Here is a 111,697-nt window from a genome sequence, read left to right as displayed (position 1 = left end):
CTATGCCGCGGAGATCGGCGGTGTTTCGCCCACCGATGCTATCTCAGCATCGATCAATCGCATTTCGCGTTTGGTGAGGCGACCTATGTCTCGCTATGGTCGTCCGGCGAAACATGCCGGAGGACGCCCCATGGTCGGATCGATACGCGCGATCGCGGTCGCATTGCCGCTTGCGATCACAGCGATCGTCGCCGGAGGCGGAGCTGGGATGGCCGACACCTTTGCCTATGTCGGCAATGCCGACAGCAACGACATCAGCGTGTTCCGCCTTGCGCCTGAGACCGGCGAGATGGTTGCGGTGCAGACGGCAGCCTTTGTCGGCGTCGAGAAGCCGGGCGCCTCGACCCCGTTGGCGGTGAGCCCGGATCGCCGCATCCTGATCGCCGGCGTCCGCTCGCAGCCTTATGTTGCGGTCAGCTTTGCGATCGATCCGGAGAGCGGCATGCTCCGGCACATCGGCAATGGGCCGCTCGCCGACAGCATGGCCAACATCGCGATGGACCGCACCGGCAAGGTGCTGTTCAGCGCCTCCTATGGCGGCAACAAGGTTGCGGTCAATCCGGTTCAGGCCGACGGGGTGGTCGGCGCGCCTGTTCAGGTGATCCCGACCGGACTGAACGCCCATGCCATCCTGCCCGATCCCGCCAATCGGTTCGTGTTCGCGACCAATCTCGGCTCCGATCAGGTGCTGAGCTTCAGCTTCGATGCTGCGACCGGCGTGCTCACCGCGAACGATCCGCCGACCATCAAGGTGTTGGACAAGTCCGGGCCGCGGCACTTCGTGTTTCATCCCAACGGCAAATTCGTCTACCTCGTCCACGAGCTGAACGGTGACGTCGCTGTGTTCAGCTATCACGGGCGCGACGGCGTCTGGCAGGAGATCCAGCGCACCACCGCACTGCCGTCGGGTTTTGGCGGCAAGCCGTGGGCGGCCGACATCCATCTCACGCCGGACGGACGCTTCCTCTACGCGTCCGAGCGCGGATCCAATACGATCGCGGCGTTCAAGGTCGATGCCGCGACCGGGCAGTTGACCACGATCGGCAGCGTGCCGACCGAGCAGCAGCCGCGCGGCTTCAACATCGACCCCTCCGGGCGATATCTTGCTGCAGTCGGCGAACTGTCTGACAGCATGACGGTCTATGGCATCGATCAGGCCAGCGGCGCGCTGACCAGACTGAAATCCTATCCGGTCGGGAAGAAGCCGAACTGGGTCGAGTTTGTCAGCCTGCCGTGATGCGACGCGCTGAGCGCAACGAACTCACCGCTGTCGTCCCGGCGAAAGCCGGGACCCATAACCACAGGGTCGAGTTGTTGAAGCGGGCTGTGGCCCCAGCGTTGCGCAACAACTCGCATTTGTGGTTATGGGTCCCGGGTCAAGCCCGGGACGACGTGGGGATGGATTCGGATTCAATTGTCAAACAGCGACAAGGATGTGAGTCCGCATTCTCGCGACATGATTTGCCCGAGCTTTGCATTTCGTTTGCCCTCTCTTGGAACAGAGGGCGCAGGGAAAGCCGGGCGCACGCTGCACCCGCGGTCTCGTGTGCATAAGTAGAGTAGATGCGCACACGAGCTTACAGGTTCAGCGGAGGCACTCCGGCTTTCCCTGCGCGATGGGTTACGGCTTATACGTGCTCTCCCCGGCGAGACTAGGCTTGCTTGTCACCGCCATCCGCGAGAGACGTTGGCCTCTTGCGGACAGGACACCTACCATTGGGGTGTCAGGCCTGCACGACTTCACCGTCCGCCTTGCGCGCTCTCGTCAGTCGCACGCTCGGCGTCGACCGCATCCCACCGCGCGTTCGTGACGTGCGCTCGCCCCTCGATCGGGTGGGACAGGAGATTCATACACCTGAGTTGGCCTTCTGATAAAGCGAAATATTTTTATCGAGAGGGCTTGCGCCGTCGGGCAACTCAGCGCTAAGGCCGAGCCTTCCCCATCGGTCAAGTTTCTTGACTATGGTTGTCATGACAACTATAGAGGACACCTAAAATCTGGCGATCAAGCCGATGTCGAAGGGAGGAAGCCATGAACGCTGTCCCACAGGGCCAAGCTGCAAAGCTGCTGGCGATCTCCCGGCTGGTCGATGATCGTCCCGACGAGCGTATCTTCAGGCTCGACCGCAGCGCATTCACCGATCCGAACGTGTTCGACGCCGAGCTGCGCTACATCTTCGAGGCGACATGGAATTTTGTCGGCCTGGAATCCCAGATAGCGAAGCCGAACGACTTCGTGACGACTCATATCGGCCGCCATCCAATTCTCGTGATGCGGAGTGCGGAAGGCAAGGTCGGCGCGTTCCTCAACACCTGTCGGCACCGCGGCACCGTGGTCTGCCCGTTCAAGCAGGGCCGGCAGAAATTCCATGTCTGCCGCTATCACGGCTGGGCCTATGATTCGAGTGGCCGCAACATCTCGGTGACGGAAGAGGCGAGCGGGCAGTATCCGCCATCCTTCTCAAACGCCAATCACGATCTTATCCCGGTGGCGCGGCTCGGGTCTTATCGCGGCTTCCTGTTTGCGAGCCTCTCGGCGGATGTGCTGCCGCTGGAAGACTTCCTCGGCGACACCAGGGTGTTCCTCGATCTGATCGTCGATCAGAGCGACAGCGGCGAGGTGGAGTTCGTGCCGGGCGCCAGCACCTACACGTTCGACGGCAATTGGAAGCTGCAGTTCGAGAACGGTCTCGACTACTATCACTTCGCGACCACCCATAGCTCCTATGTCGACATCCTGAAGAAGCGCAACGTTACAGCCGGTCCAGAGGCCGGCTTCACCGTGGAGCCCGAAGGCGAACAGGAAGGACAAGGCAGCTTCAGCTTCGATCACGGCCATGCGGTCAACTGGTCGATCAAGCGCACGCAGCTCTATGGGCGTCCGCTCGGCATGGACCCGGCCCGCCTCGATGCGGTGCGCCAGCGGGTCGGCAGCACCCGCGCCAAATGGATGCTGCGTCAACGCAACCTCACCATCTTCCCGAACCTTCAGGTGATCGACATCATGTCGGCGCAGGTGCGGACCTGGCGGCCGCTCGCGGCCGACAAGACCGAGATGGTGTCGCATTGCCTGGCTCCGGTCGGGGAAAGCGCCGCGGCGCGCACGCTGCGCATCCGCAACTATGAGGACTTCTTCAACGCCTCGGGGCTCGCAAGCTCCGATGACAATGTGATGTATGAGTTCTGCCAGACCGGCTATGACGCGACGACCGCGGGTCCGACGCTAGGCTATCTGCGCGGTGCCGCGGAAATTGGCCACGGCGAAAGCCCGCATACGCGTGAGCTCGGCGTCTACCCTGCCGAATGGTCGTTTGGCCCGACCAGCTTCGGCGGCGAGACGAATTTCCATCCGGGCTATCGCGAGTGGCGCAGGCTATTGCAGCGCGCCGCCGGGGAGGGTGCGTGATGGCCAGCCCCGCAGCTGATCATCTCGACGCGGTCGCGGTCGCAGCAGCGATTGTCTTCCGCGAAGCCCGCCTGCTCGATGCCGGGGAATGGACCGACTGGGTCGCGATGTACCGGGAAGATGCGGTCTACTGGGTGCCGGCCTGGCTTGACGAATACGAGACCACCAAGGACCCGAACACGCAGGTCTCGCTGCTCTACCACGACGCGCGGCGCGGCCTGGAGGAACGGATCGCGCGCATCGAGTCGCGGAAATCCATCACTGCGCTTCCGCTGCCGCGCACGGTGCACCAGATCTCCAATCTGGAGGCCTTCGAGCCCGAATCCGGGCAGATCATTTGCCACTCGGTGTTCTCAGTCCATGTCTACGACCAGCGCGTGGCAAAGGGGCATGTCCACCACGGCCGCTATCAGCACACCCTGAAGCGCGACGGCGACGAATGGAAAATCGCGCGCAAGGTGATCACGCTGGTGAATGACCGCGTACCGACCGTGTTGGATTTCCACAGCATCTAAGAGGGCATATGACCGACAGCGGAACCTGGCACAGGGCGGCGTCACTCGGCGAGTTGAGGGAGGGCGAGCCCTACGGCGTCGAGATATCGGGCCATCACGTCGCGCTCTACCGCGTCGGCCAGGAGTTCTACGCCACCGGCAATATCTGCACCCATGCGGAGGCGCTGCTCTCCGACGGCATGCTCGATGGCTGCGAGATCGAATGTCCATTGCACATGGGCCGCTTCGATATCCGCACCGGCGAAGCCCTGACCAGCCCTGTCGAGATCGACATTCCGGTCTATCCGGTGCGCGTCGTCGACGACAGGCTTGAGGTCTGCCTGCCCGCATAGCGGGGAGTGACAAAAAATAAGACAAGGGGGAGCAGACATGACCGAACTCGCGCTGGACAAGGTGACGATCTCAGCCACCGATCCCGAAACCGAACGCGCGACGATCCGCAAGGTCGCAGGGCGCCTGATGTGGTTCGTCATGGCGATGTATTTCCTCGCCATCCTTGATCGTGGCAACATCTCCTTTGCCGCGTTGCAGATGAACAAGGAACTCGGGCTCAATGCCGAGATGTTCGGCATCGCCGTCGGGATCATGTACTTCACCTATGCGATTTTCGAGATCCCGAGCAATCTCGTGCTCAGCAAATATGGCGCGCGCGTCACGCTGACCCGGATCGCGATCCTGTGGGGCTTCGCGACGGTGTTGATGGCGTTCACGCAGGGACCATTGAGCCTGTATACGTTTCGCGGTTTCCTCGGCTTTGCCGAATCCGGGCTGTTTCCGGGCGTGATGCTGTTGCTCAGCATGTGGTTCCCGTTCAGCTATCGCGCCCGCTACAACGCGATGTTCAATTACGCGGTGCCGATCTCCTACATCTTTGCCTCGCTGATCTCAGGCGCAATTCTCGAGCTCAACGGCACCTTCGGCATTTCGGGGTGGAAGTGGCTGTTCATCCTCGAAGGCCTGCCGCCCGTCATTCTCGGCATTGTCGGCATCTTCTACCTGACCGACCGGCCGCAGCAGGCGACCTGGCTCACCGCCGCGCAGCGGAGTTGGCTGCTGGGGGCGTTGGAGCGCGACGCCAAGGCAACCGGCGTCGTGCATGGCGAAAGCGTGCTGAAGACCATCACCAAGCCGATGGTGCTGTTGTTCGGCTTCTGCAATTTCGGGCTGTTCTGCGGGCTGGCCTCGCTGTTTCCCTGGCTGCCGCAGATCATCAAGACGTTCGGCTTGCCGGTGTCGCAAGTCGGTCTGGTGACCGCGATCCCGCCAATTGCGGGGCTGATCGGCATGATCGTGCTGTCCCGGCATTCCGATCGTATCGGCGAGCGCTTCTATTACGCGGTCATGACCTTCGTCATCGCGGCCTTGGGTTTCGCAATCGCCGCGTTCGCGACGACGCCGGTCTGGATCATCATCGGCTTCATGGTCGCCAATGTCGGCATCTACGGCACCCAGGCGGTGTTCTGGACCATTCCGCAGTCCTACATGTCGCGGCAGAGCGCGCCGGGCGCGATCGGACTGGTCAGCACCATTGGCAGCATTGGTGGCGCCACGATTCCGATCGTGATCGGACGCGCCAAGGACGCCTCGGGAAGTTTTACCATCGGATTCCTCGTTGTCTCCGGCGTTCTCCTGTTCGCAGCGATGCTGGTTCTGATCGCACGCTCTCAGCTCGTGAAGACATGAAGAGCCATGCTGTCACACGTCGCAACAAGGCGCCCGACCAGCGCCGGACCCAACCCGAAGCGCCGCGCGCGGAGCTTGTCATCGATTTCGAGCGCTACGTGCCGACGGTACTGTCGAGCCTGGTCGCGAAGTTTCGCGCCAACGCCAATGCGTTCTTTCCGGAAGCTTACGGCGTGTCGCTCGCGGAATGGCGCATTCTATCCTTCCTGCAGGAGCACGAGCCGGCAAGCGCCTATGACATCTGGACCGAAGCGCATCTGGACAAGGCCGTGGTCAGCCGCGAGACCGCGTCGCTCAACAGGAAGGGGCTGATCGAGCTTACGCCCGTCAAGGCCAGCGCGAGAAATCGCACCGAGATCAAACTATCGTCGCGCGGTGTCGCGCTTCTCGACCGCAGCCTGGACGAGATCCTGCGCCGGCATGACAACCTCACCACCGGGCTTGACGCAAAATCGATCGACACGTTTTTCCGCGTCGTCGCGCATCTCGAGCAGCGCATTCCGCATATGGGCGATGAATCCGCCAATGCCCGCTCGGCTCACGCTCCGGTCAAGCGGATCGCCAAGAGGCGCCCACGAAGGCAGCAGGGAACGTGACGTGGCGAATGGCGCCCCACACGCGGCGGCCACCCGACAACCTTCGCACCTTGCGCTTCCGTGCAATGTCATGCGAATGGATGGACGATGCAGGACGAGCGCAACACGGTGGCGGCGCTGAATAACGCCGAATGGTGTGCCGCAGTTTGGCGGTCGCATGGGCTGCCGGTCGAGCAGGCTCACGGGATGTGGTTCTGCCGCACTCCAACGCCGCAATATTATCCCAACGTCGTGACGGTTGATGCTGCGGCAGATCCTGTCAAACAGACCCGATTCATTGCTGAACTGGCTCGCGGCGGCGACCTCGGCTTCAGCGTGAAGGACAGCTTTTCCTGCCTCGATCTGTCGGCCGCGGGCCTTCACATGCTGTTCGACGCGCGGTGGCTCTGCCTGATGCAATCCACGCCGGCGGTTGTAACGGACGGGCTCAATTGGCGCCGGATTGGCGATGAGCCAGGTCTGGCGGCGTGGGAGCGGGCCTGGCGTGGCGCTGATCCGGACGCTCGGCGCATCTTCCGCGCCGAGTTGTTGGAGGACCGACGTGTCTACGTGCTTGCGGGCGTCGACGACATGGGCAGGATTCTGGCCGGAGGGATCGCGTACGACGCGGCCGGCGCCATCGGGGTCACGAATATCTTCGGCTCGACGCAGCAATTCCTGGACGCCGTGGCCACGCAGTTCGCTCCGGCCGAAATCGTCTGCTACGAGCATGGGCGAGATCTGACGCTTGCGATGGATCTCGGTTTTACGCTGCTTGGTGGCCTCCGGGTGTGGGCTCGCATCGGATAGACGATGACGGCGACGCATGCGTTGTTGTCGCTCGACGACGGTCCGCTCGCTACTCGCTCTCGCCTTTGCATTCGCCGAGAAAGTGAAAGGGGCCGTAGCCCCTTTCCCAGTCGTTACCACTGGTGCCAGTGATGCCAGTGGTGCCAGCCGTAGCCATAGCCGTCGGCATAGCCCCACGGATGATGCCAGCCGTCATGGCGGTGCCAGCCGTAACGATGCCAATGGTGCCAGCTGTCACCATGCCAATAGTGGCGATGGTAATAGCGTCCACTGTAGCCATGGCGGTGCCAGCAGTGGCCCCATTCGTTGCAGACGTAGCCGGCCGGGACGACCATTCCGGTTGCCGTGACCGGGACCTCGACCGGTGCCGCAGATGCGGCGGCGCTGGATAAAGCGACCCCACCAAGTGCGGCGAGGCCAACAAGTGCAGAAACAAGTTTCATGAATATCACCTCCTTAGATCTGTTGGAGGTGACGAAGGGCCTGCGGGTTCGGCGCATTACGCAGGTTTAATGCCGGTCAAAGTGCTCCGGCGCCGGCGTTTGCAGCGGTCATCGCTATTCTCGGTCATGGGGCCGACAACGGACGTCTCTACTTGCTTGTCTTCCGCATCACGCTTTCGACATAGGCGGATTTAGCGTCCGTATAAGCTTCGCGATCTGCGCGATGATCGATCGCAAGTCGTCGTTTGAGCCGCTCGTAGGTCGCGGCCTCCTCCGGATGAGCGCGCAAATAATCCCTGAATGCCAGCCGCTGCCACATCTCTCCCTGTGGCTCCGTGACATGCACGTGATGGGAGCGCTTTGGACCAAACGGCGGCATCCCCTTGACGAAGAACATGCGATCCTGCTTCGGATTGTCGGCCCAATAAACGTAGTCGAGCTTTCGCAGCGCTTCGACAAAGGCGGCCCGAGCGGCAGCCAATGACCTCACCGCGATCAGGATGTCGATGATGGGCTTGGCCGACAGACCGGGAATCGCGGTGCTTCCGAAATGCTCGAGCCCCACGATCAGCGATGGATCAAGGGCCGCCCGTAACCGCCTCGCCTCTTCGTCGAACAAGAGCGGCCATCGGGGATCGTAAGCGACGATCTCGACTTCATCCATGTCGTCGGCTCCATGATCCCGCCCGCTGAGACCTCGTCATCAGACAAGCGGTGTCCACGGCCGGAAGGTGCGCGAAATGCCGTAGAAAATCCATTGGGGGCGCAGCGCTGGCATTTTCGATGTCCAGAAGGTATAATTTCAAGTCACTGACGAGTAGTCCGAATGTCGATCTTCGCAAGCAAAGGCGGTCTCGCAATCCTGTTGGCGGCGCTCTGTCTGGGCGGCCAGCAGGCGCGCGCCCAATCCGGCCCCGTGAGATACTGGCTTCCGGGCGGGCTGTTCGGCTTCGGCGGTCATCCGACGGGCGGGCAGGGCGCGGACAGTTACGGGAACTTTCCAGGCTTTGATGGCGGGAACGCTCAAGGCGATGCTCAAGCTGGCGCGGGCTTCTCGTATCTGGGCAGCAATCTTCCGACCGGCTGGTTCGTCGGCGGTGAAGGCGGCAACCTCGGATTGACCGGATCCAACCAGAGTGCGGCGTTCGGCTCGCTGAGCTATCAAGGCGTTCAGTACGGCTACAATTTCAAGGGTGTCGGCGGATCGCCGGTCACGTTCTTCGCCGGCTTCGACAGCTTGAAGTACACGCCTCCCGGCGCGGGCGGGCCGGCTGCGCCGTTCAGCTCCAGCTCCAGCGTGCCCGCCGGCTACGCCGCACGGGCCGGTCTCGAATTCCGGCCGACGTCGAATATCAGCCTGTCGTTCGGTGCCAGTTTCGCGCAACCGAATTCGCAGCGCATGGACAGCGACATCAATGCGCCGCTGCTGCCCGGCCAGTCTCCGCTGTTCTACGGCCGTTAGGCCAACATATCCCCGCATACTTCCGTCATGCCCGGGTCAAGCCCGGGCATGACGAATTGAGGCGCTCACCTCACTCCTTGAATTCGCAGCCCAGCCGCTGCAGCGCCTCGTCGACCCAGCGGCGGTCACTGGTGCCGGCGAGGATGTCCTGGATCGCCTTCTCTTCGGTCGCCTTCTTGGCCTCGGTCAGCTTGCAGATCGCGGCCGCCTCATCATAGGGCACGCACAGCACGCCATCGTCATCGGCGACGATGAGGTCGCCGGGCTCGACGATCATGCCGTCGATCGAGATCGCACAGTTGATTTCGCCGGGACCGTCCTTGTAGGGGCCGCGATGCGCGACACCGGCGGCAAACACCGGGAACGATCCGGCGCGGATCGCGCCCGCATCGCGGATCGAACCGTCGATCACGAAGCCGGCCACGCCCTTCTTCTCGGCGAGCGTCGACATGATCTCGCCGATGATGGCGTTGACCAAGACGCCGCCGGCGTCGACCACGATCACGTCGCCGGGCTGCGCAAGATCGATCGCCTTGTGCACCATCAGATTGTCGCCCGGCCGCGTCTTGACGGTCAGCGCCGGGCCGCCGAGCCAGCCGCCTGCGTGCATCGGACGCAGCCGGTTGGTGCCCGCGATCCGCGACATCGAATCGCTGATATTGGCAACGGGGAGGGTGCGGTAGCGCGCGACCAGGTCGGGCGACACTTTCCGCTTCGCCTTGTGAATTGCAAATCCTATGGCCATCGGTTGTCTCCGGGTTCTGTCAGTGCGCGTGGCGGTCGAGATGGGCGTTCAGCCGAGGATAGACCCGGCGGGCGTTGCCTTCAAAGATCTTCGCCTTGTCTTCCGCGCTTAGCGGCAAAGCATCAATGTAGCGGCGGGTGTCGTCGAAGTGATGGCCGGTTTCCGGATCGATGCCGCGGACCGCGCCGACCATCTCCGAGGCAAACAGGATGTTCTCGACCGGGATCACCTTGGTCAACAGCTCGATGCCGGGGAGATGATAGACGCAGGTGTCGAAGAACACGTTCTGCAGCAGATGCTCCGACAGCGGCGGCAGCTTCATGTCCTGCGCCAGGCCGCGGTAACGGCCCCAGTGATAAGGCACCGCGCCGCCGCCATGCGGGATGATGAATCGCAAGGTCGGGAAGCGCTTGAACAAATCGGAGGTCAGGAACTGCATGAAGGCGGTGGTGTCGCCGTTGAGATAGTGCGCACCGGTGCCGTGGAAGCAGGGATTGCAGGACGAGGAGACATGGACCATCGCCGGCACGTCGAGCTCGACCATCTTCTCATACAGCGGAAACCACCATTCGTCGGTCAGCGGCGGATCGCACCAGTAGCCGCCGGCGGGATCCGGATTGAGGTTGCAGCCGACGAAGCCAAGCTCGTTGACGCAGCGCTCCAGCTCCGCGATGCAATTGGCCGGCTGCACGCCGGGGCTCTGCGGCAGTTGGCAGACCGGGACGAAATTGTCGGGAAACAGCGTGCAGACCCGATGCACGAGATCGTTGCAGATCGTCGTCCATTCAACGCTGGTCGCTTCCTTGCCGACATGATGCGCCATGCCGGCGGCTCGCGGCGAGAAGATCGTGACGTCGGTGCCGCGCTCCTTCTGCAACTTGAGCTGCGCACCCTCGACGCTGGCGCGGATCTCGTCGTCGGTGATGCCGAGATTGGTGGTGAGCGGGCGGCGCGACTTGTCGGCGAGCGCGGCCAGCTGCCTGTCGCGAAACGCATGCAGCTTGGGCGGCTCGGTGGTGTAGTGACCGTGACAATCGATGATCATGGTGTCTTCCTTGTGAGATGTGTCAGTGTGCAAAGGATGACGGGATGGCTCCCGTCAGCTCCGTCTCGCGCGGTTTGACGCGCATGGTGGCGGCGATTGCAGATGCGACGAGCAAGAACCCGGCGATCCCGACCAGCGCCCATGAGAAGCTGCCGGTGGAGTCCTTGATCAGGCCGATGCACCAGGGGCCGATCAAGCCGCCGAATTGCGCCAGCGTATTGACCGTGGCGATCGAGGCCGCGCCGGCGGCACCCGTCATCAGCGAGGCGTTGATGCTCCAGAACAGCGGATTGCCGGAGTTGATGCCGAAGCCGGCCACGCACAGGAAGGCGAAGGCCAGCACCGGGCTCTGGACATAGGCGCTCGCCAGCATGGCGATGGCGGCGAGCAGGTAGACGCCTGCAAGATGAAACTTGCGGTCGCCGGTCCGGTCCGAGCTGCGGCTGATCAGGATGGTGCCGACGACGCCGAGCAAGGGCGGGATCGCCGAGAGAAAGCCGACCTCGATATTGCTGAGATTGCCCATGCCCTTGATGATCTGCGGCAGCCACAGCAGCAGGCCGTAAATGCCCACCAGCGCACAGCCGAACAGTGCCGCCAGCAGCCAGACCCTGATATCGAGGATGCAGTCGATCACCCTGTGCTGTCCCTGTTGTTCGATGGAGGCCCGCTCAGTGGCCAGTTCGCCTTCCAGCCATGCGGCCTGTTCCGGGGTCAGCCAGGTCGCCTTGGCCGGCCGATCGGTGAGATAATAGAGCGTGAAGAGGCCAAGCAGAATGGTGGGGACGCCTTCGACAATGAACATCCATTGCCAGCCATGCAGACCGCCGGCGCCGTCGAACCAGGTCATGACGCTGGTCGAGATCGGCCCGCCTGCTACCGCCGAGAACGAGCCTGCGATGATGTACCCGGCGACGGCGCGGGCGCGATAGCGCGGAGGAAACCAGTAGGTCAGGTACAGCACCACGCCAGGCATGAACCCGGCCTCCGCCACGCCGAGGCCGAACCGCATGACATAGAGGCTGAGCGGACTCCAGATGAAGGCGGTGAGGGTTGCAACCAAGCCCCAGGTGATCAGGATGCGGGCAAGCCATATTCGCGCGCCGAGCAAGTGCAGCATGAGATTGCTCGGGACCTCCAGCACCATATAGCCGAGGAAGAAGACGCTGGCCGCGAAGCCGAAGATCGCGGAGCTCAAGCCCAGATCCTTGTTCATGGTCAAGCCGGCATAGCCGAGATTGATGCGATCGAGATAGTTGAAGAACATCATTGCGAACAGGATCGGGATCAGCCGCCAGTAGACCCGGCGGATGGTTTCTCGTTCGAGCTCGCTTACAGAAGAAACGGTCATTGAAATCCTCCCTTTATTATTATGATGGCGCCAGTGATTTGATCCTGGAGCGCACGCGGCATCGTTTTTCGCCGCCGCGATAGCGCAGGGCAGACCGGCTATGCCCGCCGCGCCGTCCTGCCTGATCCCAGCGCATTGTTGCGCGTCTCCCCTTGGAGCGTCCGTTGTTTTGCGCCAAGATCGGGAAACGCGTCTGCAAGGTCAAATACGTTGTTGACCCCTCACTTATAGGGAAACGGTATAAGCGATGGATTACAGGCAGCTTCGTTACTTCATCGCAGTGGCCGAAGAGCTCAGCTTCAGCCGCGCCGCCAAACGCCTTCATATCAGCCAGCCGCCGCTGAGCACGCAGATCAAGGCGATGGAGGACGAACTCGGGACCAGCCTGCTGGCGCGGACACGGCGCAAGGTGGAACTCACCCAGGCCGGACAATTGCTGCTGGACCATGCGCGGCGCGCGGTCGGCGAGCTCGATCTCGCCTCGGAGACGGTGCGCCGCGCGGCCCGCGGCGAGGCTGGCATGGTTCGCGTCGGATTCACCTGCTCCGTCCCGATGCTCGACATCTTCGCGGAACTGTTTCGGAGCTTTCGTGCCGGCTATCCGAAGGTGAAGACCGACCTGCGGCATATGTCGACCGCAAAGCAGCTCCAGGCGCTCGCCGACGCAGAGCTCGATGTGGCGATCATGCGGCCACCGCTCGATTTCATGCCCGGAGCCGATCTGCAGGTCCACACGATCTGGCGCGACCGGATGATGGTGTTCCTGCCGCTGGATCATCCGCTGGCCGACATGCCGGGCAAGTTGAAGATGGCTGATTTGGCGGAGCATGCCTTCGTCGGAATTGCCGCCGTCGGCTGCGGCGTCGGCGACCAAACCGCGACGCTTTGCCGGCGGGCTGGCTTTGCGCCCCGTGTGGCGCAGGAGGCGCATGAACTGCGCACCGTGCTGAGCCTGGTCGCGGCGGGGATCGGGCTTTCGATCCTGCCGTCCTGCTACCAGCATGCCGGCGTCGTGAACGTGGTCGCGAAGACGCTGGATACACCGGATGCCGAAAGCCGCATGCTGGTGGCGATGCGCACCAGCAACGCCTCGCTGTTGCCGCGCCGTTTCATCGAATGCGCGCTGCAGGCCTCGTCGCGGATGGTGCGGCCGCTAACCGCTGACGTCGCGGCGGCCGGCCGCTGATCCGCGCGAAAAGCTGCAACAACGCCAAGTCGACTTTCGTCGCCAGTAGTCTCCCGGGCTGCGGGTTGGCGTTGGTTTTGCATAGCCTGTTCCATGTGGTTGGGATGTTGATTCGTCGTGTCCCTGCCTGCCGTCGCGGCACGGCAGAGGAAACGGTGATGCGCGCCCACTGGACCTAAACCGTGGAGACGAGACGATGCACGCCATCACGCGTGCGGCCTTGCTGTTTGGCATGATAGGGCTCGCTTCGCCGACGCTGGCGCGGGACGATGGCCGTTACGCCAATTCGCCGCTAAAACCCTGGTTCGAAAGCCTGCACAGCGCCTACGGACAATGTTGCTCGGATGCCGACGGCTATGTCGTCGCCGATCCGGATTGGGAGTCCGATCACGGGCATTATCGCGTGCACCTCGACGACGAGTGGGTGGTGGTGCCTGACGAGGCCGTGATCACCGAGCCGAACAAGATCGGGCGGACCATGGTGTGGAAGCACTATCTCGACGGTCATCCGCTGGTCCGCTGCTTCATGCCGGGCAGCATGACCTGAGCGCGTCATGCCGGTGGGACGAAAACGCGTCCCGGGAACGCTCTCTCGACGGCGTCGAGGAACGCGCGGACCTTGGCACCGACAAGGCGTCGCGAACTCTGTAGCGCCCAGATTTCGACAGGAGGTCCGGCCTGCGTTCCCCAACAGGCGAGCCGGCCGGCGGCAATATCATCCTCGACCAGGAGCCTGGGCAGCAGCGCCGCACCCGCGCCGGCCAGCGCTGCGTCGCGAACCATCAGCAGTGATGACAGGCGCAGGATTGGCCTTGGCTGGAGCGAGATATCGTCGTCTCCATCCTTCAAGCGCCAGGTGACATCGGCCGGCATCGCGCTCATGAGGATTGCATTGACGGTGGCGATGTCTCCATCGCGCGCGGACTTTGGCCGCGGGTGAGCGGGGTGCGCGACGACCAATCGCTCATCGTTGAGGAAGCGGCGGCCGACGAGCTGTTCATCCGGCGACGGGTTGATCCGGATCACGAGGTCAAAGCCATCCTCGACCGGATCGACGACGCGATCGTCCGCGACGATCTCGAGCTGGACGTCGGGATAGGCGAGCGCAAAGCGCGCAGCGATCCGGCCGAGCGCGACATGGGCGATCACGAGCGGCGCGCTGACCCGCAACCGGCCACGCGGAGTCGAGGCGCCCAGCACCACGGCCTCGCCGGCCTCCGCGATCTCCGACAGCGGGCCGCCGGTGCGCTCGTGCAGCGCGCGCCCCTCATCTGTCAGCCGAAGACTTTGCGATCCGCGCTCGATCAGCCGGACGCCGAGGCTTTGTTCGAGCTCGGCGACCCGGCGCGACAATGTCGCCTTGGCCCGGCCGGAGGCGCGGCTGGCCCGGCCGAACCCACCATGAACAGCCACCAGATTGAAGTCCGTGAGGGCCTGTAGGTCCACGTAACCGTTCCAATATTGAGACGGAGTATCCAGATCATGGCATCTCGTCACATGAATTGGAACATATAGTTTCTCCTCAGCGGCAGACGGTCTGCCCCCAAAGAGGAGGTTTCGAGATGACTATTCTGGTTACAGGCAGCACGGGCACCATCGGAATGCAGGTGCTCAATCACCTCGCCGGCCATGACGTCGAGGTCCGGGCGCTGACGCGCTCGCCCGGCAATGCGCAGTTTCCCGCCGGCATCACGCCGGTGCGCGGCGATCTGGCCGATCTGGAGTCCGTGCGCGCGGCGCTCGAGGGGGTCAGCACGCTGTTCCTGCTGGTGCCGAATGTCGCCGACGAATTGACCCAGGCTATGCTCACGCTGACCGCGGCGCGCGAGGCCGGCGTCAAGGGCATCGTCTATCTCTCGGTGTTGAAGGGCGAGGCCTATGCCGACGTGCCGCATTTCGCGGGCAAGTACACGGTCGAGCGGATGATCGAGGCGCTCGATCTTCCCGCGACCATCCTGCGTCCGGCCTACTTCATCCAGAACGATGTCAGGCTGAAGGATCCACTCTTGAAGTTCGGCGCCTACGGCATGCCGATCGGCGGCAAGGGCGTTTCGATGGTCGACATCCGCGATATCGGCGAGGCCGCGGCGGTCGAGCTGTTGCGCCGCGAGCGCGCAGCCGCGCCGCTTGGCCGCGAGACCTATGCGCTGGTCGGGCCGGACAGCCTGACCGGTACCGGCATCGCCGCGATCTGGAGCGAGGCGCTCGGCCGCACTGTCAGTTATGGCGGCGATGACCTGGTGACCATGGAGAGCCGCCTCAAGGCGACCATGCCGGCCTGGCACGCGCTCGATCTGCGCCTGATGATCGGTCGCTACCAGTCGGATGGCGCTGTCGCGAGCGCCGACGACATCGCGCGCCTGACCAAACTGCTCGGGCGTGCACCGCGTTCCTATCGAGATTTCGCGAAGGACGCTGCTGCGCAGTGGCTGAAGGGTTAAGTCCGCCGATCCGTGAGAAACCGCGCGATCACGCCGCCGAGCCTGGCGTGATCCAGCGGCGCGGCGAGCGAGGCCTTGGCGATTGCGACCACGGCGTCGGGCGCGCGGCCGCGGCGCAGGTCGCACAGCGCGTCGGCGTAGTCCGCGGTGAATTCCGGATGCGGCTGCACCGACAGCGTCGTGCCGTTGGCATAGAGCAGCCCGGCATGCGGCGTGAAATCAGACGACATGATGGTGCGTGCGGAGGCGGGCGGGGTGATCACCTGGTCCTGATGCGAGCAGGCGACCGCGATCTCCTCGCCGTCGATCAGCCCGTTATCCGGCGCTATCAGGTAGACGTGACGTCCGATGCCCCAGCCCTTCTCCGATTTGCGCACGGTGCCGCCGAGCGCCTGCGCGATCAGCTGATGGCCGAAGCAGACGTCGACCATGGGAATGCGCTGGTCGTGGGCCTTCCGCACGAAGTCTTCGAGCGGTGCGATCCAGTCGAACGCGTCATAGGCGCCGGCCGACGACCCCGTGATCAGGATCGCATCCAACCCCGCAGGGTCCGGCAACGCCTCGCCATTGGCGACGCTGACGACGCCATATGCGTTCGATGGATCAGTTGGCGCGATCATCCGCTCGAACATCTGCGGATAGGTGCCGTGGCGCTCACGGAATTGCGGACCGACGAGCCCGGTTTCAATGATGGTAATGCGTGGCATGGGATCTGTTGGTGGAGGGTGAGCGAGCCGTGCTTACTCCAAAAGCGCTGAAGGCCACAAGCCGCGCAGCTGGAGATCAGTTCTGCTGTAGCCGCGCAGGTTCACTCGTTTCAGCGGCGTGCCGCGCAACCGGCACAACCCTCACGACCGCCGGCGTCGTGCTGACGATCGCCGGCGTCGCTCTTGCGATCGTCGCCTCGGTGCGGTAGCGCGGCAGCTGATCCTCGAGGGAATAGCAGATGCAGAGCGCCAGTGACGACCAGACCGCCATGCTGAAATACAGCGTCATCCAGGCGATCTCCTCCTTCCACTCGGCAAGGTCGTGCGTCACGATCCAGCGCGTGCTGACGTCGCGCAGGCCTGCGAGCGGGTGGAGCAGCGCGCTGCCGGCGGCAAGCTCGGCGCGCCAGCGGTTCAGATACATCGGGACGTCGACGGTCATCAGGAACGCCAGATAGGCCGCGATGCCGACGATGGTGACGATGAAGGCCCAGCGCACCGGTCCCTGAAACTCCGGCAGCAACCGGCAAAGGCCGATTCCGACCAGAAAAAAGACGACGGCCCAGATCGAGTTCTCGATCGCGTTGCCGAGATAGTGGGTGGTCAGCACCGCATACCAGGAGAAGCATTCCGCGATCACGATCAGTGGCACGATGATCCAGGCGATATTCACGGTGGTCTCGGCGCCGGTCATGGTGCCGAGCTGATGCAGGATCAGCGCCCACTGTGCGGCGAAGGCGATTTCGGCGACGGTGGCAACCGTGCGGCCGACGACGACGCTCGACAGCCAGGTATCAAACAGGCAGATGCGCTGGACGTCCGCGCGCGGCAGGACCGAGCGGAAGGCGCAGCCGAACACATAGGCCGCGCACAGCAGCAGCATCAGGCCGATGCCGGAGGTGCTGCTCAGGCCACCGCTGGTCTGCCCCTGGAGCTGGCGGTACATCACGAACCAGACCGCGATGTTGGCGCTGCTGACCAGGCTCAACAGGCCCCACCACTGCACCACCGGATTCGACCAGGCCAGCGCAACCGGCCTTGCTCGCCACTCCATGCTCATTATTTGCTCCGCGTAACCAAAATGACATTCCGTTGTATTAATTCTGTCATGGATGATCGAGAATCACGACTGAAAAATGCATGTGACAGCCGCGCCAGGGTGCAGACGACTGTCACAATTCGCGATTGTGATCGCAGATCGAGTTCTGCCGGTAGGCATTGCCGGCCCGATCAACTATTGAACGGCCTTCTCGAAACCGGACGACGGCTGGCAAGGCGGTTTGTGACAACGGGAATCGCTTTGTGACAACGGGAATGACGGCCAGCTACGATCCGCTATTGCGCAGGATCCATTGGGCGACGGCGGCGCTGTTCATTGCGGCCATGCTGATCGGGTTTTACTGTGGCCTGCAGCCGCCCGGAACCTCGCCGCGGCGCGAACTGCTCGAGGTGCACAAGTCGCTCGGCATGACGCTGTTCGCTCTGGCGATCCTGCGGCTGATGGTACGGTTTGCGACCACGGCGCCAGCCGAGCCGGGATCGTTGTCGCCGCTGGTGCGGCTTGCGGCGCGGCTCAATCACTGGGCGCTCTATGTCATCCTGTTCGCGATGCCGGTGACCGGATACATGTTCTCCTCGGCGGGCGGCTATTCGCTGAGATATTTCTGGACCTTCAGCTGGCCGCGCCTGTTCGCCGGCAATCAGACGATCGAACATGCCGGCGAGGTCGCGCACGGTCTGCTTGCCTACGTCGTCTACATCGCGGTCGCGCTGCATATCGGCGCGACGATCTGGCATGCCGTCGTCAAGAAGGACGAAACGCTGTCGCGGATGTGGCCGCGCGCGACCCGCAGTCTTTGACTCTGTCCTGAGCGGGCCGCCATACTGGCCCAAGACCACGCAAGATATCCCGGAGACAATGATGAAGCTGCGCGGCGGCACTACGAATTATGGTGAGACCATCGGCATCCTGATGCTGGACACCAGATTTCCGCGCCCGCGCGGCGATATCGGCAACGCGCTCTCCTACGACTTCCCGGTGCGCTACAAGATCGTGCGCGGCGCCCATCCGACCAGGATCATGGGCGACCATCCGGAGCCTGCGCTGCTCGAGCCGTTCAAGGCGGCGGCGCGGGAGCTGGAAGCTGAAGGCGTCAAGGCCATCACGACGAGCTGCGGCTTCCTGGCGCCGTTCCAGAAGGAGCTGGCCGCTGCGGTCAATATCCCGCTGTTCGCGTCGAGCCTGATCCAGGCGCCGCTGATCCATGCGATGCTGCCACCAGGCAAGGTGATCGGGATCTTCACCGAGCGCGGCCATCACATGAATGACAGCCATTTCCGCGGCGTCGGCTGGTCAAGCACCGATATCCCGGTCCAGATCCAGGGCATGAAGCCGGATGCGCAGTTTCCGGCGATCTACATCCTCGGCCGCGAGGAGCTCGACACCGACGTCCTCAAGGCCGAGATGATCGAGATGACGGAAGCCTTCATGGCATCCTGCAAGAACCCCGGTGCGATCCTGTTCGAGTGCACCAACATGTGCCCGTTCTCGAAGGACGTCGCCGAGGTCTCCGGCCTGCCGGTGTTCGACATCAACACGCTGATCAATTTTGTCTATCGGGCGTCGAACCCGGTGGCGTTCCTGCGTTAAAGGGACGCACTGCCAAAATATCGAGAACAACCCCATGCAAAGTAGCCGGCGACCGCCGGCGATCGACACGGCAACTTGACACGTCGGGCAACTCAACGGCATTCTTCCATTATTCCGAAATCATGCAAGTGCCCCTCGCCCGCCCGCAAGCGGGAGAGGTGCCGCGAGCTCGGTGCCGCACTGATCAACCCGACACGTCAGCCGCGCAGCGCGGTCTCCGGAATGGTGCGGCGGACCACCTCGCGCATCGCGAAGCTGGAATGGATGCGGGCGACACCCGGCATCCGCGACAGATGCTGCTTGTGGATGCGCTCGAAGTCGGCGATGTCGCGGGCGATGACCTGCAGATGATAGTCGTCGCTGCCCGACATCAAATGGCAGGATACGACGTCGGGGCAGCGCGCGATCGCGGTTTCGAACGCGGCCAGATAGTCCTCGCTCTGTTTCTCCAGCGTGATGGTGACGATGACGGTTGTCACGAGGCCGAGCGCCTGCGGTTCGAGGTCGACGCGGTAGCCGCGGATCACTCCGGTTTCCTCGAGATGGCGGATGCGCCGCGCGCAGGCGGTCGGCGACAGCCCGACCTTTTCGGCAAGCTCGATCTGGCTCGCACGGGCGTCGGAGACCAGTTCGGCCAGGATCTTGAGATCGATACGATCGAGACCGTCCACGCAATTTTCCTCTAAGTATCCGGGCAGTGACGAAGAATAGGAGCGCATTTCGGTATCGGCAAGCCGGATTTCGCTGAGAAACGCCGCGCGACGAGGACTACGCTTGTCGCAAGGCGGAAGCGAATCATTCAGGGAGCGGACCATGCGCATCGGCGTGCCCAAAGAGATCAAGGTCGAGGAATATCGGGTCGGACTGACACCGGCGTCGGTGCGCGAATATGTGGCGCACGGGCACGAGGTCGTGGTGCAGCGCGGGGCTGGCGAGGGCATCGGCGCCGGCGATGACGTTTACCGCCAGGCCGGCGCACGGGTCGCTGACACGGCCGAAGACGTTTTTGCCGCCGCCGACATGATCGTGAAGGTGAAGGAGCCTCAGCCGGCGGAATGGGCGAGGCTCCGCGAAGGCCAGATCCTCTTCACTTATCTGCATCTCGCGCCAGACGTGCCCCAAACCAAGGGGCTGCTTGCCTCCGGCTGCACGGCCATCGCCTACGAGACTGTGACCGACGCGCATGGCGGATTGCCGCTGCTGGCGCCGATGAGCGAGGTCGCCGGCCGGCTTGCGATCGAGGCCGCGGGCGCCGCGCTGCGCAAATCCGCCGACGGCATGGGCAAATTGCTCGGCGGCGTGCCCGGCGTTCCGCCGGCGCGGGTCGCGATCATCGGCGGCGGCGTCGTTGGCACCCATGCGGCGCGGATGGCGGCGGGGCTCGGCAGCGACATCACCATCCTCGATCGCTCGCTGCCGCGGCTGCGCCTGCTCGATGATCTCTTCGGTGGCCGGGTCCGCACCCGCTACGCCACGCTGGAAGCGATCGAGCAGGAGATCGTCGCCGCCGACGTCGTGATCGGCGCGGTGCTGGTCCCCGGCGCCGCCGCGCCGAAGCTGGTCTCGCGCGCGCAGCTTGCCAGCATGAAGCGCCGTGCGGTGCTGGTCGATGTCGCAATCGACCAGGGCGGTTGCTTCGAGACCTCGAAGGCGACCACCCACCAGGCGCCGACCTATCTGGTCGATGAGATCGTGCATTACTGCGTGGCCAACATGCCCGGCGCGGTGCCGGTCACCTCGAGCCACGCGCTCAACCATGCGACGCTGCCTTTCGGCCTGGCGCTGGCGGCGAAGGGGCTGCGCGCGCTGGTCGAGGACCCGCATCTGCGCGCCGGCCTCAACGTCCATCGCGGTCGCATCACCAACCGCGCGGTGGCCGAGAGCCAGAATCTGGCCGTGGTGATGCCGGAGGAGGCGCTGGCGTCGTAAGAGTTTCGGCAAGGCCGGGCATTCGTAGCCCGGATGGAGCGAAGCGAAATCCGGGGCAGGTCTCTCTACGGAGGGGCTGCCCCCGGATTGCGCTTCGCTCCATCCGGGCTACGGCTATTGTCAAGCCGCACCTGCGCAGCCCTCCCTCCATGGCATGGTCGCGACTCCACGCTGGTGGAGCGGGCGTCTGCATGATTTGATGCGCCGATATTAAAGCCGCGCCAAAGCGGCCATCAGCGGCGTGCCGCTGGCCTCAAGAAGCCGAAGGGAGGACTGTCTTGGAAAAGACCGGTCGTACGATGCTGGCCAAGATCTGGGACCAGCATGTCATTGCCCGTTTGAGCGAAGACACGGATCTCCTGCATATCGACCGCCATCTGTTGCACGATCTCGGCGGCTCGCGCGGCCTGCTCGACCTCAAGAGCAAGGGTCTCACGGTTCACAATCCCGAACTGACCTTCGCGACCCCTGACCATGCCATTTCCACGCAGCATGGCCGGGCTGGGACCAGCAAGATCGGTCAGGAGCTGTTGGTGGCGCTGCGGGCCGAGACTGCGGCGAGCGGGATCACGATGTTTGACGTCGACCAGCCCGGCCAGGGCATCGTCCACGTCATCGGGCCGGAACTCGGATTGAGCCTGCCGGGCACGACGATCGTGTGCGGCGACAGTCATACCTGCACCCATGGTGGCCTCGGCGCGCTCGCCTTCGGCATCGGCTCGAGCGAACTGACCCATGTGCTGGCAACGCAGGCGCTGATCCAGCGCCGCCCCAAAACCTTGCGCGCGCGGTTCGAGGGCAGACTGCCACCCGGCGTCGTCGCCAAGGACATGATCCTTGCGCTGATCGGGCATATCGGCGCCGCCGGCGGCACCGGCTACGCCGTCGAATATGCCGGCAGTGCGATCCGTGACTTGGCCGTCGAGGGGCGGCTGACGATCTGCAATCTCTCGATCGAACTCGGCGCCAAGATGGGCATGATCGCGCCCGACGAAAAAACCTTCGAATATTTGCGTGGCCGTCCTTACGCGCCGCAGGGCGCGCTGTGGGAGCGGGCGGTCAAGGCCTGGCGCGAACTGCCGAGCGATGCGGACGCGGTGTTCGACCGCGAGGTCGTGATCGATGTCGCAACGATCATCCCGCAGGTGACCTGGGGCATCAGCCCCGAGCATGTGATCGGCGTCGACGGACGGATTCCCGATCCGATGGCGGTCGAGGATCCCGCGCGCCGCGCTGCAATCGAAACCGCGCTCGAATATATGGGCCTACAAGGCGGCGCGCTGATCGCGGGCACGCCGGTCGACTGGGTGTTCATCGGCTCCTGCACCAACAGCCGGATGAGCGATTTGCGCGCGGCGGCCGAGGTCGCGCGCGGCCGCAAGGTCGCGGCCGGCGTCCGCGCCTGGGTGGTGCCGGGCTCGGAGACCATCAAGCGCGAGGCGGTGGCCGAAGGGCTCGACAAGGTGTTCACCGATGCCGGGTTCGAATGGCGCGAGCCGGGCTGCTCGATGTGCCTTGCCGCCAATGGCGAGGTGGTGGCACCCGGGCAGCGTTCGGTCTCGACCTCAAACCGCAATTTTGTCGGCCGGCAAGGGCCGCGCGCGCGGACGCATCTGGCGAGCCCGGCAAGTGCAGCGGCGTCAGCTATTGCCGGCGCGATCGCCGATGTCAGGATGATGGGGCGCTAGAGATGCCAAAACCGTTTGACAAGCTCACCGCAATTGCCGCGCCGATCATGCGCGGCAATATCGACACCGACGTGATCATCCGCATCGAGCGGCTGGTCGGCAATTCCGTCCGTAGCACGCTCGGCAAATGGGCGTTCGGCGCGCTGCGCTATCTGCCCGACGGTTCGGAGAATCCGGACTTCATCCTGAACCGCGAGCCATACCGGCAGGCGGAGATCCTGGTGACGGGACCGAATTTCGGCTGCGGTTCGTCGCGCGAGGGCGCGGTGTGGGCGCTGCAGGAGATGGGCATCCGCGCCGTCATCGGCTCGGGTTTCGGCGATATCTTTTTCGCCAACTGCTTCCAGAATGGAATTCTGCCTGTCGTCGTCGACAAGGCGGTGGTCGATAGCCTCGCTGCGGATATCGAGGCGACGCAGGGCGCGGGAAAAGTCTCGATCGATCTCGAAACACAGACCATCGTCGCTCCATCCGGCCAGCGCCATACCTTCGAGATCGATCCGCGCCGCCGCGACGGCCTGCTGCAGGGCCTCGACGAGGTCGCGCTGACACTGAAGCGCGACGATGAAATTCGCGCCTTCCAGGCCTCCGACCGCGCGGCGCGCCCCTGGATTCATTTTGCAAGGACACCGGCATGAACACGTCATCCAACATGATCAAGGTCGCCGTGGTCGGCGGCGAGGGCATCGGACCCGAGGTCACCGCGCAGTCGCGCCGGATCCTCGACTGGTTCGCCACAAGACGTCACGTGCCGATGACGCTGCGCGAGGCGCAATATGGGCTGATCCCGTATCTCGCCACCGGAAAGGTGCTGCCTGAGGACACCGCTGAGGCAATGGACGAGGCCGACGCGATCCTGTGGGGCGCGACCGGCGGCCCTGAAACCAAGGAGGTGCCGGCGGCGGCGCGCAAGGCGGGCAGCCTGCTGGGGCTGCGCAGCAAATACGATCTCTACGCTAATCTGAGGCCGATCGTGGCGAACCCGGCGCTTGCGGCGTCCGCGCCTCTGAAACCTGAGGTGCTCGATGGCGTCGACTTCGTCATCATCCGCGAGCTGACCAGCGGCATCTATTTCGGCGAGCCGCGCGGCATCGAGACGCTGCCCGACGGCCAGCGCCGCGGCTTCAACACCGAGCAATACACCACCAACCAGATCCGCCGCGTGGCGCGGTCGGCGTTCGAGCTGGCGCGGACACGTCGCAACAAGGTCTGCTCGGTCGACAAGGCCAATGTGCTGGAGACCAGCGTGGTCTGGCGCGAGGAGGTGATCGCGCTCCACAAGGAAGAGTTCTCCGACGTCGAGCTTGTCCATCTCTATGTCGACAATGCGGCGATGCAGATCGTGCGCGAGCCGCGGCAGTTCGACGTGATGGTGACTGGCAACATCTTCGGCGACATCCTGTCCGATTGCGCGGCGATGGCCTCCGGCTCGCTCGGCATGCTGCCGTCGGCCTCGCTCGGCCCGGTGGACCGCTACGGCCGGCGCAAGGCGCTTTACGAGCCGGTGCATGGCAGCGCGCCCGATATCGCGGGACGTGGCATCGCCAACCCGCTCGGCTCGATCCTGAGCGTTGCGATGATGCTGCGGCTGACGCTGAATCGCCCTGACGATGCCGACCTGCTGGAGAAGGCGGTGCAGATCGCGTTGGCATCGGGCGCACGGACGGCTGATATTGCGGAAGCGGGTGCGAAGAGGCTGTCGACCACTGAAATGGGCGATGCGGTGCTAAGCGCGCTCGACAAGGTCTCGGCCAGGGAGCACGCCTGATGGCCCATCTGTCCAGGCGTTCGGCACTGACGGTGATTGCGGCCGGCGGTGCGGCGCTCGCAGGGCGGCGCGCCTGGGCGGAGGCGAGCCCGGGCCGTGCGATCTATCCGGTCGCGATCCCGGTCTATCAGACGCACTTCGTTGCCGACCGTATCGGCTACTTCAAGGAAGCCGGGCTCGACTGCAAGCTGATCCAGGGCGGCAGCGGCGTGAAGACCCGCGAGATCATCGCGTCGTCCCAAGGTGACGTCGGGATCGGCGACATCACCCATCCGATGCAGCTCTCCAATCACGGCCGCATCGCGCGGGTGTTGATGCCGGTCGACACAAGATCGAGCGCGGTGATGTTCATCATCCGCAAGGACCTCAAGGACCAGGGCATCAATACGCTGGAGGCCTTCACGCAGTGGAAGCGGCCCGACGGCCGCAAGCCGATCGTGTCGGTCTCCTCGCTCGGCGGCACCAATCACGTCTGGGCGTCCTACTACATGGAAACCATGGGGTTGGACGACAAGGTGACCTGGATCGGCACCGGCAATGTCGACACCATGCTGGGCTCGCTGAAGTCGAAGCAGGTCGACATCCTCGTCTCTTCGCTGTCGCTGCTGAACGAGGCGCAGCAGCAGGGCTGGGGCGAATTGCTGTTCGACGGCACCGACGAGGCGATCTGGAACAAGCATATCGGCGGCAAGGTCCCGGTGACCGCGCAGTTCACGCTGCAGTCGACCATCGACAAGGACCCGGCCAAGATGCAGGCCTTCGTCACCGCGCTGTGGCGTGCCGCGCAATGGATCAAGACGCACAAGGCTGAAGACATCTACGATACCATCGAGCCTTATGTCGGCAGCACGTCACGATCGGCCAATCTGCTGGAGATTTCCGCGTTGCAGAAGGTTGCTGACTATGAGGGCACGATCGACGCCGCGAGCTTCGCCCGCGGCGAGAAGGTCTGGTTCCGCGAGATGACCGGCATCAAGCCGCTCAGGATGGACGAGGTGGTCAACACGGCCCTGGTCGATGCGGCACGAAAGGCCTATCCGGGTTGAGCGCACTCGAGACAAGCGCGATACTATCGCCACGATCGCCTGATGTCCGGCGGGTCGAGGTCAAGGGTTTGAGCAAGTCGTTCCAACTCGCCAAGACCACGATCGAGGCGGTGCGCGACGTGTCCTTCGAGGTGCGGCGCGGCGAGTTCGTGGCGCTGCTCGGACCATCGGGCTCCGGCAAGAGCACCGTGCTCAACATGATCGCCTCGCTGATCCGGCCGAGTGGCGGCGAGATCCTGATCGACGGCAAGCGCGTCGTCGCCGGCAAGGCGACGCCTGACGTAGGCTATGTCTTCCAGCGCGACACGCTGTTTCCGTGGCGGACCGTCGCCGACAATATCGGTTACGGGCTGGAGCTGGCGGGCGTACCCGTTAAGGAGCGCAAGGAGCGCATTGCCGAATGCGTGGGACAGGCCGGCCTGAGGGGATTCGAGACCGCCTATCCGTCGGCGCTGTCGGGCGGCATGCGCCAGCGCGCCGCGCTGATGCGAACCCTGATCGTCGAGCCGCAGATTCTCTTGATGGACGAGCCGTTCGGCGCGCTCGACACCCACACCAAGATCGACATGCATGATGTGCTGCTACGGATCTGGGAGCGCGAGCAGCAGACCGTGCTGTTCGTCACCCATGATCTCGGCGAGGCGCTGACGCTCGCCGACCGCATCATCCTGTTCTCGGCGCGGCCGGGCCGCATCAAGGACATGTTCGAGGTCGACGTCGCCCGTCCCCGCGATGCCGTGAAGGTGCGCGAGACGCCGCGCTATGCCGAGCTGTTCCAGCACATCTGGCACTCGCTCGGCGAGGAGTTCGTCAAGGGCCGCAGCGCATGAAGCAACACAGCACGATGAGCGCGGTCGCCTGGCAGGTCCTGATCTGCGCCGTGGTGCTGTCGGTCTGGCAATGGGGTTACGACCTGCACGTCAAGATGCCGTGGCTGGTCCCTGACCTGCTCGACCCGTACTTCATTTCCAAGCCGTCGATGATCTATGAGAATTTTCTGATCCAGAGCTGCCTGAAGTCGAAGCTTGGCGTATTCAACGGCTGGCTCAATGGCGACTTCGCAAAATGCCTGGCACGCAACGAGAACAATCTCTGGGCGGCGACCGCCGTGACGCTGAAGAATACCTTCTTCGGCTTCGTCACCGGTGTGGTCTCTGGCTTCGCCGCCGGGCTGATCCTCGGACGCTCCGACCGCCTGAGCGCGATCTTCCAGCCCTTCATCACGGCGGTGAACTCGATCCCGCGCATCGCACTGGCGCCGATCATCGTGCTCGCGTTTGGGATCGGCGACATGTCCAAGATCGTGACCTCCTGGATCGTCGTGGTGTTCCTGGTGTTCTTCAACACCTTCGAGGGCGCGCGCTCGATCGACGAGGGCTTCACCAATGCCGCGCGCCTGCTCGGTGCCAGCGAATGGCAGATCACCCGCACGGTGGTGATCCCCTCGACCATGGCCTGGGTGTTCGCGTCGCTGACGCCGGCGATATCCTTTGCCCTGATCGGCGTGATCGTCGGCGAGTTCATCGGCGCCGAGCGCGGCATCGGCCGGTTGATCATCGAGTCGGAGGCGCGGGGCGAGGCCTCCGGCATGATGGTCGCGGTGGTCGTGCTGATGCTGGTTGGCGTCGTGCTGTCGGCGATGATCTGGCGCCTGCAGGCCTATCTGCTGCGCTGGCAGCGCCAGCGCGGCGCGGAGTAAGCCGTCAGGCTGCTGTCTCCCGAGCGCGACCCGGAAGCTCGGCCGGGCGCTCAACGGGATTGTCCGACGGCGATGTCTCGCCATCGAGCCAATCCTGCTCCTTCGCCAACGCCCGCCAGGCCGCTTCCATTCGCCTGTAGCGATTATGGGTCGGCTCATCGGAGGCGCGCTCGGCAAGCTGGGCGCAATTCTCCGCATTATCGAGAAAGTGCTGCGACTGTTTCATGGAACATCCTCCTGTTGAGGAGAAGGTGGGGCATCATTTGGGGCTATTCAACGCAGGGAACATGAGCGTTTCGCCACACTGGTGAATGCTTGTTCAGGAGAGTTCCACGTTCAATGTTCCATCGGCGCAGGCAAACACCTGCAGCGATCTTTCACAGGAACGGTTCGTCGCAACCGGCGTTTCCCCACCATACACATCAAAGCTGGAGGAGAGAGACATGAAGAAGTATCTGTTGGCTGCGGCCCTGGTAACTACGATTGCGGCGCCTGCGTTCGCCGATGATGTTGGTGTTCGCGTCGGTCCCGTCGGCGCAGGCGTGACGGTCGGCCAGTCCCCCGAATACCGCGACCGCGATCGTGACCACACCACCGTCATCAAGGAGCGCGAGCCGCGCGATCGGACGACTGTGATCAAGAAGGAAGACGCGGACGGCAATCGCAGCAAGACCATCGTCCATCACGACAATGATTGACGGCTGAGCAGCGCGTCTTGCTCATGAACACGAAAGTCCGCCGTTGACCCTGTCGCGGCGGACTTTTGTTTGCCGGAGAAATCATAGAGCGGCCGCTTAACTCAACTTGTCATTCCGGGGCGACGCGTGAGCGTCGAGCCCGGAATCCATCCGGCCGCACATCAAGTGGATAAATGGATTCCGGGCTCGCGCGTTGCGCGCCCCGGAATGACGAGATGGGCCTACGTCACCGGCGCCGGATTGAACAGCGTGAGGTCGTTGTGGATGCCCCAGCGATCCGACCACGGCTTTGTCCTGCCGCTTGCGACATCGAGGATCAGGCGGAACAGGTCCCAGCCGGTCTCTTCGATGGTCTTCTCGCCGGTCGCGATGCAGCCGGCGTCGAAATCGATCAGGTCTTTCCAGCGCCGCGCCAGCTCGCTGCGGGTTGCGACCTTGATGACCGGCGCAGCCGCAAGGCCATAGGGCGTGCCGCGGCCGGTGGTGAACACCTGCAGCGTCATGCCGGAGGCGAGCTGCAGCGTGCCGCAGATGAAGTCGCTTGCGGGCGTCGCCGCGAACAGCATGCCTTTCTGGCGCGCCTTCTCGCCGGGCGCCAGCACGCCCGAGATCGGGCCGGAGCCTGACTTGACGATCGAGCCGAGGGATTTTTCGACGATGTTGGCCAGCCCGCCCTTCTTGTTGCCCGGCGTGGTGTTGGCGCTGCGGTCGGCACCGCCGCGGGCCAGATACGCATCGTACCACGCCATCTCGCGGATCAGCGCGCGGCCGACGTCTTCGTTGATCGCGCGGCGGGTCAGAAGCTGGATCGCGTCGCGGACCTCGGTCACTTCCGAGAACATCACGGTCGCGCCTGATCGTACCAACAGGTCGGCCGCGAAGCCGACCGCGGGATTCGCCGTGACGCCGGAGAACGCGTCGCTGCCGCCGCATTGCAGGCCGATCACGAGATCGGCGGCCGGGCAGGTTTCGCGCGTGCGTGCGTTGAGGATCTTCAGCCGCGCTTCGGCCTGAGTCATGATGGCATCGACGATGGCACCAAAGCCGTCGAAGGCCTCGTCCTGCATCCGGACGATCGCGTTGTCGACGCCTTCAGGCACCAGCCGCTCGGGCGCGAGCTTTTCGCAGCCGAGACCTATGACGAGGATCTCGCCGCCGAAATTCGGATTGAGTGCGAGGTTCTGCAGGGTGCGGATCGGTATCACCGCGTCGGGTGCTGATATCGCAACGCCGCAGCCATAGGCATGGGTTAGCGGCACGACGTCATCGACATTGGGATATTTCGGCAAGAGTTCGTTGCGGATGCGCTTGACTGCGTATTCCATCGTGCCCTTGACGCATTGCACGGAGGAAGAGATGCCGAGGATGTTCTTGGTTCCGACCGAGCCGTCGCGATTGCGAAAGCCCTCGAAGGTAAAGCCTTCGAGCGGCGGCAGCGCCGGTGGCACTGCGGTCGAAATCTCGAGCCTATCGAGCGCCGGCGCCTCGGGCATGCGGATGCGCGCCTCATCGACCCATTCGCCGGCAAGGATCGGCGAAAGGGCATAGCCGATCACCTCGCCATAGCGGATGATCGGCGCGCCCTCGGCGATGTCTTCGAGTGCGGTCTTGTGGCCCTGCGGCACGAACGCGCGCAGCGTCAGGCCGCAGGCAAAGCGCGAGCCGGCAGGCAGGCCGAAATCATTGACGACGATCGCGACATTGTCGCGCGCGTTGAGCTTGATGTAGCGGGGCTGCTCCTTGGCGCCGATTGACTGGTCCATGCTGGACTCCGAAATTGTAGGGTGGGTTAGCGTAGCGTAACCCACCAATGTCTCTATCGGCGGAAACAGAAGAGGTGGGTTACGCTGACGCTAACCCACCCTACGATCGCTACCCCGGAAACGTATAGGCCGTCTTCACCGTGGTGTAGAACTCCCGCGCATAGGCGCCCTGTTCGCGCGCGCCGTAGCTCGAGCCTTTGCGGCCGCCGAACGGAACGTGGTAGTCGACACCGGCGGTCGGCAGATTGACCATCACCATGCCGGACTCGCTGTTGCGCTTGTAGTGCGAGGCGTATTTCAGGCTGGAGGTGCAGATCCCCGACGCGAGGCCGAATTCGGTGTCGTTGGAGATCGCGAGTGCTTCGTCATAGTCCTTGGCGCGGATCACGCAGGCGACCGGGCCAAAAACCTCCTCGCGCGCGATGCGCATCGTGTTGTTGGCTTCGGTGAACAGCGCAGGCTGCAGATAGAAGCCGGGGGTCTCGCGGTTCAACAGCTCGCCGCCCCAATGCAGGCGGGCGCCTTCGTCCTGACCGATCTTGATGTAGCGGAGGTCCTGGTCGAGCTGGCTCTGGTCGACGACCGGGCCGACATGGACGCCGCTCTTCAGGGCGTCGTCGACCGAGAGGCCCTTCAAGCGCTCGGTCATCGCAGCGACGAAGCGGTCATGAATGCCTGACGTGACGATCAGGCGCGAGGACGCCGTGCAGCGTTGGCCGGTGGAGAAATAGGCGCCGTTGACCGCAACCTCGACCGCCACTTTCAGGTCGGCATCGTCGAGCACGACCAGCGGATTCTTGCCGCCCATCTCGAGCTGGAACTTCTTCATCGGTGTCGAGAGCACGCAGGCCTGCGCGATCTTGCGGCCGGTCTGGACCGAACCGGTGAACGAAATCGCGGCGACATCGGGATGCTCGAGCAGGGTCTGGCCGACCACCGAGCCCGAGCCGACCACGAGATTGAAGACGCCAGAAGGAATGCCGGAGCGCGCGATGATCTCGGACAGCGCATGCGCCGAGCCCGGCACCAGCTCGGCCGGCTTGAACACCACGGTGTTGCCGTAGCAAAGCGCGGGCGCGATCTTCCAGGCCGGGATCGCGATCGGGAAGTTCCACGGCGTGATCATGCCGATGACGCCGACCGGCTCGCGGGTGATCTCGACGTCGAGGCCGGGGCGGACCGACGCGCCTTTTTCGCCCATCAGCCGCAGCGTCTCGCCGGCGAAGAACGCAAAAATCTGGCCGGCGCGCGCGACCTCGCCGATGCCCTCGGGCAGCGTCTTGCCCTCCTCGCGGGCAAGCAGGCGACCGAGCTCTTCCTTGCGGGCGATGATCTCGACCGAGATCTTGGTCAGCGCGTCAAACCGCTGCTGTGGCGTCGATTGCGACCAGGCCGGGAAGGCGGCCTTGGCCGCGGCGATCGCCTGTTCGGTCTGCGCTTTGTCGGCCTTGGCGTATTCGCCGACCACATCGTTGGTGTTGGAGGGGTTGATGTCGCGCGTGATGCCTGATCCGTCGACCCATTCGCCGGCGATGAAGTTTTTCTGGTGAGCGGTCATGATTTCTCTCCAACTCTCTTAGTTTAACGCACGAGGCAGGGACGCTTGTCGTCGAAGGTCCAGCCGGGGATCAGGAATTGCATGGCGAGGGCGTCGTCGCGGGCGCCGAGCCCGTGTTTCATGTATAGCGCGTTCGCAGCCTCAATGGCACCGCGATTGATCTCGATGCCGAGGCCCGGGCGGTCCGGGATCGCGATCTTGCCGCCCTTAATCTGGAGCGGCTCCTTCGTCAACGCCTGGCCGTCCTGCCAGATCCAGTGGGTGTCGATCGCAGTCACCTTGCCGGGCGCCGCGGCGCCGACATGGGTGAACATCGCCAGCGAAATATCGAAATGGTTGTTGGAGTGCGACCCCCACGTCAGGCCGTTGTCACGGCAGGTCTGGGCCACCCGCACCGAGCCCTGCATGGTCCAGAAATGCGGATCGGCGAGCGGAATGTCGACCGCGCCGAGGCGGATCGCGTGTGAGAGCTGGCGCCAGTCGGTCGCGATCATGTTGGTCGCGGTCGGCAGCCCGGTGGCGCGGCGGAACTCGGCCATGATCTCGCGCCCGGAGAAGCCGGCCTCGGCGCCGCAGGGGTCTTCCGCATAGGCGAGCACGCCGTGCATGTTGCTGCAGAGCCGGATCGCTTCATCCAGCGACCAGGCGCCATTCGGATCCAGCGTGACGCGGGCATTCGGGAAGCGCTTTGCGATCGCGGTCACCGCCTCGATCTCTTGCTCGCCCTTGAGCACGCCGCCCTTGAGCTTGAAATCGGCAAAGCCGTAATGCGCCTGCGTCGCCTCGGCGAGCCGCACCACGGCATCTGGTGTCAATGCTTCCTGATGGCGCAGATTGAACCAGTCGGCCTTGCCGGTCTCGCCCTCGACATAGGGCAGACCCGTTTTCCTCCGGTCGCCGACAAAGAAGAGATAGCCGAGCGTCTCGACGCTGGCGCGCTGCTGGCCTTCGCCGAGCAGGGCTGCGACCGGCAGATTGAGATGCTGGCCGAGCAGATCGAGCAACGCCGACTCGACCGCGGTCACGGCGTGGATGGTGACGCGCAGGTCAAACGTCTGCTTGCCACGGCCGCCGGCGTCGCGATCGGCAAAGGTCTTGCGCATCGACGCCAGGATGTTGTTGCAGGCGCCGATGGTCTGGCCGACAACGAGGTTGCTTGCGTCTTCCAGCGTCTTGCGAATCTTCTCGCCGCCCGGCACTTCGCCGACACCGGTATGGCCGGAATTGTCGGTGAGGATGACGAGGTTGCGCGTGAAGAACGGCGCATGCGCGCCGCTCAGATTGAGGAGCATGCCGTCGCGGCCGGCGACCGGGATCACCTCCATAGCGGTGACGATGGGGGCGCCGGTAAAACCGGCGCGGATCGTGTCCTGAACCATTTGCTCCTCCCTTTATGCTGGCCGTTTCGGCCTTATTCTGCAGCCTGCTGAGCCTTGGCTTGCGGCAGCTTCGCGACAAGCGCCGCGAGCTCGGCGATCTCCTGCTCGGTCAGGTCGGTCAGCGGCGGCCGCACCGGGCCGGAATCGCGGCCGATTACCTTCATCCCGGCCTTGATGATCGACACCGCGTAGCCCTTCTTGCGGTTCCGTATCGCAATTAGCGGCAGGATGAAATCCTTCAGTCCTGCATGGATGGTCTGATGATCGCGCCGGCGTACCGCGGCATAGAAGTTGGTCGCGAATTCCGGCACGAAGTTGAACACGGCCGACGAATAGGTCGTCACGCCCATGTCGAGATAGGGCAGGGCAAAGGTTTCCGCGGTCGGCAGCCCGCCGACATAGGTCAGTCGGTCGCCGAGCTTGGTGTAGACCCTGGTCATCAGCTCGATGTCGCCGATGCCGTCCTTGTAGCCGACCAGGTTCGGGCAGCGCTCGCACAGACGTGCCAGCGTATCGGGCTGCAGGATCGCGTTGTCGCGGTTGTAGACGATGACGCCGATTTTCACGGATGAGCACACCGCCTCGACATGCGCGGCAAGGCCGTCCTGCTCGGAATGCGTCAGGTAGGGCGGCAGCAGCAACAGGCCGTCGGCGCCGGCTTTCTCCGCGCCAATGGCGATCTCGCGCGCGGTCGCCGTGCCGTAGCCGGTGCCGGCCAGCACGGGCACGCGGCCCCTTGTCTCCTCGACGGCGACCTTGACCACTTCGGGTACTTCGGCCGGGGTCAGCGAGAAGAACTCGCCGGTGCCGCCGGCGGCGAACAGGCCGGCGACGTCGTAGCCGCACAGCCAATCCATGTTGGCGCGATAGGTTGCCTCGTCGAAGGAAAGATCCGCCCTGAACGGGGTCACGGGAAACGACAGGAGGCCGCCGCCGATTGTCTGGGCCATCTCCTGAGGGGTCATTTTGCTCATGGCGCCACTCCGTAGATAAATTGATGGGAAAGGGATGCGCGAGGCGCCTCCACAGCGGCATTTGTAGGAAATGGTTCGATGCAGGTCCAAGCCAAACGCGGTATTGAACGATGCAATATCGGTATCAATCGCCGCGGACATGCGCCGCCGCGATTTCCGTCGCGACATCGATCAAGGACGGCAGCAACGGGTTCTCATGATCGCGCCGCCACACCAGGAACAGCTCGACCGGCGCGGGCCCGCGCAGCTTCAACGGCTTCAGCCTGACATCCGCAATCTTCAGGCTCGCGGCGGCCTCCGGCACGATCGCGACGCCAAGCCCGGCGCGCACCATCGCGAGGATGGAGTGGATCTGGCTGAGATGCTGGACATAGCGCGGCAGCACGTCAGCGCGGGTGAACAGCGCGACCAGCAGATCGTGGAAGTAGCGGCTTTCATATGGCGAATACATCACGAAGGGCTGGCCGTCCAAATCCCGCAGCGAGACCGATACGGCCGAGGCCAGCGGATGCTTCTTCGGAATCGCGACGAGCAATGGTTCGGCGACGACGCGCCGGCTCGCCAGTTCCGGGCGGGCGATCGGCGGCCGCAGCAGTCCGGCGTCGATCTGGCCGGTGGCGAGCGCCTCGAACTGGTCGCCGGAGACCATTTCCTTCAGCGAGAAATCGATCTCGGGCAGCCGCGCGCGGCAGGCTGCGATCAGATCGGGCAGGAAGCCGTAGGCCGCCGCGGCGGTGAAGCCGATCTTGAGCGAGCCGGTCTTGCCGAGCGCGATGCGGCGCGCGACTTGCGATGCGGATTCGGCGAGCTTGAGGATGCGCCGCGCCTCGGGCAGGAAACTGCGCCCGGCCGGCGTCAGCCGCACCGAGCGGCTGGTGCGTTCCAGCAGCGGCGCGTCGATGATGTGCTCGAGGACCTGGATCTGCCGGCTGAGCGGCGGCTGGGTCATGTTCAGCCGCGCCGCGGCGCGACCGAAGTGCAGCTCCTCGGCCACCGCGACGAAACAGCGGAGCTGGTTCAGGTCGAACATCGATGCGTGCCCGGAATGGATGGGGCGGGGTTTTGTCCGTTCTAGCATCGATGCTTCCCGAAGACCAAGAAGACACAGACGGCGGCCGGAGCCGCCGTTGAACTGTCGTGGTGCGAGCGGCCCTTTGCCGCCCTTGGCTCAGGCCGCCTTCAGCTGCACCCGCTTGATCTCGCCGACGATGAAGAGGTAGGCGATCGCAGCCACCAGTGCGTTGGCGCCGACAAAGACCAGCGCGCCGTTGAACGAGCCGGTGCCGGCCAGGATGTAGCCGATCACGATCGGCGTGGTGATCGAGGAGAGGTTGCCGAACATGTTGAACAGGCCGCCGGAGACGCCGCCGGCCTCCTTCGGCGATGTATCCGACACGACCGCCCAGCCGAGCGCGCCGATGCCCTTGCCGAAGAAGGCGAGCGCCATGAAGCCGACCACCAGCGCCTGGCCGTCGACATAGTTGCAGGCGATGATCACCATCGACAGCAGCATGCCGCCGACGATCGGGATCTTGCGCGCCATGGTCAGCGAGCCGGTGCGGCGCAGGATGGTGTCGGAGATGACGCCGCCGAGCACGCCGCCGATGAAGCCGCACAGCGCCGGCAATGTCGCGACGAAGCCGGCCTGCAGGATCGTCAGCCCCCGCTCCTTGACGAGATAGACCGGGAACCAGGTCAGGAAGAAATAGGTCAGCGTGTTGATACAGTACTGGCCGATATAGACGCCGAGCATCATGCGGTTGCCGAGCAACTGGCGGATGTGACTCCATTGCGGGCCGCTGTTGGACGCCTTTGTGTCCTTGGCCGCGTCCATGTCGACCAGCGCGCCGCCGTCTTTGATGTAGTCGAACTCGGCCTCGTTGATCCCTGGGTGATCCTTCGGATCGTGGATCGTCTTGATCCAGGCGATCCCCATCACGATGCCGAGGGCGCCCATCACATAGAACACGTGGCGCCAGCCATACTCATGCGCGATCCAGCCCATCAGCGGCGCGAAGATCACGGTCGCGAAATACTGGCCCGAATTGAAGAAGGCCGAGGCGGTGCCGCGCTCATTGCCGGGGAACCAGGCTGCCACGATGCGGGCATTGGCAGGGAATGACGGCGCCTCGGCGAATCCGACCATCAGGCGCAGCGCGAACAGCACGATGACGGCGGTTCCCGCCGCCAGGAAACCGACCAGGCCCTGCATCGCGGTGAAGGCCGACCAGATCAGGATGCTGACCGCATAAACCCATTTGGAACCGAAGCGGTCGAGCAGCCAACCGCCGGGCACCTGCGCGATCACATAGGACCAGCCGAAGGCCGAGAACACGTAGCCCATCACGATGGGATCGAGATGCAGTTCCTTGGAAAGCGCGGAGCCCGCGATCGACAGCGTGGCGCGGTCGGCATAGTTCACGGTGGTGACGAGAAACAGCATCGTCACAATCAGCAGCCGCACGCGGGATCGCCGCGCCGCCGTGGCTGTTGCAATTGCGCTCATGGGCGCCTCCTCGAAATTTCCTCGAGAACCGTCCTAGAGAGGAGCAGGCAAGGGGTCCACGCCGAAACGTGCATCGATCGATACCGATTTTGAATTGATCGGCCCGGTGTCATTCCACCGTTGAGGGGGCGGCATAAGCCACTCGCTCCGACGTCATCCTGAGGTGCGAGCGGAGCGAGCCTCGAAGGATGGCCGCAGGCGCGCTCGCAGCCCATCCTTCGAGGCGCGCAAGGGCGCGCACCTCAGGATGACGGTCTTGCCTTGCCCGGATATTTACTGTACAACAAGTACAGTTATTGAAAGCGCAACGCCGCGCTTCTCATCGGGGTCGACTGCCCATGACCACGCCTCGTGACTATGACCTGTTCGATGCCGGCGATGTGACGCTGCAAGGCGGCGCCGTGTTTCCGCGGCTCAAGCTGGCCTACAAGACCTATGGCACGCTGAACGCGGCCAAAGACAACGTCATCCTTTACCCGACATCGTTCAGCGCGCAGCACTACGACACAGAATGGCTGGTTCAGCCGGGTGGGGCGCTCGATCCCGGCAAATACTTCATCATTATCCCGAACCTGTTCGGCAATGGCCTGTCATCCTCGCCGTCGAATTCGGGCGGCGCGCCGTTTCCCGCCTTCAGCTATCACGATGCCGTCGCGGTCCAGCGGCGGCTGTTGGTCGAGCGGTTTGGAATATCCAGCATCGCGCTGGTCTATGGCTGGTCGATGGGCGGCATGCAGGCCTATCATTGGGCCGCGCGTTATCCTGAGATGGTGGAGCGCGCCGCCGTGGTCTGCGGCAGCGCCAGGTGCGCGCCGTACAATCACGTCTTCCTCGAGGGCGTGAAGTCAGCGCTGACCGCCGATCCCGCCTATCGGGATGGCCGCTTTGTCGAAAGGCCGGTCGCCGGCTTCCGCGCGATGGGGCGCGTCTATGCCGGCTGGGCGATGTCGCATGAGTACTATCGCGGGGAAATCTGGCGCGAGGCCGGATTCACATCGCTGGACAATTATCTCGCGGAATCGTGGGACGGCGCTTTCGCACGGCGCGACGCCAATGATTTGCTGGCGCAAATCTCGATCTGGCAGAGCGGCGACATCAGCCGTTGTGATGCGTTCGGCGGCGATTTCGACCGCGCGATGGCGGCGATCAAAGCGCATATGCTGCTGATGCCCGGGCGCACCGACCGCTATTTCGACATGCGCGACAATGAGGACGAGCTCAGTCGTCTGGTCAATGCGCGTTCCGCCGCGCTGCACGCGATCCCCTCGATTCACGGCCATCGCGCCGGTAACCCGATCAACAACGCCGCCGACCGCGCCTTCATCAACGCCGAGATAGCGGCCCTGCTGCAACGCTGACTTGTGAGACGACATGAGCACCGCAGAGATCCATGATGCAGGCCCGCGCCTGAAGCCCCTGAGCCCGGTCGTGCTCCGCGAATTGTCGGCCAAGTCGAATTTTGCAGGTGCGATACGCACGGCAAGCCATTACGGAATGATTCTCATCGTCGGAACGCTGATTGCGCTGGTCTCGTCGCGCTATGGGCTCCTATGGGCGCTGCCGCTGATCGCGGTGCAGGGCTATTTCGTCGCGTTCCTGTTCATGGTCGTGCACGAGACCGCGCACAAGACCGCGTTCCGCAGCCGTGCGATCAACGTTGCGGTCGGCAATCTCTCCGCTTTCGCGATCGGACTGCCTTACGAATACTACTGCCTGTTCCACTGGGACCATCACCGCTACACGCAGGATCCCGACAAGGATCCGGAGCTGATCCTGGGGCAGAAGCCGGCTTCGGATACGCAACTCGCGATCGCCTATACCGGACTGCTGCAGGTCCTGACCCGCGTGCGCCTGATGCTCCGCCACGCGTTGACCGGCAAGGTCGTCGTTCCGTGGATCCCCCAGAACAAGCGCGCTGGCATCGTCAGGGAAGCGCGGCTTTATCTCGCCGGTTATCTGATCCTGCTGATCGCATCGCTCGCGCTGCACAGCGCGATCCTGCTCTGGGTGTGGATTGTCCCCGTGCTGGCCGGCCAGCTCATTCTCCGTCCGTATCTCTATGCGGAACACACCGGCTGCGAGCAGACCCGCAGCGCGTTTGAAAATACCCGCACCACGATGACCGGCGCCATCATGAAATGGTTTGCCTGGAACATGCCCTACCATGTCGAGCACCACGCCTATCCGACGGTGCCGTTCCACGCGCTGCCGAAGCTGAACGCCATCGTCGACGGCCACATCGTGTTTCGCGGCCGGAATTACCGCGCCGTGACGCGCGAGACCTGGGCATGGTTTCGCCGGCAGCGCCAGAAGGCTGCCTGATTATGCATCCGCGCGCGGCTGCAGCACCAGGTTGACGAGGTTGCGGGCGTAGGCCGGCGTCAGCGGCTTGATGCCGAAGACGTAGCGATAGAACAGGCTGCCATAGATCGCGTCAAAGAGATCGCCGGGCGCGCCCGACGCGCCGATGCTGCCATCTTTCCGGCCGGCGATGATGGTCTCCAGCATCTTGCTGCGGCGAAGGCCGAGATAGCGTTCGTAGAAGATCTCCGCCGATCCGGTTGTCGAGATGCATTCGGAGATCACCGCAAGCTGCACCCGCCCGAACTCGCCCTGCAACGCCTCGGTATAGGTCGCCGCGTGGCGGCGAATTTGCGCCACCGGATTGCCGGTCCCGTGCAACGGCACGGCGCGCGAAGCCTGGTCGAGGAACGCGTGGATCAGCAGCGCTTCGCGCGACGGCCACCATTTGTAGATCGTCATTTTCGAGACGTTGGAATGGCGGGCGATCGCGTCGATGGTGGTGGCGGCAAGGCCGGTGGTCGCCATCAGCGTGTAGGCGCTTTGCAAGATGGCGGCCGTGGTCGCGGCCGATCGCGGCCGGCCGCGGCGCGCCGTCGTGCCACCCTCGATGTCCGCCCTGCTGCTCGCCATTGTCTGATTCACACTCCGATGTCCCGGACTTAGCACAAAACGGGTTGTGTTTCAGACGTGCGTCGAGCCAGCCTGCAATCCCGCGCCATCAAGTCGCTTGACAGTGGAGAACTGTCGCTTCAACGAACAATGCTGCCGTCCTGGAGTTTTCGAATCGACAATGGACAATCCTTCCCGATCAGAACGATCCCGCAACGCGGTGCTGCAGGCCGCGATCAAGGTCATCTCGCGTGACGGGCCCGGTCGGCTGACGCTCGATGCGATCGCGCGTGAAAGCGGCCTGAGCAAGGGCGGTGTGATGCACCAGTTCCGCACCAAGGAGGCGGTGCTCAAGGCGCTGCTGGAACAGCAGGTGATCTATTTCGAGGAGTTCTCCAGCCGCTACATGGAGAAGGCGCGCGCCACATCCGAGCAGCCTGAGCTGGCGACGCAGCTCGCCACCGTGTGGGAGGCGACGATCAAGCCAAATTCGGCGTCGCTCGGCCTGCTCGCGGCGATGGTCGAGAATCCGAGCTTGATGAACGCGCCGCGCGAGATCGACGTCAAGAGGATCAAGGCGATCAAGGCCGAAGCGAAGGATCCGGAGCTGGCGATGCTGCGTTGGGCCGCGGCGAGGGGACTGTTGCTCAGCTCGATGTTCGGTCTGTCGCCGCTGAGCGAGGCCGACCGCAACCGGCTGTTCGAGCGCCTGCTCGACGACAAGCAGTGGACCGCGCTGGAGCAGCCCAAGGCGGCATCCAAAGCCGCGTCCAAGGCCGCATCCAAGGCTGAATCCAAGCCGGCGGGGGCCGCCAAATCGGGCGCCGCGTCCGAACGGCCGGCCCGGAAGCCGCGCGCCGGTACCTGACCCCAGCAGGGATAATCCTGCGGCCGATCATTTCCATTCATTTTTGTACTTTACAAACCGACTAGTCGGTTTTATTGTCTGCCGCATCGATTAAGGCCGGGCATTCGTCGGAGGTCGACGTTGCCGGCGGCGACGGGCTTCCGCCCGGCGTCGCGGGCCCGCAGCACAAGGGCGTTCCCGAAAGGCCGCTGGAGGAGACTGGAATGGATAGCTCGATCGCTACGCGCGGTCTGGGATTGCTGCTGCTTTGCTCGATCGCAGCCGGGTGCGCCAGCGTCGCGCCGGTGCCTTATTCGGACGTGGCGTCCTCGTCCTACATGGCGCCTGACACGTCCGACACGACCGGCCGCGTGCCCTATCGCTACGCCACCGAGGTCGACTGGCGGAGCTACAACAAGGCCATCCTCGATCCCGTCGCCATCTATCACGGCCGCGATCACCAGTTCGGCGACATGTCCGACAGCGACAAGGCTGAGCTCGCGGCTCACATGCAGACGAGCTTCATGACCAGGCTCGCCAGCCGCTTCGCCATGGTGAACAGGCGTGGCCCGAACACGCTTCGGGTCCGGCTGACCCTGACCGGCGCGGTCGCCAACACTCCCGTCCTCGGCACGCTGTCGCGGTTCGACATGGCCGGCGCCGTCTACAACGGTGTGCAGGCGGCGCGCGGCGGCGAGGGGATGATGACCGGTTCGGTGATCTATGCCGTCGAGATCTTCGACGCATCGACGGCGCGCCTGCTCAGCGCCTACGTCACCAAGCAATATCCCGATGCCTACGACATCAAGTCCAGCATCGGCCCGCTCGCGGCATCGTTCGCCGGCATCGACAAGGGTGCCGAGAGTCTGGTGACGCAGTTCAGATGAGCGTCGTTTTTCCGAAGCCTGGCGCTATCAGGCGCGCGGCGGAGCGCATGAGTAAAACCAACGAAGGGTGCAATAGATGAGTATCTTGTTTCGACTGATCCTGCGCGGCGTCGTTGCCGCGGTTCTGATGAGCACGATTGGCCGCGCCGAGGCGGCAAGCCCCGCCGATCCAAGCGGAACCTGGTCGACCGAAGACGGGCGCGCCCGTATCCGGCTCGAGCGTTGTGGCGCGGGGCAGCAGCGGATCTGCGGCTACATCGTGTGGATGAAGGATCCGCTCGACGAACGCGGCCAGCCGGTCCGCGACAGCTACAATCCTGACACCTCGAAGCGAGCGCGCAACGTTCTTGGTCATCAGCTGATCATGGGCCTGAAGCCGACGCCGGAAGGATGGTTCGACGGCGACATCTACAATGCGGAGGACGGCAGGTCCTACTCGGTGATGCTGTGGCGCGACTCGTCCGACCGGCTGAAGCTGAGGGGATGCATGCTGAAACTGCTCTGCCAAACCCAGACCTGGAAGCAGACCAACGACGTGCTGCCGGGACAATTGGTCGGACTGACCGGTGATCCCAGCGGTCCCAAGGCCGACAAGGAATGGGCTGCATTGTCGCCGGCCAAGACCGCGACGGTCGGATCGAGATAGGGCACAGCTCCGCTAGATCTCGCGCAGCGCCTGATCGAGCGTCTCGATCAGGAGATCGGCATGCTCTCTGCCGAACACCAGCGGTGGCCGGATCTTCAGCACATTGCCGTTGGGTCCGGCGGCGCTGATCAGTACGCGACGTTCGCGCAAGCTGTTGACGAGCTTCGCCGTCTCCTTCGTTGCGGGCGCAGCGCCGTGGCGCAGTTCGACGCCGATGAACAGGCCAGCGCCGCGGACCTCCGCGATCAGCTCATGCCTGGCGCGCAGTGTGTTGAGCCGCTCGCGTAAATAAGCGCCGGTGCTTCCAGCGTTCTCGATCAGGCCCTCCTGCTCGATGACGTCGAGCACGGCCATGGCGGCAGCGGCCGAGACGGGATTGCCACCAAAAGTGTTGAAATAGCGCGAGCGCGCGCCGAACTCCCTCAACAGCTCCGGGCGCGCGGCCATCGCGGCGACCGGATGGCCATTGCCCATCGGCTTGCCCATCGTGACCATGTCGGGGACGAGGCCGTGGCGGGCAAAACCCCACAGCCCCTCACCGCAGCGGCCGAAGCCGGGCTGCACCTCGTCGGCGATGAACAGCGCGCCGGCCGCGCTCGCGGCGTCGACCGCTTGTGCGAGGAAGCCGGGCGGATCGGCGAACACGCCGTCGCTGGAGAAAATCGTGTCGACGAGCAGCGCCGCCGGGCGGATGCCGCTCTGTATCATGTCCGCGAACGCGGCACGGACGTGGCCTGCGAAGATCTCGCCGGTTTCGGCGCCGGCGGACTGCGGCGCCGGCACCAGGCGGATATGGGCCGCGGTCGGCTCGGGCAGGCCGAGCGACGGCGACATCTCGGCCAGCACGCTGGTGACGCCGTGATAGGCGGTTTTGGTAACGACGACACCGGTGCCGCCGGTGCAGGTGCGGGCGACGCGAAGCGCAAGGTCGTTGGCCTCGCTGCCGGTGCAGGTGAACATCACGTTGCCGATCGCGGCGGGAAAAGTCGCGAGCAGCCTTTCGGCGTAATCGAGCACGGTCTCGTGCAGGTACCGGGTGTGAGTGTTGATCACCGCGGCCTGCCGCGCGATCGCCTCGACCACGCGTGGATGGCAGTGGCCGACGGAGGCGACGTTGTTGTAGGCGTCGAGATAGCGGTTGCCGGCGGCATCGTACAGCCAGACGCCTTCGCCGCGCACGACCTGTACCGGCTCTTCATAGAACAGCCGGTAGGCCGGGCCGAGCAGGCGGTTACGCCGCGCGATCAGGTCTGGCGTCGAATTGTCCATGGGCATTGTATCACTCCCCCAGGCAGGCGCGTTCGATCTGCCGTGCCGCTTGCTCACGCGTCAGCGCCGCGATCCGGGCGAGCCGCACCGAGGCCTGCTTGTTGTTGCGCAGAATATACGTACTGTTGTCGGGATAGCGAGCGGCCCTGATGTTGCTGATCACGATCGTCATCACCATGCGGGTTGCGATCAGGTCGAACAGGATGCCGCGCTCGCGCACCTCGAGCGGCGCGACCGCGTGATAGGCCGCGATCAGCTCGCAGGCCGGCGCCAGCGGATCGTCGCTGTCGGTGACCTGATAGGCGGCGGCTATCGCGAGGTCGTTGATGCGGGCCGTTGCGGTCAGGTCACCGAAATCGATGATCCCTGCGACGTGTGCCTGTTCGGCCGGATCGACCACGATATTGTGCGGATTGAGGTCGTTGTGCAGCGGCTGGATAGAGAGTTGCGCCAGCACCGGCACGGCGTGGGTCGCAAAGCCGTCGAGGAAGCGTTCGACGGTGTCGCGCTGGCCTGATGGCACGGTGCCGATCAGCGGCCGCAGCTCGGCGGCGTGCTGGATGTCCCACAACAGCTTGTGGTTCGCGCCGGGGTGGTGGAAATCGCGCAGCGCCAAAGCAAGCCCCGCTGCACAGCGGCCGACGTCACGGCGCAACGCCGCTGACTGTGGCGCCTGGTGCATCGGCGTTCCCTTCAGGAAGGACAACAGACGCACGATGCGGGTCGAACCGTCATCGAAGGTGATTTCGAGCTCGACTGCACCGTTGCGTGCGGGAACCATGCGCGGGATCGGCAGCGTGGGATCGCGGGCCGCGATGTGGCGCAGCGCCTCGGTCTGCAGATTGGTGACCGCGCGATCCTCGGTAGGATTGGCGATCTTCAGGACGTAGTCGCGGCCATCAGCCGCGCGCAGCCGAAAATTCTGGTCGCGTTCGCTGTCGAGCCGGCGCACGGCGACCGACAGGCCGTAATGTTCGGCGGCCAGCGCTTCGGCACGGGCCTCCGGAATGGCAGATGCCGCGCGCAATCCATCGATCGGATCCGCTGTTGCGACGACGGGGGAGCTGCCTTGCACCTGACGAATCCCTGAACCTTCAATAGCCGCGCGCGCGGTCGATCGCATGCGGCGGACGCTGCCCGGCGCGGATCGCCTCGGCCGTCACGGCGAGTGTGGCCGCGACCGCGCCGATGCTGACGTCGCTGGCGTCGTGCGGCGTGATGACGATTTGCGGATGATCCCAGAACGGATGCGTCTGCGGCAGCGGCTCGGTGGCGAACACGTCAAGCGCCGCGCCGGACAATTGGCCACAGTCGAGCGCTGCGAGCAGGTCGGCTTCGACCAGATGCTCGCCGCGGCCGACCTGGATCAGATAGCCGCCGCGCCGCATCCTGCTGAAGAGATTATCGTTGAGGATGCCGCGCGTCTCCGGCGTCAGCGGCAGCAGGTTCACCAGCAACTCGCTCTCGCCAACCATTGCGGCAAGACCGGCCGGGCCGTGGAAGCTGCGGCTCGCCGATGAATCTGGCTTGGCGGTCCGGCTCCAGCTCATCACGGGAAAACCGAGCTGGGCGAGGTCTGCCGCGACCCGCTGGCCGATCCCGCCGCTGCCGAGAATGCCGACCGGGACATCCCTCGCGCGCCGCTGGTCGCCGCGTCGCCAGATCCGGTCGCGTTGTTGGGCGCGGAACGCGGCAAAGCCGCGCTGATGGCCGATCACGTGCCAGACGATGTAGCCGGACATCATCTGCGCCTGTCCGGGGTCGACCACGCGTACCACATCGACATCGGGTGGCAGGCTCGGGCAGGCCATGATGTTGTCGACGCCGGCGGCGATCGAGCAGACCGCCTGCAAATTCGGGTAGCGTTCAAACGCATCATCCGGCGGATGCCAGGCCAGTGCGAGCCGGACATCCTCGGCCGTCGCATCGGCGGTATGATCCACCAACTCGATGCGAGGCGCGGAGCGCGCGAACTCCGCGCCGAAATAGCCGCGCAGATCGAGGCTCTTGCTGACAAGCACGCAGCGCATCGGTCAGGCCGCCCGCGACGAGGAAATCTGGCCCGGAACGGCGGCGAGCAGTTCGCTTGTGTAGGCGTGCTCGGGGGCTGCGAACAGCGCGGCCGTGGGCTTCAGCTCGACGATCGCGCCACGCTGCATCACCGCGATCCGGTCGCAGATCTGAGCGGCGACGCGCAGATCGTGGGTGATGAACAGCATCGACAGGCCGAGCCGCGCCTTCAGATCTTCCAACAGATTGAGCACCTGCGCCTGCACGGACACATCGAGCGCGGAAACGGCTTCGTCGGCGACGATGATCTCGGGCTCGAGCGCGAGCGCGCGCGCAATGCCGATGCGCTGGCGCTGGCCGCCGGAAAATTCGTGCGGATAGCGTTCCATCGCGCTGGCATTGAGGCCGACCAGGCCGAGCAGCTCGCCGGCGCGCTGCCGCGCCACCAGTGGATCGGTGCCGTGGGCGATCGGCCCGTCGGCGATGATGTTGCCGACCTTACGGCGCGGATTGAGCGAGGCGAACGGATCCTGGAAGATCATCTGGATCCGGCTGCGCTCCTTGCGCAGCGCGCGGCCGGCGATGCGGGTGAAATCAGTATCGCCGAGGCGCACGGTGCCCCGATCAGGTTCGATCAGGCGCATCACGAGCCGCGCCACCGAGGATTTTCCGGAGCCGGATTCGCCGACCAGGCCGAGCGTCTCGCCCTTGAGGATGTCGAAATTGACTTCGTTGGCGGCGCGGACGCGGCGCTCCGGCTGGAACCAGCCGCCACCGGAAACATAGGTCTTGTCGAGTCCGACCACCTCGACCGCCTTGGAGCGGTCCACCAGCGGTGCGCGCGGTGGCGGCTGCATCGACGGCACGGCCGCGAGCAGCGCACGGGTGTAGGGGTGTTGCGGACGGCGCAGCACGTCGTCGGCCGCGCCCTGTTCGACCACCTTGCCGTGCTGGAGCACGACGACGCGGTCGGCGATGTCGGAGACGACGCCGAAATCATGGGTGATGAACATGACCGCCATGTTGCGGCGGCGCTGCAGGTCGCGGATCAGTTCGAGGATCTGCGCCTGCGTGGTGACGTCGAGCGCGGTGGTCGGCTCGTCCGCGACGAGCACGGCCGGCTCCAGCGCGAGCGCCATCGCGATCATCGCACGCTGGCGCTGGCCGCCGGACAATTGATGCGGATAGGCGCGCATCGCGCGTTCCGGATCGGGCAGGTTGACCTCGCGCAGCAGCTGGAGCGCCTTCTGCTTGCGTGCCTTCGGCGTCAAGAGATTATGCGCTTCGAACATTTCGGCGATCTGCTCGCCGATCCGCATCAGCGGATTGAGCGCAGTCATCGGTTCCTGGAATACCATCGCGATATGGCGGCCGCGCAGTGCGAGCCAGCCGGTGTCGTCGAGGGTGAGCAGGTTCTGGTCATTATAGGCGATCTCGCCGGCCTCGCGGATGATGGTGTCGGGCAACAACCCCATCAGAGCATGCGCGCACATCGATTTGCCGGAGCCGGATTCACCGACCACGCAGAGGATCTTGCCGGGCACAAGCTCGAACGAGACGTCGTCGACGGCGTAGGGACGGTCGGCGCCCGGCGGCAGTGCGAGCTTGAGGTTCTTGATCGAAACGACTGGTGTGGCGGACATGCGTCAGCGCCCCTCCTTGTTGAGGCGCGGATTGAGCGCGTCGTTGAGGCCTTCGCCGATCAGGTTCAGCGCCAGCACCGAGAGCAGGATCGCGATGCCGGGGAAGACCGTGATCCACCAGGCCTGGCGGATCACGGTGCGGCCGGCGCCGACCATGTAGCCCCAGGACATCAGATTCGGGTCGCCGAGGCCGAGAAAGGACAGCGAGGATTCCAAGAGGATCGCGGTCGCGACCATCAGCGAGGCCAGCACGATGACCGGTGACAGCGCGTTCGGCAGGATCTCGCGCCAGATGATCCAGCTGTGGCTCTGTCCGGTGACGATGGCGGCCTGGACATATTCGCGGGTGCGCAGCGACAGTACCTCGCCGCGCACCAGGCGGGCGACCGGCGGCCAGCTCACGATCGCGATCGCCAGCACGATCGAGACGATCGAGGGCTGCAGGATCGCGACCAGCACGATCGCGAGCGCAAAGCTTGGTACGGTCTGGAAGAACTCGGTGAAGCGCATCAAGGCGTCGCCGATCTTGCCGCCGAAATAGCCGGCGGCGGCGCCGACGGGAATCCCGACCGCGAGCGCGGCCATGGTCGAGACCAGGCCGACCAAGAGCGAGACGCGGGCGCCATAGATGATGCCGGCGAGCACGTCGCGGCCGAGCGCGTCGGTGCCGAGCGGCACCCGCGACAGCGTAAACGGCGGCAGAAACGGCCGCTGCACCATGCGCCAGGGTGACGTCGGAAACAGCATCGGGCCGAACAGCGCAATCGCGACCGCGAGCAGCAGGATCACGAGCCCGATCACGCCGCCGGGATTGCGCAGCATGGTTCGCCAGAACTTGCTCATGCCGCGAACTCGATGCGTGGATCGACCGAGCGGTAGATCAGGTCGGTGATCAAATTGAAGGCCAGCACCATCGCCGAGCAGACCACGAACACGCCGAGCAGCAGATTGTAGTCGCGCTGCAACAGCGCCTCGTACATCAGGCGGCCGATGCCGGGCCAGGCAAACACAGTCTCGGTCAGCACGGCGCCGCCGACCAGCGTGCCGGCCTGCAGCCCCGCCAGCGTCACGACCGGCAGCAGCGCGTTGCGCAGCACATGGCGGCGCTGGATCACGGAATTGCGCAGGCCCTTGGCGCGCGCAGTCTTGACGAAGTCGTGTCGCTGCACCTCGAGCATCGAGGCGCGGGTCATGCGGGCATAGGTCGCCATGAAGAACAGGCCGATCGTCGTGGCGGGCAGGATCAGATGCGCGCCGACGTCGAGCATATGGGCAAAACCAGTGTAGTTGGCGCCGACGGTCTCGTAGCCGAAGCTCGGCAGCCAGTCCATTTGGACTGAGAACAGCAGGATCGCCATCAGCGCCACCCAGAACAGCGGCGTGGCGTAGAAGATCAGCGCCAGCACCGTGATCGCGGTATCGGCCCAGGTGCCGGCGAAGCGCGCGGCGAGCGTCCCGAACAGGACGCCGAACGCGAGCGAAATGACGAAGGCCGTGCCGGTCAGCAGCAGCGTCGCGGGCAGCCGCTCGGCGATCAGCTTGCCGACCAGCATCTGCTGGCGGAACGAGAAGCCGAGATCGAGCGTCACGATGCCTTTGACGTAGCGATAGAGCTGTACGGGGAGCGGCTGGTCGAGCCCGAACTTCTCGCGCAATTGGTCAACGAAGATCTTATCGCTGGCGCCGGCCTCGCCCGCCATCACCATCGCCGGATCGCCCGGCGCCATGCGGATCAGGAAGAAGTTGAGGACGACGATCGCGAGCAGAACGACAACGGCCTTTGCAAGTCTCTGGGCTATGAATGCGAGCATCGGTCACTTCGGTTGCGTTCGAGAGAAAACAAAGAGGCCGCGGCGTTCCGGGACGCCGCGGCCTGGTGATATCTTTACTTGTCGAGCCAGGCGTCGCGGAAGCCGTCGTTGACGCCGATCGCGGTGGTGATGAGGTTCTTGACGTTGCAGCGGGTGATGGTCGGGAACTGGAGCTCGAGCTGCCAGGCCACCGGCACGTCGTCGGTCAGGATCTTCTGCGCCTTGACGTAGATCTCCTCGCGCTTGGAGTCGGGATAGGCGGTGGCGCCGTCGGCGAACAGCTGATCGATCTCGGGGTTCGAATAGCCCTCGACGTTGTTGAACGGCGAGCCCTTGGAAATCTGGCTCGAGATGTAATTGCGGCCGACGCCGAGCGCGGGATCGCCATACTGATAGAGATAGGTGAAGGCGATGTCGTAGTCCCAGTCGGCGACCTTCTGGTTCCAGCCGGGGACGTCGGTTGCGATCATCTCGACATTGACGCCGACGTCTTGCAGGTTCTGCTTCACGGCTTCCGCCCAGCGCTGCCAGGTTTCGCCGTAAGGCAGTGGCAGCATGCGGAGCTTCTCGCCGTTGTAGCCGGCCTCCTTCAAGAGCGCCTTGGCCTTGGCCGGATCGTAGTCGTAGGCGGTGACCTTGTCGGTGTAGTATTTGATGGTGGAGGCTGACGGGCCGGTCGCGACCTTGGCGAGGCCGTTCCAGATCACGTCCTTGGCGAAGTTGCGGTCGATCGCGTACATCAGCGCCTGACGGAATTTTTTGTTTGCGGTAGGGCCTGCGCGGTTGTTGAGCCACAGCCAGGAATGCGGGCTGAAGAACTCCCAGCCGGCGCCGGTGACGCAGACATTCTTGAGCTTCGACAGACGCGGCACGTCGAAATTCTCGACCGAACCGCCCGGCAGCACGTCGACCTTGCCGGTCTCGAACGCCACCGCGCGCGCGGCGGCGTCGGGGATCACGTGCCAGTAGATCTCGTCGAGATGGGGCAAGCCCTTGATGTAATAGTTCGGATTCTTGACCAGGCGAATGAACGAGCCCTTCTGCCATTCCTTGAACATGAAGGGGCCGGTCCCAACAGGCGTGTTGTTGGCCGGATTGGTCTTGAAGTCGGTGCCTTCATAGATGTGCTTGGGGATCATCGGCAGCGAGCCGACCTCGAAAATGCCGAGGAACGGACCGAACGGCTGCTTCAGCGTGAACACCACCGTGGAGTCGTCAGGCGTCTCGACCTTGTCGAGCATGGCGAGGTTGCCACGGGCACGCGGATGGGTCTGCTTGAGGAATTCGATCGAGAACGCGACGTCGGCCGATGTGAACGGCTTGTTGTCGTGCCAGGTGACGCCCTTGCGCAGCTTGAACGTATAGGTCTTGCCGTCTTCGCTGACGCTCCAGCTTTCGGCGAGGCCGGGCAGCGGCTCGAGCTTCGGTGAATAGCGCAGCAGGCCTTCATAGATGTTACCGGCCACCATCTGGGTCGGGCCGTTCTGCACCAGGCCGACCATCAGGCTGGGCGGCTCGGGCTGGATCACCGCGTTGACGACGCCGCCGGATTTCGGCTCCTGCGCAAATGCCGCGGTGCTGAACGCGCCAGCCATCACAAGACCAAGCAATACTCGTTTCAACATATCCACTCTCTCTTGTTGTTCGCTTCGGCTCGGGCAACAGGCCCAAGGTTTTTTTGTTTGCGCATGATCTTTTCGGAAAACCGCTGCACACTTTTCCGGATCATGCGCTAATTCATGAAGTCGGGATCGGTGCGCTCCAGCATGCGCTTGAAGGCCGCCCACTCGGTGTCGGGCACGCCGTTGGTCTCGATGCTGTCGTAGAAGGTGGCGTATTGGCCGGCGGTCTTGTGCGCGACGGCGTCGGACAGCGGCGCGATCTCGGCACCGGCGGACTGGATCGCGAGCTGGGCGCGGCAGGAGCGCTCCAGATTGTGCATCAGCTTGAAGGCCTCGGCGACCGAGCGGCCGCAGGTCAGCATGCCGTGATTGCGCAGCACCATCACGAATTTGTCGCCGAGATCGGCGACCAGGCGCTCGCGTTCGTCGAGATCGAGCGCGATGCCCTCATAGTCATGATAGGCGAGGCAGCCGGTGAACTGCATCGACCATTGATTGAGCGGCAGCAGGCCCTGCTTCTGGCAGGACACCGCGACGCCGGCCACCGTGTGGGTGTGCAGCACGCAGGCGACGTCGGGCCGCGCGGCGTGCACCGCGCTGTGGATGGTGAAGCCGGCCGGATTGATGCCGAGCCCGAGCCGGTCTTCGATGACATTGCCGTCGAGATCGACGGTGACGAGGTTCGAGGCCGTCACCTCTTCGAAGCGCATGCCGTAGGGATTGATCAGAAAGCGGTCATGGCTGCCCGGCAGCCGCACCGAGATGTGGGTGTAGATGCTGTCATCGAGGCCAAGCCGGTGGATCAGCCGATAGGCCGCGGCGAGATCGATGCGGAATTGTTCGTTCTGGTCCTTCACGGCCTCGGGCCGCACATGCGTCGTCATCGTTGCTGCTAGTCCCTGTCAGCGGGCTGTTCCCGTTGCGCTGCAATACCCGCGCCACTAAACTGTCGACAATCTAACAATTGATCAAGTCTAAACTGTCGACAATCGGCGATTAAATAATGTACAAGGGTCGAAACGGACCCTTTTGATGCGCACAATGTCCCCTCCGGTCGGCTTGCCGGCCCTCAATGAGACCGACCTGGTCGGTCAGGTCGCCCGCCGCCTGACCGAAGCGATCGTGCAGGGGCGGCTGCCGCCGGGATCGAAGGTCGTCGAAGCCGGAATCGCACGCGAGCTCGGTGTCAGCCGGGCGCCGGTGCGCGAGGCAGCACGGCTATTGGAACAACAAGGTCTGCTCGTCGCCCATCCGCGTCGCGGCTTTTTCGTCCGGGAGTTTGCCGCCGACGATATCGACGAGATCTACGATCTTCGTCTGTGCGTCGAGCGGCACGCCGCGGTGCTCGCCGCGCGCAACCTGACGCCGGAGACGCGCGATATGCTGCGCCGGCAGATCGAGGTGCTGCATGAGATGGCCGACCTCGACGATCCGGCGCGGCAGGTCGAGGAGGACTACCGCTTTCACCGCCTGATCTGCGAGATCGCGGGCAACAAGCGCATGCTGCGGCTGTTCGACGATCTCGCCTCCGAGCTGCGGATGCTGATCGGCCTGATCGGCCGCCTCTACGACGATCCGCACGAGATCGCGCGCACCCACGAGCCGGTGCTCGCAGCGATCGAAGCCGGCCATCCCGAACGCATCGTCGCCCATGTCGACTATCACATCGGCCATGCAAGGCGCGAAGTCGGCCGGCTGGTGCGAGACATTGCGCCGTGGCCGGCTGCCGCGAAGTAGGCGCGTGGTCGCGCAGCCGCGGCGCCGGTCAACAATCCCTCCATTCCATCGACAGGAGCAATCAGTGAAAGCCGTCTACAGCGAAAAGCACCGCAGCCATGATCCGCAATTCTTCCTGGTGCGCGGCGTGGTCCAGCGCACCACCGAACAGCCCGAGCGCGCCGATCGGCTGCTGGCGGGATTGCAGGCCGGCAAGCACACGCTGGTTGAACCGACCGCATTCGGGCAGGGGCCGCGCGCCCGCGTGCACAGCCCGGAATATCTGAGCTTCCTCGCGGAAGCCTGGGATGAATGGTCCGCGCTCGGCAATGCCGGGCCGGAGATGATCGCGAACATGCACCCCGTGCGCAATGCCGGCACCTATCCGACGCATATCGTCGGCAAGCTCGGCTGGCACACCATCGACACCTCATGCCCGATCGGGCCGGGCACCTGGGCGGCCGCGTGCTCGGCGACGGATGTTGCGACGACTGCGGCGCAGATGGTCATGGACGGCGAGGACGCGGTCTATGCGCTGTGCCGTCCGCCCGGCCATCACGCCTATCGCGATCTCGCCAGCGGCTTCTGTTTCCTCAACAACAGCGCAATCGCCGCCGCGCATCTGCGCTTGAAGCACGAGCGCGTCGCGATCCTCGACGTGGACGTGCATCACGGCAACGGCACGCAAGGCATCTTCTACGAGCGGCCCGACGTGCTGACGGTCTCGATCCACGCCGACCCGACCTTCTTCAACCCGTTTGTCTGGGGCTATGCGCACGAGCGCGGCGCGGGCCAGGGGCTCGGCGCCAACCTCAATATTCCCTTGGCCAAGGGCACCGGCGACGACGGCTACATCGAGGCCCTCGCGACGGCTGCGAAGACCATTCGTGCGTTCGCGCCGGGTGCACTCGTCGTCGCCCTCGGCCTCGATGCGTCCGAGCACGATCCGCTTGCGGGCCTTGCGGTCACCACCGACGGCTTCCGCCGCATCGGCGAGGCGATTGCGCGGATCGGATTGCCGGCCGTGCTGGTGCAGGAGGGCGGCTATCTCTCCGACATCCTCGGCGCCAATCTGACGGCCGTGCTCGGCGGATTCGAGGCCAAGCGGTAGTGCGTCAGGTCTCCAGCCAGCCGTCGTTGAAAAGTAAGATTATATGACTAGAAAAGGCCGCTGACTTGTGAAACGGTACCGCTGCCGCCGGCATCAATGCACGGCAGCGGTGCCTAAACACCGATAGATGGTGATTTGGGCGCCTCCTGACATAACAGAGGGGAAGCGTCTGATGGCCTTGAAACGAATCCTGATGGGTCTCGCTTTGGCGAGTGCGCCGTTCATCGCGCCAGTCACGGCGGCCCAGCTCACGGTCGGCTTTTCGCAGATCGGTTCGGAATCCGGATGGCGGGCGGCGGAGACCACCGTCTCCAAAGGCGAAGCCGCCAAGCGCTCGGTCAATCTGAAGATCGCCGATGCGCAGCAGAAGCAGGAGAACCAGATCAAGGCGATCCGCTCCTTTGTCGCCCAGGGCGTCGACGCGATCTTCCTCGCACCAGTTGTCTCGACCGGCTGGGACGCCGTGCTGAAGGAGGCCAAGGAGGCCAAGATCCCGGTCATCCTGCTCGATCGGGACATCGATCCGTCGGGCAAGGACCTCTATCTGACCGCGGTTACCTCGGACAGCGTGCATGAGGGCGAGGTCGCCGGCGACTGGCTCGCCAAGACGGTCGGCGACAAGCAGTGCAGCATCGTCGAGCTGCAGGGCACGGTCGGTGCCAGCGTCGCGGCCAACCGCAAGAAGGGTTTTGACACCGCGATCGCCAAGCACGCCAATCTGAAGATCGTGCGCAGCCAGACCGGCGACTTCACCCGCGCCAAGGGCAAGGAAGTGATGGAGAGCTTCATCAAGGCCGAAGGCGGCGGCAAGACGATCTGCGCCGTCTACGCGCACAATGACGACATGATGGTCGGTGCGATCCAGGCGATGAAGGAAGCCGGCCTGAAGCCGGGCAAGGACATTCTCACCGTCTCGATCGACGCAGTGCCCGACATCTTCAAGGCGATGGTCGCCGGCGAAGCCAACGCCACGGTCGAGCTGACGCCGAACATGGCCGGCCCCGCGCTCGACGCGTTGACCGCCTACAAGGACAAGGGCACGACGCCCCTGAAATGGATCCAGACCGAGTCCAAGCTCTACACGGCTGCCGACGATCCGCAGAAGGCCTATGACAGCAAGAAGGGCCTCGGCTATTGAGCCGGTGCCGCTGTTGACCGACTGTCCTGCCTTCCGCCATCGGCCATTGCGCCGGATGGCGGAAGGTAGCCGCGGGCCTGAAAATCTGATCCGATCTGCAAACAGCAATCACGCGTTCGTCGCTATCAGCGGCGGACGCGTCGGGACGTAGTGCGTCGATGCAACAAGCTGTCGAAGGTAGGCAACCGCTTCTGGAGGTGCGTGGGCTCAGCAAGAGCTTTGGCATACTGCGCGCGCTCGACCAGGTGGACTTCACGCTACATGCCGGTGAGATCCATGCGCTGCTCGGCGAGAACGGCGCCGGCAAGTCCACCCTGATCAAGGTGATCACGGGCGTGCTGTCGCGCGACGCCGGTACGATCAGGCTCGACGGCGGCGAGATCGAGCCACGTTCGGTCAAGGAAGCGCTCGCGGAGGGGATCGCCACCGTCTATCAGGAAGTCAATTTGCTGCCGAACCTCTCGGTGGCGCAGAACCTCTATCTCGGGCGGCAGCCGACCCGGTTCGGCATCGTGCGCGACGGCGAAATGCAGCGCCGCGCCACTGCGCTGCTAGCCGGCTACGATTTGCATATCGACGTCGGCGCGCAGCTCGGACATTACTCGGTCGCCATCCAGCATGTCGTCGCGATCGCGCGAGCGGTCGATCTATCGGCGCGGGTGCTGATCCTTGACGAGCCGACCGCAAGCCTCGATCGCCACGAGGTCGATATGCTGTTCCGGACCATGCGCGCGCTCGCCGCGCGCGGCATCGGCATCCTGTTCGTCACGCACTTCCTCGATCAGGTCTATGACATTTCCGACCGCATCACCGTGCTGCGCAATGGCCGGCTGATCGGCGAACGCATGACCGCGTCGCTGCCGCGGCTCGAACTGATCCAGATGATGCTGGGTCGCGAATTGAGCGAGACGACCGGCGAGCGCGTCGCGCACGATCGTTCGGCCAGCACGCCCTGCGCGACCTTCACGAATTACGGCAAGCGCGGCAGCATCGCGCCGTTCGATCTCGACCTGCGCCATGGCGAGGTGGTCGGGCTCGCCGGCCTGCTCGGCTCCGGCCGCACCGAAACCGCGCGGCTGGTGTTCGGCGCCGACCGCGCCGACAGCGGCAAGGCCGCGGTCGAGGGCAAACCGGTGCGGCTGCATTCGCCGCGCGACGCGGTGCGCCACGGCTTCGGCTATTGCCCCGAAGAGCGCAAGACCGACGGGATCATCGCCGAACTCACCGTGCGCGAGAACATCGTGCTGGCGCTGCAGGCAAAGCGTGGCATCACACGGCCATTGTCGCGCCGCGAGCAGGACGAAATCGCTGCCCGCTTCGTCAAGCTGCTCGACATCCGGCCGCCGGATCCGGAGCGGCCGATCGGGCTGTTGTCGGGCGGCAATCAGCAAAAGGTGCTACTGGCGCGCTGGCTTGCCACCGAGCCGCGCTTGCTGGTGCTGGACGAGCCGACGCGCGGCATCGACGTCGGCGCGCATGCGGAGATTATCCGTCTGATTCGTGAACTCTGTGACCGCGGTCTGGCATTGCTCGTGATCTCCTCGGAGCTCGACGAGATCGTCGCCTATTCCGACCGCGTCGTGGTGCTGCGCGACCGCGCCCATGTCGGTACGTTGCAGGACGACGGGATCGACGTGTCGTCGATCCTCGCCGCGATCGCGGCGGACGGCTCCGTGCCCGCCGCGGCGGAGGCCTGAGATGGCATTTCAGCTGCCACGCCGGGGCCTCGCGCAAATTCTCGCACTTATCGTGATCCTGCTGATCGATCGCATGGTCTCGTCGCAGTTCTTCGACCTGCGGCTGCAGGACGGACGATTGTTCGGCAGCCTGATCGATGTGTTCAACCGCGGTGCACCCGTCGCGCTGCTTGCGCTCGGTATGGTGCTTGTCATCGCGACCCGCGGTATCGATCTCTCGGTCGGCGCGGTGATGGCGATATCAGGCGCGATCGCGGCGAGCCTCGCCGACAGTCATGCATGGCCGGTCGCGGTCGCCGTTGCGCTCGGGGCGGGATTGCTGTGCGGCCTCTGGAACGGATTTCTCGTCGCGGTGCTCGGTATCCAGCCGATCGTCGCAACGCTGATCCTGATGGTGGCCGGCCGCGGCGTCGCGCAGCTCATCACCGAGGGGCGGATCGTGACCTTCACCTCGCCCGACCTCGCATGGTTCGGCACCGGCTCCGCGCTCGGCATTCCCGCGCCGGTCCTGATCGTCGCGGGCACGCTGCTCGTCACCGGCCTCGTGGTGCGCGGTTCGGCGCTGGGGCTCCTGATCGAGGCGGCCGGCGGCAATGCGCGGGCCAGCGAGCTTTCCGGCGTCGGCATCCGCCTGATGATCGTTGCCGTCTATGTCTGGTGCAGCCTCTGCGCGGCGCTGGCCGGTGTCATCGCGGCCGCCGACATCATGGGCGCCGACGCCAACAATGCAGGGCTCTGGCTCGAACTCGATGCCATCCTCGCGGTCGTGATCGGCGGCACCTCGCTGTTCGGCGGGCGCTTCAGCCTGATCCTCGCGGTCTGCGGCGCGCTGATCATCCAGGCGATGAACACCGGCATTCTGCTGTCCGGCTATCCGCCGGAGTTCAACCTCGTGGTCAAGGCGGCCGTGGTGCTGGTTGTGCTGCTGCTGCAATCGCCGCGGCTGTCCGGCCTGGTTGCCAACTTCCGAAAGGCGCGCGCATGAGCCGGCTGTCGCCCGTCATGATCACGGCGCTGGTCTTCGTCGCCGGCTTTGCGATCTGCTCGCTGCAATTTCCGAATTTCGCTTCGACCCGTGTCGTCGCCAATCTCCTGACCGACAACGCCTTTCTCGGCATCGTTGCGATCGGCATGACATTTGTCATCATTTCCGGCGGCATCGACCTGTCGGTCGGATCGGTGATCGGCTTCACCACCGTGTTCGTGGCGCTGTCGATCGAGCGGCTCGGCCTGCCGCCGCTGCTCGCATTCGCGATCCTGCTCGTGCTGTGCGCGGCCTTTGGAGCAGCGATGGGCGCGGTGATCCACTTCTTCGACATGCCGCCCTTTATCGTCACGCTGGCCGGGATGTTCGTCGCGCGCGGCACCAGCTTCCTGATGTCGACGGAATCGACGCCGATCACCGCGCCGCTCTATACGGCCGTCTCGGACTTCGGGATTGCGCTGCCCGGCGGCGGTCGGCTGACGGCGATCGCGCTGATCATGCTGGCTGTGGTCGCGGCCGGCAGCGTGCTGCTGCATTTCACCCGCTTCGGCGCCAATGTCTTTGCAATGGGCGGCAATCGCTCCGCGACCGCGCTGATGGGCGTCGCCATTGGTTCGATGACGGTGCGCATCTACATGCTGTCCAGTGTTCTCGCTGGAATCGCCGGAATCGTGTTCTCCTTTTACACGGCGGCCGGCTATTCGCTGTCGGCGGTCGGTGTCGAGCTCGACACCATTGCCGCGGTCGTCATCGGCGGGACGCTGCTGTCCGGCGGCCAGGGGTCGGCGATTGGCACCTTCCTCGGTGTGTTGATCCAGGGCCTGATTCAGAGCTACATCAATTTCGACGGGACTTTGTCGAGCTGGTGGACCAAGATCGCGACCGGCATCCTGCTGTTTGCGTTCATCGCCTTGCAGCAGGCCATGGTGCGGCTTGCCGGCCGGTCCCGCACCATCAGGGCAGGAGAGGTGAAGGCATGAGCACCGGCTTGGTGGTGATTCCGACCCGGCGTGCGCATTCCAACCACGCCGCGGTCGCGCGCGGCATCGGCATCGATATCATCGCAGGCCGTTACCCCGAGGGCACCCGGCTGCCAGGTGACGCCGACCTGACCGCGACATTCGGTGTCTCACGTCCCGTATTGCGGGAAAGCATCAAGACGCTGGTGGCGAAAGGATTGCTCACCACCAAGGCGAGGGTCGGGACCGTCGTGCGCGGTCGCAACGCCTGGAACATGTTCGATGCCGATGTGCTGGCCTGGCATCTCGACGTCGGTATCGACAAGCAGTTCCTCGGCGATCTCGCCGAGATCCGCCTTGCGATCGAACCGCGCACGGCGGCGTTGGCTGCCTTGCGCCGTACCGAGGCCGACATCGCCGAGCTACGCCGCTGCATCGAGATCATGCGGCGCGAGCCCTCCACCTCCGATGCCTTCACGGACGGCGATCTGGCGTTGCATATCGCGGTCGCCAATGCGTCGGGCAATCCGTTCATGCGCGCTGTCGACGGCGTGATCGAGGCCGCGCTGCGTGCATCCTTTGTCGTCAGCGCACCGGTCGATCCGGCCGATCGCGAGATGGTGCTGAGCTGGCACCAGCGCATCGTCGATGCGATCGCCGAGGGCAACGCCGACGACGCCGCGGCGGCCATGACCGCGGCCATCTTCCATGGCATCCGCCGCCACGGCGCGGCGATCGTCGATCCCGCTTTGTACGAATCCACGACCGCTGCCGCCGCTGTCACCTCCGAAACCTGAGGAAACGCCATGAGCGAGGTGCTTCGCATCGCCATTGTCGGTTTCGGCGAGATCGCGCGCCGGCAGCACGTGCCGGCGATCGCGAACACGGCGGGCGCGGCCCTGGTCGCGGTGGTCGATCCCGCCAAATCGCCGGCGGACCTGCCGCATTTCCGTGATCTGCAGGAGCTGTTGCACAACGGCCCCGAAATCGATGCCGTCGCGCTGTGCACGCCGCCGCAGGTGCGCCGCGCGCAGGCCATGACGGCACTCGCGGCGGGCAAGCATGTGCTGCTGGAAAAACCGCCGGGCGCGACCGTCGCCGAGCTCACGCCGCTGATTGCTGCCGCGCAGCAGGCCGGCCGGACATTGTTCGCGACCTGGCATTCGCGTTACGCGCCCGCGGTCGAGCCTATCAGGCATTTGCTCGCCCTCCGCAAGATCCTCAAGGTGACGATCATCTGGAAGGAAGACGTGCGGGTCTGGCATCCCGGCCAGGCCTGGATCTTCGAGGCCGGCGGCTTCGGCGTGTTCGATCCCGGCATCAACGCGCTGTCGATCCTGACCCATATTTTGCCGCAGCCGGTGTTTGTCCGGCGTGCGGAGCTGGCCTTTCCGTCCAATCGGGATGCGCCGATTGCCGCCGAGCTCGAATTCTCCGACGAGACTGGCCTGCCGGTTCACGCCGAGTTCGATTTCCGCCAGACCGGGCCGCAGAGCTGGGACATCCTGATCGAGACCGATGCGGGTCCTGTCGCTCTGTCGAAAGGCGGAGCGCAATTGCGCGATGGCGACAGGCTGATCGTCGATAGCGCCAAGGAGGAATACCCCGCGCTCTATCGCCGGTTCCTCGCGCTGGCGTCGGAGGGCAAGTCCGATGTCGACCTGGCGCCCTTGCAGCTCGTGGCGGATAGCTTCATGCTGGGGCGACGGCGCGTGGTCGAGCCATTTGAGGACTGATCATGACACCGATCGATCGCGAGCCATTTGGCAGATTGCCCGACGGTTCGGTGGTCGAGCGCGTGACGCTGCGTGGCGGCCACGGCTTTACGGCTGCCATCCTTCCGTTCGGCGCCACGCTGCAATCGCTGATGACGCCCGACCGCGACGGGCATTGCGACGACATCGTGCTCGGCCATGACGATTTCGATGGCTATCTGGCGCAGCGCAAATTCTTCGGCGCGACCATCGGCCGCTATGCCAACCGGATCGCCGGCGGGCGCTTCGTGCTCGATGGCGCGGCTGTCGCGCTCGAGGCCAACAACGGTCCCAACGCCTTGCATGGCGGCCCGCAGGGCTTCGATCGCCAGCTCTGGCGGATCGTCGACGTCAGCGACAGTCCGGGGCCGACGCTGGTGCTGGAGCGCGCAAGTCCGCATGGCGAGGAAGGCTATCCGGGCAATCTGGAGACGCGGGTGACCTATCGCGTCCGCAGCACGACGGAACTCTCGGTGACCTATGAGGCGACCACCGATCGCCCGACCTTCCTCAATTTGACCAATCACAGCTTCTTCAATCTCAACGGCGCGCGCTCAGCCACGCAGATACTCGATCACCGGCTGACGATCCCCTCGGAGCGCTTTCTCGCCGTCGACGCCACGGCAATTCCACTGCCCGAGCCGCCGCGGCCGGTCGAGGGCACGCCGTTCGATTTCCGATCGCCTGTCGCGATCGGTTCGCGCATCAGAATGGACGACGAGCAATTGCGGCTCGGCCGCGGCTATGACCACAATTACTGTCTGGCGTCAGGGACCGGCCTCCGCCTCGCCGCGCGCCTCGAGGCGCCGCGCAGCGGCCGGGTGATGGAGCTGTTCACCGATCAGCCGGGATTGCAGTTCTATTCCGGCAACTTCCTCGACGGCTCCACGTCAGGCAAAGGCGGCCTTCTTTATCGCCAGTCGGACGCGCTGTGTCTCGAGCCGCATGCCTGGCCGGATACGCCGAACCGCCCGGACTTTCCGTCGGCGCGGCTCGATCCCGGACAGATCTATCGGCGCACCATCGTCTATCGCTTCTCGACATTGTGAGGACCGCAATGACCGACCGCATCGCCGGCGAAGTGATGGACGAGGTGCCGACATCGGTGCTATCGGCCGAGCGCTGCCATCTCGGCGAGGGGCCAACCTATGACGCCGCGACCGATACCGCCTGGTGGTTCGATATCCGCGAGCGCCGCCTGTTCGAGCACCGCTTTGCAGACGGACGCACCGTGATTCACGCGCTGCCGAAAATGGCGAGCGCGCTGGCGCGGATCGATGGCGAGCGGCAACTCATCCTTACCGAGGATGGGTTCTATGTTCGGCACGTCGCCGATGGACGTCTCGAGCTGTTTGTTTCGCTGGAGTCCGACAATCCGGTGACGCGGTCCAACGACGCGCGGGTGCATCCGTCCGGCACGTTCTGGTTCGGTACCATGGGGCGACGCGCGGAGAAGGGCGCAGGCGCGATCTACGCGCTGCACCGCGGCCGTATCACACGGCTCTATCCAGAGATCACCATCCCGAACGCGATCTGTTTCTCGCCCAACGGAGACATCGGCTATTTCGCCGACACCGGGAGGAACACGCTGTATCGCGTGCCGCTCGATCCATCGACCGGATTGCCGGTTGGAGACCCTGTTGCACTGATCAAACATCAAGGCGTCGGCGGCATCGACGGCGCGATCGTCGATGCGGATGGATTGATCTGGAACGCGCGCTGGGGCGGCGGCTGCATCGATATCTATGATCCCACCGGTCGCCGCCTGCGGTCGCTGCGCGTGCCGGCGAGCCAATCCAGTTGTCCGGCCTTTGTCGGCCGTGACTTCTCGCGCGTGCTGGTGACCTCGGCCTGGCAGGACATGGATGAGGCGCAGCGCGCCGCCGATCCCGAGCATGGCAAGACCTTCCTGCTCGACGCCGCGGCGCGCGGCCGCGCCGAGCCGGATGTCAGATTGTCCTGACTCTATTGTTCGGCCTTCACCGCGCCGCGCAGTCCGGCCTCCTGCTCGGCCTTGGTGAGCAGCCCGTTGCTCTGCACGTCCTTCACGAAATCAGCGACTGACGGCAGCGCCTGCTCGCGCCCCTTCGGGATCGCGACCGCCATGTGCTCCAGCCCCCATTTGCCATTGAGGATGCGCGCGCCTGGCATGGCGTCCGATATCTCGAACAGCGTCGGCTTGTTGGTCGCGTAGAGATCGATCTCGCCGCGGCCGAACATCGCGACGGCGGCCGTGACGCTCTCGGCGGGGACGATCCTGGCGTTCGGAAACTTCGCGCCGAGCGTGCGTTCCGACGTACCGCCCTTGGTGACGCCGATCCGGATGCCGGGCTGGTCGATCTCATCCGCGCTCATGATGGTCGAGTTGGGCGGCACCAGATAGCCGAGCTCGACCGCGACAAGGATGGGGCTGAAGCTGACATCATTGGCGCGGGCCGGCGTCGCGTTGGTGATGGTGAAATCGACCTCGGCATTCTTGATCGCGGCGATCACGTCGGCGATGCGCTGGAACGAGACATAGTCGACCGGCACGCCGAGCCGCTTCGCGAAGGCCTCGCCGAGGTCATGACTCAGGCCATGCGTTTGATGCGTCGCAGGGTCGGTGACAAGCGAGGTCGGGCTGCCCGGATAGACGCCGACGCGCAGCTTTCCGGTCGGCGCCAGCAAGGTCGTCTCGTCACCGGCATGGGCTGACGCCGCCGCGAGCGTTGCGATGATGCAGGCGAGGCCGATCCTGCGTAGGCCCGCCGTCATTATTCCAGAGAGCGTCATCATGCTGCTTCCTGCCTCACGTCGCGCCGCTTGTTGACGCGACCTGATTTCTTGTACGATAGTACAAATATGGTTCGCAAGCCCGCCAACGTTGCCAGTGCACGCAAGCCGAACATGCGCGAGGCGATCCTCGCCGCGGCGGAGGAATTGTTCTCGACCCACGGCTTCACCGCGGTGTCGGTGCGCGACATCGCGCAGGCCGCCGGCGCCAATCCCGGCAGCGTGACCTATCATTTCGCGACCAAGGACGGCCTGCTGCTGGAAATCTATCGCCGCCATTGCGGTCCGATGAACCTGCGCCGCTCCGAGCTGCTGGCCGCCGCGAAGCGGGTGCGCGACTTGCAGGACCGGCTGGAGGCGATCGTGCGCGCCTATGTGCTGCCGGCCTTTACGTCGGGCAGCGACCTCGCCGGCGGCGGGACGCGGTTCACGCGGTTGCGCGCGGTGATGTCGGCCGAGGGCAACGAGGTCGTGCGCCGGATCATCGCGCAGACCTTCGACGACACCAGCAACGCCTTCATCGATGCGATCTGCGAAAGCCTGCCGCACATCCCGCGTACCGATATCGTCTGGCGCGGCCACTTCCTGCTCGGTGCTCTCTACTACTCGTTGGTGACGCCGGAGCGCGTATCGCGCCTGTCGCGCGGCAGCGCCGACGGCACCGATGCCGGCCACGCCATCGAACAGCTGGTCCGCGCAACCGTCGCCTCGATGCAGGCTGCGCCGCTCGATCAGGCGCCGCCCTCGCGGCGCAAGTCGCCGGCCAGGACTTAAGCGCCCCGCCAGGAGTCGAGGCGAACGCTGACCTCTTGATTTTGGAGTTCGCTGATATGGACAAACTCCGGTTGCGTACCGTGCTCGGCAACCACCCGCATGTCGCGGCGGTGAAGACGGGTGCGCTGCGCTCAGACCTGTTCGATCTCGACTTCACCGAGTTCACGCCGACCAATGCCGCGTTCAAGCCGATGGTGCGCGAGCAGGCGTTCGATGTCTGCGAGATGGCTATCGTGACCTACCTGATGGCGAAAGCGCACTGCAAGAAGCTGGTGCTGTTGCCGGCGGTGATGATCGGCCGATTCCAGCATGGCTATGCGCTCTGTCGGGCCGACGGCGACACGCTTGCCCCGGCCGATCTCGAAGGCAAGCGGGTCGGCATCCGCTCGTTCACGACCACGACCGGCGCGTGGATGCGCGGCATCCTTGCCAACGACCACGGCGTCAATCTCGATGAGATCGATTGGGTCACCTTCGAGGAGCCGCATGTTGCCGAATATGTCGATCGGACCGAACGCGCGCCTGTTGGCAAGAGCATCATCCAGATGCTGAAGGACGGCGAGCTCGACGCGGTGTTGGGCGAGACCTCGAGCGATCCGGCGCTGCGGCCGCTGTTCGCCGATCCGGCCGGCGAGGCGGCGCGCTGGTTTCAGCGGCGTGGCGTTGTCCCCGTCAATCATCTGGTGGTGGTGACGGAGGCGCTCGCGGCATCGCGGCCCGATGTGGTGCGGGAGGTCTACGATCTGCTCAAGCGCGGCAAGGCAAATACCGGTCCGCCCGGTACGCCGGACCTCCTGCCGTTCGGCGTCGAGGCGAACCGCAAGCAGCTCGCATTGATCATCGACTATTGCGTCGAGCAGTCTCTGATTCCACGGCGCCTTGCGGTCGACGAGTTGTTCGACAACACAACACGGGATTTGAACTGATGCGGGATTTGAACTGATGACAGTCTCCAGCGATCCAATGCAATGGCAGGTCGGGCTGCTCGGCTATGGCGAGGTCGGCCGCATCCTTGCCGAAGATTTGCGCAAGCAGGGCATCAAGGTTGCCGCCTACGACATCAAGCTCGAGCGCGAGCAGGCAAGGCCGTTGCGTGAGCACGCCGATGGTATCGGGGTCGAGCTGGCGCAATCGCACGCCGACCTCGCGGCGCGGGCGGATCTCATCGTCTCCGCGGTGACGGCGAGCCAGGCGGTGCCGGTGGCCGAAGCCTGCGCGCCGGCGATCGGAAAGGAGGCCTGGTTCCTGGATTTCAATTCGGCCTCACCCGGCGCCAAGCAGCGCGCCGCATCCATCATCGACGGCGCCGGCGGCCGTTATGTCGAGGGCGCCGTGATGACCTCGTTGCCGCCGTACCGGATCAAGGTGCCGCTGCTGCTTGGCGGCCGCGGCGCGCGCGAGCTGGCGCCGCTGCTGGTCACGCTGGGTTTCGCGGCCAAGGTCGCAAGCGACGAGCTCGGTGTCTCGTCGGCGGTCAAGATGTGCCGCAGCATCATGATCAAGGGCCTGGAGGCCATGGTCATCGAGAGCTTCACCACCGCGCGGGCCTATGGCGTCGAGGATGCGGTGCTCGCCTCGCTCAAGGAGACCTTTCCGAGCGTCGACTGGGAAAAGCAGGGCGCCTATTTTTTCCAGCGCGTCATCGAGCACGGACGGCGCCGTGCCGAGGAGCTGCGCGAGGTGGCGGAGACCGTGCGTGACGCCGGGCTGGCGCCCTGGTCGGCGTCGGGCACGGCCGAACGGCAAGCCTGGATCGCCGACCTCGCCGACGAGGGCGTGTTCGGCGTCAGGGGAATGCCGGAGTTCGCCCGCAGCGCCGACTGGCGCACCGAAGCCGACCGTATCCTGGCGCGGCTCAACGCGGGATCACGCAAGGCGCCAGCGTGATATGAGAGCGTCGAGGAGAATTCCATGATTTTCTGGTTAGCGAGCGTGGTTGGATTGGCAATCGCTTATCTCTTCGGTTCCACGCCCACGGGCTATCTGGCCGGGAAACTGCTCAAGGGCATTGATATCCGACAGCATGGCTCCAAATCCACTGGGGCGACGAACGTGTTGCGCACCCTGGGGAAATGGCCAGCGTTGGTCGTGCTCCTGGTCGATATGCTGAAAGGTGTGGCGGCAATCGTCTTTGCCAGCTGGTTTTATCCTTGGCTCGCTACGTTGCCGTCCGTCACGCCACCGACAGCGCTCGATCTGCAAACCTGGGCGCCGTGGGCGGTTTGCCTGGCCGGACTTGCCGTGTTGTTGGGGCATAGCCGTTCGGTCTGGTTGAATTTTACGGGTGGGAAATCCGCTGCGACGGGGCTGGGCGTGTTGCTGGCGATATCCTAGCCGGCAGGTTTGGGTGCTGCGGCGGTCTTTGGCGTCGTGCTGGCTATTTTTCGGATTGTTTCCCTTGGCTCGATGCTGGCGGCGTTGACGGCGATCGCCGTCATTTGCTGCATGGAGCAGCCGTTGCCCTATCGGTTGCTGGTGATTGCAGGAAGCATTTACGTGATTGTGCGCCATCGTGCCAACGTTCAGAGGCTATTGGCCGGGACAGAGCCACGCCTCGGGCAAAGCAGCCTGGAATCGGAAACGGAATCGCAGACTTAGTGCGTGCCCCCCGGGACGGCCGACGGCCGCCTGCTCCGCGCGCGAGGCGGAGTGGGACATCGAAATCAGCTTCTGCCTGTTTCGCACCTCACAGCGAATCCGCCGCGTTCCCTGACGCCGCGTGATGGGCTATTGCTCGGGCCGCAATCCTGCGTCCGTCCAGCCCGGGCGGTTCGCGCGAAGTGATATCCAGGAGGCACTCTCATGAAATTTTCCGGCAAGGTGATCGCCATCACGGGCGCAGCGCGCGGCATCGGCAGGGCCTGCGCCGAGCGCTTCCTCGCCGACGGCGCCAAGGTCGTCATCTCGGATGTCGACGGCACCGCGCTCGTCAAGACGGCCGGCGAACTCGGGCATCCCAATGAGCTGCGCACCGTCGAGGCTGATGTCAGCAAGCGCGCCGATGTCGATCGGGTCGTCGCCGCGGCGGTCAAGGAGTTCGGCGGACTCGACGTCATGGTCAACAATGCCGGCGTGGCGCGCAACCGCGATTTCCTCGAGATCACCGAGGCCGAGTTCGACGACGTGATGGGGATCAACCTCAAGGGCGCGTTCTTCGGCGTCCAGGCGGCGGCCCGCCAGATGATCGCGCAGGGCGGCGGTGGGGTCGTGGTCAACATGTCCTCGGTCAACGCGCTGCTGGCGATCCCCTCGCTTGCCACCTACGCGATGTCCAAGGGCGCGATGAAGCAGCTGACCTCGGTAGCTGCGGTGGCGCTGGCTCCGCACGGCATCCGCGTCGTCGCCGTCGGGCCCGGCACGATCCTGACCGAGATGGTGGCGACCGCGATCCTCACGTCCGATGAGGCGCGGCGCAGCGTGCTGTCGCGGACCCCGGCCGGCCGCTGCGGCGAGCCGAGCGAGGTCGCCTCCGTCGTGGCGTTTCTCGCCAGCGACGATGCGTCCTACATCACCGGGCAGACGATCTATCCGGACGGCGGGCGGTTGATCCTGAACTACACGGTGCCGGTCAGCGAGAAGAGCTAGGAGGGCGTGCACGCATTAGATGTCTGCTGTTGGTGAGTCAGCAGAACCGTTCTGTTCAATCAGAGCATTGCCGCTTTTGAGATTGCGAGATCGCGCCATGTCGGGATCTCTGCCGGACAAGGTAAAGTGCACTGTCACCGTAACCCCACAGGTTTTCCACAGGGTTGGGCGACGCTATCTTGCATCAGGCCCGCGGTGTAGCTTGGCCCCGCAATCGCGGGTCTGAGACCGGTGCCCTCCGGGTCCAACCGCCGACCCACGAAGGATCGAGAAATGACGTACGCAATTTCTACAAGGCTGGCACCTTCATTGATTGGCCTTGCGACTGCGGCGTTTCTCACGCTGGGCGGATCGATGTCGGCTTTTGCCCAGGATGCGGTTGTCGCAACGCTTCCTCAGGACATTCATTTCGAGGGACAAGTCGGAGCGGTGGGGATCGCTACCCTCTATGGCGACCCGAAAAAAGCGGGATTACTTTCGGAGCGGGTGAGAATCCCAGCTGGCTTCAAGATCATGCCGCATTGGCATGGTGAGACACGAACGGCCATCGTTGTGTCGGGCACCTTGTATTACGCGAACGGTGATCAGTGGGATGAAAGTAAATTCAAGGCATACCCACCCGGCTCGTTCTTGATTGAACCAGCGAAGATCTCCCATTACGCGATGGCAAAGGACGGCGAGGTGGTTCTTCACGCGACGACTATCGGTCCGACCAGCACGGTCAAGATTGAACAAGCGAAGAAGTAGGTTAGCGGTGGCGCACGCCTCAGCCTGAATGTTCGATTCTGGCCCAACTCGGACCATAGGCGCGATATGCTGTCGCGCCGCTTTCAGCGGGACAGCGGACATCAGCCGCGCCGAGATTTGTGAAGACACACCCTGCGGGTAGATTCGTCGACCCGATCTCAGGCGCGCGGTGGCGTGCAAAATGGCGCACGAGGAAGCGGTCGGCAGGTAACTTACCGCGTATCAGCGGCCTTGCAGCGATCGTAGTACACGTATCGGTTCCTTGAAGATAATTTATCAATATCAATAGCTTGTGAGACGATTGAAGGACAATATTGAAAACGTTTCCAGAAACTACTATAGCCGGTGATAACAACGAGGAGACACCGGCCGTTTGAAGACGGGTCCAATCGCGGCGGCCTGCACGACCGATGCGTCACCGACAAGAACGACGAAGAGGAAAACCTCATGAGCCGCATCTTCGGAGCCGTCTGCCAGAACGGGTACGTCGTGCGCGACATCCATGCCGCAATGGATCACTGGGTCAAGGTGATAGGCGTCGGTCCCTGGTACTACATCGATCGCGTCAAGACCGATTACTTCCGCCACCGTGGCAAGGCGTCCGACGTGGAGATGAGCATCGCGCTGGCGAATTCGGGCGATCTGCAGATCGAACTGATCCAGCAGCGCAATGATGCGCCCTCGATGTACAAGGAATTCCTCGCGGCCGGCCGTGAGGGCCTGCAGCACATGTCGTTCTGGACCAGGAATTACCAGGCGCTCTACGACCGCGCGCTGTCGCTCGGTTACAAGGTCGGGCACGAGGGCCAGATCGGCGGCGAGCAGGGTCGCTTCGCCTATTTCGACACCGAGGCCCATCCGGGAACGATCATCGAAATATCAGACATCAGCGGCAGCAAGGGGCGCTTCTTCGAGCGCGTCCGGCAGGAGGCCCAGAGCTGGGACGGCTCCGATCCGATCCGCGACGTGAAGAGCCGTTGAGCGGTTTGGCAGGAGCGTGCCGGCAAACCAAAGCAATCAGACCAGTCCGGGCGAGAGACCCTGATTGCGACGTTGGGAGGCAAACAAGACATGCGCGATAAATTCTTCCAGCGGCAACTCGGCCAGACCGGCGTCCAGACCGCCGCCATGGCGCTCGGCTGCTACTCCATGAGCAGCGCCTATGGCGCGCGGTCCGACGATGAATCGAAAGCGGTGATCCGCCGCGCGGTCGATCAGGGGATCAGCTTGATCGATACCGCCGATTACTATAGCTGGGGGCACAATGAGCAACTGGTCGCCGCCGCGCTGCGGGGACGCCGGCATGAGGTGCTGATCTCGTCGAAGTTCGGCTACATCAGGGCCGAGAAGGGGTTCGGCATCTGCGGCGATCCTGCCTATGTCGGCAAGGCCTGCGACGAGTCGCTGCGCCGCCTGGCGACCGATCATATCGATCTTTATTTCCAGCACCGGCTGGACCCGCAAGTTCCGATCGAGGACACCGTCGGCGCGATGGCCGAACTCGTGGCGCAAGGCAAGGTCCGCGCCCTCGGCCTCTGCGAAGTCTCGGCAAAGACGTTGCGGCGCGCCTGCGCGGTGCATCCGATCACGGCGGTGCAGGCCGAATATTCGCTCTGGACCCGCGACGTCGAGGCCGAGATGCTCGACGTCTACGATGAACTCGGCGTCACGCTGATGGCGTTCTCGCCGCTCGGCCGCGGCATGCTGACGGGCCGGCTGCGCAGCCTCGATCAACTCGGACCGAAGGATGTGCGCCGGCACTTCCCGCGCTTCTCAGCGGAGAATTTTCCAAAGAATGTCGCGCTGGTGGACCGGCTTGGCGCACTCGCGCGCGAGCTCGGCTGCGACGTCGCGCAGCTCGCGCTGGCCTGGCTGCTCAACCGCAACCCGCGCATGATCGCGACCTGCGGCTGCGACACGCTGGCCTTCCTCGCCGAGAATCTGGGCGCGCTGAATATCCGCCTCAGCGAGGCGCGGATCGCAGAGATCGCCGAGATGTTCGCGCCGGGCAACGTCAGCGGCGATCGTTACAACGCCGCGCTGATGCAGATGCTCGATAAGTAGCCGTGTGACTCACAAGCAGCGCAACATACTCGCCGTCGTCCCGGGCTTGACCCGGGACCCATAACCATGAATGCGAATTGCTTATGCGACGCTGGGGCCACAGCCTCCTTCAACAACAGAACCCTGTGGTTATGGGTCCCTGCTTTCGCAGGGACGACAGTTGTGGATGCCGCCGCAATTGCGTACCAAGCCGAGACGACAACGTAGCGAGCCTACCTTCCCCTAAACTCCGGCTTGCGCTTGTCCATGAAGGCGCGGCGGCCTTCGCGGAAATCTTCGCTGTCCATGCAATCGATGCCGACCTGCTTGATCGCGGCCATGTCGCGGTCATCGGGGTCCTTCAGCACCTGCGCGATGGTGATCTTGGCGGCCTTGATCGCCAGCGGCGCGTTGCCCGAGATGGTGCGCGCGATCTCCATGGTCGCATCCCACAGCTCGGCATCCGGCAGCACGCGATCGACCAGCCCGATCCGCAGCGCTTCCGCGGAATCGATCCGCATGCCCGTGTACATGATCAGCCGCGCCCAGGACGGGCCGACCAGCGAGACCAGATGGCGCAACCCGTCATAGCCATACGCGATCCCGAGCTTGGCGGCGGGAATGCCGAACTGGCCGCTGGCGCCGGAGATGCGGATATCGGCCGCCATCGCAACCTGCATGCCGCCGCCGAGGCAGAAGCCGCGGATGCAGGCAATGGTCGGCTTGGGGTAATCGGCAAACAAAGCGCGCTGGGCTGCGCTGCGCCGGGAATATTCCTCCGAGGCTTCCGCGTTGTGCCTGGTTTTCTCGAACTGGCTGATGTCGGCGCCCGACACAAACGCCTTGTCGCCGGCGCCCACGAGAATCACGACCCGGACCCCCGGATCGTCGCGCAACGCGGTCAGCGCCTGGCCAAAGCCCTCCCACATCTCCAGCGACATCGCATTGCGCTTGTCGGGATTGTTGAAGGTGATTACGCCGACGCCGTCGACCACGCTTTGCAGGATCTTGCCGTCGGCGAGCGATGTGTGGGGAACGTTGAGCATGAGGGAGATCCAGTCTGGTTCGGAAGCGAGGAGAGGGCCGCGATGACGAACCCAGAGGCCGGCTGTCCCGGCCCCCAGCTTGTGGTTCCAAGTCTAGCGAAAGCCGCGGGCAAGTCATCCCACCGGGAACGACGACCTGACGCGCGTCGCGCGCTTCCCGGGCTGTTGCGTCAGGATCTAGCCCTTCGCGTCCAGCTCTTCCGGATCCTGTGCCGAGCGCACGCGGGAGATGTCGTCCGATGCTGCCGAAGCGCGCGCCGCCGCGATCGCGATCTCCCGCGCGAGGGTGGTGCACTCCGCCCACAGCAGAAAGAACACCAGCGGCGGCCGTTCGCGCGCCTCGAGCATTTGCCTGCAACGCTCGGCAGCGCCGTCGATCGCCCACCATTGCCGTGCGACGACCATGACCTTGCGGAAGCTGCGCAAGGTGCCCGAGAATTGATGCGGATCGGCATCCGAGATGGCGACGCAATGGTTCAGCCAGTTCAGCGCGGCGTAGATCGCGATCCCGTAATCGTCGATCGCCGTTCCCGTGAAATCGATGACCGTGTTCTCATGCGGGCTTTGCCGCAGGAAGGCGTCGATCATCTCCGCCTGGCGCGCCGGATCGACCAGCAGCGACGTGTCCTGCCGCGGTACCATTGGGATATAGCGCATCGCTTCCAGCCTTGTGTGCTCCCATATCGCGCGGATATCGCCTTGTGCGTCGCCCGGCTTGCGCTTGCAGGCCGGATAGACCAGCGCGCCATTGTCGACGAGGTCGAGATAGCGCGGCACCGCCTTGTCGAGTGCGGTGAGCAACGACACGGGATCATCGAGGCCGCCGAAGCCGATGTCGGCGCCCTCGGCGGGTGCAGGGTCCTTGACGCGTGTCCAGCCAAAATTGGCCATGGGGACGCCCCGATCTCAACCTGGCCGCAGGCTAGATCGAAAATGCGGCAAATCAAATGCGGCATTTGCGGCGAGGGGAGAGGTCCGGTGGGCAGGCGGGGTTTGGCCGGATTGACGGGGCAAGTCCCCGCTCCTAAGTCACGGCAGTCGATTGCCTGCTGGCCCACGGCTGAGTGAGAAAATAGAGGTGACGAGATGACGGACACGCCACGGACGATCGGCGAGATCGCGAGTTTCCACGCCCATGTCTATTACGATCCCGCGACCAGCCGGGGCGAGGCGGAGCGCCTGCGCAGCTGGATCGGCGAACGCTTCCTGGTCACGCTCGGGCGCTGGCACGACGTCAAGGTCGGCCCGCACGATCAGGCGATGTTTCAGGTGGCGTTTGCGACCGAGCTGTTTCCCGTGCTGGTGCCATGGCTGATGCTCAACCATGGCAGCCTGAGCATCCTGGTCCATCCGAACACGACGAACCCGCGTCGCGATCATCACGCCGATCCGCTGTGGATCGGGACACCGCTTGCCGTCCATGCCGACAAGTTGCCCGAAGAGTCCGAGATGGAGCAGGCGCCGGCCCCGAACACGACGCCGACGCTGCGTCCCTGAGGTCGGCGCTGCATTGCACCCAAATCTTGGCACCCAAGTCCAGATCGTCAAAAGTCTGGATCGTTAAAATTCACGCCAATTTCACCACAACCAAGTCGTTTCAAACTCATCGCGTTTTGCAACGTGGGGTTAAGTCGCCCTTCCTACGCTTTGCCCAACAAATATCGGGTTGGGCGCATCGGGCATGTTCTTCTCGTTTCGAAGCTGGTCACTATGGCGGGTGGTTGGTCCGCTGATCGCGATCGTGCTGCTGCAGGCCAGCCTGTCGGCCGGCAGCCTTCAGGTGATGTCCGCGGTGCGGGCCTATGTGGCGGGCGAGAGCTTCTGGTCCAAGGGGCAGAAGGACGCCATCCACGACCTGCAGATCTATGTCAGCACCGGCGCGCCGGATTACCTGCGGAAGTTCGATGCCGCGATTGCGGTGCCGCTGGCCGATCGCGTCGCGCGGCTCGCCCTTGAGACGCCTGGCAACAACGATGCCGCGGCGCGCGCGGCCTTCGCCAAGGCAGGCAATCATGATGACGACATTGGCGGCCTGATCTGGCTGTTCAAGTACTTCCGTCAAATGCATCACGTCGCCGGCGCGGTGACGGCATGGCGGAATTCGGATCCGCTGCTCGATCAGCTCATTGAGATCAGGAACGAGGCCGCCAACGACGTTGCGCTGCACGATCCGTCCGCTGCGACCATCAGGCACTGGGTTGAACGGATCAGCGTTGTCGACGCGGCGCTGAGCACACTCGCCGTCGACTTCTCGGATCACCTGGGACAGGCGTCGCGCCAGGTCTCCTCGCTGCTGCTGCTGATCAATGTCGTGATTGCGGCGTGCCTCGCCGGTATCGTCCTGGTCCACACGCGGCGGATGTTGCTGCGGCGCTGGCTGGCCGAGACCGCGCTTGCCGAGGAGAAGGAGCGCGCCCAGCTCACCCTGGCCTCGATCGGCGACGCCGTGATCGTGACGACGCCGGACGACCGCGTCAGCTATATGAATCCCGCCGCGCAGCGCCTGATTACGGCAGGGCAAGACGCGACCGACCGGCCCGTCGCGTCCTTGTTCAGCATCGCCGAGCAGCCGGTACAGGGATCGTTCCGGACCACCGAGGCCGACGGTGAAAGCCAGCCGCGGCAGCGGCTTCTGCTGCGGCCCGATCAGTCCAGCGTCCCGGTCTCGGTTGTCGAGACTCCGATCACGCATGTTGGCGACTGGGCCGGCCGCGTCATGATCATTCACGACATGACGGCGGAGCGCCGGCTGGTTGAGGAGCTGGCATGGGCCGCGTCGCATGACGCCCTCACCGGGCTCGCCAACCGGCGGCAGTTCGAGTTCGAGCTTCACAAATCGATGTCGGGAAGCGCCGATCTGATGCTGATCGATCTCGACCAGTTCAAGATCATCAACGATACCTGCGGCCATATGGCCGGCGACCGGCTGCTGAAACAGGTGGCCAAGCTGCTGGCGGGCGAGGTCGGTGGCAGCGGGTTGGTCGCGCGTCTCGGCGGCGACGAGTTCGGCATCCTGCTGCGCGAGGCTGGCGCGAGCGGGCATGAAACCGCCTCCGATGTCGCGGAGCGGCTGAGGGCCGTGGTCGAGCAGTCGAGCTTCGTTTATGAGAGCTCGGGCTTCCGGATCAGCGCGAGCATCGGTCTGGTCCGGCTGGACGATTGCGCCGGCGTGCAGGACGCGCTGCGGCTTGCCGACGTCGCCTGCTTCCTTGCCAAGGACAAGGGACGCAACCGCGTCCAGGAACACCGTCCGTCAGACACCGACATGACGGTGCGTGTCGCCGAGATGAACTGGGTCCAGCGCATCCGCAAGGGATTGGACGAGGAGCGCTTCTGTCTCTACGAGCAGGAAATCCGTCCGATAGGCGGTGTGCTGAAGGGCCAGGAGCGGCGCGAACTGCTGCTGCGGCTGCGCGACGAGAGCGGCGCCCTTGTGTCGCCCGGCAGCTTCCTGCCTGCCGCCGAGCGCTACGGCTTGATGCCGTTGATCGACCGCTGGGTGGTGCGCCGCGCCTTCGAGATCATCGCGGAGCGCAAGCACACCCTGCGCAAGGTCGCGGGCTACGCCATCAACCTCTCCGGCGCCACCATCGGCGACGGTGAGTTTGTCGACTTCGTCACCGAGCTGTTTGCGCAATATGACGTGCCGCCGACGATGGTGTGCTTCGAGATCACCGAGACCAGCGCGATTGCCAATCTGGACGACGCACAGACATTCATCGCGCGGCTGCGGGAGATCGGCTGCAGCTTCTCGCTCGACGATTTCGGCACCGGCATGTCGTCGATCGCCTATCTGAAGCACCTGCCAGTCGATTTCATCAAGATCGACGGCTCGTTCGTGAAGGAGATCCTGCACAGCAAGGTCGATCGGGCGATGGTCGAAATGATCACCAAGACCGCGAAAATCATGCAGAAGCAGGTGGTCGCGGAGTTCGTCGAAAGCCTCGCCATCCTCGACGAGCTGCGCCTGATCGGGGTCGACTACGTCCAAGGCTACGCCATCGGCAAGCCGGTTCCGGTGCTTACCCTGCGGGAGGAGAAGATCGCCTGAAGCCGGAATTGTCCCGGATCGGGACATTTTCCTGGCATTTCAACCGCTTAAGCACTGATTCTCCGGCATTTCCGACCCCCAAAGAGGCTAAAAAAAACCTACCCTGGCCCCTCCGGTCTCGAATATGCCTTACTCGAATTCCCTGATATGATGAGCATTCGGTGAATCCCGCGTGGGCCGGAACAGGCCCCAGACCGCCGACTTGGGGATGGATGGGTCAGAGAACGACGAAAGCTGCCGGGCGGGGGTTAAGCCGCGGCATCTCTTTGGTGGGCAGTACGGCATTTGCCGTCGGCGCGCTCGCCCTGTCGTCTGCCTTCGCCGCCTGGATGGTTGGCCTTGATCCCACCGCGTGGCTGCACGGACCGGCCTTCGCCAATACCTCTGCTGCGCTGACCTTCGACGATCGCTTCGGCTCGCGCTCCACGCTCAGCTCGGCTTCGCTTTATTATCCATCGCGCCGCGGTGTCCGTTCGGACCGCGGCGATTTCCAATCCGAATTCGGTCACATCGAAGACGCACTGGCCGGCCAGCTGCGTGAGTCGCAGACCGATCTGCCCAGCCAGTCGGCCGCAGCCGCAGGTGCCGGGGTTCCGATGCCGCGAGCCCGGCCGGCCGAGGCCAATTTGCTCGCGCGGAACGATCAGTCACCGCCGCCGGTGCCGGTGCAGCAGGCCGATAACCGGACGTTCCTGCAGAAGGTCGCCGACATGATGCCGGGCAAGCTGCAACTGGCGTCGCTCGATCCCAATGGTGGGCTGCTGTCCGGTCCGAGCCCCGATCTCGGCGCGCTCGGCTATGACAGCACCACCGCGGTCTACGACATCACCGCGCGCGTCGTGTACATGCCCGACGGGACCAAGTTCGAGGCGCATTCGGGTCTCGGCAACCTGTTGGACGATCCGTCGCATGTGAACGCCCGCAACGCCGGGGCGACGCCGCCCGGCGTCTACGAGATGAAGCCGCGCGAAAAGCTGTTCCACGGCGTGCCCGCGCTGCGGATGACCCCGGTCGACGGCAGCGACACGTTCGGACGCGTTGGTCTGCTGGTCCACAGCTACATGCTCGGTCCGAACGGTGACTCCAACGGCTGCATCTCGGTCAAGAATTACGACAGGTTCCTGCAGGCCTACCGCAGCGGCACGATCAGGCGCATCGCCGTCGTGATCAACGTTCAGGACACGCAGTCGGCCTCGACCCGCTCGCCGTCGAACTCGTAAATCCCTTTCCGTCAGAGCCTAATGCATCCCGTCGTGTCCAGCGGGGGAGGCGCCGTTGGCGCGTCGGAACGCGCGAGAGAACATCTCGCGTAGTCCGACCTTGCCGATGGAAAGGTCGGAAAATTGCGCATTGCGAAGCTGGTTTGAGGCTGTTGCGCAGCCGCGTGCCAGGAAACAATTATCAATTTCTGTATACAGAAATGTTCGAAAAGAGCATTTTTTGAAAAGATTTAGTGCGCGACATGAAAATATTGTATACATAGAGTATTCAAAGATGCTCCTTGAGCGAGGATCCGATGTCAAAACCCTTCCCGATGAATGCCTGGTACGCGGCCGGCTGGGACGCCGACATCAAGCACGCGCTGTTGCCGCGCACGATCTGCGGCAAGCATGTCGTGATGTACCGGACGGGCGACGGCGAGGTCGTGGCGCTGGAGGATGCCTGCTGGCACCGTCTGGTGCCGCTGTCGAAGGGCCGGCTCGACGGCGACACGCTGATCTGCGGCTATCACGGCCTGAAATACAATGCGCAGGGCCGCTGTACCTTCATGCCCTCGCAGGAGACGATCAATCCGTCGGCCTGCGTGCGCGCCTATCCGGTGGTCGAGCGCCACCGATTCGTCTGGCTCTGGATGGGCGATCCCGCGCTGGCCGATCCCGCGCTGGTGCCCGACATGCATTGGAATCACGATCCGGCCTGGGCCGGCGACGGCAAGACCATTCATGTGAAGTGCGACTATCGCCTCGTCGTCGACAATCTGATGGACCTCACGCACGAGACCTTCGTGCACGGCTCCAGCATCGGCAATGAGGCCGTCGCCGAGGCGCCGTTCGACGTCAGCCATGGCGAAAAAACCGTGACGGTGACGCGCTGGATGAAGGGCATCGACGCGCCGCCGTTCTGGGCCAAGCAATTGCAGAAGCCGGGCCCGGTCGACCGCTGGCAGATCATCCGCTTCGAGGCGCCGTGCACCGTCAATATCGACGTCGGCGTGGCGCCGACGGGGACCGGCGCGCCGGAGGGTGATCGCTCGCAGGGCGTCAACGGCTATGTGCTCAACACCATCACGCCCGAGACAGACAAGACCTGCCATTACTTCTGGGCTTTCGTCCGCAACCACCGCCTCACCGAGCAGCGCCTGACCACGGAAATCCGCGACGGCGTCGCTGGCATCTTCCACGAGGACGAGATCATCCTGGAGGCACAGCAGCGCGCGATGGACGAGAATCCGGACCGCGTGTTCTACAACCTCAACATCGACGCCGGTGCGATGTGGGCGCGGCGGGTCATCGACCGCATGGTGGCCAAAGAAAACCCACCGCAAAATCCGCCGCAGCACCTGCAGGCCGCGGAGTAGGTCATGGCGGAACGCGAGACCGATCGTTCCGTGTCGCAGACCGTGCGGGCGCAACTCGCGTTGCGTGACCTGATCCTGTCGGGTGGCCTGCGCCCGGGCGAACGCATCTCGGAATTGCAGGCGGTCGAAACCATCGGCGTGTCGCGCACGCCGGTGCGGATGGCGCTGGTGCGGCTCGAGGAGGAAGGCCTGTTGGAGGCAATCCCCTCCGGCGGCTTCATGGTCAAGGCATTCTCCGAGCGCGATATTCTCGATTCGATCGAGCTGCGCGGCACGCTGGAAGGTCTTGCCGCACGCTTTGCCGCCGAGCGCGGCGTCTCCGCGCGCGATCTCGAGCCGTTGAAGGAGTGCCTCGGCGAGATCGACGGCCTGGTGCGTCAGGACCCGATTTCGGTGGAGGCGTTCTCGTCCTATGTCGCGCTGAATGCGCGCTTCCATGCGCTGCTCACGGAGCTGTCGCGCAGCCCTCCGCTGATCCGGCAGATCGACCGTGCCTCGGCGCTGCCGTTTGCCTCCCCAAGCGGCTTCGTGATGGCGCAATCGGCGCTGCCCGAGGCGCACCAGATCCTGCTGATCGCACAGGATCATCATCGCATCGTGGTCGACGCCATCGAGAATCGCGAAGGCGCACGGGCCGAAGCGATCATGCGCGAGCATGCCCGGCTTGCCGCGCGCAATCTGCGGCTGGCGTTGCGCAACCGCACCCATCTCGATCTGCTGCCTGCGCTGGCGCTGATCAGGTCGGTGGCCGACTGAGCGGAGAATTTTATGCGCTTCATCGAAACCTGGATGCCTGCAACGCTTGTCGCGACGCGCGACCTCACGCCGGGCATTCGCGAGTTCCTGTTACGGCCGGACGGATTCGCAGCCGCGCACTATGCCGTCGGCAGCCATATCCAGGTCGGCGTCACTGTCGATGGCCAACCCGAGACGCGCTCCTATTCGCTGGTCGGCGAGGCGGATCCGCAGGGCTATCGGATCGCTGTCCGCCGCGCGCCGGATTCGCGGGGCGGCTCGCGCTACATGTGGTCGCTTGAGCCGGGAGCCCGCCTCACCATCACGCGGCCGGCGTCGCTGGTCCAGCTCGACTGGACGCGCAAAGATTTCTGCCTGGTCGCCGGCGGCATCGGCATCACGCCGATCGTCGGCACCGCGCAGGCGCTCGCCCGCCGCGATGCTGACGTCACGCTGCATTATGCGGTGCGTTCGCGCGAGGACGCGGCTTATCTTGATGTGCTCGAGGCCCTGCTCGGCGATCGCCTCGTCGTCCATGCTGGCGACGAGGGCCGCAGGCTCGATCTCGGGGCGGTATTCGCGGCACTGCCTCAGGATGCGATGGCATTGTTCTGCGGCCCGATGCGGATGCTGGATGCGGCGCGGCACGCCTGGGAAGCAGCCGGGAAGCCCACCACCGACCTGCGCTACGAGACCTTTGGATCGAGCGGCTTGCTCCCGACCGAGGCGTTCCGCGTCCGCCTGAAGGACGAGGGCGTCGAGCTGGTGATTCCGCGGGAACGCTCGATGCTGGACGTACTCAACGAGGCCGGGTACGAGGTGATGAGCGATTGTCGCCGCGGTGAATGCGGCGTCTGCGCGCTTGACGTCGTTGCTATCGACGGCGAGATCGACCATCGCGATGTCTTCTTCAGCGACCACCAGAAGCGGGAGAGCCGCAAGATCTGCGCCTGCGTCTCGCGTGCCCGCGGCAGCATCACGCTGGATACGTTGCACCGCGCCGATGCGATCTGACGGCGGTGGCTCGTGCTACGCCGCGTGCACGGATCGCTGCAGGGTGGATATCTCGCTAAGCGACATCGGCCGGCCGATCAGATAGCCCTGAACCTCGTCGCAGCTGGTCTGGCGCAGATATTCGAGCTGCTCGGCGGTCTCGACGCCTTCGGCTACGACGCCGATCTGCAGGTCCTGCGCTAGCGCAATCACCGATTTGACGATCGCGGCACAATCCGGCTGGGTCAGCATGTCCCGGATGAAAGATTGATCGATCTTGATGCGGCTGAACGGCAGCTTGCGCAGGTAGGTCAGCGAGGAGAATCCGGTGCCGAAATCATCGAGCGCGACCGTCAGACCGAGCTCGAGCAGCGCGTTCAGGATCGCGGGCGCCGATCCGTATTTCGAGATCAGCATCGATTCGGTGATTTCGATCTCGAGCCTGTTCGGCGAAACATTCGCCTCGGTCAACGCCTGCACGATGGTCTGCAGGATGCCCACGTTCTGGAACTGGACGGCAGAGACGTTCACCGCGATCCGGATATCGTCCGGCCAGCGCGACAGCGTCGTGCAGGCGCGGCGGATGACCCACTCGCCGAGCTGATGGATCAGCCCGCTTTCCTCGGCGATGGGAATGAAGACGGTCGGCGGGATCAAGCCGCGAACCGGATGCTGCCAGCGCAACAGCGCCTCAAAGCCCGTGATGCGGCCTTTGCGGAGATCCAGGAACGGCTGGTAGACGAGGAACAGCTCGTCCGCCTCGATGGCGCGCTCGAGGTCGCCTTGCAGAGCCCTGCGGTCGCGCGCCGACTTGTCGTCATCAGCCTCGAAGAAGCAGATGCTGCCGGGCCCGGATTTCTTCGCCCGATACAGTGCGATGTCGACATGCTTGAGCAGGTCGTGGGGCGTGTTGCCGTCCCGCGGCGCCAGCACGATACCGACGCTGGTGGCACCTGATATCTCGTATCCGTCGATCAGGAACGGGTCGGCAAAGGCCGCCACGAACTGCTCGGCGATCGCGAGCGCGTCTTCCGTCCTGGTCAGGTTGGACATGATCAGCGCGAATTCGTCGCCGCCGATGCGGGCGACATGCTCAGCCGCACGCGTGCAGCGCTGCAGCCTGGCCGCAACCTGGACCAGGAATTCGTCGCCGGCGGGATGGCCGAACCTGTCGTTCACCTCCTTGAAGCGATCGAGATCGAGCAGCAGCACGGCGAATTCCTCGCCGGACCGCGCCAGCCGCTTCAGCGCGCCGTCGAGCGTCTCGTTGAAGGCAACGCGGTTCGGTAGATGCGTCAGCGGATCCTGCCGCACTGTCCGTTCGGCGTCGTGCTGGGCGATGATGCGCCGCCTGAATTCGAGCGAGTTGACGAAGACGCCGCGCAGCAGCACGGCGCCGTAGACCACGACCAGGACAGCCATCAGCAGATAGACGAAGTCACCGTCCCTGCCGAGGCAGATCGCCGTGCCGAGGAAAATCGGCGCGGTGAACGCGATCGCGGCGATCGGGATGGTGGCGAAAGCGAACGCGCCACCCGCGAGCATGCCGGCGCAGAGGCAGGTGATGACCAATTGTCCGCCGCTCGATGCGTCGGCGAAGAAGGCGACCGGGACGATGCCCCAGGTCGCACCGAGCGCCAGCGCATTGCGCACCAGCCGGTACATGGTTCGGCGCGATACGAATTCCGGTTTTGCGACGCGCCGCGACCCGCGCGCCTGCAGCCCGAAGAACGTTGCCGCGCTGATCACGGCGGCCGCCCAGATCAGGGCAAAGATCCAATCGGGCGATTGCCACAGCGCAACCGCGAGCACCAGGGCGTTGCAGGCATTGGCCAGCATGATGCCGACCGAATAGCCGAGCACGAGCGAGATCTGCTCGGCACGGATGTGACCTGCGAGGGCTTCATCCGTCGGTGGTGCGCCGAATGCCGCCAGGTCACCCGCGAACAGCTTCGCGGCATATGATCTCAGATACGTACGCATCACAACGCTGCTTGCGCGATTGGGCCCGGCGCCAGACCGCAGAATTCTCCGCAAACCTTTGACAAACTATGAACTATTCGGAGGCATCGAGCCACGGCAACGCCACCTTCGGGTTCCAATCCCGGGCATTGCTAACAAATCGATACAAATGCGCGAGGAGATGGCGCGCCCGGCAAAACCTGCCGCCCGCCACCTCGCTTGATCCCCCGCGTTTTTTCGCGAAGAGTCGCGTTCCCGCGACGGCAAACCAGAAGGTGCGCGCATGAGCCTCCCGATGACCAACCACGATCCGGGATTTCGCATCACGCGGGCCAGCCATGTCGTCCTTGCTGTCCGCGACCTCGCGGCGAGCCGGCGATTCTATGAAAGGGTGGTCGGCCTGATCCTGACCGCGGAGGAGGGCGATGCGCTCTATTTCCGCGGAGTTGAGGAGGCCTGTCATCACAGTCTTGTGTTGCGCAAGGGCAAGGACGCCACCTGTGCGCTGCTGGGCTTGCGGGTCTTTAGGGATGACGACCTCGATCGGTTGAGGGCCTTCTTCGAGGCGCATGGATGTCGGGCTGTTTGGGCCGAGGTGCCGCATCAGGGGCGCACGTTGCAGGCGATCGATCCGGCCGGCACGCCGCTTGAATTTTGCGCGACCATGCCGGTCGTGCCGCGCATGATCACCAAATTCACCCGTCACGCCGGCGGCTCGGCGCTGCGGCTCGACCATTATCAGGTGCTGACCCCCGAGGTGCGCAAGGCGACGGAGTTCTACATGGCCGCTGGGTTTCGCCTCAGCGAGTATATCGCGCCAACTGATACGTTCGATCTGCGCGGCGTGTTCCTGCAGCGCAAGGGCAATCCGCACGACATCGTATTCTTCAATGGTGCCGGACCGCGGCTGCATCATTTCGCATTCCTCGCGCCCGAGGTGCATCATTTGCTGCAAGCCTGCGATCTCGCCGGCGAACTCGGCTATGGCGCATCGGTCGAACGCGGCCCGGGACGGCATGGGCCGGGCCATGCGATGTATGTCTATATGCGCGATCCCGATGGGCATCGCGTCGAGCTGTTCAACACCCACTACCAGATCATGGATATCGAAAACGAGCCGGTCGGCTGGGATCCGAGCGACCATACGCTCTCGTTCCCCTGGGGCCTTCCGGCGCGGCAGGCCTGGTTTGAGGAGGCGACGCCGTTTGCCGATGTTGCGATCCGCGAGCCAGAGGTGAAGCCGAAGCCGCTGACGCTCGAGACCTATCTCGCGAAGTAGCATGTCCATGTCCGTCGAGAATTCCGTCTATGACGTGGCGATCGTCGGCCTCGGGCCAGTCGGCGCCATCTTCGCCAATCTGCTTGCGCGCGACTTGTTGAGCGTCGCAATCGTCGAGCGTGCCATTGATATCTACGACAAGCCGCGCGCGATCACGCTTGACCATGAGGCGCTGCGCGTATTCCAGGCGATTGGGCTCGGCGATTTCATCGAGCAGGCGATCGCCCCGCACAACGGCTCGCACTATCTCGGCGTCGACGGCGAGATCATCAAGATCTTTGACCCGATGCCGCCGCCATATCCGCTCGGCTGGGTCCCGAACGTCACCTTCGTGCAGCCGGAGGCAGAGCAGGCGCTGCGCGACAAGCTCGCTGGTTTTGCGAATGCCGATGTCTTTCTCGCGGCTGCGGGCGTGTCGCTGCGGCAGGACGACGGCGCGGTGACCCTGACCGCGCGGCGTGAGTCGGGCGAAGACTTGACCATCCGTGCGCGCTATCTGGTCGGCTGCGACGGGGCCAACAGCTTTGTGCGCAAGCAGCTTGGCGTCGGCCTGGAAGATCTCGCCTTTGACGAGTGGTGGATGGTGGTGGATACGCTGACCAGCGAGCCCGCCAAGCGGCCGGCCAAGAGCTTTCAGTATTGCTCGCCGTCGCGCCCCGGGACCTTCGTGCCGGGCCCGCGCAATCTGCGGCGCTGGGAGATCAAGCTGCTGCCGGACGAGGATCCCGAGATAGCCGGCGCGCCCGACAATGTCGTCAAGCTCCTCAAGGGCTTTACCGACATCTCCGACCTCACCATCTGGCGCTCGGCGGTCTATCGTTTCCACGCTTTGCTCGGGCAGCGCTGGCGTGACCGCCGCGTGCTGTTGATGGGGGACGCCGTGCACCAGACGCCGCCGTTCCTCGGGCAAGGACTTTGCGCCGGCATCCGCGACGCCGTGAACCTCGCCTGGAAGCTCAAGCTGGCGTTACGCGGCGACGCCGACGATGCGCTGCTCGACAGTTACGAGATCGAGCGCAAGCCGCATGTCCGCGCCGTCGTCGCCAGCGCCAAGGAATTCGGCACGATCATCGGCGAACTCGACCCCGTGGCGGCCGCCGAACGCGACGTGCGGCTGCGGGCTGATCTGAAGTCCGGCAAGGCCGAAACGATCCGGCAGAAGTTCATTCCAGATCTCGTCTCGGGTCTTATTGCACGCGACGCGAAGCTCGCAGGGCGGCTGTTCGTGCAGCCACATGTGCGCGCACCGGATGGGGGCGTCTGCCGCCTCGACGATCTGCTCAAGTCGGAATTCGCAATCGTGACGGCGGCAGCGGAGCCGATGGCCTGGCTGTCGGATGCGTCGCGGGCCGGCTGGCAGCGTCTGTCCGGCGAGCGCATCATCATCACGGCCTCAGGCGAAAGCACGGATGCCAAGGGCATCCTGACCGTGGTCGAGCGCGACGGGCTGTTCGCCGACTGGATGCGGCAGAACGCCGCCGCGGCGGTGATCGTGCGGCCTGACCGTTATGTCTTTGCTGCCGCTGATAGCGTCGACGAGCTCAATATGCTTGTTGAGCAACTGCTCCAGAACCTGAGCGCGGGGCGCTAGTCTTTTCAAGACGGCGCTTTGTCTGTACCACCGGGAGAAAGACGTCTCGGGGGAAACCAGTGAATACCAATAATGATGCGGCGGAATATGACTACATCATCGTCGGCGCCGGCTCGGCCGGCTGCGTGCTCGCCAATCGCCTGAGCGCCGACGGCAAGCATTCGGTGCTGCTGCTCGAGGCCGGGCCCAAGGACACCAACATCTGGATCCATGTCCCGCTCGGCTATGGAAAATTGTTCAAGGAAAAATCCGTCAACTGGATGTACCAGACCGAGCCGGAGCCCGGCCTGAACGGGCGGCAGGTGTTCCAGCCGCGCGGAAAAGTGCTCGGCGGGTCCAGCTCGATCAACGGCCTGCTCTATGTCCGCGGCCAGCACGAGGACTACGACCGCTGGCGCCAGCGCGGCAATGCCGGCTGGGGCTATGATGACGTGCTGCCCTACTTCAGGAAGGCGGAAGATCAGCAGCGCGGCGCCGACAAATATCATGGCAGCGGCGGCCCACTGCCAGTGTCCGACTGGCGGCATCACGATCCGCTGTCGGAAGCTTTCGTTGTTGCGGCGGCCGAGGCCGGCATTCCCACCAACCCCGATTTCAACGGCGCGACCCAGGAGGGCGCGGGCTTCTTCCAGACCACGACACGGCGCGGCCGGCGCGCCTCTACGGCACGGTCCTATCTGCGCCCGGCGATCGCGCGTGGCCATCTGCAGGTCGAAACCTCGGCGCTGGCCCAGCGCATCCTGTTCGAGGGTCGGCGCGCCCGCGCGGTCGAATACCGGCAGGAGGGGCGGCTGCGCACGGCAAAGGCGCGCAAGGAGATCCTGGTGTCTGGTGGCGCGTACAACTCGCCGCAATTGCTGCAGCTCTCCGGCGTCGGCCCGGCCGACCTGTTGAAGCAGCACGGCATCGAAATAGTGCTCGATGCGCCGGGTGTCGGCAACGACCTGCAGGATCACATGCAGGTGCGTATCGTGACGCGCTGCGCGCAGGCCATCACGCTGAACGACGTCGTCAACAATCCGGTCCGTCGCGTCATGGCCGGCCTGCGCTATGCCGTGCTGCGCAAGGGGCCGCTGACGATCGCGGCCGGCACGTCGGGCGCGTTCTTCAAGACCAGCCCGCGGCTGGCGTCGCCCGATATCCAGATCCATTTCCTGCCGTTCTCGACCGACAAGATGGGCGAGAATCTGCATCCGTTCTCAGGCTTCACGGCGTCGGTGTGCCAATTGCGCCCGGAGAGCCGCGGCTCACTCAAGATCAGGAGCGCGGATCCGTCCGTGCCGCCGGAAATCCGCATCAATTACCTGGCGACTGAGACCGATCGTCGCGCCTTCATCGACGGCATGCGTATCCTGCGCAAGATCCTGGCCGCGCCGGCGCTGAAGGCTTACGCCGTCGATGAGGTCGATCCCGGCGCCAAGGTTGTCAGCGATGACGATCTGCTTGAGTTCTGCCGCCGTACCGGCAGCACGGTCTATCACCCGACCTCGACCTGCCGGATGGGCAACGATCCGCTCGCGGTGGTCGACCAGCGGCTCAAGGTGCGCGGTATCGAAGGCTTGCGCGTGGTCGATGCGTCGATCATGCCGGACTTGATGTCGGGCAACACCAACGCGCCCACCATCATGATCGCGGAAAAGGCGTCAGACATGATTCTGGAGGACGCGCGGTAGGGAGTGTGGTGCTGTAGCTTGGTAGCCCGGATGAAGCGAAGCGAAATCCGGGGCCGCTTTATCTGTGGAGCGAAGGTCCCCGGATTACGCTGCGCTCCATCCGGGCTACAGGTTTATCCCCGATATGCCCGCACCCGTCTCACCATCTGCTCGACATGGGCGATCGGCGTGTCCGGTTGGATGCCGTGGCCGAGATTGAAAATCAGCCGTCCCTTGCCAAAATTCTCCAGCACGTCGTCGACCGCGCGGTCGAGCGCCGCGCCGCCGGCGATCAGCGCCAGCGGATCGAGGTTGCCCTGGACGGCAACGCGCGTCTGTACGCGCTCGCGGATCATCGACGGTTCGGCCGCCCAATCGATCGACACCGCGTCGACGCCGGTCTGCTCGACATAGGCCGGCAGCAGGCCGCCGGCCCCGCGTGGAAAGCCGATGATTTTGGCGTCCGGCACCTGTTTGCGCACGCCGGCGACGATGCGCTTCGCCGGCTCGATCGACCAGCGCGAGAATTCACGCGGCGGCAGGACCCCGGCCCAGGTGTCGAATATCTGCACGCAATCGGCGCCGGCCTTGAGCTGGCCGACGAGATGTTCGATCGAGCTTTCCACCAGAACGTCGATGATCTTTGCGAACGCATCCGGGTGGCGATAGGCGAGCATACGCGCCGGCGCCTGATCGGGCGTGCCTTGTCCGGCCACCATGTAGGTCGCGACCGTCCACGGGGCGCCGCAAAAGCCGATCAGCGCGATATGCGGCGCAAGCTCGCGCCGGACGCGGCGTAGCGCCTCGTAGACCGGCTCCAGCTTGCTAAAATCCGCGCGCGTGGCGAGTGTTGCGATCTGCTCGGGCGTTGCCAGCGGATCGAGCCGCGGACCCTCGCCGGCCTCGAAGCGCACCGAGCGGCCGAGCGCGTAGGGGATCACCAGGATGTCGGAGAAGATGATCGCGGCGTCGAAGTTGAACCTGCGGATCGGTTGCAGCGTGACCTCAGCCGCATAGTCCGGCGTGAAACAAAGATCGAGAAAGCTGCCGGCCCTGGCGCGCAGCTCGCGATATTCCGGCAGATAGCGGCCGGCCTGCCGCATCATCCACAGCGGTGGAACGCTCTGCCGGGTGCCCGACAAGACGTCGATGAAAGGCTTCGTCTCGGAATCCTGGGGCACGCGAAAGTTCCTGATCACAGTCGAAATTTGTTGCCCGTGATACACGCTGCGTCGCAACAGGCCAAGGCGATTGTGGAACTCCGGCTCAAGCGGGCGCGTTGTGCTGGGATGGAGGACCACATGGCTGAGAAATTCGATCCTGCGGCGCATGACAAGCACGCTGACCATCCGCGCGAGGCACTTGCCGCCGACCGCGACACCCACGCCAAGCTGCAAGCCGGCCTGGAGGACAGCTTTCCGGCGTCCGATCCGGTCAGTGTGACGCAGCCTGCCTCATCAAGGCATGACGGCGACCCGGACGGCAAGTCATTGTGGGACAAGTTGATCGCAGTGTTCCGGTAACCGCGATGCGAACCAAATTCAATCATGCGGCGAATGACTCGCCGCGCAGCGGTGGCTCGAAGACGACGGCGCCCGTGGTATGGGGCGTGATCGTGGCGGCGATCATTGCCGCAGCGCTGTGGCTGATACTGCACGCGTGATACCGCGGGGCGGGGCGGCCTCCCGGAAGGAGGCCACCCCGGGCCAGCCACGGCCTAGACCGGTCCTCGCTCGGGGCGCTGCATCCGATCGAACTCAAAGGTCACGCCGAGCCGGCGCTCGAGACGCCACACGACGACGCAGCGCCGCCGGATCGGTTCGTTCTCGATTTCAAGGTCGAATGCGAACGGAATCGCCACGTCGCTTTCCACGGCGAGCCCGGCGCCGCCGGTCGAGATATTGAGCACGAGGCATCCGATATTGGTGTCGCGGAAGAAGATTGTGCCGCGCTTCATCAGGAGGGTCCGATGACTGTCGGTCTTGTATTTCTTCAGGATCGTATTCACAGCAGTCTCCTACCCCCGTCGTGGTCGTTCCCCTAGTTCACCAGAACCGCCCCGTCGCACCGGATACCCAAGACCCAGACATCGACCTGGCCCAGGCCGATGCCGAGTGTTGCAAGCAAGGATGCCAGCACCTGATCGACCGGGCTCGTCACACCGTTCAAGATGCCTGTGACCAACCCACCCAATCCCGGAATCGGAAGCCCGAGCGGACCGACATTGATGGTGAGCGAGAGGTCGCCGAGCAGGCTGCCTGTCAACGATGAAAGAAAATTGGTCGTCGTCACCGTCTTCTTCACCCCCGATTGAATGTCGCTATAGCTGAAATTGACATTCGTCGGCGTGGTGTTGCCCATGCCGGCATGGGCGAGGGCGGCGACCGTTATGAGACCGAGATTGACTATCGTCGCCGGCGGCGGATTGGGCTTGGTCGCGAAATTGGTCATGTCAGCGGGGGTGACGCCGCCGATCCATGCATCCACGATTCCGGGCGTAACGCCGACCGTGACTTGCGATGTGTTGACGTTCGGACGACCGCAAGACACCGCGTTCAGCGTCGCCGTACCCGAGGCGACCTCGACATAGATCGGCAGGTTGATGGTGGAGACGGGGCCGCTGCCGAGAACCTGAATCGATACCAGCAGCCTGGTCTGCGCCGTGTGGACGCTTACGCCCTGGCTGCCCATTTCCATCCAGCTCGATCCGACCGGCCGCTCGCCGACGGTCGCGAGCACGGACACATTGGCGATACCGGGCAAGCCGAGATTGACCGACGTGGCGATCTGATGACTACCGTTGGCGATCTGCGCCACTGCGGACACAAGGTCGAACACCGAAACACTGGCGCTGAGCTTCGGCTTCTGCCCCACTATGAGGTCGGCAAAGGGGCCGACGTCGATCAGTGAACCGGGCGTGATTTTGGTCGTGACGCCGGTCATGGCCTGGGAGATCGACGACAGCGCTGTCGTCGCGGAGTTCGCGCCGTTGGTGGCCTGCTGGGTCGCCAGCGCGGCAGCGATGATGTCGGAGACCTTGACGTTGCCGGTCAGCAAGCTGTCATAGGTGACGCCGGTCACGTTGATCCGTGTTGCCAGTGCCGACAGGAAATCCAGCGCGTCGATCTTTGCGCTGATCAGGGAATTGTAGTCCATCACGGACAGCGACAGCGTCGTGCCGAGCATGCTGCCGAGCATCGCGTTGACCAGCCCTCCGTTGAGCGAGAGCAGCCGCGATCCGATGGCGAAGGAGGCCATTGCGGTCGACGTCGCGGTGGCGGATGTCTGGATCGTATAGCTGTTCGAGCCGGTAAGATAGCGCGCAAAATACAGCGGCGTCTTGGTGTTCAGCGTGACCCGTGCAGCGTTGGCGGTGCCGACCGCCGGGGTCACGAAACGGGACTGTGGTGCTACGGTGGGGTTCGCGGTGTATGTGCCGAGTTGGACGTTGACCAGCGCGCTGGCCGGATAGTTGTTCTGGGTCACCGTCGCGGCGGCAGCATTGGTCGCATTGGTCAGGTTGCTGGCGGCGACCATCGCGGCCAGGTCGGCGGTGCTCTGCGTCTTTCGTCGATCGGCAAAGATCGTACCGAGATCGACTGCAAGGCCCGCGCAGCCGATGACGAGCGTCATCAGGCCCGCGCTCATGATCGCAAAGTTTCCCCGGTGATCGGCGCGGAAGCGCCGCAACAGCGTCAGGATCGCGGCCATCTCAGAATCCTCCGTACTGGATCGCCGCCGAGCGGACGATGGTGCTCGGTGGCGCAGGAACGAACGGCAGGCTGAAGATGAAGTTGCCGGACGCGTTGTAGTTCACCGTCACGACGTAGACGTTTGCGTTCCCCGGCGACGGCGCGGCGCTGACCGAGAGCTTGCCGGGGATCAGCAGCGGATAGGTGGAAGCGTTTGCGGTGACGTAGCTCGTGGCGAGGCTGTTGCGTTCGGTATCGGTCATTCCTGCGACCGATGAACGCGCCGCCTCGGCGGCGAGTTGCTGAACGCCATGCACCATAGCCAGATATGAACCGAAGACGACGATGCCGAATATGAAGGCGCAAAACAGCGGCAGCAGCAGTGCAAATTCGACGGCCGACGCGCCGCTTCGACAGCGAGAAAAACGGATCATGGCACACCTCGAAACGCAAACGGTGGCGCCACGTTGCGAGCCTTAGATTAAGGAAAACTATGAAATTCCTTCCGCGAATCAGAGCCGGTGATCCGCGCAAATGGACGCACCACGCGTTATGGGGTGCACGATACTTTATGGAGAGATCAAAAAATTTGATGCGGTCTCCGCAGAAATCCGGAGCGAGTCTGTAAATTCGGTCGTCCGATACCGTAGCACTACGTGGCAATGCACGTAACGATGCATATGAAGTTCGCTTGCCGCAAATTGAAGCTAAACCAATGTGCAACCAAATGTTAGTATAACTCAATCACATACTATGAGGATCGTAACTGCGTCCGTGCTGAAATTGGAGCGCCCGCGATGCACAGACCACGTCAACATTTGAATATCCCGACCGAGATCGTTCGCACTGTTGTTGCCATCGCTGAAACGGGAAGCCTGTCGAAGGCCGGGGAGCGTCTCGGCCTGAGTCAGCCCGCGATAAGCTCGCAGGTGAAGCGCCTGCAAAGCCTGGTTGGTGGCGCACTGTTCGTGAGGACAGCGAACGGCACGACAACCACCGAGCTCGGCAAGGTCGCCGTGCAGCAAGCAAGGCGCATTCTTGAAGCGAATGACCAACTGCTTCGGCTCGGTGGCAACAATGAAGGACCGCAGCCGCTGAGGCTGGGGATCAGTACAATGCTCGCCGAGGAGTTTCTGAAGCTGCAGCCAGCCGAGGCACTCACGGATGTGATGGTTCATGCCGACATGTCGCCGGCCATCATCAGGGGGCTCATCGACGGCTACATCGACATCGCCTTCGTCTACAAAAATCCGTCACTCGACTCCGAAGACGAAGTCACTATAGCCAACGAGGTCGAAGAGCGTTCGGCGTGGGTGCGGTCACGGGATTTTGTTCTGCGGCCGGGGGCGCCGATCCCGATCCTCGCGTGGCCGGGCGACGACTGGATGATCCGTACGCTCACCAAGCACAATATCTCGTACAAGATCGTGTTCAGAAGCCCGAATCATCAGTTGCGACTCGAAGCTGCGCGGGCCGGATACGGCCTGACGGCGTGCCCCGAGCGAATGATTCCACCGTTCCTCGTTTCGGCGAAGGACTACTATCTTCCGGAATTGCCGGTCCAGAAGCGACTGCTGTGCGTGCGTCCAGGTCTCGAAGGAAGCCACGCGACGGCGCTGGTGCAGCGGTTGTCCAGCCTGTTCTTCAATGGCGCAAAACCGCTGCGCCAGGTGAGCAATTTGTAGCTGGCGTCGTCCCGAACTGGAGCGTTTTCGAGCGAAGTGGAAACCGGTTCGCGTAAAGAAAACGCGTCGAGACAAGAATCTAGAGCTCCGTTCCGATTCCATCGGAACGGAGCTCTGGCGGCGCCGGTCAATAGTGCGGAGGGCGCTCGTTGGCGGGGCCCGGCGCATGCTGTTCGGTTTCCTGAAGCCGGTCGCGCAGTGCGGCGACCTGGCGGGTCAGCGCGTCGATCTGTTTCCACTGGGCCGTGATGGTCTGGTTCAACGTCTCGATGGTCTCGTCCTGGTAAATCAGCCGGACTTCCAGCGCATCGATCCGTTCGCTGAGCTTTGCGGCATCATTCATGGCCGGCGCTTTCGCTGTCGCATCCGCGTGGGCGCAGGCCGTGCCCGAGCGCGACGCGTTCGTCGAACACAAAGCATTCGCCGCGCCAGCGGCTGTCCCGCTCCGGCGTCTCCTCGAGATATCTGAGAATGCCGCCCTTGAGGTGATAGACCTCGGCGAAACCGTGTGCGAGCAAATAGGCGCTGGCTTTCTCGCAGCGGATGCCGCCGGTGCAGAACATCGCAATCTTCCGGTGCTTCGTTTGATCGAGGTGGCGCGCCGCAAATTCCTTGAACTGCCCAAAGCTCACGATCCCGGGATCGACCGCACCCTCGAAGGTGCCCATGGCGACCTCAAATGCGTTGCGGGTGTCGAGCAGCAGCGTGTCCGGAGAGGCGATCAGCGCATTCCAGTCGGCGGCGTCGACATAGGTGCCGACCCGCCGTGTCGGGTCGACCGTGCCGTCACCGAGCGTCACGATCTCTTTTTTCAACCGCACCTTCAGCCGTTGGAACGGCATCTGCACGGCTTCGGAGAATTTCAGCTCGAGATTGGCGAGGCGTCCGCCGAACAGCGGCCCGTGCTGCAGCTCCGCGACGAAGCCGTCGATGCCAGCGGCTGTGCCGGCCATCGTGCCGTTGATGCCCTCAGGCGCGAGCAGCACGCTGCCCTTGAGGCCGAGCCCGGCGCACAGCACGCGCAGGGGCTCGCGAAGTGCGCGGAGATCCGGCAACGCAGTAAATTGGTAGAAGGCGGCGACCTTGAGGGGCATGACGGGGGTTTATCAGGCCGCCAAGGCGCGCGAAACCCCACAAAGCCATGCGTTATCGTGATAATTCCTCTGGCATGCCAGGCATTGCTCTGCCGGGGATGAATGTGTCATGTACTTCGCGATCACTGGAATCTGCGCCCGAAAATCACGATCAAGCGAGCACTCCGTTATGAGGAATTTCCATTTCGCCGGCCGTTCCACGGTCCATGCCCAGAACGCGATGGTGGCGACATCGCATCCGGAAGCGGCGCTGGTGGCCATCGAGGTCATGCGCGAGGGCGGCACGGCGGCCGACGCTGCGGTCGCGGCCTGCGCGCTGCTCGGCGTCATCGAGCCGCAATCGACCGGCATCGGCGGCGACTGCTTCGCGCTGATCCAGCCCAAGGGCGACGGCAAGATCGTGGCCTATAACGGGTCCGGCCGCGCGCCGATGGCCGCGACCGTCGACTGGTATCTCGAGCGTAATATCCACTCGGTGCCGCTGACATCGGCACATGCCGTTAGCATTCCCGGCGCAATCGATGCCTGGGATGTGATCCTGAAGGATCACGGCAAGTTCGGCTTCGACCGGCTGCTGCAGCCGGCGATCAAGGCCGCCGAAGAGGGTTACGTTGTCGCGCCGCGCATCGCCTTCGACTGGAAGAACCAGTTCGAGAAGCTGAAGAACGGCACCAACACCGAGCGCTATTTGTTGCCGCACGGCAAGCCGGCGGTGGCCGGTGACGTGATCCGCCAGCCCGAGCTTGGCAAGACCTTGCGTGCGATCGCGCAAAAGGGCCGCGATGCCTTCTACAGCGGCGAGATCGCGGCCGACATGGTGGACACGCTGCGCCGGATCGGTGGCCTGCACACGCTGGAGGACTTTGCCGCGCATTCGACCGAGACGACCTCGCCGATCGGCACGGTGTACAGGGGTCACGACGTCTGGCAGTGCCCGCCGAACGGTCCGGGCATCACCATGCTTGTCATGCTGAATATCCTGTCGCGTTTCGACCTGACCAAATTCAAGCCGCTCAGCGTCGAGCGCTTCCATCTCGAGGCGGAAGCCGCGCGCATCGCCTACATGATGCGCGAGCAGTATATCGGCGATCCCCAGCACGCGCATGTCGACGTCGCCGGCATCCTCGCGAAGGAGTTCGCCGACGAGCACATCAAGAACATCCGGATGGATGGGCTGCTCGACCTGCCGAATGTCGCGCCGCCGATGAATCCGTCGACGGTCTACATCACCGTGGTCGACAAGGACCGCAACGTCTGCTCCTTCATCAATTCGATCGCGCATTCGTTCGGCTCGGCGATCGTGTCCGACAAGACCGGGGTCCTGCTGCAGAACCGCGCCGGCGGTTTCCGGATCCAGCCGGGACATCCCAACTGCATCGCGCCGGGCAAGCGCCCGCTGCACACCATCATCCCGTCGCTTGCGACCAAAAATGGCCGCGCCGTGATGCCGTTCGGCGTGATGGGCGGGCAGTATCAGCCGGTCGGCCAGACCCACGTGCTGACCAACATCCTCGACTATGGCTGCGACGTGCAGGAGGCGATCGATATGCCGCGCGGCCTGCATTACGAGGGCGCCTACCAGCTCGAGGACAGCGTGCCGGCCGAGATCGTCGAGGGTCTCAAGAAAATCGGTCACAAGACCACCAGCGTGGTGGGGCCGCTCGGCGGCGGCCAGGCGATCTGGATCGACTGGGACAAGGGCACGCTGACCGGCGGCTCCGATCCGCGCAAGGACGGCTGCGCGCTGGGTTATTGATCGTCGCGGGCTTCGCAGCCGGACGTGCGTTGGCGGAACCAGGTGTTGTCGCGGGGGTTGGTGCTGACAGCCATTCCCCGCGAGGCCCATCATCCGTACCCTCGATTCCGATGACACCGAACAGGCCGATCTGCACGGCGGCTCCTCGCCATGGTTTGCCGCGGCAAGGCAGCCGCCGCGTCCACAGCTCGCCGAAAATCTGGCCTGCGATGCACTCGTTATCGGCGCCGGCATCACCGGCTCGCTGGTTGCCGAACGCCTGACGCGTCAGGGGCTCGACGTCATTGTTGTCGATCGCGAGCGTCCTGGCCGCGGCAGCACCGCGGCGAGCACCTCGATGCTATTATGGGAGATCGATCGTCCACTGGTCGAGCTGACTTCGCTCTACGGCTTCGAGCGCGCCGCACGCGCTTATCGGGCGAGCCTGGCCGCCGTGAGCGGCCTGGTATCGCTGGCGCGTGACCACAACCTTCTCGGAGAGATCAGGACGAAGAACTCGCTTTATCTGGCGGCCGGAAGCTCCGCGGCCGATTTGCTCGACGAGCACCGGCTTCGTCAGCGTGCCGGCCTGCCTGGCGACTTCCTTGATCATGGACGGCTGCTCGAGAGCTACCAGATAGCACGTGCCGGCGCGATCGTGTCGTCTGGCGCGGCCGATGCCGATCCGCTCCAGTTGGCCCGCGGTCTGCTCCGGCTCGCGACCATGCGCGGTGCGCGGCTGTTCGACGCCGAGGCTATCGCATTCGATCCGGAAGGTGAGGCGGTCACCGTTGGATTTGAGGATGGCCGCGAGATTACCGCGAAGGCCGTCGTGCTGGCGACCGGCTATGTGATGCCCGGCATCGTCCATTCGAAGCTCCAGACCGTGTCGTCGAGTTGGGCGATTGCAACCACGCCGCAGCCGCAAAACATCTGGAAGGATGGGGTTCTGATCTGGGAGGACGCGAAGGACTATCTCTATGCGCGAACGACGCCGGCCGGCCGCATCATCATCGGCGGCGAGGACAGCGAGGAGACCATCGCGCCCGATGCCCGCGATCGCCTGATCCCGGAGAAGTCGCGCCAGCTCGTGAAACGTCTTGCCGCGCTTTGGCCATCGGCGGAAACGGAGGTGGAGCATCGCTGGGCCGGGACCTTCGATACCACCAGCGACGGCCTGCCGTTGATCGGTCCAGTCCCTGGCGCGAAGGGGGTCTATGCGGCCTATGGCTACGGTGGCAACGGCATCACCTTCAGCTATCTGGCGGCCCAGTTGATCGGCGATCTTATCGCGGGCGGCACCTCACCATTGCTTGATGATTTCGCGCTGGACCGCGATAGCGGCATGGCCGGTCACTGAAAAACGGCTAGAGATTTGCCGTTCGCTGGGCTAGAGACGGCGATCCTTCACGAGAGGTACAAGATGCGATCTTCCCGACGCACGATCATCAGGACTGCGTTCGCCGGCCTTGCGGCGGCAGTCGCCACACCCGTTGTCAGCCAGATGGCAGCGGCCCAAACCGCAGGAAAGCCCATGACCACAGCCTCAGGCCTTCAAATCACCGACAGCAAGGTCGGCACCGGTGCCTCGCCGAAGCCCGGCCAGACCTGCATCATGCACTACACCGGTTGGCTCTATGAGAACGGCCAGAAGGGCAAGAAATTCGACTCCTCCGTCGACCGCAACGAGCCGTTCGAGTTTCCGATCGGCCAGGGCCATGTGATCAAGGGCTGGGACGAGGGAGTCTCCACCATGAAGGTGGGCGGCAAGCGCACGCTGATCATCCCGCCGAGCCTCGGCTACGGTGCGCGCGGCGCCGGCGGCGTGATCCCGCCGAACGCGACGCTGATGTTCGACGTCGAACTGCTGGGCGTGAAATAACCGGCATGTGAAAAAGGGGGCGCAGCCGTGAAGATTTCGATCCTCGACGATTATTTCGACACGCTGCGCACCCTCGATTGCTTCCACAAGCTCGACGGCTACGACGTCACGATCTGGAACGATCATGTCCAGGATGTCGATGCGCTCGCCGAGCGGTTGCGCGACACCGACGCGCTGGTGCTGATCCGCGAGCGGACCCAAATTCGGACCCCTCTGCTGGAGCGCCTGCCGAATCTGAAACTGATCAGCCAGCGCAGCGTCTATCCGCATATCGACATCGAGACCTGCACACGGCTCGGCATCATCGTCTCCTCGAGCCAGCATGCGGATACGCCATCTTACGCCACTGCCGAATTCACCTGGGGTCTGATCCTCGCGGCGGTGCGCGCGATCCCGCAACAGATGGCGGCGCTGAAGGCGGGCAAGTGGCAGATCGGCGTCGGCCACACGCTGCGTGGCAAGACGCTCGGCATCTACGGTTACGGCCGCATCGGCGCCGTGGTTGCTGACTACGGCAAGGCATTCGGCATGAACGTGCTGGTCTGGGCACGCGAGCCCGCGATGGCCAAGGCGCGCGCCGACGGTTACGAGACCGCCGGCAGCAAGGCAGATTTCTTTGCTCGCTGCGACGTGCTCTCGCTCCACATGCGGCTGGTCGACGCGACACGCGGCATCGTCAAGGCGGAAGACCTCGCGCGCATGAAGCCGACGGCGCTCATCGTCAACACCAGCCGCGCGCCGCTGATCGAGCCGGACGCGCTGGTCGATGCACTGCGCGCAGGCCGCCCCGGCATGGCCGCGATCGACGTCTACGAGAAGGAGCCGCTACGCAACACGTCCGATCCGCTGCTCAACATGGACAATGTGGTCTGCACGCCGCATCTCGGTTACGTCTCGCGCGACGAGTATGAAATCCAGTTTACCGACATCTTCGATCAGATCGTCGCCTTTGCCGCTGATGCACCGACCAACGTGGTCAATCCGAATGTGCTGGCGACGGCGCGCTCCAGAAGCTGACTGGACAACCGGCATGAAAAAGACCGGCCCATGGGACCGGTCTTTCTCCTGGCTACTGCTCAGGCGATCAGAGATTCTTGTTCGCCACGTTGGCAGCTCGGTTGACTGCGTCCTTAGCGGCATCCTTGACGTTACCAACGGCTTTCTGGCCCTTGCCCTTGGCTTCCTGGATCGCGCCTTCGCCCTGCATTTCCTCGGAACCCGTGGCTTCGCCGATCTTCTGCTTGGCTTTGCCCATGGCTTCGTTGGCGTTACCCTTGATCTTGTCGGTTGTGCTGCTCATGACGGCTCCTTCGGATGCAGTGAATCTTCGGAAGGGCAACGTGCGGGCGAAGCCATTGTTCCGATTTTCCGCTCGCCTGCGCGCGCACTTTTCGCTAGCGTTCCACGCATGAAACTTAACTGGCGAAGGCAGGAACAATGAGCGGTTCCCACGATCACGATCATACCCATCCTCACGACCACGATCATCACCATCACGACGACGAGCGCTGGAAGCACGACGGCGTACGCGTGATTCCCGGCAACCAGCTCGATCCGAATGTGCCATCGACGGCCGGCATGGACCGCAAGGCCGCGATCAATTTCGCGCGCGTCGGCGCGCAAAAGTTGTGGGCGGGCACCGTCAGCATCAAGCCTGACGCCAAGACCGGCGCGCATCATCACGGCCATCTCGAAAGCATCATCTATGTCGTGAAGGGCAAGGCGCGGATGCGCTGGGGCGAGAAGCTGCAGTTCACCGCCGAAGCCGGCCCCGGCGATTTCATCTTCGTGCCGCCCTACGTGCCGCACCAGGAAATCAACGCCAGCCGCGACGAGGTGCTCGAATGCGTTCTGGTGCGCTCCGACGGCGAGGCGGTCGCGATCAACCTCGACATCGAGCCGGTGGAGAAGCCGGAGAACGTGCTGTGGGTCGATCCGGTGCACCGGCATCCCGACGAGAAGAAGTGACGACGCGGCTTTGTTCGGCGTCATTCCGGGGCGATGCGCAGCATCGAACTCGCAATCTCGAGCTACAAACTCTGGATTCCGGGTTCATGCGCTGCGCGCGTGCCCCGGAATGACAGCGCAAAAGGGAGGCCAGCATGACGCTCGTTCGTTACGAGAGTGCCGAGCACATCGCGACCATCACGATGGCGCGCAGCGAGAAGCACAACGCGCTCAACAACGCGTTTTGTACGGAGTTGCGTGACGCCTGGCTGCGCTTTCGGGACAGCGACGATCGTGTCGCGGTACTGGCTTCGTCGGAGGAAAAATATTTCTCCGTCGGTGCCGATGTCGCTGATCTTCCCGTCAACATGTGGCACGCCGTGCCTGGCCTTGGTGTCGAGCTGGACAAGCCGGTGATTGCGGCGACATCCGGCTGGGTCGTGGGTGGCGCCTTCGTGCTGGTCCAGATGGCCGATCTGTGTGTTGCGTCGGAGACGACGCGTTTCATCTATCCTGAGGGAAAGATCGGCACCACCGCGGGTGGCGTCTCATCGGTGATGGCGCGGATGCCGCACAAGATCGCGATGGAATTTCTGCTGGTGGGCGAGGAAATGTCGGCGGAGCGCGCCTTCCAGATCGGCTTCGTCAACAAGGTCGCGCCGAAAGGCCAGCACGTCGCGATGGCGCAGGAGATGGCCGCGAAAATTGCCGGCAACGCTCCGCTGGTGGTCCGCGCGCTGAAGAAGCTGGCGCGCGAGGCGATGCCGAAGGGACCCCTGGAAACCGTCGCCGAGGTGCGGCGGCTGCTCGATGAAGTCAGGGACAGCGAAGATCTCAAGGAAGGCGTGAAGGCCTTCGCAGAGAAGCGGAAGCCGACGTTCACGGGGAAATAGCGGTAAGACGCAGCTCTCACCGCATTCGTCATTCCGGGGCTCGCGAAGCGAGAGCCCGGAATCCATCCCGCCACGCGATATGCGGTGAAATGGATTCCGGGCTCGACGCTGCGCGTCGTCCCGGAATGACGGGTGAAGTCACACAAACACCGTGTGATCGATCGGCGTCGTCGGTACCACGTAGCCGTACCGCGTATTCGACGGCTCGGCGCCGGCCTTCTCATATTGCGCTTTCATCATCGCGAAGCGATCGCCCTTCAGCTCCAGCATCGCGCGCTTCGGCTGGATGTTGTAGAGCCGCGCATTGTTGTCGCCGAAGATCGCGGTCTTGACCGGTCCGTCGGCGGGACCGAGCGGTGCGTAGCCGAACTTCTTCTGCATCACTTCGGGAATCTCCAGCCGCCGCAGCCCCTCGATTTGCCATTGCGGCGCGCCGGTCCACAACGCGTCGGTGCCCCAGCAGACGTGATCGACGCCGAGCCCCTTGATCAAGGTGCCCATCAGCGCGGCGCAGACATTGGGCTCGGCGACCAGCGTGGTCGCGAACAATTGCCCGACGTCGCCATAGACATTGTTGACGCCGTATTGCGCGGGGATGTCGGCGAGATCAGAGGTCCAGGCGATCCGGCCGGTACGTTCGAATTCGGCGAGCGCCACCTTCGGATCGCCGCCGACATGGCGATAGGCCGAGTGATAGATCACGAAATTGAGCTGCGGCCAGTCCTTGGCGGCCTGGCCGACATCGGCGACGTCGGCGAAGCCGCGCAAATTCGGATACTGCTTCTCGATCCCGGGCGGGAACAGGCCCTTGTGGACGCAGACATTCTTGATGCCTGCCTTCACCATCTTCTCATAGCCCTTGTAGGTGACCTTCTCGTCGTCCAGCCGCCAGGGGTAGCGGCTGATCTCCTTGTGGGTATTATCGCCGATCGTGTAGCCCTTGCAGGATTCCGGATTCAGGGCGAGCGCGGCATCGAGCTTGTCGAGCCAGCCGGGCTGTCCTGGCGTGAAGATGGCGTGGCAGAACACGCGGCGCGAGCCGGCCTCGTCGTTCATCTTCTTGCGGGCGTCGGCCATCTGCTCGTTGGTCAGGAACCAGTCCTGCTCGATATCCGACGGCGCCGATGAGATCAGCGCGATCTTGGTGTCGCTGTCGAGAAACATCTCCTTCTTGTAGTTGTTGAACTTCAGGTCCTCGATGGTCTGCTCGTGGTCGTTGAGCTCCTTGTTCCAGCCGGCCTTGCCAACCGCCTTGCGCATCTCGACGAAGCCCATGATGCGGGTGTCGTCGCGCAGGAAATGGGTGTGCATGTCCATGATGAACTGGTCCTTCAGTCCATTGGCGCGCGCCTCGGCCATCGCCGGTGTCGCGGCCTCCGCCGGCGTCACGTCGAACAGCGGGCCGTAGACCTGGTTCATCGCGACGAAGGAGGCGGCCATGCCGGCCGCAGTCTGGAAAAATTTTCGGCGGTCGAGGCCCTGCTTGCCGCCGAGATCGTCGGCCATGGCGAGCAGCCGCGCCTCGACCTCGCGCTGCCGCTCATTCTGCGGATCGGGATAGAACTCGTCGCTGGAGACGATCTGGGTCGGGATCGGCGTCGGGTGCTGGCAGAGTTCGGAGGGCATCAAGGCGGCAAGTTCTTGCTCGGTCAGATTGCTGCTCATACTTCGCTCCCGCTTCGCGCCGGATATTTCCGGTCGGACCGCGGGGAGACTAAGCTCAACTCAATCGGTCGTCCGCGCGGATCGCCGGCGACCGTGTTCACAAAATCGTGCACTGGATCTGCGGTCGTGAAACGCCGGCGTTGCGCGTTCACTCGCAGCCTTACGCAGGCGCTGCTATGCTCGATCGCACCGGACGAAGAATCCGAGCCGCAGGGGAGACCAAGCATGACCCACTTCGACGATCCGCGCCCCGACCATTCGCGACGCACCGTCATCAAGGGCATTGGCGTTGCAACGGCGGCCAGTGTGCTCGGGGCGCCGGCGCAGGCCGCAACGGCGGTCCCAGCCGAAGGCGAGATCTGGAGCAGCGAGTATTGGGCGAAGAAGGGCGACATTCCCCTGTGGATGTTTCGCAAGCGGGTCGGCGCGCCGAAGCCGGGCGAGCCGGCGCGGCCGGTCGTGTTCTTTGTCCACGGCTCGTCGGTGACCTCAAGGGCCTTCGACCTCACCGTGCCAGGCAAGGGCGAATATTCGCTGCTCAACGCCTTCGCGCGCTTTGGCTTCGATTGCTGGACCATGGATCATGAGAATTACGGCAAGTCAGGCCGCACGTCCGGCAATGCGGACATCGCGAGCGGCGTCGAGGATTTGAAGGCCGCCGCGGAGGTGATCGCCCGCGAGACCGGGCAGACGAGATACCACTTCGTCGGCGAATCCTCCGGCGCGCTGCGCGCGGGCGCCTACGCAATGGCGGCCCCTGATCGGATCGACCGCCTGGTGTTCGCGGCCTTCACCTACAAGGGCGAGGGCTCGCCGACACTGGCGAAACGCGCCGAGCAACTCGCCTATTATCGCAGCCACAACATGCGCAAGCGCGACCGTGACATGATCCGCTCGATCGCGACCCGCGATAAACCAGGCACGTCGGATCCCGCGGTGATGGATGCGTTGGCCGATGTCGAAATGCAGTTCGGCGACCAGATTCCGACCGGCACCTATCTCGACATGACCGCCAACCTGCCCGTGGTGCATCCGGAGAAGGTGCTGGCGCCGGTGCTGCTGGTGCGCGGCGAATATGACGGCATTGCCGCAGTTCCAGATCTCGAGGAGTTCTTCAACAAGCTGCCGAACGGCGACCGGCAATTCATCATCTTGCCCGGCACGGCGCATTCGGTGGCGCTCGCGATCAACCGCGAACTGTTCTGGCATGTGACGCGGGCCTTCCTGACCATGCCGGCGCCGGTCGTTACTTAAGCGATGTCGTTCCGGGGCGTGCGAAGCACGAACCTCAGATGCGCAATTGCGCATCGGGGAACCTCGAGATTCCGGGTTCGATGCTATGCATCGCCCCTGAATGACACCTGAAAATTCTTGGCGCCGATGTCGGGAGTCCCTCACCCGGTTCGTCCTCGGGGCACAACCCGCAAAAAAGGAGCGCCTTGATGTCCAAACTGGTCTTCATCAATCTGCCGGTCAGCAATCTCGCCCGTGCCACCGCCTTCTACGAGGCGATCGGCGCGACCAAAAATCCGCAATTCTCCGACGACACCGCCTCCTGCATGGTGATCTCAGAGACCATCCACACCATGCTTTTGACCCACGACAAATTCCGGCAGTTCACGCCCAAGACAATCTCCGACGCCAAGACCACGAGCGAAGTGCTGATCTGCCTCTCCGCCGATAGCCGTGACGCGGTCGACGACACCGTGAGCAAGGCCAGGGGCGCCGGCGGCACCGCCGATCCGTCGCCGAAGCAGGATTATGGCTTCATGTATGGCCGCAGTTTTGAGGATCCCGATGGCCACATCTGGGAAATGATGTGGATGGATGTCGAAGCCGCGACCAAGGCGCAGTCCGCTGCGGCGGACGCCTGATCGCATTGCTCGGCTACTGGATGCCCCGCTTGAAGCGGGGCATGACAGTTTGCTTAATAACTGAACCGCAATCCCACGCCGCCATGGATGGTGTTGCCGACCGGCTGCGGGCCGGCGGTGCCGTTGAGGAAGAGGTCGGCGACCCAGCCCTTGTTGATGCGGAAGCCGACCCGGCCGCCATATTCGAACCAGCCCTGGTTGCCGATCGTCGGCACGATGGTCCCGTCGCCGGTGACGGTGGCGACGATGCCGGAATGGGTGGCGAAGGATTGCACCCAGCCGCCATTGATATTGGCTTCGATGTTCGATCCGAACAGATGCGTCCACTGGCCGCCGACCTTGACCAAATTGGTACGATCGGTGCCGTCGGCGATCGACGCATTGAACGGATTGAACGCGACGGTGGGATCGCTGTAGCCCTTGACCCGCTGCCACAACTGCCAGACCTCGACCGAGGCCGCGACCTCGTCACGCGGCGACAGGCGGCTGATCCAGCCCGCGCGGCCGTAGACGCCGTAGTTCTCGCTCGTTGTCTCGCCGGTGACCGACACCGGTCCGAGGCTTGTCGTGTAGCTGCGGGTGTAGCGCACCTTTTCGAACGGCGAGAGAATCGTGCCGATGTCGAAGAACGGCCGCGACGAGCCCCAATCGACGAAGTCATAGCGCAGCGCGAAGGCGCCGATCGGTGCGCTGGTGACGTTGTAGCCGCCCTCGCCGTACTGCGTGTAGGCGATGCCGGCAAGCAGCGACAGGTTCGGCGTGAGGGTCTTGCGGCCGTGGATGCCGGCCGAGAACGAGCCGGCTGAACCGAACGCACTGATGCAGTCGTCGCAATTGACCTGTTCGTTGACACCGAGCAGCACCGAGCCGAGCACACGGTTGGTGATCATCTGGTTGAAACGCTGGTCGGCCAGGCCATTGATCGAGCCGCCGCTCGATGGCGCGCCGGTGATTGGCGTCGGTGTGGGCGTAGGCGTCGGAGTCGGAGTAGGCGTGGGCGTGGGCGTGGGGGTTGGTGTCGGAGTAGGTGTTGGCGTTGGAGTAGGTGTCGGCGTTGGAGTGGGCGTCGGGGTAGGCGTGGGCGTCGGGGTAGGTGTGGGCGTCGGGGTAGGCGTGGGTGTCGGAGTTGGCGTAGGTGTCGGCGGCGCTTCCTGGGCCCATGCGGGAGTTACCGCAAGCGTCGACGTCGCCACCAACGTGATGGCAAGCGCCTGGCCAAGGCGTCGACCAAATCCAGCAGAACGCGCTTGCGAAGGCTGCGATCCATCCCGCATAAAGGGTCGTCGAACGCTCACGGTCGCCTCACTGGCTGGCTAAACTGTTTGAAGCCTCCACGCATGGACATTTGTCCACTCAGGTTTTCAATCTTGTGCGAGATCCAATGGATCTGATCTGCTATTTGCATCCTGGCTGGCGACCGCTGATTCGCCCGGCGCCTGCGCGGCGCGACTGGATGGACCGAACGCCGGAATCGTTCGCCTATCGTTGTCTGCCCCTGAATATCGCCAACGCGCATGGCTGGGAGTTGCTCAATCCCTGCGCCTTCGATGCCTGCTGGAACGGTGAGACCGACACCGGCGCTGTTACGATCAGGGCGCAAGCAGATGGATCTGTCGCGAGCCATGCGACGTCCCTGTTCGGGCAGGGTATCCTCACATTCCACATTCCCGGCATCTTTCGCACGCCTCCGGGATGGAATTTGTGGGTCGGCGGTTCGCCGAACCGTCCGAAGGACGGGATTCATCCGCTGACCGGAATCGTCGAAACCGATTGGTCGCCGTTCACCTTCACCATGAACTGGCGCTTTACCCGTCCGAACCACTGGATTCATTTCGAAGCCGGCGAACCGATCTGCTTCTTCTTTCCGGTTCAGCGCGCGCTGCTCGACGACGTCGAGCCCGTAATGGCGCCGATCGATGCCGAGCCGGATCTGCTCAACCGCTTTCAGGAATGGAGCAGGGGACGCGACAGCTTCGTGTTGCAAATGGCCGATCAGCCGCCGCCGGCTCCCGCCGACAGGTGGCAGAAGCATTACTACCGTGGCGTCGATATGAGCGGGAAAGAGCAGGTCGCGGACCATCGCACGCGACTGCGGCTCAAGCCGTTCGATGTTTCGGCCGTTCCCGATCTGCCGGAGTCGGTTGCGACGGTCTCCAGCGTAGGGTCCGCCGCGCCGAACCAGGCCGCGCAGCAGAATACGCCGCAATCTCAATCCAGGCTCGACCTGCGCAAGCGCGAGTGGCTGCTGGACACGCTGGAGCGGCTGCGCACGCTGTCGCCGCAATATCAGGATATCCAAAGGCGCGCGGCGCTGAGCAGCGACGAATTCCTCGATCGTTACTATGCAGCCAATCGTCCCGTCATCCTGACCGGTGAAATGTCCGCCTGGCCCGCGCTGGCGAAATGGACGCCGACCTATCTCAAGCGTGCCGTCGGCAATGTCGAAGCAATGTCGGCGCTGCACCCGGACATGGGATTTCCGGACAAATTCCTGACCCGCGACGGCGAGCATCCCAACGGCACGATACGGATCGGGCCGGCGGGGAGCCTGACCTCGCTGCGCTACGATCTCGCCAACAATCTGATCGCGCAGGTGGTCGGACGCAGCCGCTTGCTGGTGCTGCCGGCCGCGGAGGTCGGCAAGCTCTACAACCATCAGCACGTCTTCAGCGAGATCGCGGATATCGAGGATCCTACGCTGCCGCTGTCGCGTTTCCCGCAGCTCGCCGACGCAAACTTCACCGAAGTGACGCTGATGCCCGGCGAGATGCTTTTCATGCCGGTGGCGTGGTGGCATCAGGTCCGCTCGATCGATTTCAGCGTCACCGTGTCCTACACGAATTTCCGCTGGCCGAACGACGCTGGCAGAAGCTTTCCGGTCCCCTGATCGGTGCGTGCCTGAGGACATGCTCATCGTCCGCACAGCATGCCGGTGGGATCGTCGTCGACCGGCGGCGTCACCGGCGTCGCGTCGGCATATTGGGTGACCGTGCATAGTCCCGCTGTCTGGCTGCAGGTCGCGGCAAACGTCCAGGGCGGGTTGTTGGTTTTCTGGATCGTGATGCGGCCGCCGGTCGAGGTGATGATCGCGGTGTCGCCGGGCTTGGTCAGCTCGACGCACTGGAAGTTCGTGGTGCAGACGGTCGCAGCACCCTCCTGCAGCACAATGGTGCTCTTGCCCCGCTGCGACAGCGTGTCGATGATGGTGCCGCGAACGCCGATGGTCGCAAGCGGCGTCGTGATCTTGTAGGCGGCCTTGTCCGAATGGCCGGTGACGAATCGGAACGCACCTGACGTCAGCCGGATCGCGACGTCGCGATAATGATGCTCGTCGTCGAACACGGTGCGGTCGAGCTTGAGCGTCGAGCCCGGCCCGAGCGAGAGGTTGGTGCTGTCGGCCATCACCAGCCGCGTCGCGCTGTCGGCGCCGGTGCGAACGGTCTCGTCGCGCAGCAGCGCATCGCCGACATTGATCTGCGTTGTCGATGAGGCGGCGACACGAACGACTTCATTCTTGACGACGGCAGCTTCGCCGACGCGGGTCTGCGCCTGAACGGGAGTTGCCGTCAGCGCGACTACAAAACCGAATGAAAGAATTGAGAGAAAGCTGCGAGGCGAATTCATTTCCAAACCGATCGACCTGTCCCGACATCGTACCGGATCGCGCATGCATCTGATGTTGTAATTTTATCACAAGCAGCGCTGAGTTGACTCGGATGGTTAGTGTCGGTGAATTCGAGATGCGTTCAACGTGATGGACATGAAAGTGACTTCCGATCACACTCGTCACGTACATCACGTCAGACAAGTTCGACGTACCTCACACATCGCTCACACTCGCCTCGGTCGCATCACATTCGATCCGTGAAAACCGTATCCGAATCCCCTTCTGTTCTGCGGCGTCCGGCCGCGCGTACAGCGATCATCGCTGCCGCGATCTTCGTCGCGGCTCAGGTCGTGCTGCTGCTCGGAATCTCCACGCCGGACAAGCTCTATTTCGACGAGGTGCATTACGTGCCGGCGGCGCGGCAGCTGCTGTTGCCGGCGATTGAGGGGCCGATCCTCAACCCGATGCATCCGCCGCTCGCCAAGGAGATCATTGCGCTCTCGATCAGGGCGTTCGGCGACGGGCCGCTGGGATGGCGTTATCCTGCGACGCTGTTCGGTGCGCTCGCGCTGGTCGGCGTCTATCTCTGCGCGCTTGCGCTGTTCGCATCGCAGGAGCGCGCGATCGCAGCCATGCTACTCGCTTTCTTCAACCAGATGCTATTTGTCCAGTCGCGGATTGCGATGCTGGATATTTTCGCGCTCGCTTTCAGCCTGTTCGCGATCGCGGCCTTCATCCATGGTTTCAGGCAAAGCCGACCGCAACTCGCCTTTGCGCTGGCGGGGCTTGCCGTCGGCTTGTCGATGGCCTGCAAATGGAGCGGGCTGTTCGTGCTCGCGACCTGTATTGCGATCGTAGTATTGATCCGTCTGATGCAGAGCTGGCGCACGCGCTTTGCCGACGGCAATGATGAGGACTGGTACCGGCCGGATCAATGGCCGGATTTCCGCGTCCATCATTTCGTCGCCTGCTTCATGCTGATCCCGGCGGTCGTCTATCTCGCGACCTTCGTGCCGCTGTATGGGCTGTCGATCTCCGATCTGATCGAAGCGCAGCGCCGTATCTTTGCCGACAACACCACGACTGCGATCGCCGGTCATCCCTATTCGAGCACATGGCCGTCCTGGCCGTTCCTGGTGCGGCCGGTCTGGTATTTGTTCGAAAAGGTCGGCGACGGCCGGATCGCGGCGGTGGTGTTTCTCGGCAATCCGCTGATCCTGTGGCCCGCGCTGATTGCGCTCGCGGTGGCGCTTCGCGACTGGATCGTCGCGCGCAAGCGCGATGCGTTCCTGGTGCTTGCGTTCTACCTCGGCCCGTATCTCGCCTGGGCGTTGCTGCCGCGAACGCTCGGCTTCATCTATTATTATCTGCCGGCTGCGACCACGGCGAGCCTTATGCTGGTCTATGCATTGACGCGCAAGGGCGCGCCACGCTGGCTGCTATGGGCGTTCGTCGCGGTCGGAGGCGCGGGCTTCGTCGCGATGCTGCCAATCACGGCGGCGTTCGTCGAGACGTCGATGGCGACGTTCGGCCGGCTGATGCTGTTCCAGAGCTGGATCTGAGACGTAGCTCAGAAGCCGAACCAGGAGATCCGGCTCCAGGAGATGTGGTGCCGGTGGAAACTCGGCAAATAGATCGGGAACGGCTCCCAATAGGCGTAGTGCCGGTAGTGGCGATGGGCGTAACGGCGATGGCGGCGCGGCGCCGGTTCGGCCGCAGCCGACTGCGGTGACGCCTCCGCGGCCTTCGGTGCGATCGACGGACGCGGCACGCTTGCCGGCGTCTCGCCTTGCGCCGGCACAGCGGGCGCTGCTGCCGCCGGTGCCGCGGCATCCTTCGGTGCGGGGGCGTCTTCGGCATGCACCAGCGACGCGCCGATGGTTAGCAGTGCCGCAATGGCAATGCCCGTCAGTTGCTTCTTCATGTCGAGATTCCCCCAGGGGCAATGGGCCGTGGCTGCTCAGCCGCCACGGTCGGTGGAAATGGACTTTTGAAATTGAGCGATCCGCCTGGCGTTGCCGACAGGCGGATCGAACACGTGAAGGTTATTGCGACGCCGTCTTGGTGTCCATGTTGACGACCTGGACGCGGCGGTTGGCCGGGTCCATCGGCGCGTTCGGGTCCTTCGGCCTGTCCTTGCCGTAGCCGACGGTCACGAGGTTGGAGCCGTTCAGGCCGTAGCGCTGGACCAGGTATTTCTTGATGGTGTCGGCGCGGCGCTCCGACAGACCCTGGTTGTAGGTTTCGCCGCCGACCGCATCGGTGTGGCCGGCGACGACGAAGGTCGAATCCTTCAGGCTGGCGTCGGACAGCGCCTTGCCGAGTTCCTGCACGGCCTGGTTCGACTCCTTGCTGATGTCAGCCGAGTTGTAGTCGAAGTGAATCTCCAGATCGATCTTCGGCTTGTTCGAGGCGATCTCGGCGATCTCCTGGCGCTCACCAAGCGACAGCGACCGGGTCTGCCGGTTGCGGACCGTGTTGAGGAAGCTCGATTCCTTGACCGATATGGCCGGGTCGACCTGCGGGCCGGCCGACAGGCCGCGGGTGACCGGTTTCGGCTTCAATGCGTTCAGGATCTGGGCGGCGGGGACGGTGTCGTCACCAGCCAGTGCGAGGCCCGCCGTCATCGACAGCACGGCGCCGATCGTCAGAAGAGACAGGGAGAGAGAGCGGGTCATGGTGTTCATCCTCGACTGTGACGCCAGCCAATCTGGCTTGCTGTCAATTTGATGCCGGGACACTAGAACCGGTTCAAAGCCCTGAATGTGATCTAGGTCACGTTGAGATTCTCGTACCGTTCCGCCACCGCTGCGACGGCGAGGACGGGCGAGGGGGACTTTCTTTGAATCCCGTCCCCAGAGCTGCGCACCAGCGGCGCGTCGCACCGTCGTTGAAGCGGGTTCGAGCGTCCCATTCCCCTGTGTGATCTGCATCACGGTAGAGAACCGCGCGCCGGATCACATTGCACCCATCGGATGAGGACCTCCCGGGCAGCACGCCCCGAGGTCAGGCAAGGGGAGAGTGGATCATGCGGCGGCTTTTGATTGCAGCTCTATCACTGGCGGGATTTCTGGTCGGCACGGATGCGGCACTCGCCGACAAGCGGGTGGCCTTTGTGGTCGGCAACGGCGCCTACAAGAACGTGGCGCAGCTGCCCAACCCGGCGGCCGATGCAAAGGCGATGGCCAAGCTGCTGCGCAATGTCGGCTTCGAGGTTGTCGAGGGATCGAACCTGACCCGCGACAAGATGACGGAGAAGCTGCTGGACTTCGGCAAGAAGGCGGAGGGCGCCGACGTCGCGCTGTTCTTCTATGCTGGTCACGGCATCGCGGTGAACGGCACCAACTATCTACTGCCTGTTGACGCCGACCTCAAATCCGAAATGGACGTCAAGCTTGGTGCGGCGATCAACGTCGATCTCACGCTCGAGCAGACCATGGGCGATGCCAAGGTCAAGCTCGTGCTGCTCGATGCCTGCCGCGACAACCCGTTTGCCGCCAAGATCCGTTCCGCCAAGGCGACCCGCAGCGTCAGCGTGGAGACTGGCCTTGCCGAGATGAAGTCGGGCGAGGGCACCCTGATCGCATTTGCGACCGGCCCCGGCCAGACCGCGCTCGACGGCGAGAACGGCACCAACAGCCCGTTCACCCGCGCGCTGCTCGCCAACATTGCGACCCCTGGCGTCGAGATCCAGCAGGCCATGACCAAGGTCCGCGCCCAGGTCAACGAGGAGACCAACAAGGGCCAGCTGCCTTGGGGCCACACCAATTTGATCGGCACCGTCTATCTCAACCCGACGGCGGCGGCTGCCTCGCCCGAAACCGCGACGACCGAAGCTGCGGCTTCGTCCGGGACCGGCTCCGAGGTCGAGCTCGAATTCTGGCGCTCGATCAAGGACACCAACAAGGTCGAAGAGCTCAACGCTTACCTGACCAAATATCCGAACGGCACCTTCAAGCCGATCGCGCTCGCCCGCGTCGCCTCGCTGCAGGACGGCCCGTCGACCACGACGCGCAACCTCACGACCGGCACCGACACCGATCCTGCGACCTTCAACGAGGAAGCAAGTCAGGTGACCGAGGATCAGCTTGGGCTCGATCGCAACCAGCGCCGCGACGTGCAGCGCCGCCTCACCGGCCTCGGCTTCGACGTCAAGGTCTCCGGCAAGTTCGACGACGCCACTCGGGCCGTGATCACCCGCTGGCAGGCCGCCCGCTTCTATCCGAAGAGCGGCTATCTCAACGCGCTGCAGCACAAGGCGCTGCAGACCGAGATCCTCGCGAGCCGCGTCGCCTCCGCCTCCAGCGACGAGTCCGACGACGAGCCCCGTCCGTCGCGCCGCCATGGCGGCGGCGGTGGCGGCAGCCGTCACTATCATCATGGCGGCGGCGGTGGCCCGGGCGCCTTCTTCGGCGGCATGATGGGAGGACTGTTCCGCCACTGAGGGTCCGAGATCCGAATTTCGACATCGAAGGCGGCCTCACGGGCCGCCTTCATCGTTGATGACGCTGATGCGTGGCTGATATCCGCCAGACCGCTCTGCAAAGCCGCGCGACTTCGGCTACATTGCCGGTTGATGCCCCGCGCCACCGAACCCCTTCCCCTGAACAACGCTTCTGCCCGCCGCATCTGGCTGCGCGCGCAGCGGCTGGATATGCCATCGCCATTCGGCGAAGGGGCGGCAGCCGTCGCCGCCGCCGTCGACCATCTCGGCTATGTGCAGATCGACACCATCAATGTGATCGAGCGCTGCCACCACCACATCCTGTTTTCCCGGATCCCGAATTACCGCCGCGCCGACCTCAAGCAGGCACAGAGCGCGGACAAGAGCGTGTTCGAATACTGGACGCATGCGCTGTCCTACATTCCGTCCAAGGACATCGGCTTCTTCCTGCCGGCAATGAAGGCGCACAAGCGCGAGGGCCATAAATGGTTCTCGTCGGTCACGCCATCAGATACGCGCAAGGTGATGCGGTTGCTGCGCGCCGGTCCGCTCACCATCCGCGACATCGACGACGACGTGCTGACCGAGAAGGAGCATCTCTGGCAGAGCCGCAAGCCGTCGAAGCGCGCGCTGCAGCTCGCCTTCTATGGCGGCGTAGCCACGGTCAGCGAGCGCACCGGCATGCTGAAGACCTACGAGCTGATGATCCGGCATTTCGGCTGGGACAAGCCGCCGAAGCCGGCATCGGCATCCGCCTTCATCGCCTATCTGCTCGACCGCGCGCTGCGCTCGCAAGGCATCGTGAGCCTGGAATCGATCTGCCATCTCGACGCGCCGAGCAAGAAGGCGGTGCGCCGCCTGATCGACGCGCGTGTTCGCCGCAAGGAGCTGGTGCCGCTTGCACTCGAAGGCGCCGGCAAGCAGGAGCATTGGGCGCGGTCCGACGTGCTGGAGCCTGCCGAGGGCGATCCTGATCTCGTCCACATCCTCTCCCCGTTCGATCCCCTGATCATCCAGCGCAAGCGCACCGAGCTGATTTTCGGCTACGGCCATCGCTTCGAGGCCTATGTGCCGAAGCAGAAGCGCCTGTTCGGCTATTTCGCGCTGCCGGTGCTGGTCGGCAACGAGATCGTTGCCGCCCTCGACCTGAAGACCGACCGGCAGAACAAAAAGCTCCTGATGCAGAAATGGAGCTGGGTCGGGCCGGGCAAGAAGCAGGCCGCGCGCAAGGAGCTGAAGCGCCGCATCGAGGAAGAGCTGGATCGCTTCGAGCGGTTTCAGTTGGCGGAGTGACGAAGCGTTTGCGTCAACGATTGTATCGCCCGCTAAACAAAGCAAAACGAAATTAAAGCGCAGGCAACTTTGGCGTCTGCGGATTTACTAGTAGACCGTTCAAATCGACTTCTAGCACCCTTAGTTTGGTTTCAAGAAATCGCTTCAACCCGTAAAGCGCATAGCGAGGATTAATCGGGACGTACTTGTAGACATAAATCAGAAGATCAAGCTGTTCGACCTCGTTATCTTTGCTCGAAATGTCGTTATTGGCTATCGCCAGAATTATTGCACCGATCAAAACCTCGACTAATTGCGCCAAGTAAATTGATGATGATGTCTCCGAGGTGATGTTCGACGCGCCAAGCTCAGCGGAGCCGGACTGGTGGGCCATCAGCTGCGATCGAAGAGCGGAACCAAAATGCTGCCGTAGGACGCCTAGAACGTCTCCCATGAAGCCGCGGAAGTCAGGTGAATCGGGTAATGATCTGACCCGCTCGATAAGTGTTTCGATGCAAATGAGAAACTTGTATTGGTCCTCAACTCCGGTCGCTTCTCTTGGCGTGCTCATAGCCAGCATCGAATTAAGCATCCCGAGATACAGGAGCCGCCAGATCTGGAAAGACGAATCTTCGCCCATCGATATGCCGCGGCTATGGCATGTGAACAGGTTTCGCTTCACCTCGCGAGGAATTCCGCCGGCAAATATCCATTGGACCGCGCAGTTACGCAAGAAGTTTTCATCGTCGCTTTTGCGCGACGCGAGCGATTGGAAAATGACCTGGTTTGTTACAGTTCGTGTTAGGCGATCAAGGTAGATGATCTCCTCGAAAGAACTCTCTACGAGACTTCTCTCACGGCTCAGTCTTTCGTTGAAAAAAGCCATGGCATCCTCGGACACCGTAAGAATGAAGTGCGTATCCTCCTGACCAAGAATTCCCTTAATTCCCTTCAACAGCCTGAAGAGCTCGCTGACGTCCGTTATTTTGTCAAGTTCGTCGATGCAGATGACGACTTTGCCCGAGAATACCTCCGCGACGTTTCGAAGAAATACACTGCAAGTT

The 111,697-nt window shown here is 64.0% G+C and carries 109 protein-coding genes and 2 pseudogenes (1 of these 111 running past the window's edge); 68 read left to right on the top strand and 43 right to left on the bottom strand.

Features of this window, described 5'->3' with window-relative positions; translation table 11 throughout:
- Positions 1-130 precede the first annotated feature (130 nt).
- From UP09_RS23370 to UP09_RS23340, 7 genes are all read left to right on the top strand, one after another.
- Positions 131-1,237, top strand: coding sequence for a lactonase family protein (locus tag UP09_RS23370; RefSeq protein ID WP_044540637.1), 1,107 nt, complete (start codon positions 131-133; stop codon positions 1,235-1,237).
- Positions 1,238-2,032: 795 nt separating this feature from the next.
- Positions 2,033-3,406, top strand: coding sequence for an aromatic ring-hydroxylating oxygenase subunit alpha (locus UP09_RS23365; RefSeq protein WP_044540636.1), 1,374 nt, complete (start codon positions 2,033-2,035; stop codon positions 3,404-3,406).
- Entirely contained in the window at positions 3,406-3,921 is a 516-nt protein-coding gene (locus tag UP09_RS23360; protein ID WP_044540635.1) for an aromatic-ring-hydroxylating dioxygenase subunit beta, read from the top strand. The genes UP09_RS23365 and UP09_RS23360 overlap by 1 nt, the downstream gene beginning before the upstream one ends.
- Before the next feature lie 8 nt (positions 3,922-3,929).
- The gene (locus UP09_RS23355) at positions 3,930-4,253 is read left to right on the top strand and encodes a non-heme iron oxygenase ferredoxin subunit (protein ID WP_044540634.1); all 324 of its coding nucleotides are present in this window, start codon (positions 3,930-3,932) and stop codon (positions 4,251-4,253) included.
- Between the two features lie 37 nt (positions 4,254-4,290).
- Positions 4,291-5,604, top strand: coding sequence for an MFS transporter (locus tag UP09_RS23350; protein ID WP_044540633.1), 1,314 nt, complete (start codon positions 4,291-4,293; stop codon positions 5,602-5,604).
- Positions 5,601-6,200 carry a MarR family winged helix-turn-helix transcriptional regulator gene (locus tag UP09_RS23345; RefSeq protein WP_044540632.1) on the top strand — a complete coding sequence of 200 codons (600 nt, stop codon included), beginning with the start codon at positions 5,601-5,603 and terminating at the stop codon, positions 6,198-6,200. Before UP09_RS23350 ends, UP09_RS23345 begins: the two co-directional genes overlap by 4 nt.
- Positions 6,201-6,287: 87 nt before the next feature.
- The gene (locus UP09_RS23340) at positions 6,288-6,989 is read left to right on the top strand and encodes a hypothetical protein (protein ID WP_044540631.1); all 702 of its coding nucleotides are present in this window, start codon (positions 6,288-6,290) and stop codon (positions 6,987-6,989) included.
- 113 nt (positions 6,990-7,102) lie between these two features.
- Here UP09_RS23340 and UP09_RS37740 read toward each other — a convergent pair whose 3' ends face one another.
- Together UP09_RS37740 and UP09_RS23330 are read right to left on the bottom strand one after the other, a co-directional pair.
- Positions 7,103-7,432, bottom strand: coding sequence for a hypothetical protein (locus UP09_RS37740; RefSeq protein WP_156164740.1), 330 nt, complete (start codon positions 7,430-7,432; stop codon positions 7,103-7,105).
- Positions 7,433-7,580: 148 nt separating this feature from the next.
- Positions 7,581-8,096 carry a GrpB family protein gene (locus UP09_RS23330; RefSeq protein WP_044540629.1) on the bottom strand — a complete coding sequence of 172 codons (516 nt, stop codon included), beginning with the start codon at positions 8,094-8,096 and terminating at the stop codon, positions 7,581-7,583.
- Between the two features lie 162 nt (positions 8,097-8,258).
- On the opposite strand from UP09_RS23330, the gene UP09_RS23325 reads away from it, so the two are divergent.
- Positions 8,259-8,894, top strand: a complete 636-nt coding sequence (locus UP09_RS23325; protein ID WP_044540628.1) for a hypothetical protein — start codon at positions 8,259-8,261, stop codon at positions 8,892-8,894.
- A 70-nt stretch (positions 8,895-8,964) separates the two neighbouring features.
- Here UP09_RS23325 and UP09_RS23320 read toward each other — a convergent pair whose 3' ends face one another.
- From UP09_RS23320 to UP09_RS23310, 3 genes are read right to left on the bottom strand one after another with little or no spacing between them, the layout of a single operon-like run.
- Entirely contained in the window at positions 8,965-9,639 is a 675-nt protein-coding gene (locus UP09_RS23320) for an RraA family protein (RefSeq protein ID WP_044540627.1), read from the bottom strand.
- Positions 9,640-9,658: 19 nt separating this feature from the next.
- Positions 9,659-10,684, bottom strand: a complete 1,026-nt coding sequence (locus UP09_RS23315) for an amidohydrolase family protein (RefSeq protein ID WP_044540626.1) — start codon at positions 10,682-10,684, stop codon at positions 9,659-9,661.
- 22 nt (positions 10,685-10,706) lie between these two features.
- Complete coding sequence (locus UP09_RS23310; protein WP_044540625.1) at positions 10,707-12,035, bottom strand: MFS transporter; 1,329 nt, start codon at positions 12,033-12,035, stop codon at positions 10,707-10,709.
- A gap of 247 nt (positions 12,036-12,282) precedes the next feature.
- Here UP09_RS23310 and UP09_RS23305 point away from each other — a divergent pair, with 247 nt between their 5' ends.
- Entirely contained in the window at positions 12,283-13,221 is a 939-nt protein-coding gene (locus tag UP09_RS23305) for a LysR substrate-binding domain-containing protein (RefSeq protein ID WP_044540624.1), read from the top strand.
- 196 nt (positions 13,222-13,417) lie between these two features.
- Positions 13,418-13,768 (top strand): hypothetical protein, encoded by a 351-nt coding sequence (locus UP09_RS23300; RefSeq protein ID WP_044540623.1) that lies wholly within the window; start codon positions 13,418-13,420, stop codon positions 13,766-13,768.
- Positions 13,769-13,773: 5 nt separating this feature from the next.
- Here UP09_RS23300 and UP09_RS23295 read toward each other — a convergent pair whose 3' ends face one another.
- Positions 13,774-14,667 carry a LysR family transcriptional regulator gene (locus tag UP09_RS23295; RefSeq protein WP_044540622.1) on the bottom strand — a complete coding sequence of 298 codons (894 nt, stop codon included), beginning with the start codon at positions 14,665-14,667 and terminating at the stop codon, positions 13,774-13,776.
- 116 nt (positions 14,668-14,783) lie between these two features.
- Here UP09_RS23295 and UP09_RS23290 point away from each other — a divergent pair, with 116 nt between their 5' ends.
- The gene (locus tag UP09_RS23290) at positions 14,784-15,662 is read left to right on the top strand and encodes an NmrA/HSCARG family protein (protein ID WP_044540621.1); all 879 of its coding nucleotides are present in this window, start codon (positions 14,784-14,786) and stop codon (positions 15,660-15,662) included.
- Here the strand turns inward: UP09_RS23290 and UP09_RS23285 are convergent.
- Positions 15,659-16,369 (bottom strand): type 1 glutamine amidotransferase, encoded by a 711-nt coding sequence (locus UP09_RS23285; RefSeq protein WP_044540620.1) that lies wholly within the window; start codon positions 16,367-16,369, stop codon positions 15,659-15,661. The two genes, UP09_RS23290 and UP09_RS23285, sit on opposite strands and share 4 nt — an antisense overlap.
- A 76-nt stretch (positions 16,370-16,445) precedes the next feature.
- Complete coding sequence (locus UP09_RS23280) at positions 16,446-17,423, bottom strand: hypothetical protein (protein WP_245302164.1); 978 nt, start codon at positions 17,421-17,423, stop codon at positions 16,446-16,448.
- A 260-nt stretch (positions 17,424-17,683) separates the two neighbouring features.
- Here UP09_RS23280 and UP09_RS23275 point away from each other — a divergent pair, with 260 nt between their 5' ends.
- Both UP09_RS23275 and UP09_RS23270 read left to right on the top strand, forming a co-directional pair.
- A complete protein-coding gene (locus UP09_RS23275) occupies positions 17,684-18,229 on the top strand; it encodes a cytochrome b (RefSeq protein WP_044540619.1) in 546 nt (181 codons plus the stop codon).
- Between the two features lie 58 nt (positions 18,230-18,287).
- The gene (locus UP09_RS23270; protein WP_245302159.1) at positions 18,288-19,019 is read left to right on the top strand and encodes an aspartate/glutamate racemase family protein; all 732 of its coding nucleotides are present in this window, start codon (positions 18,288-18,290) and stop codon (positions 19,017-19,019) included.
- 197 nt (positions 19,020-19,216) lie between these two features.
- Here the strand turns inward: UP09_RS23270 and UP09_RS23265 are convergent, their stop codons facing one another.
- Positions 19,217-19,738 carry an Lrp/AsnC family transcriptional regulator gene (locus tag UP09_RS23265; RefSeq protein WP_044540724.1) on the bottom strand — a complete coding sequence of 174 codons (522 nt, stop codon included), beginning with the start codon at positions 19,736-19,738 and terminating at the stop codon, positions 19,217-19,219.
- Positions 19,739-19,832: 94 nt separating this feature from the next.
- On the opposite strand from UP09_RS23265, the gene ald reads away from it, so the two are divergent.
- The 7 genes from ald to UP09_RS23230 all read left to right on the top strand — a co-directional run bounded on the left by ald (position 19,833) and on the right by UP09_RS23230 (position 27,149).
- The gene (ald, locus tag UP09_RS23260; protein ID WP_044540617.1) at positions 19,833-20,948 is read left to right on the top strand and encodes an alanine dehydrogenase; all 1,116 of its coding nucleotides are present in this window, start codon (positions 19,833-19,835) and stop codon (positions 20,946-20,948) included.
- Positions 20,949-21,247: 299 nt separating this feature from the next.
- Complete coding sequence (gene leuC, locus UP09_RS23255) at positions 21,248-22,636, top strand: 3-isopropylmalate dehydratase large subunit (RefSeq protein WP_197082725.1); 1,389 nt, start codon at positions 21,248-21,250, stop codon at positions 22,634-22,636.
- Between the two features lie 2 nt (positions 22,637-22,638).
- A complete protein-coding gene (leuD, locus tag UP09_RS23250) occupies positions 22,639-23,274 on the top strand; it encodes a 3-isopropylmalate dehydratase small subunit (RefSeq protein ID WP_044540615.1) in 636 nt (211 codons plus the stop codon).
- Positions 23,271-24,404 carry a 3-isopropylmalate dehydrogenase gene (leuB, locus tag UP09_RS23245; protein ID WP_082070250.1) on the top strand — a complete coding sequence of 378 codons (1,134 nt, stop codon included), beginning with the start codon at positions 23,271-23,273 and terminating at the stop codon, positions 24,402-24,404. Before leuD ends, leuB begins: the two co-directional genes overlap by 4 nt.
- The gene (locus UP09_RS23240; protein WP_044540614.1) at positions 24,404-25,450 is read left to right on the top strand and encodes an ABC transporter substrate-binding protein; all 1,047 of its coding nucleotides are present in this window, start codon (positions 24,404-24,406) and stop codon (positions 25,448-25,450) included. The genes leuB and UP09_RS23240 overlap by 1 nt, the downstream gene beginning before the upstream one ends.
- Before the next feature lie 68 nt (positions 25,451-25,518).
- Positions 25,519-26,280: an ABC transporter ATP-binding protein gene (locus tag UP09_RS23235; protein WP_044540613.1), complete on the top strand. Its 762-nt coding sequence runs from the start codon at positions 25,519-25,521 to the stop codon at positions 26,278-26,280.
- On the top strand, positions 26,277-27,149 hold the full coding sequence (locus UP09_RS23230) for an ABC transporter permease (RefSeq protein WP_044540612.1): 873 nt from the start codon (positions 26,277-26,279) through the stop codon (positions 27,147-27,149). The genes UP09_RS23235 and UP09_RS23230 overlap by 4 nt, the downstream gene beginning before the upstream one ends.
- A gap of 4 nt (positions 27,150-27,153) precedes the next feature.
- Here the strand turns inward: UP09_RS23230 and UP09_RS23225 are convergent, their stop codons facing one another.
- The gene (locus UP09_RS23225) at positions 27,154-27,375 is read right to left on the bottom strand and encodes a hypothetical protein (RefSeq protein WP_044540611.1); all 222 of its coding nucleotides are present in this window, start codon (positions 27,373-27,375) and stop codon (positions 27,154-27,156) included.
- 217 nt (positions 27,376-27,592) lie between these two features.
- Between UP09_RS23225 and UP09_RS23220 the strand changes: the two genes are divergently transcribed.
- Positions 27,593-27,847 (top strand): hypothetical protein, encoded by a 255-nt coding sequence (locus tag UP09_RS23220; protein WP_044540610.1) that lies wholly within the window; start codon positions 27,593-27,595, stop codon positions 27,845-27,847.
- A gap of 221 nt (positions 27,848-28,068) precedes the next feature.
- On the opposite strand, the gene garD is transcribed toward UP09_RS23220, so the two are convergent.
- From garD to UP09_RS23190, 6 genes are all read right to left on the bottom strand, one after another.
- Entirely contained in the window at positions 28,069-29,610 is a 1,542-nt protein-coding gene (garD, locus tag UP09_RS23215; RefSeq protein ID WP_044540609.1) for a galactarate dehydratase, read from the bottom strand.
- A 109-nt stretch (positions 29,611-29,719) separates the two neighbouring features.
- The gene (locus tag UP09_RS23210; RefSeq protein ID WP_044540608.1) at positions 29,720-31,168 is read right to left on the bottom strand and encodes an aldehyde dehydrogenase family protein; all 1,449 of its coding nucleotides are present in this window, start codon (positions 31,166-31,168) and stop codon (positions 29,720-29,722) included.
- Between the two features lie 23 nt (positions 31,169-31,191).
- Positions 31,192-32,547, bottom strand: coding sequence for a glucarate dehydratase (gene gudD / locus UP09_RS23205; protein WP_044540607.1), 1,356 nt, complete (start codon positions 32,545-32,547; stop codon positions 31,192-31,194).
- Positions 32,548-32,579: 32 nt separating this feature from the next.
- The gene (gene kdgD / locus UP09_RS23200; RefSeq protein ID WP_044540606.1) at positions 32,580-33,521 is read right to left on the bottom strand and encodes a 5-dehydro-4-deoxyglucarate dehydratase; all 942 of its coding nucleotides are present in this window, start codon (positions 33,519-33,521) and stop codon (positions 32,580-32,582) included.
- 124 nt (positions 33,522-33,645) lie between these two features.
- A complete protein-coding gene (locus tag UP09_RS23195) occupies positions 33,646-34,551 on the bottom strand; it encodes a LysR family transcriptional regulator (RefSeq protein WP_044540605.1) in 906 nt (301 codons plus the stop codon).
- A gap of 138 nt (positions 34,552-34,689) precedes the next feature.
- Entirely contained in the window at positions 34,690-36,027 is a 1,338-nt protein-coding gene (locus UP09_RS23190; protein WP_044540604.1) for an MFS transporter, read from the bottom strand.
- Between the two features lie 338 nt (positions 36,028-36,365).
- Between UP09_RS23190 and UP09_RS23185 the strand changes: the two genes are divergently transcribed.
- A complete protein-coding gene (locus tag UP09_RS23185; protein ID WP_044540603.1) occupies positions 36,366-37,385 on the top strand; it encodes an alpha/beta fold hydrolase in 1,020 nt (339 codons plus the stop codon).
- A 13-nt stretch (positions 37,386-37,398) separates the two neighbouring features.
- Positions 37,399-38,349, top strand: a complete 951-nt coding sequence (locus tag UP09_RS23180) for a fatty acid desaturase (RefSeq protein ID WP_044540602.1) — start codon at positions 37,399-37,401, stop codon at positions 38,347-38,349.
- On the opposite strand, the gene UP09_RS23175 is transcribed toward UP09_RS23180, so the two are convergent.
- Positions 38,350-38,961 (bottom strand): TetR/AcrR family transcriptional regulator, encoded by a 612-nt coding sequence (locus UP09_RS23175; protein WP_044540601.1) that lies wholly within the window; start codon positions 38,959-38,961, stop codon positions 38,350-38,352.
- A gap of 160 nt (positions 38,962-39,121) precedes the next feature.
- Here UP09_RS23175 and UP09_RS23170 point away from each other — a divergent pair, with 160 nt between their 5' ends.
- From UP09_RS23170 to UP09_RS23160, 3 genes are all read left to right on the top strand, one after another.
- Positions 39,122-39,808, top strand: a complete 687-nt coding sequence (locus UP09_RS23170; protein ID WP_044540600.1) for a TetR/AcrR family transcriptional regulator — start codon at positions 39,122-39,124, stop codon at positions 39,806-39,808.
- Between the two features lie 203 nt (positions 39,809-40,011).
- Positions 40,012-40,674, top strand: coding sequence for a DUF3313 domain-containing protein (locus tag UP09_RS23165; RefSeq protein ID WP_044540722.1), 663 nt, complete (start codon positions 40,012-40,014; stop codon positions 40,672-40,674).
- A 76-nt stretch (positions 40,675-40,750) separates the two neighbouring features.
- The gene (locus tag UP09_RS23160) at positions 40,751-41,320 is read left to right on the top strand and encodes a DUF2147 domain-containing protein (protein WP_044540599.1); all 570 of its coding nucleotides are present in this window, start codon (positions 40,751-40,753) and stop codon (positions 41,318-41,320) included.
- A gap of 12 nt (positions 41,321-41,332) precedes the next feature.
- Here UP09_RS23160 and UP09_RS23155 read toward each other — a convergent pair whose 3' ends face one another.
- From UP09_RS23155 to UP09_RS23120, 8 genes are all read right to left on the bottom strand, one after another.
- A complete protein-coding gene (locus tag UP09_RS23155) occupies positions 41,333-42,595 on the bottom strand; it encodes an aspartate aminotransferase family protein (protein WP_044540598.1) in 1,263 nt (420 codons plus the stop codon).
- 4 nt (positions 42,596-42,599) lie between these two features.
- Complete coding sequence (locus tag UP09_RS23150; RefSeq protein WP_044540597.1) at positions 42,600-43,664, bottom strand: phosphotransferase; 1,065 nt, start codon at positions 43,662-43,664, stop codon at positions 42,600-42,602.
- A 19-nt stretch (positions 43,665-43,683) separates the two neighbouring features.
- Positions 43,684-44,619 (bottom strand): 2-hydroxyacid dehydrogenase, encoded by a 936-nt coding sequence (locus tag UP09_RS23145; protein WP_044540596.1) that lies wholly within the window; start codon positions 44,617-44,619, stop codon positions 43,684-43,686.
- Positions 44,620-44,622: 3 nt separating this feature from the next.
- A complete protein-coding gene (locus tag UP09_RS23140) occupies positions 44,623-46,242 on the bottom strand; it encodes an ABC transporter ATP-binding protein (protein WP_044540595.1) in 1,620 nt (539 codons plus the stop codon).
- 3 nt (positions 46,243-46,245) lie between these two features.
- Positions 46,246-47,085, bottom strand: coding sequence for an ABC transporter permease (locus UP09_RS23135; protein ID WP_044540594.1), 840 nt, complete (start codon positions 47,083-47,085; stop codon positions 46,246-46,248).
- On the bottom strand, positions 47,082-48,053 hold the full coding sequence (locus UP09_RS23130) for an ABC transporter permease (protein ID WP_044540593.1): 972 nt from the start codon (positions 48,051-48,053) through the stop codon (positions 47,082-47,084). Before UP09_RS23130 ends, UP09_RS23135 begins: the two co-directional genes overlap by 4 nt.
- Before the next feature lie 74 nt (positions 48,054-48,127).
- Entirely contained in the window at positions 48,128-49,678 is a 1,551-nt protein-coding gene (locus UP09_RS23125; protein WP_044540592.1) for an ABC transporter substrate-binding protein, read from the bottom strand.
- Positions 49,679-49,785: 107 nt separating this feature from the next.
- On the bottom strand, positions 49,786-50,559 hold the full coding sequence (locus UP09_RS23120; protein ID WP_044540591.1) for a class II aldolase/adducin family protein: 774 nt from the start codon (positions 50,557-50,559) through the stop codon (positions 49,786-49,788).
- A gap of 148 nt (positions 50,560-50,707) precedes the next feature.
- Here UP09_RS23120 and UP09_RS23115 point away from each other — a divergent pair, with 148 nt between their 5' ends.
- The 10 genes from UP09_RS23115 (at position 50,708) to UP09_RS23070 (ending at position 60,998) form a co-directional block, all read left to right on the top strand.
- Entirely contained in the window at positions 50,708-51,412 is a 705-nt protein-coding gene (locus tag UP09_RS23115; RefSeq protein ID WP_044540590.1) for a GntR family transcriptional regulator, read from the top strand.
- 64 nt (positions 51,413-51,476) lie between these two features.
- Positions 51,477-52,502, top strand: coding sequence for a histone deacetylase family protein (locus tag UP09_RS23110; protein WP_044540589.1), 1,026 nt, complete (start codon positions 51,477-51,479; stop codon positions 52,500-52,502).
- Positions 52,503-52,674: 172 nt separating this feature from the next.
- Positions 52,675-53,640, top strand: a complete 966-nt coding sequence (gene ytfQ, locus UP09_RS23105; protein ID WP_044540588.1) for a galactofuranose ABC transporter, galactofuranose-binding protein YtfQ — start codon at positions 52,675-52,677, stop codon at positions 53,638-53,640.
- Positions 53,641-53,798: 158 nt separating this feature from the next.
- A complete protein-coding gene (locus UP09_RS23100; RefSeq protein ID WP_044540587.1) occupies positions 53,799-55,337 on the top strand; it encodes a sugar ABC transporter ATP-binding protein in 1,539 nt (512 codons plus the stop codon).
- 1 nt (position 55,338) lies between these two features.
- Positions 55,339-56,322, top strand: a complete 984-nt coding sequence (locus tag UP09_RS23095) for an ABC transporter permease (RefSeq protein ID WP_044540586.1) — start codon at positions 55,339-55,341, stop codon at positions 56,320-56,322.
- The gene (yjfF, locus tag UP09_RS23090; protein WP_044540585.1) at positions 56,319-57,302 is read left to right on the top strand and encodes a galactofuranose ABC transporter, permease protein YjfF; all 984 of its coding nucleotides are present in this window, start codon (positions 56,319-56,321) and stop codon (positions 57,300-57,302) included. The genes UP09_RS23095 and yjfF overlap by 4 nt, the downstream gene beginning before the upstream one ends.
- Positions 57,299-58,078 carry a FadR/GntR family transcriptional regulator gene (locus tag UP09_RS23085; protein WP_044540584.1) on the top strand — a complete coding sequence of 260 codons (780 nt, stop codon included), beginning with the start codon at positions 57,299-57,301 and terminating at the stop codon, positions 58,076-58,078. Before yjfF ends, UP09_RS23085 begins: the two co-directional genes overlap by 4 nt.
- Positions 58,079-58,087: 9 nt before the next feature.
- Entirely contained in the window at positions 58,088-59,017 is a 930-nt protein-coding gene (locus tag UP09_RS23080) for a Gfo/Idh/MocA family protein (protein ID WP_044540583.1), read from the top strand.
- 2 nt (positions 59,018-59,019) lie between these two features.
- The gene (locus UP09_RS23075) at positions 59,020-60,084 is read left to right on the top strand and encodes an aldose epimerase family protein (protein ID WP_044540582.1); all 1,065 of its coding nucleotides are present in this window, start codon (positions 59,020-59,022) and stop codon (positions 60,082-60,084) included.
- 35 nt (positions 60,085-60,119) lie between these two features.
- Positions 60,120-60,998, top strand: coding sequence for an SMP-30/gluconolactonase/LRE family protein (locus UP09_RS23070; protein WP_044540721.1), 879 nt, complete (start codon positions 60,120-60,122; stop codon positions 60,996-60,998).
- A gap of 2 nt (positions 60,999-61,000) precedes the next feature.
- Here the strand turns inward: UP09_RS23070 and UP09_RS23065 are convergent, their stop codons facing one another.
- Positions 61,001-61,810 carry a transporter substrate-binding domain-containing protein gene (locus UP09_RS23065; protein ID WP_044540581.1) on the bottom strand — a complete coding sequence of 270 codons (810 nt, stop codon included), beginning with the start codon at positions 61,808-61,810 and terminating at the stop codon, positions 61,001-61,003.
- Between the two features lie 66 nt (positions 61,811-61,876).
- Between UP09_RS23065 and UP09_RS23060 the strand changes: the two genes are divergently transcribed.
- The 8 genes and pseudogenes from UP09_RS23060 (at position 61,877) to UP09_RS23025 (ending at position 68,977) form a co-directional block, all read left to right on the top strand.
- Entirely contained in the window at positions 61,877-62,581 is a 705-nt protein-coding gene (locus UP09_RS23060; RefSeq protein ID WP_044540580.1) for a TetR/AcrR family transcriptional regulator, read from the top strand.
- A 56-nt stretch (positions 62,582-62,637) separates the two neighbouring features.
- Entirely contained in the window at positions 62,638-63,507 is an 870-nt protein-coding gene (locus tag UP09_RS23055; RefSeq protein ID WP_044540579.1) for a substrate-binding domain-containing protein, read from the top strand.
- 16 nt (positions 63,508-63,523) lie between these two features.
- Positions 63,524-64,468, top strand: a complete 945-nt coding sequence (locus UP09_RS23050) for a DUF1932 domain-containing protein (RefSeq protein WP_044540578.1) — start codon at positions 63,524-63,526, stop codon at positions 64,466-64,468.
- Positions 64,469-64,492: 24 nt separating this feature from the next.
- Positions 64,493-65,179 (top strand): annotated as a pseudogene (gene plsY / locus UP09_RS23045) (glycerol-3-phosphate 1-O-acyltransferase PlsY).
- A 204-nt stretch (positions 65,180-65,383) separates the two neighbouring features.
- Positions 65,384-66,166 (top strand): SDR family NAD(P)-dependent oxidoreductase, encoded by a 783-nt coding sequence (locus UP09_RS23040; protein ID WP_044540577.1) that lies wholly within the window; start codon positions 65,384-65,386, stop codon positions 66,164-66,166.
- Between the two features lie 273 nt (positions 66,167-66,439).
- Positions 66,440-66,913, top strand: coding sequence for a cupin domain-containing protein (locus UP09_RS23035; protein ID WP_044540576.1), 474 nt, complete (start codon positions 66,440-66,442; stop codon positions 66,911-66,913).
- 447 nt (positions 66,914-67,360) lie between these two features.
- Positions 67,361-67,894 (top strand): VOC family protein, encoded by a 534-nt coding sequence (locus tag UP09_RS23030; protein ID WP_044540575.1) that lies wholly within the window; start codon positions 67,361-67,363, stop codon positions 67,892-67,894.
- A gap of 90 nt (positions 67,895-67,984) precedes the next feature.
- A complete protein-coding gene (locus tag UP09_RS23025) occupies positions 67,985-68,977 on the top strand; it encodes an aldo/keto reductase (protein WP_044540574.1) in 993 nt (330 codons plus the stop codon).
- Positions 68,978-69,189: 212 nt separating this feature from the next.
- On the opposite strand, the gene UP09_RS23020 is transcribed toward UP09_RS23025, so the two are convergent.
- A complete protein-coding gene (locus tag UP09_RS23020; RefSeq protein WP_044540573.1) occupies positions 69,190-70,002 on the bottom strand; it encodes an enoyl-CoA hydratase in 813 nt (270 codons plus the stop codon).
- A gap of 177 nt (positions 70,003-70,179) precedes the next feature.
- On the bottom strand, positions 70,180-70,893 hold the full coding sequence (locus UP09_RS23015; RefSeq protein WP_044540572.1) for a hypothetical protein: 714 nt from the start codon (positions 70,891-70,893) through the stop codon (positions 70,180-70,182).
- A 195-nt stretch (positions 70,894-71,088) separates the two neighbouring features.
- Here UP09_RS23015 and UP09_RS23010 point away from each other — a divergent pair, with 195 nt between their 5' ends.
- The 6 genes from UP09_RS23010 to UP09_RS22985 all read left to right on the top strand — a co-directional run bounded on the left by UP09_RS23010 (position 71,089) and on the right by UP09_RS22985 (position 78,380).
- Positions 71,089-71,499, top strand: coding sequence for a DOPA 4,5-dioxygenase family protein (locus tag UP09_RS23010; RefSeq protein WP_044540571.1), 411 nt, complete (start codon positions 71,089-71,091; stop codon positions 71,497-71,499).
- Positions 71,500-71,683: 184 nt separating this feature from the next.
- Positions 71,684-74,053: a putative bifunctional diguanylate cyclase/phosphodiesterase gene (locus UP09_RS23005; RefSeq protein ID WP_044540570.1), complete on the top strand. Its 2,370-nt coding sequence runs from the start codon at positions 71,684-71,686 to the stop codon at positions 74,051-74,053.
- A gap of 269 nt (positions 74,054-74,322) precedes the next feature.
- Complete coding sequence (locus UP09_RS23000) at positions 74,323-75,273, top strand: DUF2778 domain-containing protein (RefSeq protein WP_245302156.1); 951 nt, start codon at positions 74,323-74,325, stop codon at positions 75,271-75,273.
- Positions 75,274-75,569: 296 nt separating this feature from the next.
- On the top strand, positions 75,570-76,631 hold the full coding sequence (locus UP09_RS22995) for an aromatic ring-hydroxylating dioxygenase subunit alpha (RefSeq protein ID WP_044540719.1): 1,062 nt from the start codon (positions 75,570-75,572) through the stop codon (positions 76,629-76,631).
- A gap of 3 nt (positions 76,632-76,634) precedes the next feature.
- The gene (locus tag UP09_RS22990; RefSeq protein WP_044540569.1) at positions 76,635-77,387 is read left to right on the top strand and encodes a GntR family transcriptional regulator; all 753 of its coding nucleotides are present in this window, start codon (positions 76,635-76,637) and stop codon (positions 77,385-77,387) included.
- Positions 77,388-77,399: 12 nt separating this feature from the next.
- Positions 77,400-78,380 (top strand): PDR/VanB family oxidoreductase, encoded by a 981-nt coding sequence (locus UP09_RS22985; protein ID WP_044540568.1) that lies wholly within the window; start codon positions 77,400-77,402, stop codon positions 78,378-78,380.
- A 15-nt stretch (positions 78,381-78,395) separates the two neighbouring features.
- Here UP09_RS22985 and UP09_RS22980 read toward each other — a convergent pair whose 3' ends face one another.
- Positions 78,396-80,342 (bottom strand): putative bifunctional diguanylate cyclase/phosphodiesterase, encoded by a 1,947-nt coding sequence (locus UP09_RS22980; RefSeq protein ID WP_044540567.1) that lies wholly within the window; start codon positions 80,340-80,342, stop codon positions 78,396-78,398.
- A gap of 262 nt (positions 80,343-80,604) precedes the next feature.
- Between UP09_RS22980 and UP09_RS22975 the strand changes: the two genes are divergently transcribed.
- The 3 genes from UP09_RS22975 to UP09_RS22965 are packed head-to-tail and all read left to right on the top strand — an operon-like array spanning position 80,605 to position 84,864.
- Positions 80,605-81,600, top strand: a complete 996-nt coding sequence (locus tag UP09_RS22975) for a VOC family protein (RefSeq protein ID WP_044540566.1) — start codon at positions 80,605-80,607, stop codon at positions 81,598-81,600.
- Between the two features lies 1 nt (position 81,601).
- Positions 81,602-83,191: a bifunctional 3-(3-hydroxy-phenyl)propionate/3-hydroxycinnamic acid hydroxylase MhpA gene (mhpA, locus tag UP09_RS22970; RefSeq protein WP_044540565.1), complete on the top strand. Its 1,590-nt coding sequence runs from the start codon at positions 81,602-81,604 to the stop codon at positions 83,189-83,191.
- A 59-nt stretch (positions 83,192-83,250) separates the two neighbouring features.
- Positions 83,251-84,864, top strand: a complete 1,614-nt coding sequence (locus UP09_RS22965; protein ID WP_044540564.1) for a GMC family oxidoreductase — start codon at positions 83,251-83,253, stop codon at positions 84,862-84,864.
- 113 nt (positions 84,865-84,977) lie between these two features.
- Here the strand turns inward: UP09_RS22965 and hemE are convergent, their stop codons facing one another.
- Complete coding sequence (gene hemE, locus UP09_RS22960; protein WP_044540563.1) at positions 84,978-86,024, bottom strand: uroporphyrinogen decarboxylase; 1,047 nt, start codon at positions 86,022-86,024, stop codon at positions 84,978-84,980.
- A 120-nt stretch (positions 86,025-86,144) separates the two neighbouring features.
- Between hemE and UP09_RS22955 the strand changes: the two genes are divergently transcribed.
- Positions 86,145-86,366, top strand: coding sequence for a hypothetical protein (locus UP09_RS22955; RefSeq protein WP_044540718.1), 222 nt, complete (start codon positions 86,145-86,147; stop codon positions 86,364-86,366).
- Between the two features lie 5 nt (positions 86,367-86,371).
- Positions 86,372-86,506 carry a hypothetical protein gene (locus UP09_RS38760; RefSeq protein ID WP_283806014.1) on the top strand — a complete coding sequence of 45 codons (135 nt, stop codon included), beginning with the start codon at positions 86,372-86,374 and terminating at the stop codon, positions 86,504-86,506.
- A 54-nt stretch (positions 86,507-86,560) separates the two neighbouring features.
- Here the strand turns inward: UP09_RS38760 and UP09_RS22950 are convergent, their stop codons facing one another.
- From UP09_RS22950 to UP09_RS22940, 3 genes are read right to left on the bottom strand one after another with little or no spacing between them, the layout of a single operon-like run.
- The gene (locus UP09_RS22950; RefSeq protein ID WP_245302154.1) at positions 86,561-86,851 is read right to left on the bottom strand and encodes a PilZ domain-containing protein; all 291 of its coding nucleotides are present in this window, start codon (positions 86,849-86,851) and stop codon (positions 86,561-86,563) included.
- A gap of 32 nt (positions 86,852-86,883) precedes the next feature.
- Positions 86,884-88,554, bottom strand: coding sequence for a pilus assembly protein TadG-related protein (locus tag UP09_RS22945; RefSeq protein WP_044540562.1), 1,671 nt, complete (start codon positions 88,552-88,554; stop codon positions 86,884-86,886).
- 1 nt (position 88,555) lies between these two features.
- Positions 88,556-88,969, bottom strand: coding sequence for a TadE/TadG family type IV pilus assembly protein (locus UP09_RS22940; protein ID WP_044540561.1), 414 nt, complete (start codon positions 88,967-88,969; stop codon positions 88,556-88,558).
- Positions 88,970-89,332: 363 nt separating this feature from the next.
- Here UP09_RS22940 and UP09_RS22935 point away from each other — a divergent pair, with 363 nt between their 5' ends.
- Positions 89,333-90,220 (top strand): LysR family transcriptional regulator, encoded by an 888-nt coding sequence (locus UP09_RS22935; protein ID WP_245302151.1) that lies wholly within the window; start codon positions 89,333-89,335, stop codon positions 90,218-90,220.
- Between the two features lie 127 nt (positions 90,221-90,347).
- Here UP09_RS22935 and UP09_RS22930 read toward each other — a convergent pair whose 3' ends face one another.
- Both UP09_RS22930 and trhO read right to left on the bottom strand, forming a co-directional pair.
- On the bottom strand, positions 90,348-90,563 hold the full coding sequence (locus UP09_RS22930; protein WP_044540559.1) for a SlyX family protein: 216 nt from the start codon (positions 90,561-90,563) through the stop codon (positions 90,348-90,350).
- Positions 90,556-91,314 (bottom strand): oxygen-dependent tRNA uridine(34) hydroxylase TrhO, encoded by a 759-nt coding sequence (gene trhO, locus UP09_RS22925; protein ID WP_044540558.1) that lies wholly within the window; start codon positions 91,312-91,314, stop codon positions 90,556-90,558. The genes UP09_RS22930 and trhO overlap by 8 nt, the downstream gene beginning before the upstream one ends.
- 169 nt (positions 91,315-91,483) lie before the next feature.
- Here trhO and ggt point away from each other — a divergent pair, with 169 nt between their 5' ends.
- From ggt to UP09_RS22905, 4 genes are all read left to right on the top strand, one after another.
- Positions 91,484-93,070: a gamma-glutamyltransferase gene (gene ggt, locus UP09_RS22920; protein WP_044540557.1), complete on the top strand. Its 1,587-nt coding sequence runs from the start codon at positions 91,484-91,486 to the stop codon at positions 93,068-93,070.
- 88 nt (positions 93,071-93,158) lie between these two features.
- The gene (locus tag UP09_RS22915; RefSeq protein ID WP_349643926.1) at positions 93,159-94,409 is read left to right on the top strand and encodes an NAD(P)/FAD-dependent oxidoreductase; all 1,251 of its coding nucleotides are present in this window, start codon (positions 93,159-93,161) and stop codon (positions 94,407-94,409) included.
- A 63-nt stretch (positions 94,410-94,472) separates the two neighbouring features.
- Positions 94,473-94,931 (top strand): FKBP-type peptidyl-prolyl cis-trans isomerase, encoded by a 459-nt coding sequence (locus UP09_RS22910; RefSeq protein WP_082070247.1) that lies wholly within the window; start codon positions 94,473-94,475, stop codon positions 94,929-94,931.
- Between the two features lie 27 nt (positions 94,932-94,958).
- Complete coding sequence (locus tag UP09_RS22905; RefSeq protein ID WP_044540554.1) at positions 94,959-95,948, top strand: D-2-hydroxyacid dehydrogenase family protein; 990 nt, start codon at positions 94,959-94,961, stop codon at positions 95,946-95,948.
- A gap of 67 nt (positions 95,949-96,015) precedes the next feature.
- Here the strand turns inward: UP09_RS22905 and UP09_RS22900 are convergent, their stop codons facing one another.
- Positions 96,016-96,231, bottom strand: coding sequence for a CsbD family protein (locus UP09_RS22900; protein WP_044540553.1), 216 nt, complete (start codon positions 96,229-96,231; stop codon positions 96,016-96,018).
- Between the two features lie 137 nt (positions 96,232-96,368).
- Between UP09_RS22900 and UP09_RS22895 the strand changes: the two genes are divergently transcribed.
- Together UP09_RS22895 and UP09_RS22890 are read left to right on the top strand one after the other, a co-directional pair.
- A complete protein-coding gene (locus tag UP09_RS22895) occupies positions 96,369-96,899 on the top strand; it encodes a cupin domain-containing protein (protein ID WP_044540552.1) in 531 nt (176 codons plus the stop codon).
- A gap of 134 nt (positions 96,900-97,033) precedes the next feature.
- Positions 97,034-97,771: an enoyl-CoA hydratase/isomerase family protein gene (locus UP09_RS22890; protein WP_044540551.1), complete on the top strand. Its 738-nt coding sequence runs from the start codon at positions 97,034-97,036 to the stop codon at positions 97,769-97,771.
- Between the two features lie 138 nt (positions 97,772-97,909).
- On the opposite strand, the gene UP09_RS22885 is transcribed toward UP09_RS22890, so the two are convergent.
- Positions 97,910-99,436 (bottom strand): amidohydrolase family protein, encoded by a 1,527-nt coding sequence (locus UP09_RS22885; RefSeq protein WP_044540550.1) that lies wholly within the window; start codon positions 99,434-99,436, stop codon positions 97,910-97,912.
- 225 nt (positions 99,437-99,661) lie between these two features.
- Here UP09_RS22885 and UP09_RS22880 point away from each other — a divergent pair, with 225 nt between their 5' ends.
- Both UP09_RS22880 and UP09_RS22875 read left to right on the top strand, forming a co-directional pair.
- Positions 99,662-100,690 (top strand): alpha/beta hydrolase, encoded by a 1,029-nt coding sequence (locus tag UP09_RS22880; protein ID WP_052833182.1) that lies wholly within the window; start codon positions 99,662-99,664, stop codon positions 100,688-100,690.
- A 188-nt stretch (positions 100,691-100,878) separates the two neighbouring features.
- A complete protein-coding gene (locus UP09_RS22875) occupies positions 100,879-101,310 on the top strand; it encodes a VOC family protein (RefSeq protein ID WP_044540549.1) in 432 nt (143 codons plus the stop codon).
- A gap of 53 nt (positions 101,311-101,363) precedes the next feature.
- On the opposite strand, the pseudogene UP09_RS22870 reads toward UP09_RS22875, so the two are convergent.
- Positions 101,364-102,383, bottom strand: a pseudogene (locus tag UP09_RS22870) (hypothetical protein); the annotation flags it as partial.
- 308 nt (positions 102,384-102,691) lie between these two features.
- Here UP09_RS22870 and UP09_RS36620 point away from each other — a divergent pair.
- The gene (locus UP09_RS36620) at positions 102,692-104,197 is read left to right on the top strand and encodes a DUF6065 family protein (RefSeq protein ID WP_063840156.1); all 1,506 of its coding nucleotides are present in this window, start codon (positions 102,692-102,694) and stop codon (positions 104,195-104,197) included.
- Between the two features lie 23 nt (positions 104,198-104,220).
- Here UP09_RS36620 and UP09_RS22860 read toward each other — a convergent pair whose 3' ends face one another.
- Positions 104,221-104,934 carry a FecR family protein gene (locus UP09_RS22860; protein WP_044540548.1) on the bottom strand — a complete coding sequence of 238 codons (714 nt, stop codon included), beginning with the start codon at positions 104,932-104,934 and terminating at the stop codon, positions 104,221-104,223.
- A 240-nt stretch (positions 104,935-105,174) separates the two neighbouring features.
- On the opposite strand from UP09_RS22860, the gene UP09_RS22855 reads away from it, so the two are divergent.
- Complete coding sequence (locus UP09_RS22855) at positions 105,175-106,479, top strand: phospholipid carrier-dependent glycosyltransferase (protein WP_044540547.1); 1,305 nt, start codon at positions 105,175-105,177, stop codon at positions 106,477-106,479.
- 8 nt (positions 106,480-106,487) lie between these two features.
- Here the strand turns inward: UP09_RS22855 and UP09_RS22850 are convergent, their stop codons facing one another.
- Both UP09_RS22850 and UP09_RS22845 read right to left on the bottom strand, forming a co-directional pair.
- Entirely contained in the window at positions 106,488-106,841 is a 354-nt protein-coding gene (locus tag UP09_RS22850) for a hypothetical protein (RefSeq protein ID WP_044540546.1), read from the bottom strand.
- Positions 106,842-106,962: 121 nt separating this feature from the next.
- On the bottom strand, positions 106,963-107,595 hold the full coding sequence (locus UP09_RS22845) for an OmpA family protein (protein WP_156164737.1): 633 nt from the start codon (positions 107,593-107,595) through the stop codon (positions 106,963-106,965).
- Between the two features lie 350 nt (positions 107,596-107,945).
- Here UP09_RS22845 and UP09_RS22840 point away from each other — a divergent pair, with 350 nt between their 5' ends.
- Positions 107,946-109,361 carry a caspase family protein gene (locus tag UP09_RS22840; RefSeq protein ID WP_044540544.1) on the top strand — a complete coding sequence of 472 codons (1,416 nt, stop codon included), beginning with the start codon at positions 107,946-107,948 and terminating at the stop codon, positions 109,359-109,361.
- A gap of 132 nt (positions 109,362-109,493) precedes the next feature.
- Entirely contained in the window at positions 109,494-110,654 is a 1,161-nt protein-coding gene (locus UP09_RS22835) for a winged helix-turn-helix domain-containing protein (protein ID WP_044540543.1), read from the top strand.
- A 52-nt stretch (positions 110,655-110,706) separates the two neighbouring features.
- Here UP09_RS22835 and UP09_RS22830 read toward each other — a convergent pair whose 3' ends face one another.
- Both UP09_RS22830 and UP09_RS22825 read right to left on the bottom strand, forming a co-directional pair.
- Positions 110,707-111,519: a hypothetical protein gene (locus tag UP09_RS22830; protein WP_156164736.1), complete on the bottom strand. Its 813-nt coding sequence runs from the start codon at positions 111,517-111,519 to the stop codon at positions 110,707-110,709.
- Between the two features lie 103 nt (positions 111,520-111,622).
- Positions 111,623-111,697 carry the 3' portion of a hypothetical protein gene (locus UP09_RS22825; RefSeq protein ID WP_156164735.1) on the bottom strand. Its footprint extends 1,212 nt past the window's final position, so the window shows 75 of its 1,287 coding nt (coding positions 1,213-1,287); its start codon lies off the right edge, out of view; it ends in the stop codon at positions 111,623-111,625.

Origin of the sequence: Bradyrhizobium sp. LTSP885 (assembly GCF_000938305.1) — a bacterium.
Lineage (GTDB): Bacteria > Pseudomonadota > Alphaproteobacteria > Rhizobiales > Xanthobacteraceae > Bradyrhizobium.
The sequence above is the reverse complement of the archived record's forward strand: the minus strand, read 5'-3'. Positions and strand labels throughout refer to the sequence as shown.

What these genes read in the sequence shown, in the direction of transcription:
- UP09_RS23195 (WP_044540605.1), bottom strand. Translation starts at nt 34,551, where the DNA reads ATGTTCGACCTGAACCAGCTCCGCTGTTTCGTCGCGGTGGCCGAGGAG.
- ytfQ (WP_044540588.1), top strand. Translation starts at nt 52,675, where the DNA reads ATGGCCTTGAAACGAATCCTGATGGGTCTCGCTTTGGCGAGTGCGCCG.
- UP09_RS22830 (WP_156164736.1), bottom strand. Translation starts at nt 111,519, where the DNA reads ATGGCTTTTTTCAACGAAAGACTGAGCCGTGAGAGAAGTCTCGTAGAG.
- UP09_RS22935 (WP_245302151.1), top strand. Translation starts at nt 89,333, where the DNA reads ATGCACAGACCACGTCAACATTTGAATATCCCGACCGAGATCGTTCGC.
- UP09_RS23285 (WP_044540620.1), bottom strand. Translation starts at nt 16,369, where the DNA reads ATGCCACGCATTACCATCATTGAAACCGGGCTCGTCGGTCCGCAATTC.
- UP09_RS23185 (WP_044540603.1), top strand. Translation starts at nt 36,366, where the DNA reads ATGACCACGCCTCGTGACTATGACCTGTTCGATGCCGGCGATGTGACG.
- UP09_RS22955 (WP_044540718.1), top strand. Translation starts at nt 86,145, where the DNA reads ATGGCTGAGAAATTCGATCCTGCGGCGCATGACAAGCACGCTGACCAT.
- UP09_RS23020 (WP_044540573.1), bottom strand. Translation starts at nt 70,002, where the DNA reads ATGCTCAACGTTCCCCACACATCGCTCGCCGACGGCAAGATCCTGCAA.
- UP09_RS22885 (WP_044540550.1), bottom strand. Translation starts at nt 99,436, where the DNA reads ATGAGCAGCAATCTGACCGAGCAAGAACTTGCCGCCTTGATGCCCTCC.
- UP09_RS23310 (WP_044540625.1), bottom strand. Translation starts at nt 12,035, where the DNA reads ATGACCGTTTCTTCTGTAAGCGAGCTCGAACGAGAAACCATCCGCCGG.
- UP09_RS23175 (WP_044540601.1), bottom strand. Translation starts at nt 38,961, where the DNA reads ATGGCGAGCAGCAGGGCGGACATCGAGGGTGGCACGACGGCGCGCCGC.
- UP09_RS23135 (WP_044540594.1), bottom strand. Translation starts at nt 47,085, where the DNA reads ATGAGCAAGTTCTGGCGAACCATGCTGCGCAATCCCGGCGGCGTGATC.
- UP09_RS23290 (WP_044540621.1), top strand. Translation starts at nt 14,784, where the DNA reads ATGACTATTCTGGTTACAGGCAGCACGGGCACCATCGGAATGCAGGTG.
- UP09_RS23265 (WP_044540724.1), bottom strand. Translation starts at nt 19,738, where the DNA reads ATGCGCTCCTATTCTTCGTCACTGCCCGGATACTTAGAGGAAAATTGC.
- UP09_RS23025 (WP_044540574.1), top strand. Translation starts at nt 67,985, where the DNA reads ATGCGCGATAAATTCTTCCAGCGGCAACTCGGCCAGACCGGCGTCCAG.
- UP09_RS23225 (WP_044540611.1), bottom strand. Translation starts at nt 27,375, where the DNA reads ATGAAACAGTCGCAGCACTTTCTCGATAATGCGGAGAATTGCGCCCAG.
- UP09_RS22860 (WP_044540548.1), bottom strand. Translation starts at nt 104,934, where the DNA reads ATGAATTCGCCTCGCAGCTTTCTCTCAATTCTTTCATTCGGTTTTGTA.
- UP09_RS23010 (WP_044540571.1), top strand. Translation starts at nt 71,089, where the DNA reads ATGACGGACACGCCACGGACGATCGGCGAGATCGCGAGTTTCCACGCC.
- UP09_RS22990 (WP_044540569.1), top strand. Translation starts at nt 76,635, where the DNA reads ATGGCGGAACGCGAGACCGATCGTTCCGTGTCGCAGACCGTGCGGGCG.
- UP09_RS23130 (WP_044540593.1), bottom strand. Translation starts at nt 48,053, where the DNA reads ATGCTCGCATTCATAGCCCAGAGACTTGCAAAGGCCGTTGTCGTTCTG.
- UP09_RS23030 (WP_044540575.1), top strand. Translation starts at nt 67,361, where the DNA reads ATGAGCCGCATCTTCGGAGCCGTCTGCCAGAACGGGTACGTCGTGCGC.
- UP09_RS23345 (WP_044540632.1), top strand. Translation starts at nt 5,601, where the DNA reads ATGAAGAGCCATGCTGTCACACGTCGCAACAAGGCGCCCGACCAGCGC.
- UP09_RS22845 (WP_156164737.1), bottom strand. Translation starts at nt 107,595, where the DNA reads ATGACCCGCTCTCTCTCCCTGTCTCTTCTGACGATCGGCGCCGTGCTG.
- UP09_RS23095 (WP_044540586.1), top strand. Translation starts at nt 55,339, where the DNA reads ATGGCATTTCAGCTGCCACGCCGGGGCCTCGCGCAAATTCTCGCACTT.
- UP09_RS23190 (WP_044540604.1), bottom strand. Translation starts at nt 36,027, where the DNA reads ATGAGCGCAATTGCAACAGCCACGGCGGCGCGGCGATCCCGCGTGCGG.
- mhpA (WP_044540565.1), top strand. Translation starts at nt 81,602, where the DNA reads ATGTCCATGTCCGTCGAGAATTCCGTCTATGACGTGGCGATCGTCGGC.
- UP09_RS23270 (WP_245302159.1), top strand. Translation starts at nt 18,288, where the DNA reads ATGATGAAGCTGCGCGGCGGCACTACGAATTATGGTGAGACCATCGGC.
- UP09_RS23275 (WP_044540619.1), top strand. Translation starts at nt 17,684, where the DNA reads ATGACGGCCAGCTACGATCCGCTATTGCGCAGGATCCATTGGGCGACG.
- UP09_RS22835 (WP_044540543.1), top strand. Translation starts at nt 109,494, where the DNA reads ATGCCCCGCGCCACCGAACCCCTTCCCCTGAACAACGCTTCTGCCCGC.
- UP09_RS23340 (WP_044540631.1), top strand. Translation starts at nt 6,288, where the DNA reads ATGCAGGACGAGCGCAACACGGTGGCGGCGCTGAATAACGCCGAATGG.
- UP09_RS22980 (WP_044540567.1), bottom strand. Translation starts at nt 80,342, where the DNA reads ATGCGTACGTATCTGAGATCATATGCCGCGAAGCTGTTCGCGGGTGAC.
- UP09_RS22945 (WP_044540562.1), bottom strand. Translation starts at nt 88,554, where the DNA reads ATGGCCGCGATCCTGACGCTGTTGCGGCGCTTCCGCGCCGATCACCGG.
- UP09_RS22975 (WP_044540566.1), top strand. Translation starts at nt 80,605, where the DNA reads ATGAGCCTCCCGATGACCAACCACGATCCGGGATTTCGCATCACGCGG.
- UP09_RS23125 (WP_044540592.1), bottom strand. Translation starts at nt 49,678, where the DNA reads ATGTTGAAACGAGTATTGCTTGGTCTTGTGATGGCTGGCGCGTTCAGC.
- UP09_RS23210 (WP_044540608.1), bottom strand. Translation starts at nt 31,168, where the DNA reads ATGACCGCTCACCAGAAAAACTTCATCGCCGGCGAATGGGTCGACGGA.
- UP09_RS23230 (WP_044540612.1), top strand. Translation starts at nt 26,277, where the DNA reads ATGAAGCAACACAGCACGATGAGCGCGGTCGCCTGGCAGGTCCTGATC.
- UP09_RS23155 (WP_044540598.1), bottom strand. Translation starts at nt 42,595, where the DNA reads ATGCCCATGGACAATTCGACGCCAGACCTGATCGCGCGGCGTAACCGC.
- UP09_RS23305 (WP_044540624.1), top strand. Translation starts at nt 12,283, where the DNA reads ATGGATTACAGGCAGCTTCGTTACTTCATCGCAGTGGCCGAAGAGCTC.
- UP09_RS23240 (WP_044540614.1), top strand. Translation starts at nt 24,404, where the DNA reads ATGGCCCATCTGTCCAGGCGTTCGGCACTGACGGTGATTGCGGCCGGC.
- trhO (WP_044540558.1), bottom strand. Translation starts at nt 91,314, where the DNA reads ATGCCCCTCAAGGTCGCCGCCTTCTACCAATTTACTGCGTTGCCGGAT.
- UP09_RS22875 (WP_044540549.1), top strand. Translation starts at nt 100,879, where the DNA reads ATGTCCAAACTGGTCTTCATCAATCTGCCGGTCAGCAATCTCGCCCGT.
- yjfF (WP_044540585.1), top strand. Translation starts at nt 56,319, where the DNA reads ATGAGCCGGCTGTCGCCCGTCATGATCACGGCGCTGGTCTTCGTCGCC.
- UP09_RS23115 (WP_044540590.1), top strand. Translation starts at nt 50,708, where the DNA reads ATGCGCACAATGTCCCCTCCGGTCGGCTTGCCGGCCCTCAATGAGACC.
- ald (WP_044540617.1), top strand. Translation starts at nt 19,833, where the DNA reads ATGCGCATCGGCGTGCCCAAAGAGATCAAGGTCGAGGAATATCGGGTC.
- UP09_RS23330 (WP_044540629.1), bottom strand. Translation starts at nt 8,096, where the DNA reads ATGGATGAAGTCGAGATCGTCGCTTACGATCCCCGATGGCCGCTCTTG.
- UP09_RS22940 (WP_044540561.1), bottom strand. Translation starts at nt 88,969, where the DNA reads ATGATCCGTTTTTCTCGCTGTCGAAGCGGCGCGTCGGCCGTCGAATTT.
- UP09_RS23160 (WP_044540599.1), top strand. Translation starts at nt 40,751, where the DNA reads ATGAGTATCTTGTTTCGACTGATCCTGCGCGGCGTCGTTGCCGCGGTT.
- kdgD (WP_044540606.1), bottom strand. Translation starts at nt 33,521, where the DNA reads ATGAGCAAAATGACCCCTCAGGAGATGGCCCAGACAATCGGCGGCGGC.
- UP09_RS23070 (WP_044540721.1), top strand. Translation starts at nt 60,120, where the DNA reads ATGGACGAGGTGCCGACATCGGTGCTATCGGCCGAGCGCTGCCATCTC.
- UP09_RS38760 (WP_283806014.1), top strand. Translation starts at nt 86,372, where the DNA reads ATGCGAACCAAATTCAATCATGCGGCGAATGACTCGCCGCGCAGCGGT.
- UP09_RS23120 (WP_044540591.1), bottom strand. Translation starts at nt 50,559, where the DNA reads ATGACGACGCATGTGCGGCCCGAGGCCGTGAAGGACCAGAACGAACAA.
- UP09_RS36620 (WP_063840156.1), top strand. Translation starts at nt 102,692, where the DNA reads ATGGATCTGATCTGCTATTTGCATCCTGGCTGGCGACCGCTGATTCGC.
- UP09_RS23005 (WP_044540570.1), top strand. Translation starts at nt 71,684, where the DNA reads ATGTTCTTCTCGTTTCGAAGCTGGTCACTATGGCGGGTGGTTGGTCCG.
- UP09_RS23050 (WP_044540578.1), top strand. Translation starts at nt 63,524, where the DNA reads ATGACAGTCTCCAGCGATCCAATGCAATGGCAGGTCGGGCTGCTCGGC.
- UP09_RS23170 (WP_044540600.1), top strand. Translation starts at nt 39,122, where the DNA reads ATGGACAATCCTTCCCGATCAGAACGATCCCGCAACGCGGTGCTGCAG.
- UP09_RS22995 (WP_044540719.1), top strand. Translation starts at nt 75,570, where the DNA reads ATGTCAAAACCCTTCCCGATGAATGCCTGGTACGCGGCCGGCTGGGAC.
- UP09_RS23075 (WP_044540582.1), top strand. Translation starts at nt 59,020, where the DNA reads ATGACACCGATCGATCGCGAGCCATTTGGCAGATTGCCCGACGGTTCG.
- UP09_RS23320 (WP_044540627.1), bottom strand. Translation starts at nt 9,639, where the DNA reads ATGGCCATAGGATTTGCAATTCACAAGGCGAAGCGGAAAGTGTCGCCC.
- UP09_RS23180 (WP_044540602.1), top strand. Translation starts at nt 37,399, where the DNA reads ATGAGCACCGCAGAGATCCATGATGCAGGCCCGCGCCTGAAGCCCCTG.
- UP09_RS23220 (WP_044540610.1), top strand. Translation starts at nt 27,593, where the DNA reads ATGAAGAAGTATCTGTTGGCTGCGGCCCTGGTAACTACGATTGCGGCG.
- UP09_RS22985 (WP_044540568.1), top strand. Translation starts at nt 77,400, where the DNA reads ATGCGCTTCATCGAAACCTGGATGCCTGCAACGCTTGTCGCGACGCGC.
- UP09_RS23035 (WP_044540576.1), top strand. Translation starts at nt 66,440, where the DNA reads ATGACGTACGCAATTTCTACAAGGCTGGCACCTTCATTGATTGGCCTT.
- leuD (WP_044540615.1), top strand. Translation starts at nt 22,639, where the DNA reads ATGCCAAAACCGTTTGACAAGCTCACCGCAATTGCCGCGCCGATCATG.
- UP09_RS23060 (WP_044540580.1), top strand. Translation starts at nt 61,877, where the DNA reads ATGGTTCGCAAGCCCGCCAACGTTGCCAGTGCACGCAAGCCGAACATG.
- UP09_RS23080 (WP_044540583.1), top strand. Translation starts at nt 58,088, where the DNA reads ATGAGCGAGGTGCTTCGCATCGCCATTGTCGGTTTCGGCGAGATCGCG.
- UP09_RS23165 (WP_044540722.1), top strand. Translation starts at nt 40,012, where the DNA reads ATGGATAGCTCGATCGCTACGCGCGGTCTGGGATTGCTGCTGCTTTGC.
- UP09_RS22890 (WP_044540551.1), top strand. Translation starts at nt 97,034, where the DNA reads ATGACGCTCGTTCGTTACGAGAGTGCCGAGCACATCGCGACCATCACG.
- UP09_RS22850 (WP_044540546.1), bottom strand. Translation starts at nt 106,841, where the DNA reads ATGAAGAAGCAACTGACGGGCATTGCCATTGCGGCACTGCTAACCATC.
- UP09_RS37740 (WP_156164740.1), bottom strand. Translation starts at nt 7,432, where the DNA reads ATGAAACTTGTTTCTGCACTTGTTGGCCTCGCCGCACTTGGTGGGGTC.
- UP09_RS23370 (WP_044540637.1), top strand. Translation starts at nt 131, where the DNA reads ATGGTCGGATCGATACGCGCGATCGCGGTCGCATTGCCGCTTGCGATC.
- UP09_RS22930 (WP_044540559.1), bottom strand. Translation starts at nt 90,563, where the DNA reads ATGAATGATGCCGCAAAGCTCAGCGAACGGATCGATGCGCTGGAAGTC.
- UP09_RS23145 (WP_044540596.1), bottom strand. Translation starts at nt 44,619, where the DNA reads ATGCGCTGCGTGCTTGTCAGCAAGAGCCTCGATCTGCGCGGCTATTTC.
- UP09_RS23365 (WP_044540636.1), top strand. Translation starts at nt 2,033, where the DNA reads ATGAACGCTGTCCCACAGGGCCAAGCTGCAAAGCTGCTGGCGATCTCC.
- UP09_RS23350 (WP_044540633.1), top strand. Translation starts at nt 4,291, where the DNA reads ATGACCGAACTCGCGCTGGACAAGGTGACGATCTCAGCCACCGATCCC.
- UP09_RS22895 (WP_044540552.1), top strand. Translation starts at nt 96,369, where the DNA reads ATGAGCGGTTCCCACGATCACGATCATACCCATCCTCACGACCACGAT.
- UP09_RS23140 (WP_044540595.1), bottom strand. Translation starts at nt 46,242, where the DNA reads ATGTCCGCCACACCAGTCGTTTCGATCAAGAACCTCAAGCTCGCACTG.
- UP09_RS23355 (WP_044540634.1), top strand. Translation starts at nt 3,930, where the DNA reads ATGACCGACAGCGGAACCTGGCACAGGGCGGCGTCACTCGGCGAGTTG.
- UP09_RS22910 (WP_082070247.1), top strand. Translation starts at nt 94,473, where the DNA reads ATGCGATCTTCCCGACGCACGATCATCAGGACTGCGTTCGCCGGCCTT.
- UP09_RS23360 (WP_044540635.1), top strand. Translation starts at nt 3,406, where the DNA reads ATGGCCAGCCCCGCAGCTGATCATCTCGACGCGGTCGCGGTCGCAGCA.
- garD (WP_044540609.1), bottom strand. Translation starts at nt 29,610, where the DNA reads ATGGACCAGTCAATCGGCGCCAAGGAGCAGCCCCGCTACATCAAGCTC.
- gudD (WP_044540607.1), bottom strand. Translation starts at nt 32,547, where the DNA reads ATGGTTCAGGACACGATCCGCGCCGGTTTTACCGGCGCCCCCATCGTC.
- UP09_RS23065 (WP_044540581.1), bottom strand. Translation starts at nt 61,810, where the DNA reads ATGATGACGCTCTCTGGAATAATGACGGCGGGCCTACGCAGGATCGGC.
- UP09_RS23015 (WP_044540572.1), bottom strand. Translation starts at nt 70,893, where the DNA reads ATGGCCAATTTTGGCTGGACACGCGTCAAGGACCCTGCACCCGCCGAG.
- UP09_RS23085 (WP_044540584.1), top strand. Translation starts at nt 57,299, where the DNA reads ATGAGCACCGGCTTGGTGGTGATTCCGACCCGGCGTGCGCATTCCAAC.
- ggt (WP_044540557.1), top strand. Translation starts at nt 91,484, where the DNA reads ATGAGGAATTTCCATTTCGCCGGCCGTTCCACGGTCCATGCCCAGAAC.
- UP09_RS23315 (WP_044540626.1), bottom strand. Translation starts at nt 10,684, where the DNA reads ATGATCATCGATTGTCACGGTCACTACACCACCGAGCCGCCCAAGCTG.
- UP09_RS23040 (WP_044540577.1), top strand. Translation starts at nt 65,384, where the DNA reads ATGAAATTTTCCGGCAAGGTGATCGCCATCACGGGCGCAGCGCGCGGC.
- leuC (WP_197082725.1), top strand. Translation starts at nt 21,248, where the DNA reads ATGCTGGCCAAGATCTGGGACCAGCATGTCATTGCCCGTTTGAGCGAA.
- UP09_RS23325 (WP_044540628.1), top strand. Translation starts at nt 8,259, where the DNA reads ATGTCGATCTTCGCAAGCAAAGGCGGTCTCGCAATCCTGTTGGCGGCG.
- UP09_RS22880 (WP_052833182.1), top strand. Translation starts at nt 99,662, where the DNA reads ATGACCCACTTCGACGATCCGCGCCCCGACCATTCGCGACGCACCGTC.
- leuB (WP_082070250.1), top strand. Translation starts at nt 23,271, where the DNA reads ATGAACACGTCATCCAACATGATCAAGGTCGCCGTGGTCGGCGGCGAG.
- UP09_RS23055 (WP_044540579.1), top strand. Translation starts at nt 62,638, where the DNA reads ATGGACAAACTCCGGTTGCGTACCGTGCTCGGCAACCACCCGCATGTC.
- UP09_RS22840 (WP_044540544.1), top strand. Translation starts at nt 107,946, where the DNA reads ATGCGGCGGCTTTTGATTGCAGCTCTATCACTGGCGGGATTTCTGGTC.
- UP09_RS22900 (WP_044540553.1), bottom strand. Translation starts at nt 96,231, where the DNA reads ATGAGCAGCACAACCGACAAGATCAAGGGTAACGCCAACGAAGCCATG.
- UP09_RS23300 (WP_044540623.1), top strand. Translation starts at nt 13,418, where the DNA reads ATGCACGCCATCACGCGTGCGGCCTTGCTGTTTGGCATGATAGGGCTC.
- UP09_RS23100 (WP_044540587.1), top strand. Translation starts at nt 53,799, where the DNA reads ATGCAACAAGCTGTCGAAGGTAGGCAACCGCTTCTGGAGGTGCGTGGG.
- UP09_RS23280 (WP_245302164.1), bottom strand. Translation starts at nt 17,423, where the DNA reads ATGGAGTGGCGAGCAAGGCCGGTTGCGCTGGCCTGGTCGAATCCGGTG.